This is a genomic window from Pantoea dispersa (assembly GCF_019890955.1).
GTDB classification, from domain to species: Bacteria; Pseudomonadota; Gammaproteobacteria; order Enterobacterales; family Enterobacteriaceae; genus Pantoea; species Pantoea dispersa.
Window position 1 is genome coordinate 1 of sequence record NZ_CP082347.1, and the last position, 113,147, is coordinate 113,147.

Annotated in this window: 112 protein-coding genes, 3 pseudogenes and 1 riboswitch; of the genes and pseudogenes, 70 read left to right on the forward strand and 45 right to left on the reverse strand. The window is 54.6% G+C overall.

Annotated elements, in window-relative coordinates; genetic code table 11:
* From K7H94_RS18725 to K7H94_RS18735, 3 genes are all read left to right on the forward strand, one after another.
* Nucleotides 1–930, forward strand: a complete 930-nt coding sequence (locus tag K7H94_RS18725) for a RepB family plasmid replication initiator protein (RefSeq protein WP_021508802.1) — start codon at nt 1–3, stop codon at nt 928–930.
* 1,867 nt (nt 931–2,797) lie between these two features.
* Nucleotides 2,798–3,997, forward strand: coding sequence for an AAA family ATPase (locus K7H94_RS18730; RefSeq protein ID WP_058758933.1), 1,200 nt, complete (start codon nt 2,798–2,800; stop codon nt 3,995–3,997).
* Between the two features lie 7 nt (nt 3,998–4,004).
* Nucleotides 4,005–4,976 (forward strand): ParB family protein, encoded by a 972-nt coding sequence (locus K7H94_RS18735; RefSeq protein ID WP_021508799.1) that lies wholly within the window; start codon nt 4,005–4,007, stop codon nt 4,974–4,976.
* A 504-nt stretch (nt 4,977–5,480) separates the two neighbouring features.
* Here the strand turns inward: K7H94_RS18735 and K7H94_RS18740 are convergent.
* Entirely contained in the window at nt 5,481–7,412 is a 1,932-nt protein-coding gene (locus K7H94_RS18740; RefSeq protein WP_222952236.1) for a sigma-54-dependent Fis family transcriptional regulator, read from the reverse strand.
* A 271-nt stretch (nt 7,413–7,683) separates the two neighbouring features.
* Here K7H94_RS18740 and ssuD point away from each other — a divergent pair, with 271 nt between their 5' ends.
* The 8 genes from ssuD (at nt 7,684) to K7H94_RS18780 (ending at nt 17,158) form a co-directional block, all read left to right on the forward strand.
* Entirely contained in the window at nt 7,684–8,859 is a 1,176-nt protein-coding gene (gene ssuD / locus K7H94_RS18745) for an FMNH2-dependent alkanesulfonate monooxygenase (RefSeq protein WP_058758931.1), read from the forward strand.
* A 14-nt stretch (nt 8,860–8,873) separates the two neighbouring features.
* Nucleotides 8,874–10,280, forward strand: a complete 1,407-nt coding sequence (locus tag K7H94_RS18750; protein WP_150058838.1) for an FAD/NAD(P)-binding protein — start codon at nt 8,874–8,876, stop codon at nt 10,278–10,280.
* 74 nt (nt 10,281–10,354) lie between these two features.
* On the forward strand, nt 10,355–11,749 hold the full coding sequence (locus tag K7H94_RS18755) for an LLM class flavin-dependent oxidoreductase (protein WP_150058837.1): 1,395 nt from the start codon (nt 10,355–10,357) through the stop codon (nt 11,747–11,749).
* A complete protein-coding gene (locus K7H94_RS18760) occupies nt 11,746–12,765 on the forward strand; it encodes a methionine ABC transporter ATP-binding protein (protein WP_150058836.1) in 1,020 nt (339 codons plus the stop codon). Before K7H94_RS18755 ends, K7H94_RS18760 begins: the two co-directional genes overlap by 4 nt.
* Nucleotides 12,762–13,460, forward strand: a complete 699-nt coding sequence (locus K7H94_RS18765; protein ID WP_104093475.1) for a methionine ABC transporter permease — start codon at nt 12,762–12,764, stop codon at nt 13,458–13,460. Before K7H94_RS18760 ends, K7H94_RS18765 begins: the two co-directional genes overlap by 4 nt.
* Nucleotides 13,457–14,332, forward strand: coding sequence for a MetQ/NlpA family ABC transporter substrate-binding protein (locus K7H94_RS18770; RefSeq protein WP_058780977.1), 876 nt, complete (start codon nt 13,457–13,459; stop codon nt 14,330–14,332). The genes K7H94_RS18765 and K7H94_RS18770 overlap by 4 nt, the downstream gene beginning before the upstream one ends.
* Nucleotides 14,333–14,506: 174 nt before the next feature.
* Nucleotides 14,507–15,940 carry an MFS transporter gene (locus K7H94_RS18775; RefSeq protein ID WP_150058835.1) on the forward strand — a complete coding sequence of 478 codons (1,434 nt, stop codon included), beginning with the start codon at nt 14,507–14,509 and terminating at the stop codon, nt 15,938–15,940.
* A 3-nt stretch (nt 15,941–15,943) separates the two neighbouring features.
* Nucleotides 15,944–17,158, forward strand: a complete 1,215-nt coding sequence (locus K7H94_RS18780; RefSeq protein WP_222952237.1) for an acyl-CoA dehydrogenase family protein — start codon at nt 15,944–15,946, stop codon at nt 17,156–17,158.
* A gap of 89 nt (nt 17,159–17,247) precedes the next feature.
* Here K7H94_RS18780 and K7H94_RS18785 read toward each other — a convergent pair whose 3' ends face one another.
* Nucleotides 17,248–17,757, reverse strand: a complete 510-nt coding sequence (locus tag K7H94_RS18785; RefSeq protein WP_152390890.1) for a P-loop nucleotide/nucleoside kinase family protein — start codon at nt 17,755–17,757, stop codon at nt 17,248–17,250.
* 410 nt (nt 17,758–18,167) lie between these two features.
* Between K7H94_RS18785 and K7H94_RS18790 the strand changes: the two genes are divergently transcribed.
* A complete protein-coding gene (locus K7H94_RS18790; protein ID WP_222952238.1) occupies nt 18,168–18,782 on the forward strand; it encodes a histidine phosphatase family protein in 615 nt (204 codons plus the stop codon).
* Between the two features lie 162 nt (nt 18,783–18,944).
* On the opposite strand, the gene K7H94_RS18795 is transcribed toward K7H94_RS18790, so the two are convergent.
* The 3 genes from K7H94_RS18795 to K7H94_RS18805 all read right to left on the reverse strand — a co-directional run bounded on the left by K7H94_RS18795 (nt 18,945) and on the right by K7H94_RS18805 (nt 22,278).
* On the reverse strand, nt 18,945–19,772 hold the full coding sequence (locus tag K7H94_RS18795; RefSeq protein ID WP_222952239.1) for an SDR family NAD(P)-dependent oxidoreductase: 828 nt from the start codon (nt 19,770–19,772) through the stop codon (nt 18,945–18,947).
* Nucleotides 19,773–20,139: 367 nt separating this feature from the next.
* Complete coding sequence (locus K7H94_RS18800) at nt 20,140–20,967, reverse strand: alpha/beta fold hydrolase (RefSeq protein WP_222952240.1); 828 nt, start codon at nt 20,965–20,967, stop codon at nt 20,140–20,142.
* 129 nt (nt 20,968–21,096) lie between these two features.
* A complete protein-coding gene (locus K7H94_RS18805; protein ID WP_222952241.1) occupies nt 21,097–22,278 on the reverse strand; it encodes an MFS transporter in 1,182 nt (393 codons plus the stop codon).
* An 83-nt stretch (nt 22,279–22,361) separates the two neighbouring features.
* Here K7H94_RS18805 and K7H94_RS18810 point away from each other — a divergent pair, with 83 nt between their 5' ends.
* Nucleotides 22,362–23,168: an AraC family transcriptional regulator gene (locus K7H94_RS18810; protein ID WP_222952242.1), complete on the forward strand. Its 807-nt coding sequence runs from the start codon at nt 22,362–22,364 to the stop codon at nt 23,166–23,168.
* Between the two features lie 335 nt (nt 23,169–23,503).
* On the opposite strand, the pseudogene K7H94_RS18815 reads toward K7H94_RS18810, so the two are convergent.
* Both K7H94_RS18815 and K7H94_RS18820 read right to left on the reverse strand, forming a co-directional pair.
* Nucleotides 23,504–24,071: pseudogene (locus K7H94_RS18815) on the reverse strand (cysteine hydrolase family protein).
* A 79-nt stretch (nt 24,072–24,150) separates the two neighbouring features.
* Nucleotides 24,151–25,353: an MFS transporter gene (locus K7H94_RS18820; protein WP_222952244.1), complete on the reverse strand. Its 1,203-nt coding sequence runs from the start codon at nt 25,351–25,353 to the stop codon at nt 24,151–24,153.
* Nucleotides 25,354–25,438: 85 nt separating this feature from the next.
* Between K7H94_RS18820 and K7H94_RS18825 the strand changes: the two genes are divergently transcribed.
* Entirely contained in the window at nt 25,439–26,089 is a 651-nt protein-coding gene (locus tag K7H94_RS18825) for a GntR family transcriptional regulator (RefSeq protein WP_222952245.1), read from the forward strand.
* Between the two features lie 116 nt (nt 26,090–26,205).
* Here K7H94_RS18825 and K7H94_RS18830 read toward each other — a convergent pair whose 3' ends face one another.
* A complete protein-coding gene (locus K7H94_RS18830; RefSeq protein WP_222952246.1) occupies nt 26,206–26,826 on the reverse strand; it encodes a LysE family translocator in 621 nt (206 codons plus the stop codon).
* A 266-nt stretch (nt 26,827–27,092) separates the two neighbouring features.
* On the opposite strand from K7H94_RS18830, the gene K7H94_RS18835 reads away from it, so the two are divergent.
* The 3 genes from K7H94_RS18835 (at nt 27,093) to K7H94_RS18845 (ending at nt 30,071) form a co-directional block, all read left to right on the forward strand.
* Nucleotides 27,093–27,626, forward strand: a complete 534-nt coding sequence (locus K7H94_RS18835) for a hypothetical protein (RefSeq protein ID WP_021508788.1) — start codon at nt 27,093–27,095, stop codon at nt 27,624–27,626.
* A 571-nt stretch (nt 27,627–28,197) separates the two neighbouring features.
* A complete protein-coding gene (locus K7H94_RS18840; protein ID WP_104093481.1) occupies nt 28,198–29,331 on the forward strand; it encodes a glutathione-independent formaldehyde dehydrogenase in 1,134 nt (377 codons plus the stop codon).
* A 473-nt stretch (nt 29,332–29,804) separates the two neighbouring features.
* Complete coding sequence (locus K7H94_RS18845) at nt 29,805–30,071, forward strand: hypothetical protein (protein ID WP_104187669.1); 267 nt, start codon at nt 29,805–29,807, stop codon at nt 30,069–30,071.
* Nucleotides 30,072–30,292: 221 nt separating this feature from the next.
* Here the strand turns inward: K7H94_RS18845 and K7H94_RS18850 are convergent, their stop codons facing one another.
* From K7H94_RS18850 to K7H94_RS18880, 7 genes are all read right to left on the reverse strand, one after another.
* The gene (locus K7H94_RS18850) at nt 30,293–30,799 is read right to left on the reverse strand and encodes an anti-virulence regulator CigR family protein (RefSeq protein WP_150360138.1); all 507 of its coding nucleotides are present in this window, start codon (nt 30,797–30,799) and stop codon (nt 30,293–30,295) included.
* A 284-nt stretch (nt 30,800–31,083) separates the two neighbouring features.
* The gene (locus K7H94_RS18855) at nt 31,084–31,395 is read right to left on the reverse strand and encodes a hypothetical protein (RefSeq protein WP_088517478.1); all 312 of its coding nucleotides are present in this window, start codon (nt 31,393–31,395) and stop codon (nt 31,084–31,086) included.
* Nucleotides 31,396–31,588: 193 nt separating this feature from the next.
* Nucleotides 31,589–32,284, reverse strand: a complete 696-nt coding sequence (locus K7H94_RS18860; RefSeq protein ID WP_222952247.1) for a DJ-1/PfpI family protein — start codon at nt 32,282–32,284, stop codon at nt 31,589–31,591.
* Nucleotides 32,285–32,376: 92 nt separating this feature from the next.
* A complete protein-coding gene (locus K7H94_RS18865) occupies nt 32,377–33,027 on the reverse strand; it encodes a LysE family translocator (protein WP_058759240.1) in 651 nt (216 codons plus the stop codon).
* A 77-nt stretch (nt 33,028–33,104) separates the two neighbouring features.
* Nucleotides 33,105–33,971, reverse strand: a complete 867-nt coding sequence (locus K7H94_RS18870; RefSeq protein ID WP_141495776.1) for an AraC family transcriptional regulator — start codon at nt 33,969–33,971, stop codon at nt 33,105–33,107.
* A 317-nt stretch (nt 33,972–34,288) separates the two neighbouring features.
* Complete coding sequence (locus K7H94_RS18875; protein WP_222952248.1) at nt 34,289–34,642, reverse strand: NUDIX hydrolase; 354 nt, start codon at nt 34,640–34,642, stop codon at nt 34,289–34,291.
* Nucleotides 34,636–35,229, reverse strand: a complete 594-nt coding sequence (locus tag K7H94_RS18880; RefSeq protein ID WP_222952249.1) for an NUDIX domain-containing protein — start codon at nt 35,227–35,229, stop codon at nt 34,636–34,638. The genes K7H94_RS18875 and K7H94_RS18880 overlap by 7 nt, the downstream gene beginning before the upstream one ends.
* Before the next feature lie 79 nt (nt 35,230–35,308).
* Between K7H94_RS18880 and K7H94_RS18885 the strand changes: the two genes are divergently transcribed.
* The 6 genes and pseudogenes from K7H94_RS18885 to K7H94_RS18910 all read left to right on the forward strand — a co-directional run bounded on the left by K7H94_RS18885 (nt 35,309) and on the right by K7H94_RS18910 (nt 39,838).
* Complete coding sequence (locus K7H94_RS18885; RefSeq protein ID WP_222952250.1) at nt 35,309–36,058, forward strand: DeoR/GlpR family DNA-binding transcription regulator; 750 nt, start codon at nt 35,309–35,311, stop codon at nt 36,056–36,058.
* A gap of 157 nt (nt 36,059–36,215) precedes the next feature.
* A protein-coding gene (locus K7H94_RS18890; RefSeq protein ID WP_222952151.1) for an IS3 family transposase occupies nt 36,216–37,336 on the forward strand; the annotation gives its coding sequence in 2 pieces (ribosomal slippage) (nt 36,216–36,474 and nt 36,474–37,336; 1,122 coding nt in all).
* A gap of 235 nt (nt 37,337–37,571) precedes the next feature.
* Nucleotides 37,572–38,039 (forward strand): helix-turn-helix domain-containing protein, encoded by a 468-nt coding sequence (locus K7H94_RS18895; RefSeq protein ID WP_222952251.1) that lies wholly within the window; start codon nt 37,572–37,574, stop codon nt 38,037–38,039.
* A gap of 199 nt (nt 38,040–38,238) precedes the next feature.
* A complete protein-coding gene (locus K7H94_RS18900; protein WP_222952252.1) occupies nt 38,239–38,511 on the forward strand; it encodes a YrhB domain-containing protein in 273 nt (90 codons plus the stop codon).
* 63 nt (nt 38,512–38,574) lie between these two features.
* Nucleotides 38,575–39,179, forward strand: a pseudogene (locus K7H94_RS18905) (tyrosine-type recombinase/integrase).
* A gap of 125 nt (nt 39,180–39,304) precedes the next feature.
* Nucleotides 39,305–39,838, forward strand: a complete 534-nt coding sequence (locus tag K7H94_RS18910; RefSeq protein WP_222952253.1) for a GNAT family N-acetyltransferase — start codon at nt 39,305–39,307, stop codon at nt 39,836–39,838.
* Nucleotides 39,839–40,527: 689 nt separating this feature from the next.
* Here K7H94_RS18910 and K7H94_RS18915 read toward each other — a convergent pair.
* The gene (locus tag K7H94_RS18915; RefSeq protein WP_222952254.1) at nt 40,528–41,055 is read right to left on the reverse strand and encodes a rhodanese-like domain-containing protein; all 528 of its coding nucleotides are present in this window, start codon (nt 41,053–41,055) and stop codon (nt 40,528–40,530) included.
* Nucleotides 41,052–41,363 carry an ArsR/SmtB family transcription factor gene (locus K7H94_RS18920; RefSeq protein WP_222952255.1) on the reverse strand — a complete coding sequence of 104 codons (312 nt, stop codon included), beginning with the start codon at nt 41,361–41,363 and terminating at the stop codon, nt 41,052–41,054. Before K7H94_RS18920 ends, K7H94_RS18915 begins: the two co-directional genes overlap by 4 nt.
* Nucleotides 41,364–41,950: 587 nt before the next feature.
* Here K7H94_RS18920 and K7H94_RS18925 point away from each other — a divergent pair.
* The 5 genes from K7H94_RS18925 to K7H94_RS18945 all read left to right on the forward strand — a co-directional run bounded on the left by K7H94_RS18925 (nt 41,951) and on the right by K7H94_RS18945 (nt 48,321).
* Nucleotides 41,951–42,937, forward strand: coding sequence for an autoinducer 2 ABC transporter substrate-binding protein (locus K7H94_RS18925; protein WP_058781967.1), 987 nt, complete (start codon nt 41,951–41,953; stop codon nt 42,935–42,937).
* A 257-nt stretch (nt 42,938–43,194) separates the two neighbouring features.
* Nucleotides 43,195–44,715, forward strand: a complete 1,521-nt coding sequence (locus K7H94_RS18930; RefSeq protein WP_088517486.1) for a sugar ABC transporter ATP-binding protein — start codon at nt 43,195–43,197, stop codon at nt 44,713–44,715.
* On the forward strand, nt 44,708–45,697 hold the full coding sequence (locus K7H94_RS18935) for an ABC transporter permease (protein ID WP_021508774.1): 990 nt from the start codon (nt 44,708–44,710) through the stop codon (nt 45,695–45,697). Before K7H94_RS18930 ends, K7H94_RS18935 begins: the two co-directional genes overlap by 8 nt.
* Nucleotide 45,698: 1 nt before the next feature.
* A complete protein-coding gene (locus tag K7H94_RS18940; protein ID WP_058758909.1) occupies nt 45,699–46,652 on the forward strand; it encodes an ABC transporter permease in 954 nt (317 codons plus the stop codon).
* Nucleotides 46,653–46,680: 28 nt separating this feature from the next.
* Complete coding sequence (locus K7H94_RS18945; protein ID WP_021508772.1) at nt 46,681–48,321, forward strand: FGGY-family carbohydrate kinase; 1,641 nt, start codon at nt 46,681–46,683, stop codon at nt 48,319–48,321.
* A 55-nt stretch (nt 48,322–48,376) separates the two neighbouring features.
* Here the strand turns inward: K7H94_RS18945 and K7H94_RS18950 are convergent, their stop codons facing one another.
* Complete coding sequence (locus tag K7H94_RS18950) at nt 48,377–48,784, reverse strand: Rid family hydrolase (protein ID WP_021508771.1); 408 nt, start codon at nt 48,782–48,784, stop codon at nt 48,377–48,379.
* Nucleotides 48,785–49,034: 250 nt separating this feature from the next.
* On the opposite strand from K7H94_RS18950, the gene K7H94_RS18955 reads away from it, so the two are divergent.
* The 10 genes from K7H94_RS18955 (at nt 49,035) to K7H94_RS19000 (ending at nt 58,669) form a co-directional block, all read left to right on the forward strand.
* Entirely contained in the window at nt 49,035–49,973 is a 939-nt protein-coding gene (locus K7H94_RS18955; RefSeq protein WP_222952256.1) for a GlxA family transcriptional regulator, read from the forward strand.
* 151 nt (nt 49,974–50,124) lie between these two features.
* Nucleotides 50,125–50,940 (forward strand): SDR family NAD(P)-dependent oxidoreductase, encoded by an 816-nt coding sequence (locus K7H94_RS18960; protein ID WP_127835070.1) that lies wholly within the window; start codon nt 50,125–50,127, stop codon nt 50,938–50,940.
* A gap of 56 nt (nt 50,941–50,996) precedes the next feature.
* Nucleotides 50,997–51,758 (forward strand): SDR family oxidoreductase, encoded by a 762-nt coding sequence (locus tag K7H94_RS18965; protein ID WP_104093497.1) that lies wholly within the window; start codon nt 50,997–50,999, stop codon nt 51,756–51,758.
* A gap of 44 nt (nt 51,759–51,802) precedes the next feature.
* On the forward strand, nt 51,803–53,005 hold the full coding sequence (locus tag K7H94_RS18970) for an MFS transporter (protein WP_021508767.1): 1,203 nt from the start codon (nt 51,803–51,805) through the stop codon (nt 53,003–53,005).
* Between the two features lie 290 nt (nt 53,006–53,295).
* Nucleotides 53,296–54,294 carry a siderophore ABC transporter substrate-binding protein EitA gene (gene eitA, locus K7H94_RS18975; RefSeq protein WP_058776190.1) on the forward strand — a complete coding sequence of 333 codons (999 nt, stop codon included), beginning with the start codon at nt 53,296–53,298 and terminating at the stop codon, nt 54,292–54,294.
* On the forward strand, nt 54,294–55,331 hold the full coding sequence (locus K7H94_RS18980; RefSeq protein WP_058770448.1) for a FecCD family ABC transporter permease: 1,038 nt from the start codon (nt 54,294–54,296) through the stop codon (nt 55,329–55,331). Before eitA ends, K7H94_RS18980 begins: the two co-directional genes overlap by 1 nt.
* Nucleotides 55,331–56,092, forward strand: a complete 762-nt coding sequence (gene eitC, locus K7H94_RS18985; protein WP_222952257.1) for a siderophore ABC transporter ATP-binding protein EitC — start codon at nt 55,331–55,333, stop codon at nt 56,090–56,092. The genes K7H94_RS18980 and eitC overlap by 1 nt, the downstream gene beginning before the upstream one ends.
* 11 nt (nt 56,093–56,103) lie before the next feature.
* Nucleotides 56,104–57,354, forward strand: a complete 1,251-nt coding sequence (locus K7H94_RS18990; RefSeq protein WP_222952258.1) for an MDR family MFS transporter — start codon at nt 56,104–56,106, stop codon at nt 57,352–57,354.
* Nucleotides 57,355–57,519: 165 nt separating this feature from the next.
* Nucleotides 57,520–57,906, forward strand: a complete 387-nt coding sequence (locus K7H94_RS18995) for a VOC family protein (RefSeq protein ID WP_058770451.1) — start codon at nt 57,520–57,522, stop codon at nt 57,904–57,906.
* Nucleotides 57,907–57,919: 13 nt separating this feature from the next.
* Nucleotides 57,920–58,669: a 2-phosphosulfolactate phosphatase gene (locus tag K7H94_RS19000; RefSeq protein WP_222952259.1), complete on the forward strand. Its 750-nt coding sequence runs from the start codon at nt 57,920–57,922 to the stop codon at nt 58,667–58,669.
* A gap of 62 nt (nt 58,670–58,731) precedes the next feature.
* On the opposite strand, the gene K7H94_RS19005 is transcribed toward K7H94_RS19000, so the two are convergent.
* A complete protein-coding gene (locus K7H94_RS19005; RefSeq protein ID WP_222952377.1) occupies nt 58,732–59,166 on the reverse strand; it encodes a GNAT family N-acetyltransferase in 435 nt (144 codons plus the stop codon).
* A 315-nt stretch (nt 59,167–59,481) separates the two neighbouring features.
* On the opposite strand from K7H94_RS19005, the gene K7H94_RS19010 reads away from it, so the two are divergent.
* The 3 genes from K7H94_RS19010 to K7H94_RS19020 are packed head-to-tail and all read left to right on the forward strand — an operon-like array spanning nt 59,482 to nt 60,897.
* Complete coding sequence (locus K7H94_RS19010) at nt 59,482–59,805, forward strand: antibiotic biosynthesis monooxygenase family protein (protein ID WP_125310276.1); 324 nt, start codon at nt 59,482–59,484, stop codon at nt 59,803–59,805.
* Entirely contained in the window at nt 59,798–60,190 is a 393-nt protein-coding gene (locus K7H94_RS19015; protein WP_058781345.1) for an amino acid-binding protein, read from the forward strand. Before K7H94_RS19010 ends, K7H94_RS19015 begins: the two co-directional genes overlap by 8 nt.
* The gene (locus K7H94_RS19020) at nt 60,187–60,897 is read left to right on the forward strand and encodes an ArsR/SmtB family transcription factor (RefSeq protein WP_222952260.1); all 711 of its coding nucleotides are present in this window, start codon (nt 60,187–60,189) and stop codon (nt 60,895–60,897) included. Before K7H94_RS19015 ends, K7H94_RS19020 begins: the two co-directional genes overlap by 4 nt.
* A 173-nt stretch (nt 60,898–61,070) precedes the next feature.
* On the opposite strand, the gene K7H94_RS19025 is transcribed toward K7H94_RS19020, so the two are convergent.
* A complete protein-coding gene (locus K7H94_RS19025) occupies nt 61,071–62,018 on the reverse strand; it encodes a sulfonate ABC transporter substrate-binding protein (protein ID WP_222952261.1) in 948 nt (315 codons plus the stop codon).
* A 242-nt stretch (nt 62,019–62,260) separates the two neighbouring features.
* Here K7H94_RS19025 and K7H94_RS19030 point away from each other — a divergent pair, with 242 nt between their 5' ends.
* The 3 genes from K7H94_RS19030 to K7H94_RS19040 all read left to right on the forward strand — a co-directional run bounded on the left by K7H94_RS19030 (nt 62,261) and on the right by K7H94_RS19040 (nt 65,495).
* A complete protein-coding gene (locus K7H94_RS19030) occupies nt 62,261–64,315 on the forward strand; it encodes an FUSC family protein (RefSeq protein ID WP_222952262.1) in 2,055 nt (684 codons plus the stop codon).
* Between the two features lie 106 nt (nt 64,316–64,421).
* Nucleotides 64,422–64,643: a YdgH/BhsA/McbA-like domain containing protein gene (locus tag K7H94_RS19035; RefSeq protein ID WP_010615756.1), complete on the forward strand. Its 222-nt coding sequence runs from the start codon at nt 64,422–64,424 to the stop codon at nt 64,641–64,643.
* Nucleotides 64,644–64,793: 150 nt separating this feature from the next.
* On the forward strand, nt 64,794–65,495 hold the full coding sequence (locus K7H94_RS19040) for an aspartate/glutamate racemase family protein (RefSeq protein ID WP_222952263.1): 702 nt from the start codon (nt 64,794–64,796) through the stop codon (nt 65,493–65,495).
* A gap of 125 nt (nt 65,496–65,620) precedes the next feature.
* On the opposite strand, the gene K7H94_RS19045 is transcribed toward K7H94_RS19040, so the two are convergent.
* The 6 genes from K7H94_RS19045 to K7H94_RS19070 form a co-directional block, all read right to left on the reverse strand.
* Complete coding sequence (locus K7H94_RS19045) at nt 65,621–66,892, reverse strand: alanine racemase (protein ID WP_222952264.1); 1,272 nt, start codon at nt 66,890–66,892, stop codon at nt 65,621–65,623.
* Between the two features lie 11 nt (nt 66,893–66,903).
* Nucleotides 66,904–67,641: an amino acid ABC transporter ATP-binding protein gene (locus K7H94_RS19050; RefSeq protein ID WP_021508752.1), complete on the reverse strand. Its 738-nt coding sequence runs from the start codon at nt 67,639–67,641 to the stop codon at nt 66,904–66,906.
* The gene (locus tag K7H94_RS19055) at nt 67,638–68,282 is read right to left on the reverse strand and encodes an amino acid ABC transporter permease (RefSeq protein WP_021508751.1); all 645 of its coding nucleotides are present in this window, start codon (nt 68,280–68,282) and stop codon (nt 67,638–67,640) included. The genes K7H94_RS19050 and K7H94_RS19055 overlap by 4 nt, the downstream gene beginning before the upstream one ends.
* Nucleotides 68,279–69,016, reverse strand: a complete 738-nt coding sequence (locus K7H94_RS19060; protein WP_150059721.1) for an amino acid ABC transporter permease — start codon at nt 69,014–69,016, stop codon at nt 68,279–68,281. Before K7H94_RS19060 ends, K7H94_RS19055 begins: the two co-directional genes overlap by 4 nt.
* 53 nt (nt 69,017–69,069) lie before the next feature.
* A complete protein-coding gene (locus K7H94_RS19065; protein WP_222952265.1) occupies nt 69,070–69,906 on the reverse strand; it encodes an ABC transporter substrate-binding protein in 837 nt (278 codons plus the stop codon).
* Between the two features lie 193 nt (nt 69,907–70,099).
* The gene (locus K7H94_RS19070) at nt 70,100–70,492 is read right to left on the reverse strand and encodes a RidA family protein (protein WP_021508748.1); all 393 of its coding nucleotides are present in this window, start codon (nt 70,490–70,492) and stop codon (nt 70,100–70,102) included.
* A 381-nt stretch (nt 70,493–70,873) separates the two neighbouring features.
* On the opposite strand from K7H94_RS19070, the gene K7H94_RS19075 reads away from it, so the two are divergent.
* The 3 genes from K7H94_RS19075 (at nt 70,874) to zigA (ending at nt 74,260) form a co-directional block, all read left to right on the forward strand.
* On the forward strand, nt 70,874–71,626 hold the full coding sequence (locus K7H94_RS19075) for an IclR family transcriptional regulator (RefSeq protein ID WP_222952266.1): 753 nt from the start codon (nt 70,874–70,876) through the stop codon (nt 71,624–71,626).
* A gap of 150 nt (nt 71,627–71,776) precedes the next feature.
* A complete protein-coding gene (locus tag K7H94_RS19080; RefSeq protein ID WP_222952267.1) occupies nt 71,777–72,883 on the forward strand; it encodes an ABC transporter substrate-binding protein in 1,107 nt (368 codons plus the stop codon).
* Between the two features lie 159 nt (nt 72,884–73,042).
* Nucleotides 73,043–74,260, forward strand: a complete 1,218-nt coding sequence (gene zigA, locus K7H94_RS19085; protein WP_222952268.1) for a zinc metallochaperone GTPase ZigA — start codon at nt 73,043–73,045, stop codon at nt 74,258–74,260.
* 41 nt (nt 74,261–74,301) lie between these two features.
* On the opposite strand, the gene K7H94_RS19090 is transcribed toward zigA, so the two are convergent.
* Entirely contained in the window at nt 74,302–74,535 is a 234-nt protein-coding gene (locus K7H94_RS19090) for a hypothetical protein (RefSeq protein WP_058781352.1), read from the reverse strand.
* Nucleotides 74,536–74,592: 57 nt separating this feature from the next.
* On the reverse strand, nt 74,593–75,273 hold the full coding sequence (locus K7H94_RS19095; protein ID WP_222952378.1) for an O-methyltransferase: 681 nt from the start codon (nt 75,271–75,273) through the stop codon (nt 74,593–74,595).
* A 93-nt stretch (nt 75,274–75,366) separates the two neighbouring features.
* Between K7H94_RS19095 and K7H94_RS19100 the strand changes: the two genes are divergently transcribed.
* Entirely contained in the window at nt 75,367–76,005 is a 639-nt protein-coding gene (locus K7H94_RS19100; protein WP_058770564.1) for a TetR/AcrR family transcriptional regulator, read from the forward strand.
* Between the two features lie 135 nt (nt 76,006–76,140).
* On the forward strand, nt 76,141–76,962 hold the full coding sequence (locus K7H94_RS19105; protein ID WP_021508741.1) for a Cof-type HAD-IIB family hydrolase: 822 nt from the start codon (nt 76,141–76,143) through the stop codon (nt 76,960–76,962).
* A gap of 86 nt (nt 76,963–77,048) precedes the next feature.
* Here the strand turns inward: K7H94_RS19105 and K7H94_RS19110 are convergent, their stop codons facing one another.
* The gene (locus K7H94_RS19110; RefSeq protein WP_222952269.1) at nt 77,049–77,477 is read right to left on the reverse strand and encodes a winged helix-turn-helix transcriptional regulator; all 429 of its coding nucleotides are present in this window, start codon (nt 77,475–77,477) and stop codon (nt 77,049–77,051) included.
* Between the two features lie 108 nt (nt 77,478–77,585).
* Here K7H94_RS19110 and K7H94_RS19115 point away from each other — a divergent pair, with 108 nt between their 5' ends.
* Nucleotides 77,586–78,635 (forward strand): NAD(P)-dependent alcohol dehydrogenase, encoded by a 1,050-nt coding sequence (locus K7H94_RS19115; protein WP_222952270.1) that lies wholly within the window; start codon nt 77,586–77,588, stop codon nt 78,633–78,635.
* Nucleotides 78,636–78,692: 57 nt separating this feature from the next.
* On the opposite strand, the gene K7H94_RS19120 is transcribed toward K7H94_RS19115, so the two are convergent.
* Together K7H94_RS19120 and K7H94_RS19125 are read right to left on the reverse strand one after the other, a co-directional pair.
* Entirely contained in the window at nt 78,693–78,983 is a 291-nt protein-coding gene (locus K7H94_RS19120; RefSeq protein WP_058758676.1) for a type II toxin-antitoxin system RelE family toxin, read from the reverse strand.
* Nucleotides 78,973–79,227 (reverse strand): type II toxin-antitoxin system Phd/YefM family antitoxin, encoded by a 255-nt coding sequence (locus K7H94_RS19125; RefSeq protein WP_058758675.1) that lies wholly within the window; start codon nt 79,225–79,227, stop codon nt 78,973–78,975. Before K7H94_RS19125 ends, K7H94_RS19120 begins: the two co-directional genes overlap by 11 nt.
* A gap of 224 nt (nt 79,228–79,451) precedes the next feature.
* Here K7H94_RS19125 and K7H94_RS19130 point away from each other — a divergent pair, with 224 nt between their 5' ends.
* Together K7H94_RS19130 and K7H94_RS19135 are read left to right on the forward strand one after the other, a co-directional pair.
* Complete coding sequence (locus K7H94_RS19130; RefSeq protein ID WP_222952271.1) at nt 79,452–81,287, forward strand: methyl-accepting chemotaxis protein; 1,836 nt, start codon at nt 79,452–79,454, stop codon at nt 81,285–81,287.
* 174 nt (nt 81,288–81,461) lie between these two features.
* Nucleotides 81,462–82,538: a diguanylate cyclase gene (locus K7H94_RS19135; protein ID WP_021508737.1), complete on the forward strand. Its 1,077-nt coding sequence runs from the start codon at nt 81,462–81,464 to the stop codon at nt 82,536–82,538.
* Here K7H94_RS19135 and K7H94_RS19140 read toward each other — a convergent pair whose 3' ends face one another.
* Nucleotides 82,539–83,000, reverse strand: coding sequence for an OsmC family protein (locus tag K7H94_RS19140; RefSeq protein ID WP_222952272.1), 462 nt, complete (start codon nt 82,998–83,000; stop codon nt 82,539–82,541).
* Nucleotides 83,001–83,129: 129 nt separating this feature from the next.
* Nucleotides 83,130–83,900 (reverse strand): GntR family transcriptional regulator, encoded by a 771-nt coding sequence (locus K7H94_RS19145; RefSeq protein WP_222952273.1) that lies wholly within the window; start codon nt 83,898–83,900, stop codon nt 83,130–83,132.
* A 79-nt stretch (nt 83,901–83,979) separates the two neighbouring features.
* Here K7H94_RS19145 and K7H94_RS19150 point away from each other — a divergent pair, with 79 nt between their 5' ends.
* The 11 genes from K7H94_RS19150 to K7H94_RS19200 all read left to right on the forward strand — a co-directional run bounded on the left by K7H94_RS19150 (nt 83,980) and on the right by K7H94_RS19200 (nt 96,872).
* The gene (locus K7H94_RS19150) at nt 83,980–85,260 is read left to right on the forward strand and encodes a M20 family metallopeptidase (RefSeq protein ID WP_222952274.1); all 1,281 of its coding nucleotides are present in this window, start codon (nt 83,980–83,982) and stop codon (nt 85,258–85,260) included.
* A gap of 21 nt (nt 85,261–85,281) precedes the next feature.
* Nucleotides 85,282–86,880 carry an ABC transporter substrate-binding protein gene (locus tag K7H94_RS19155; protein ID WP_222952275.1) on the forward strand — a complete coding sequence of 533 codons (1,599 nt, stop codon included), beginning with the start codon at nt 85,282–85,284 and terminating at the stop codon, nt 86,878–86,880.
* Nucleotides 86,881–86,889: 9 nt separating this feature from the next.
* Nucleotides 86,890–87,837 carry an ABC transporter permease gene (locus tag K7H94_RS19160; RefSeq protein ID WP_021508731.1) on the forward strand — a complete coding sequence of 316 codons (948 nt, stop codon included), beginning with the start codon at nt 86,890–86,892 and terminating at the stop codon, nt 87,835–87,837.
* Entirely contained in the window at nt 87,830–88,660 is an 831-nt protein-coding gene (locus K7H94_RS19165) for an ABC transporter permease (RefSeq protein ID WP_021508730.1), read from the forward strand. Before K7H94_RS19160 ends, K7H94_RS19165 begins: the two co-directional genes overlap by 8 nt.
* The gene (locus K7H94_RS19170; protein ID WP_222952276.1) at nt 88,657–90,294 is read left to right on the forward strand and encodes a dipeptide ABC transporter ATP-binding protein; all 1,638 of its coding nucleotides are present in this window, start codon (nt 88,657–88,659) and stop codon (nt 90,292–90,294) included. Before K7H94_RS19165 ends, K7H94_RS19170 begins: the two co-directional genes overlap by 4 nt.
* 10 nt (nt 90,295–90,304) lie before the next feature.
* Nucleotides 90,305–91,534, forward strand: a complete 1,230-nt coding sequence (locus K7H94_RS19175; RefSeq protein WP_222952277.1) for a M20 family metallopeptidase — start codon at nt 90,305–90,307, stop codon at nt 91,532–91,534.
* The gene (locus tag K7H94_RS19180) at nt 91,531–92,646 is read left to right on the forward strand and encodes a M24 family metallopeptidase (RefSeq protein WP_222952278.1); all 1,116 of its coding nucleotides are present in this window, start codon (nt 91,531–91,533) and stop codon (nt 92,644–92,646) included. The genes K7H94_RS19175 and K7H94_RS19180 overlap by 4 nt, the downstream gene beginning before the upstream one ends.
* A 14-nt stretch (nt 92,647–92,660) precedes the next feature.
* On the forward strand, nt 92,661–93,251 hold the full coding sequence (gene ddpX, locus K7H94_RS19185; RefSeq protein WP_104187734.1) for a D-alanyl-D-alanine dipeptidase: 591 nt from the start codon (nt 92,661–92,663) through the stop codon (nt 93,249–93,251).
* A gap of 75 nt (nt 93,252–93,326) precedes the next feature.
* Nucleotides 93,327–93,456, forward strand: a riboswitch (TPP riboswitch).
* Nucleotides 93,457–93,551: 95 nt separating this feature from the next.
* Entirely contained in the window at nt 93,552–94,634 is a 1,083-nt protein-coding gene (locus tag K7H94_RS19190) for a LuxE/PaaK family acyltransferase (protein ID WP_222952379.1), read from the forward strand.
* A complete protein-coding gene (locus K7H94_RS19195; protein ID WP_222952279.1) occupies nt 94,631–96,079 on the forward strand; it encodes an acyl-CoA reductase in 1,449 nt (482 codons plus the stop codon). The genes K7H94_RS19190 and K7H94_RS19195 overlap by 4 nt, the downstream gene beginning before the upstream one ends.
* Before the next feature lie 19 nt (nt 96,080–96,098).
* Nucleotides 96,099–96,872, forward strand: a complete 774-nt coding sequence (locus K7H94_RS19200) for an SDR family oxidoreductase (RefSeq protein WP_222952280.1) — start codon at nt 96,099–96,101, stop codon at nt 96,870–96,872.
* A 59-nt stretch (nt 96,873–96,931) separates the two neighbouring features.
* Here the strand turns inward: K7H94_RS19200 and K7H94_RS19205 are convergent, their stop codons facing one another.
* Nucleotides 96,932–97,264: a four-helix bundle copper-binding protein gene (locus tag K7H94_RS19205; protein WP_058758661.1), complete on the reverse strand. Its 333-nt coding sequence runs from the start codon at nt 97,262–97,264 to the stop codon at nt 96,932–96,934.
* Between the two features lie 492 nt (nt 97,265–97,756).
* A complete protein-coding gene (locus K7H94_RS19210) occupies nt 97,757–97,921 on the reverse strand; it encodes a con-10 family general stress protein (protein WP_010615780.1) in 165 nt (54 codons plus the stop codon).
* Nucleotides 97,922–98,412: 491 nt separating this feature from the next.
* On the opposite strand from K7H94_RS19210, the gene K7H94_RS19215 reads away from it, so the two are divergent.
* Complete coding sequence (locus K7H94_RS19215; protein WP_041387188.1) at nt 98,413–98,919, forward strand: YciE/YciF ferroxidase family protein; 507 nt, start codon at nt 98,413–98,415, stop codon at nt 98,917–98,919.
* A gap of 18 nt (nt 98,920–98,937) precedes the next feature.
* Here the strand turns inward: K7H94_RS19215 and K7H94_RS19220 are convergent, their stop codons facing one another.
* On the reverse strand, nt 98,938–99,900 hold the full coding sequence (locus tag K7H94_RS19220) for a PDR/VanB family oxidoreductase (protein WP_222952281.1): 963 nt from the start codon (nt 99,898–99,900) through the stop codon (nt 98,938–98,940).
* A 10-nt stretch (nt 99,901–99,910) separates the two neighbouring features.
* Nucleotides 99,911–100,942: a molybdenum cofactor-independent xanthine hydroxylase subunit HpxD gene (hpxD, locus tag K7H94_RS19225; protein ID WP_150059738.1), complete on the reverse strand. Its 1,032-nt coding sequence runs from the start codon at nt 100,940–100,942 to the stop codon at nt 99,911–99,913.
* Nucleotides 100,943–101,079: 137 nt separating this feature from the next.
* Between hpxD and K7H94_RS19230 the strand changes: the two genes are divergently transcribed.
* On the forward strand, nt 101,080–102,006 hold the full coding sequence (locus tag K7H94_RS19230) for a LysR family transcriptional regulator (protein WP_021508717.1): 927 nt from the start codon (nt 101,080–101,082) through the stop codon (nt 102,004–102,006).
* 6 nt (nt 102,007–102,012) lie between these two features.
* Here the strand turns inward: K7H94_RS19230 and K7H94_RS19235 are convergent, their stop codons facing one another.
* The 4 genes from K7H94_RS19235 to K7H94_RS19250 form a co-directional block, all read right to left on the reverse strand.
* Nucleotides 102,013–103,338: an MFS transporter gene (locus tag K7H94_RS19235; protein WP_420874734.1), complete on the reverse strand. Its 1,326-nt coding sequence runs from the start codon at nt 103,336–103,338 to the stop codon at nt 102,013–102,015.
* 269 nt (nt 103,339–103,607) lie between these two features.
* A complete protein-coding gene (map, locus tag K7H94_RS19240; RefSeq protein ID WP_150059739.1) occupies nt 103,608–104,393 on the reverse strand; it encodes a type I methionyl aminopeptidase in 786 nt (261 codons plus the stop codon).
* A complete protein-coding gene (locus K7H94_RS19245) occupies nt 104,390–104,635 on the reverse strand; it encodes a ParD-like family protein (RefSeq protein ID WP_010615787.1) in 246 nt (81 codons plus the stop codon). The genes map and K7H94_RS19245 overlap by 4 nt, the downstream gene beginning before the upstream one ends.
* Nucleotides 104,636–104,852: 217 nt before the next feature.
* Nucleotides 104,853–105,296, reverse strand: a complete 444-nt coding sequence (locus K7H94_RS19250; RefSeq protein WP_222952282.1) for a phage integrase Arm DNA-binding domain-containing protein — start codon at nt 105,294–105,296, stop codon at nt 104,853–104,855.
* 43 nt (nt 105,297–105,339) lie between these two features.
* Here K7H94_RS19250 and K7H94_RS19255 point away from each other — a divergent pair.
* The 5 genes and pseudogenes from K7H94_RS19255 (at nt 105,340) to K7H94_RS19270 (ending at nt 109,597) form a co-directional block, all read left to right on the forward strand.
* Nucleotides 105,340–106,161: pseudogene (locus K7H94_RS19255) on the forward strand (integrase core domain-containing protein).
* Nucleotides 106,162–106,629: 468 nt separating this feature from the next.
* Nucleotides 106,630–106,716, forward strand: a complete 87-nt coding sequence (locus K7H94_RS23320) for a TetR family transcriptional regulator (protein ID WP_420874737.1) — start codon at nt 106,630–106,632, stop codon at nt 106,714–106,716.
* 51 nt (nt 106,717–106,767) lie between these two features.
* Entirely contained in the window at nt 106,768–107,163 is a 396-nt protein-coding gene (locus tag K7H94_RS19260; RefSeq protein WP_420874735.1) for a TetR family transcriptional regulator C-terminal domain-containing protein, read from the forward strand.
* A 47-nt stretch (nt 107,164–107,210) separates the two neighbouring features.
* On the forward strand, nt 107,211–108,362 hold the full coding sequence (locus K7H94_RS19265) for an MFS transporter (protein ID WP_222952283.1): 1,152 nt from the start codon (nt 107,211–107,213) through the stop codon (nt 108,360–108,362).
* A 215-nt stretch (nt 108,363–108,577) separates the two neighbouring features.
* A complete protein-coding gene (locus K7H94_RS19270; protein WP_245001430.1) occupies nt 108,578–109,597 on the forward strand; it encodes an alpha/beta fold hydrolase in 1,020 nt (339 codons plus the stop codon).
* A gap of 426 nt (nt 109,598–110,023) precedes the next feature.
* Here the strand turns inward: K7H94_RS19270 and K7H94_RS19275 are convergent, their stop codons facing one another.
* The 4 genes from K7H94_RS19275 to K7H94_RS19290 form a co-directional block, all read right to left on the reverse strand.
* Nucleotides 110,024–111,034, reverse strand: coding sequence for an alpha/beta hydrolase (locus K7H94_RS19275; protein ID WP_222952284.1), 1,011 nt, complete (start codon nt 111,032–111,034; stop codon nt 110,024–110,026).
* 14 nt (nt 111,035–111,048) lie between these two features.
* Nucleotides 111,049–111,357, reverse strand: a complete 309-nt coding sequence (locus K7H94_RS19280) for an EthD family reductase (protein ID WP_245001431.1) — start codon at nt 111,355–111,357, stop codon at nt 111,049–111,051.
* A 332-nt stretch (nt 111,358–111,689) separates the two neighbouring features.
* On the reverse strand, nt 111,690–112,280 hold the full coding sequence (locus K7H94_RS19285; RefSeq protein ID WP_222952285.1) for a YgjV family protein: 591 nt from the start codon (nt 112,278–112,280) through the stop codon (nt 111,690–111,692).
* A gap of 103 nt (nt 112,281–112,383) precedes the next feature.
* Nucleotides 112,384–113,076: an aspartate/glutamate racemase family protein gene (locus tag K7H94_RS19290; protein WP_222952286.1), complete on the reverse strand. Its 693-nt coding sequence runs from the start codon at nt 113,074–113,076 to the stop codon at nt 112,384–112,386.
* Between the last annotated feature and the right edge of the window lie 71 nt (nt 113,077–113,147).

Sequence of the window (113,147 nt, forward strand, 5' to 3'; positions counted from 1 at the left end):
ATGGCAGATAAAGAGAGTGAAAACAAGGCGTTACTTGAACCTTTTCTGTCGGTGACGAAAAACAGTGGTGAAGTTATTCAGCTTCATCCCAATAAAAATAACACCGTACAACCGGTCGCACTGATGCGCCTGGGTCTGTTTGTTCCTACCCTGAAGTCAACGGCGCGCGGAAAATCCGGCGCGATGGCTTCAACCGATGCCACCAAAGAGCTCAAAAACCTGTCGCTGGTGAAAGCGGAAGGCTATGAAAAGATTACCATCACCGGCGCACGGCTGGATATGGATAATGATTTCAAAACCTGGGCCGGCATCATTCAGTCTTTCTCGCGTTATCCGTCTAAGGGCGACACCGTCACGCTGCCGTTTATCGATTTCGTCAAGATGTGCGGTATTCCCTCGGCCAACTCGTCCGCGGCGCTGCGTAAGCGTCTTGACGCCTCGCTGCGACGTATCGCAACCAATACCCTGTCGTTTGAGGGGAATGGTAAAGCCTACCACACGCACCTGGTGCAGTCGGCTTACTACGATCGTGAGAAAGATCTGGTGCGTATTCAAGCCGATCCTAAGCTGTTTGAGCTGTATAACTTCGACCACAAGGTGCTGCTGCAGCTGCGTGCTATCTCGCGCCTCAAGCGTAAGGAGTCGGCGCAGGCGCTGTATACCTACCTGGAAAGCCTGCCCACTAATCCGGCGCCTATCTCCCTGGCGCGCTTACGCATGCGTCTTAATCTCGGCTCAAAAACCACCACGCAAAACCATGTGGTGCGGCGCGCCATGGAGCAGCTGAAAGAGATTGGCTATCTGGACTACTCCGAAGTGAAACGGGGCCGTTCGGTATTTTTCATCATCCACAGTCGGACACCCAAACTCGATGGTATCAGCAATCTGGAAAGTATCGATTCGCTGGAAGACCTCGATTTCGAAGACTGACTTCACCCATTCACTGTAATCAGTCAGCCCTCTTCGCGCAGTGTCACTGAGCCTAAAAGTGACACTGCTGCTTTCCCCTCATTCACTGTAATCAGCACAACCTGATCTGTTCACTGTAATCGGTACCATTCACTGTAATCAGTGGTCGCTGCCGGTATTGCCTGTTCCGTAAAAACCCTCCAACCTTCCTTTTCATGCCTAACAGCGCTTTTATTGATAGTGGGTACTTACCAGGTGGGTTGACAGACATCTTGTCTGTGCCTTCAGATACCGTCTGGCTGATTACAGTGAATGTCTGGTCTGCCGGGCGATTCTGCTGACCACAGTGAACACAAATGCATACGACCTCACTGATTACAGTGAACGCTTTATCGTATCTGACTGAAAATTAAAGTTAATAATCGATATACTGCAATACATTCACTGTATTCAGTAATTATGCTGTAAAAGTAACCAGTAAAAGTGACAGGGTTGGTCACTATCACTGATTACAGTGAATCGTGGGACGGTTTACCGATTATAGTGAACGTCATTTCATGACGAAACGGCCCTCTGCGTTGTCTGACTTTTACTGATTGCAGTGAACGTTCTCAACACTCCCCTACCCTCACCGCTGGCATTGGCCTGTAAGGGAAGGGAAGCCAGCTACTGACTACAGTGAACGTTATCGGGCTGAGGCTAAGCGGGCATGTACTGATTACAGTGAACGTGTGCGTCAGGTACTGCTGCCTCAAAGCGCAGCGCGCGCGAACCCGGCTACTGATTACAGTGAATGTTGTTAGCTGAGTGCCCTTCCCTGTCCCGCACCAGCATCCCTCGACCTGGCGCGATAAAGATGATCGGATTTACTGATTACAGTGAATGCTCAGTCAGGCAGGTCAGCCGTTCAGGCTTAAACACGCTTTTCCTTTTATTGACTACAGTGAATGCGCCGCAGCGATCAGGTTATGAATATCTGATAACGGTCACATTACTGATTACAGTGAACATTGACGAAAAGGCGTTCATAGTTTACTGACTACAGTGAATGCCGCTGGCATCGACGTCGCAGTTTACTGATTACAGTGAATCTTATACCTGCATGAATCGATGCACTGGCAGATTGCCGCAAGGAAGGCGGCCCTGAACATCGCACTGCACTGCACTGCACTGCACTGTACGGCGCTCGCCGCGACGCAGCCCTATCTTCCTGCAGGCGATGCTCGCCAGCCCGCAATCGCAAACCGCGTAATTCTCATCGTGCGCAGCTTTTCCCCTTCTCACTGGCCGGCAGGCCCCCTCACACCGTGCTATGCAGGCAGTCACAGAGGGAAGAATGTAGTGGGCTTGTGCTGACTACAGTGAATCCTGCTCATTTGGTGAGCGGATGATCGCAGAATCACTGACTACAGTGAACATTTACTCTTGCGCACTGACTCACCCTGGCGCCGGTAGCGCTGTCCCTGCGCTAAAGAATTACTGATTACAGTGAATCTTCCGGCAGGGTTACTGATTGCAGTGAATGTTACGCTGAGTACAGTGAACGCATTCCATTTTTTTACGCCACCCGCTAATTACAGTGAACGTGCGGACTGCTCTATCAGGTAACGGCGCGCAACATTTCACCGTAGTTGACCGCTTCAGCCAGACATGTCGGTTACAGATTACAGTGAACAGTGGCAGAGTGCCGCCCTTACACCGATCACATTTTCATCAATTGATGGGTAAACAATCAACGCGCGCTACTGACTCCAGTGAACGTGTCGTTTAAGCCTCTCTTGCAAAAGGTCTTTTTACAACGCGAGCCGATGATGAACAGATGAGATAGATTTGCCTCATGTGCAGGATTTCGTTATAAAGTCATAAATCCTACATGTGTGGAGCAAGTATGGCTAACGATGAGAAGCAAGTTCTGAAAGTCGCTCAACGCTCAGAAAGAATGCTGATGAGCCTGACGGAGCAGATTCAGGCGCAAAAAGAAGAGTTGCACGAGAATACTTTTTACCAGGTTTATGCCAAAGCGGCGTTAGCCAAGTTGCCCAGGCTGACGCGCGCCAGTGTCGATTACGCGGTTAACGAGATGGAAGAAAACGGCTATCCGTTTGATAAGCGCGCGGCCGGCAGTTCCACCAAGTACGCGATGTCGATCCAAAATATTATCGACATCTACCATCATCGCGGCGTTCCGAAATACCGCGATCGCCATCCTGAAGCGTTTACGCTGTTTGTCGGTAATCTGAAAGGCGGTGTGTCTAAAACCGTTTCCACCGTATCACTGGCGCACGCGCTGCGCGCGCATCCGCACCTGCTGTTTGAAGATTTACGTATCCTGGTGATCGATCTCGATCCGCAGTCTTCGGCCACCATGTTCCTGAATCATGAACGTTCGGTCGGTTTGGTTGAGGCCACCGCAGCACAGGCGATGCTGCAAAACGTCAGCCGCGAAGAGCTGAAAAGCGAATTTATTGTGCCATCGATTATTCCTGGCGTTGACGTACTGCCCGCCTCAATCGATGACGCCTTCATTGCTTCACGCTGGGAAGAGCTGTGTGCGGAGCATTTGCCGCAGCAAAACGTGCATGCAGTGCTGTATGAAAACGTGGTGGCTAAGCTGAAAAAAGATTACGACTTCATCTTTATTGACAGCGGCCCACATCTGGATGCCTTCCTGAAAAACGCCATTGCCGCTTCCGATTTGCTGATGACGCCGGTGCCGCCGGCACAGGTTGATTTCCACTCCACGCTGAAGTATCTGACGCGCCTGCCCGAGCTTATCGACATCATCGAAGAGTCGGGTGCCACCTGCCGGTTGCAGGGCAATATTGGTTTTATGTCCAAGCTGTCGAATAAAGCGGACCACAAGATGTGTCACAGCCTGGCGAAAGAGATATTTGGCGGCGATATGCTGGATGCGGCGCTGCCGCGGCTGGATGGCTTTGAACGCTGCGGTGAATCGTTCGATACGGTTATCTCCGCTAACCCATCTACCTATGTCGGCAGCAGCGAAGCCCTGAAAAACGCGCGTTCGGCGGCAGAAGACTTTGCCAAAGCCGTCTTTGATCGTATTGAATTTATCCGCCTGAACTGAGGTTATTATGAGCGCAAAAAGAATCACTATTGGCCGCACCTTCAGCCAGAGCCCGTTACAAAATGAACCCAGCGAGGATGGCCACTCTCAGACGTTTATCCTTTCCACCGGTAAACGCGCCCTGTTCACCCTGGAACACATCACCGCAAAAGAGATAGAAGAAAGAACGTACGTGGTGATGGAAACCAACGGCCGTGACCAGTCCGGTCTCACGCCAGAATCACTGCGCGATATCATCCGTACCATTAAACTGCAGCAGTTCTTCCCGGCCATTGGCGTGAAGCGTGGCGATCGGATTGAAATCCTCGATGGTTCGCGTCGTCGGGCGGCCGCGCTGCACTGTAAAACCGGGCTGGATGTGCTGGTTACCGACGTTGCCATCTCTGCCGAAGAAGCCCGTCGTCTGGCGCAGGATATCCAGACCGCGCGTGAGCATAATCTGCGTGAAGTCGGCATGCGTTTGATGTCCCTGAAAGACAGCGGCCTGTCGCAAAAAGAGATTGCGCAGAGTGAAGGGCTGTCTCAGGCAAAAGTAACCCGCGCGCTGCAGGCTGCCAGTGTGCCGCTGGAACTGGTCACCCTGTTCCCGAACCATTCAGAGTTGACCTATCCTGACTACAAAACGCTGTTGCAGGCATACGAAAAACTGCAGGAAACCGGTCAGACGGTAGATGCTCTGATCGAAACCATCGGCATGGATGTGGACAGCGTCTGTGCGCGTGAAGGCCTGGCGGAAGATGAAGTCAAGAATGGCATTCTGCGGCTGGTCCGTAACGGTAGCCAGACGCTGGTGCAGGCGCCGGCTAAAGATAAAGTGGTGGCGACACCGCTGTGGACCTTCGCGGATAAAGACCGTTACGCCCGCAAGAAAACGCGCGGACGCATGTTTAGCTATGAGTTTAACCGCCAGTCCAGAGAATTACAGGAAGAGCTGGATCGCGTTATCACCGAGACGCTGAATAAGTATCTCAATCAGTAGCAGCGTTTACTCCGAAGTCCAGCAATCTGTAGCAGCACAATCCCGTACATCCTGAACCGTGCCGCTACAGATTGTTACCTCACCCACCTGATTTCTCCCCCGTAATTTCATCCTTCGCCAGCGTGATTTCGGCGCTAAGTGCATGAAATCAAATCAACCTTAGCCGGAATTTCAGGCTGAAATCGCCAGCTCAGCTATGCAATACGATGAACCCGCCCTATCGCCGTCTTAGACTTTGAAAATAGCCAGCTTTGCTGGATGCGAAAGCAACAGTGAAACGAGCAGGGAGAATCCTTAACGAGATTTGCCGGAATCAGGCGACATTCGCCATGGCGATTTCACCTCTAACTACTTGAAAACAGGGTTTTTATCAGCAGGATTTCAGGCTGAAATCGCCCGAATTTCACAGTAAATCCTCATGCTGCCGTGAGAAAAAACGGGATCTAGCCAGACGATATTCAATGTGTTATCCACAGAAAGCGTGGATAACTTTTACTGTAGCCTTTAGGCCATAAGCGGCGTATGGCTGGGCGACTGCCACACGGCATCGCGCACGCGCACCGGTTTATGAATCAAACCAAGCGCATAAAAGCGGTCAGCGATAGTTTGCTGTTCTTTGATGACGTGGAAAACCATGGCCCGCGTCTGGTGGCTGCGACGGGATAAGGCACGTTCCACGGCTGCGAACTCCAGCCCCAGTTCCTGCGCCAGCATAGTGGCGGCTTCATGGCGATGATTATCAATAAAGGTCCCGGTTTGCTGCAGGCTCGTCACCAGCTGCTGCACGATATCGTCATGCTGCTGCACATAATCATGGCGCGCCAGATAAAACTGGTGGTTGCGCACCCGGCCTTCGCCCTTCTCCAGCACGCGCAAATCGGCGTTGCTTTCTGCGGCACTTAGCAGCGGATCCCACATCATCCAGGCATCGACGGCCAGATAATCGCTGGCTGTGAGCGGATATTTCGGCGGCGTGTACACCACTTTAATTTCATCCAGACCGATGCCGGCTTCCTCCAGCAGCTGCAACAGCAGCCAGTGAACATTCGATCCTTTATTGACCGAGATACGCTTACCCCGCAAATCTGCCAAGCTGTGGATAGTACTGTCGCGTGGCACCACAATCCCGACGCTGCCCGGCGCGGGTGGCTCCCAGGCGATATAAGTCACGGCGTTACCGCTGGCCTGCGCGAAGATGGGCGGCACCTCACCGGTGGTGCCGAAATCAATCTCATTATTTTGCAGCGCATATAACAGTTGCGGGCCGGCAGGAAACTCGCTCCACACCACGCTGATACCTTGCTGGTTGAAGCACTGTTCCAGCGTCTGGCGCGCTTTCAACACGCCAAGATTGCCAAATTTCTGAAAGCCGATGCGCAACTCGCGTTCAGGGCGCGCGGCCCCGCTGGCGTGCGCGAAGGCCATGACGGCAGACTTACGCCGCCCTTTTATGACGCCCATCTGTGCCAGATGCGTGCGCAGCGTGTGCCGGCTAATGCCCAGCAGCGTGGCGGCCTGAGTCTGATTGTTGTCCGCTATTTCCAGTGCATTACTGATCAGACTCTGAATCACCCGATCAAACAGCTGTTGCGGTTCGCGTGTAATCTGCTGGCGCAGAAAACTATCCAGCGTCGAATCGTCCGTTTCGCTGTATCCACGTTCACTGTAACCTGCCAGCCGCAGCTGCGTCGGCGTTAATGTCTCATCGCGACTGAGCAGCACCGCATTGTGCAGCGTATTCTCCAGCTCACGAATATTGCCGGGCCAGCTGTAATCGCGCAGCGCTTCCAGCGCGTCAGGCGACAGGCGACGTGCCGGACGGCCAAGGCGGCGTGCATACAGGGAAAGGAAATGCTGTGCCAGCAGCGGGATATCCTCGCGACGCTGGCGCAGCGGTGGCAGGGGAACAACGGCGATATTCAGACGATAAAACAGATCTTCACGAAAACGCCGTTCGCGAATTGCCTGGGCCAGATCGACATGGGTTGCGGCGATAACCCGCACGTCTATTTTAATGGCCTTGCGTGAACCGACGCGTGTGATCTCACGCTCCTGAAGGACGCGCAGCAGTTTAACCTGCAGCGGCAGGCTCAGTTCACCTATCTCATCCAGCAGCAGCGTGCCGCCCTGCGCCGCTTCAAACCAGCCGGGGTGCGCCTGAGTCGCGCCGGTAAAGGCACCTTTCTCATGTCCAAACAATTCAGCTTCTGCCAGGCTTTCTGTCAGGGCGCCGCAGTTGACGGCCAGAAACGGGGCATGCCGGCGTGGACTGTGGTGATGCAGATACCGCGCGACCACCTCTTTGCCGGTGCCGGTTTCGCCCACAATCAGTACCGTGGCGTCGGTGGGTGCGAATTTATCCAGCAGCGACTGGAAAGCCAGCGATGCCGGGTCGACCAGGCGAGGTGAATCCGGTTGATTGTATGGTGTCAGCATGAGATGGCTCCTGTAAAGGTCTGCCATCACGCTAAACCCGGTAAGTGGCAATGAACAGCAGGAAAAAAGCATAAGCAGTTGCATATGCAGCAAATGCTGTTGGCGTTGCGTTGCAATTGCAACAGACATTACGTGCTCTGATGACCTAACTGACTGAAAATGCACAATCTCTGTTTCGTTAAAACCTGGCATGCTTTTCGCTTACGCCTATATAACCAAATAGAAAGTAATGAATGAACGTTTTCTCATAAAGTTATATAGGATAAGCATAATGGCAGATTCTGCGCACGAGAGCATAAATGTCTTCTGGTTCCTGCCGACGCACGGCGATGGCCGTTACCTGGGTACCACAGAAGGCGGACGCCCGGTTGATTTAGCCTATTTACAGCAGGTCGCGCTGGCCGCCGACAATCTGGGCTTTTACGGCGTCCTCATTCCGACAGGGAAAAGCTGTGAGGATTCCTGGCTGGTGGCTTCCGCGCTGGCACCAATGACCCGCCGGCTGCGCTATCTTGTCGCCGTACGGCCAGGGTTGCAGCCACCCACGCTGGCAGCGCGCATGGCCACCACGCTGGATCGTCTGTCGGAAGGCCGTCTGCTGATTAACGTGGTCACCGGCGGCGATCCGGTAGAGAACAAAGGCGACGGCATCTTCCTCAACCACAGTGAACGTTATGAAGTGACTCGCGAGTTTCTGGATGTGTATAGCCGGCTGATGCGCGGCGAAAAAGTGGATTATCAGGGCGAGCATATTCAGGTTGAAGGCGCTGAGGTGCTGTTTCCACCGGTGCAGGAAAACGGTCCACCGCTCTACTTTGGTGGCTCATCGGAGGCAGCGATCGACGTGGCGGCGCAGCAGATTGACACCTATCTCACCTGGGGCGAGCCACCGGCGCAGGTAGCAGAAAAACTGGCGGTCGTACGTGAGCGCGCTGAGTCACGCGGCCGGAAGCTCGAATACGGTATCCGCCTGCATGTGATTGTGCGTGAAACCGAAGAAGAAGCCCGAGCGGCGGCGGATAAACTGATTGCCCATCTGGATGACGACACCATCGCTCAGGCGCAGAAGATTTTTGCCCGCATGGATTCCGCCGGTCAGGCGCGCATGAGTGCGCTGCACAACGGTTCGCGTGATAACCTCTACATTGCGCCGAATCTGTGGGCAGGCGTCGGACTGGTGCGCGGCGGTGCCGGCACCGCGCTGGTGGGCAGCCCGCAGCAGGTCGCTGAACGCATTCGGGAATACCAGGCGCTCGGCGTGACTAACTTCATTCTTTCGGGCTATCCGCATCTGGAAGAGGCGCATCGCGTGGCTGAATTGCTGCTGCCGCTGTTACCGCTGGCCCACGGTCAGCAGCAGCGCGCCCGTACCATTAACACTGGCCCGTTTGGTGAAACCATCGGCGGCGATAAGCGCCCATCGGCGAAACAGACGAGCGCCAGCTGATGCAGGAGAAGGCGATGGCAACAGCGCACATCATTATTGTCGGCGGGGGCTTCAGCGGCACAGCGCTGGCGATTCACCTCGCCCGCACGTCGCTCGCGCCGCTACTGATTACAGTGGTCGAACCGCGCGCCAGCCTCGGCGCCGGTGTTGCCTATTCCACGCCGGAACCGGCACACCGCATCAACGTGCCGGCTGCGCGTATGCAGCTCAGCGGAGAAGAGCAGGGCGCCTTTGATCGCTGGTATCGTCAGCAGCCGGAATGTTCACTGGACTCAGCAGCACACTGCGCCGATGGCGCGGTGTATCCGCAGCGTGCGCTGTTTGGTCGCTATCTGGCGCAGCAGTTTGCCGCCGCCGCTGAGGCGCATCCGCATGTCACTCTGCGTCACGTTCAGGCGCGTGCGCTGGCATGGGAAGGGCAACAACTGCTGTTGAGTAACGGTGAAACCCTGACTGGCGACATCCTGGCGCTGGCCATCAGCCATCCACCGCCGTCGCTGCCACGTATGCTACAGCCGTTTGCCGACCATACGGCGCTGATTGCTAACCCGTGGCAGCCAGGCGTGCTGGATAATGTTGAGCCTGACGCATCGGTGGCGATAGTCGGCACCGGCCTGAGCATGGCTGACGTGGTGGCTTCGCTGGCGACGCGTCAGCATCAGGGGCCGCTGCTGGCGTTCTCACGGCGCGGACAACTGTCACGCGCCAATCTCAGCGGCGAATGGCCGGAGTGGACACTGGGCGCGCAATCTCAGCCCAGCGCGCGTCGCTGGCTGCGGCATATTCGTAATGAAGTCGCTCGCGCCGCCGCGCAGCAGCTGCCGTGGCAGCGTGTGCTTGATGAGGTGCGTGTGCAGGGGCAAGCCATCTGGCAGTCACTTCCGCTGCCTGAACAGCGACGCTTTGCGCGTCATCTGCGTTCATGGTGGGATGTGCACCGTTATCGCATTGCCCCGCAGGTCGCCGCCGTCATCGCGCAGCGACAGCAGCAGGGCACACTGCAGGTGCTGGCCGCCCGGCTGGAAACGATACGCAGCCACGCGCAGCAGCTGGAAATCACCCTGCGCCAGCGCGACGGCACAACGCACACCCGGTTGCTGGATAAACTGATTGTCACGACCGGACCGGGACATGAAGCGCTGACGACCAGCCAGCCGCTGCTGCAATCGCTCAGCGAGCAGGGCCTGATACGCGCCGATGCGCTCGGCTTCGGCATTGATGTGGATCACCACTCGCGCACCCTCAACCGGCACGGCCAGCCCAACGCACGCCTGTTTGTCGTGGGCCCGGCGGCGCGCGCCCGATTTGGCGAGCTGATGGGGTTGCCGCAGGTGGCCGATCACGCGGCCGCCGTAGCGGATGAAATTCTTAAGGTATTGCCTGTCGCTCACGCTGAGCGATGTCCCCCTTCCGCCTCCTGAACACTCAACATCCTGAAAATTAACTGACGAACGCCGGGTCGCTGCACGATCACGGCCTCGCTATGGAGATTGCTATGCCATCGCAACGCGAAATACGCCTGAATGCCTTTGATATGAACTGTGTCGGTCACCAGTCGCCCGGACTCTGGGCCCATCCCCGTGACCGCTCCTGGCAGTATAAAGATCTGGAATACTGGGTTGATTTGGCGCGCCTGCTGGAGCGCGGCAAGTTTGACGGCCTGTTCATAGCCGATGTGCTCGGCATTTACGATGTGCTGAACGGCAACGGTGACGCGGCGATACGCCAGGCCACTCAGGTGCCGGTGAACGATCCGCTGGCGTTGATTACGCCGATGGCGCTGGTCACAGAGCACCTCGGTTTCGGCTTAACCGCCTCGCTGTCGTTTGAGCATCCTTATCCGTTCGCGCGCCGTTTGTCGACGCTGGACCATCTGACCAAAGGCCGCATTGGCTGGAACATCGTCACCTCCTATCTGGAGAGCGGCGCGCGCAACATTGGTCATAAAGCGCAAACCGATCATGACAGCCGGTATGACTATGCCGATGAGTACCTGCAGGTGGTCTACAAACTACTGGAAGGCAGCTGGGAGCAGGATGCGGTGCTGCGCGATCGTCAGCGTCGCATTTTCAGCGATCCCGGCAAAATCCATCCGATTAACCATCAGGGTACGTTCTTTAACGTACCGGGCATCCATCTGTGTGAACCCTCGCCGCAGCGCACGCCGGTGCTGTATCAGGCCGGTGCATCGAGCCGCGGCAAACAGTTTGCCGCTGAGCACGCAGAATGTGTGTTTGTCGCCGCGCCGTCCAAAGTGCTGTTAAAGAAAACCGTGGCCGACATCCGGCGTCGTGCAGCCGAAGCCGGTCGCAATCCGCGCAGTATTTTGATCTTCAACCTGCAGACGGTGATTGTCGGTGAAACCGATCGGGCGGCGCAGGCGAAGTGGCAGGAGTATAAAAACTGGGTCAGCTACGAAGGCGCGCTGGCGCTGGTTTCTGGCTGGACCGGCATCGACTTTGGACAATATCAGCCGGACCAGGTGCTTAAATACCTGCACACCAACGCCATTCAGTCAGCGGTTGAAACCTTCTCTACTGCCGATCCCGATCGTCAATGGACGGTGAAAGCGCTGGCCGACTGGGTGGGCATCGGCGGTTTTGGCCCGCTGCTGGTGGGCAGTGCGGCAACGGTGGCGGATGAGCTGCAGAGCTGGGTAGAAGAGACCGACGTGGATGGTTTCAACCTGGCGTATGCGCTGACCCATGAAACCTTTGAGGATGTGGTCGAGCTGCTGATTCCGGAGCTGCAAAAACGCGGCGTTTACAAACAGGATTACGCCGCGGGCACGCTACGCGAAAAGCTGTTTGCCGCCGGGCCGCAGCTCAGCGCGCCGCATCCGGGTGCTGGCTATCGTGTACGCAGCGCGCAGCAGCAGGAGGTTATATGATCGAAATCGAGCGCCTGAGTAAGCACTACCGTGCGCCGGACGGTCGCGTCACCGACGTGCTGAAAAACATCACGCTGCAGGTGCCAGAAGCCAGCATCACCGCTGTGGTCGGACCGAGCGGTGCCGGAAAATCTACGCTGGCGAAATGCATCAGCCTGCTGGAGCAGCCGAGTGGCGGCAGCATCCGGGTCAACGGCAGCGATTTATCCCGGCTGGATGGCGAAGCGCTGCGCCGCGCGCGCCGGGCCATCGGCACGGTATTTCAGTCTTCCGCGCTGCTGCAGCGTAAAAGTGCCTGGGAAAATATCGCGCTGCCGCTGCGCTATCTTGGCGTGATCGAGCGCGATATCCGCGCCCGCGTCGGCGAGCTGCTGGAGAGTGTCGGGCTGAGCCACAAAGCCAGCGCCTTTCCCGCCCAACTCTCCGGTGGGCAGCGGCAGCGCATCGGTATTGCCCGCGCGCTGGCGCTGCGTCCCTCTGTACTGCTGGCCGACGAAGCCACCTCCGGCCTCGATCCGGAAGCGACGGTCACCATCCTTGAGCTGCTGAAAAAACTGCGTGACGACTACCGGCTGGCAATCGTGCTAATCACCCATGAAATGGATGCCGTACGTCAGGCGGCGGATGCGGTTGCCGAGATTCGCGATGGAGAGATAGTGCAGTATGGCACCGTCAGTGCGCTGCTGGCACAGCCGGACAGCGCGCTCGGCCAGCGGCTGCTGCCGCTGACGGCACAAGTCAGTGATGCCGGACTGGTGCTGCAGCTTAGCTACCGTACCGATGTCGCGGTGGCCAGCGACTGGATTTCGCGCATCAGCCAGCAGTTCGCTTTAAAGGTGGATCTGCTGGGTGCGCATGTCGAGCGGGTCAATGGCATCCAGGCCGGACGGTTGCAGGTGGGCATTCATTTTCAGCAGGAGCAGGTGCCGCTGGCACGGTTGTTGACGCAGCTTGAGCAGTATGGCCTGGCGGCCAGCGTTGCTGTCAGCGTGCCGCCGTTACGGGAGGCGGTATGAGCGTATCCGTGATAAGCCAGGACACACCCTGGCCTGAAATTCCGGCACTAATGCTGCCGGCGCTGGGTGAAACCGCGCTGATGGTCGGCATCGTGATGCTGTTTGTGGTGAGCCTCGGTGGCGTGGTCGGCGTGGTGCTGTTTAACACCTCGCCGCGCGGACTGTTTCCGCAGCGCGGTGTGCATCGGGTGCTGAGCTGGATCGTCAATATGGGGCGCTCGTTACCGTTTCTGGTGCTGATGGCGGCCATCATTCCGTTTACCTTCTGGCTCACCGGCACCACCATCGGCATTCCGGCGGCGGTGGTACCGATGATCGCCGCCGGGATTCCTTTCTTTGGCCGCCTGGTCGACAACGCATTACGCGAGCTGCCCGGAGAAGTTACCGCCGTAGGGCTGGTGTGCGGCGGGTCGCGCTGGCAGATCATCCGCTCCGCCCAGCTGAGTGAAGCGCTGCCGGCGATTGTCGCAGCCATCACGCTCAACCTGATCTCCATGATTGAGTACTCGGCCATCGCCGGCACCATTGGCGCTGGCGGCATTGGCTACCTGGCGGTGGTGTATGGCTATCAGCGGTTCGATAACCACATCATGATCGCCACCATCGTGGTGTTAATTGCACTGATTCAGACCATTCAATTTTTCGGCGACCGGCTGGTTGCGGCCTTGCGCCATCCTCAGGGGACATCGTTATGACAACACAAGAGTTTGAATTACGTAAAACACGCCGCTGGCCGTGGCTGCTGCTGATTATAGTGGTCATTTTGCTGGCCGCCGCTGGCTGGTTCTGGCGCAGCCAGCAGCCGCAGGCGGTAGTGTTTGGCACCACGCTGAAAGTGCATTATGAGCCGGCAATGGCCGGTGAACAGAAGCTGATCGACTATGTGGGTGAGCATATCGCGCCGGACTACGGCCTGAAGCTGGAGGCGGTCGGTGTGCAGGATCCGGTGCAGGCGGACCGTGCGGTAGCAGAAGGGCAGTATGCTGCGACGGTCTATCAGCATCAGTGGTGGCTGAAGCAGGTGGTCGATGCTAACGGCTTCCAGCTCACTTCCAGCCTGCCTCTGTTCCAGTGGGCTTTTGGTATTTACTCCGATCGCTACCACTCGGTGGCGGATTTACCGCAGGGCGCAACCATTGTGGTGCCCGACGATGGGGCGAATCAGGGCCAGGCGCTCTGGCTGCTGGCGCGTCAGGGATTGATCACCCTCGATCCAACGGTAGAACCGCGCACCGCCAAACTGAAAAACATTGTCGGTAATCCGCACGGTTTCGTGTTCAAAGAGCTGGATCTGCTGACCATGCCGCGGGCGCTTAATTCGGTCGATGCGGCAATTGGTTATGTGTCGCAGTTTGACGCCGGTAAAGTCCCGCGTGACAAAGGTATTCTGTTCCCGCCCGCGCCGCGCACCTTTGCCTCGCAGCTGGTGATCGGTACGCCTTACCTGGAGCAGGAGAACATCGTCAAACTCAGGCAGGCTTTTGCCGATCCGCGCGTACAGCAGTGGCTAAAAACCACCGATGACCCGCTGGTCAAAGGCGTGCTGGTGCCGGTTTCAGCTGAATAACTTTACTGCCGAATACGCTACCCGGACCCGCATTGCGCGTCCGGGTTTTAGTGTTGATTTATTTGTTATCTTATTGATTATATTGTAATTAATAGCAAATATTGTTGCTTTGGTTTCCTGCATAAAGCGCTTATAACCACCTCACCTGCACAACAAAAACAGACGTGAGGCGTTATGAGTACTCTTCCTTTAGAAAACACCTTGCCGGCTTCGCAACCGGTACGTTCGGTCAGTGATGTGGCAAGGCTGATCAACACCCGCAGTAGCAAAAACAACTATGCGCGCATGATTGTGTTTCTCGCGTTGGGTGGCGTGTTCCTCGACGCCTACGACCTGACCACACTGTCGTACGGCATCGATGACGTGGTGCGCGAGTTCCAGCTATCGCCGTTCACCACCGGGCTGGTCACCTCATCCATCATGGTTGGCACCATTGTCGGCAACCTGATTGGTGGCTGGCTGACGGATAAGTACGGCCGCTATTCGGTGTTCATGGCCGACATGCTGTTTTTTGTCGTATCGGCGATTGCGGCGGGCTTAGCACCCAACGTCTGGGTGCTGATTGGCGCGCGTTTCCTGATGGGCATTGGCGTGGGCATCGATCTGCCGGTGGCGATGTCTTATCTGGCGGAATTCTCTAAATTCGCTGGCAAAGGTAACAAAGCCGCACGGCTCGCGGCCTGGTGCCCGATGTGGTATGCGGCTTCCACTGTGTGTTTCCTGCTGATTTTTGGCCTCTATTTTCTACTGCCTGAAGATCATCTCGACTGGCTGTGGCGCGCCTCGCTGCTGTTTGGCGCGGTACCTGCGCTGTTGATCATCGCGGTGCGCAGTAAGTTCATGAATGAATCACCGTTGTGGGCCGCGAATCAGGGCGATCTGACCTCGGCGGTGCGTATCCTGCGTGATTCGTACGGTATTCATGCTCACGAAGCAGAACCGGAAACGCCACCCGCGGCGGCGGCGCCGAAGGTGAGTTTTCGCGTACTGTTCCAGAAGCCGTGGCGTGAACGCACCCTCGTTGCCGGCGTAATGAATATCTGTATTTCGTTTGAGTACACCGCCATCGCCTTCTTCCTGCCGTCGATACTGGCGCAATTTCTCGGTGCCGGTGTGTTCGAGACCATCTCAGCTTCGCTGGGGCTGAACGCGCTGTTTGCCTTTACCGGCGGGCTGCTGGGGATGCGCCTGGCGTGGAAATATCCGTCACGCCACGTGGCGATCGCTGGCTTTGCGCTGCAGTTTTTTGCTCTGGTGGCGCTGGCGTTGATTGGCCACCCGCAGGCGCTGGTGGGCATCGTGTTTGCGGTGCTGATGCTCGGACTGTGGCTGTTTGCCGAAGGATTCGGGCCGGGCGCACAGCTGATGGTCTATCCGGCGCTCTCGTATCCCACCTCGATTCGTGCGACCGGCGTCGGCTTTAGCCGTGCGCTGTCGGGCATCGGCAGTGCGCTGGCGCTGTTCATTCTGCCGATTCTGCAGGCGGCGCTCGGCACCAACATGTTCTGGGTGGTATCGCTGGCCGCCATCATTCCGATCTTTTTCCTGCTGGCGGTGCGTCACGAACCGACCCGCCACGACATCGACGACCTTTCCCCTCAGGAGTAAAACATGAGCATTCTCTCTACCGGTACTGACTATGACACGCTGGCGGCGCACTTCCGACCGCTGTTTGCCCGCATCGCGGTGGGCGCGGCGGAACGCGAGCGTACGCGTACCTTGCCTTATGAACCACTGCAGTGGCTGAAGGAGGCCGGCTTTGGCACGGTGCGTATTCCACAGCAAAAAGGTGGCTGGGGCGCCTCGCTGCCGCAGTTATTTCAGCTGTTGATTGAGCTGGCGGAAGCGGATTCCAACCTGCCGCAGGCGCTGCGCGCGCACTTTGCTTTTGTCGAGGACCGGCTCAACCAGCCGGACAATGCGGAGCGCGATGCGTGGTTTCGCCGCTTTGTTGATGGCGAGCTGGTGGGCAGCGGCTGGACGGAGATTGGCAACGTCAGGCTGGGCGACGTGATCACCCGCGTTACGCCTGCCGCCAATGGCTGGACGCTGAATGGCGAGAAGTTTTACAGTACCGGTGCGCTGTTCGCCGACTGGATAGATGTTTACGCGCGTCGCGATGACAATCAGGGTGACGTGATCGCGCTGGTGAATACGCATCAGCCGGGCGTTACGCGCGAAGATGACTGGGACGGATTTGGCCAGCGCCTGACTGGCAGCGGCACGACGCGCTTCGAGCACGCGCATGTGGAGACGCAGCACGTGTATGATTTTGCCACGCGCTTCCGTTATCAGACCGCGTATTACCAGCACGTGTTGCTGGCGACGCTGGCGGGCATTGCGCGCGCGGTGGCGCGGGACGGCGCGGCAGCCGTTGCCGCACGCAACCGCGTTTACAGTCACGGCAACGGAGCGGCCTCGCGGCAGGATGCGCAGGTGCTGCAGGTGGTAGGCGAGATCACCAGTCTGGCATTTGCCGTCGAAGCCACGGTGATTCGCGCTACCCATTCACTGCAATCAGCGTATGAAGCGCACGTCAGTGCCGATGAAGCGGCCATCGCCGCCATCAACAACCTGGCGGAAGCCGAGGCCGGACAGGCGCAGGTGATCGCCAGCGAGCTGGTACCGCGTGCTGCCACCGAATTGTTTAATGCGCTTGGCGCGTCGGATACGCGCGTCAGCAAAGCGCTGGATCGTCACTGGCGCAATGCGCGCACCGTCTCGTCGCATAACCCGGTGATCTACAAAGCGCGCGACATCGGTGACTGGAAAGTCAACGGCACGCCACCAACCGGCATCTGGCAAATCGGCAGGGGAGAGGGGTAACCAGCCTTGATGAGCAAACGGCGCCGTTTAATGGCGCAGAATCCGGCTGCGTCATGGAATTAGCACCTCATAAGCCGCAACCCGGCGGCTTAAGAGCGGTATTCAATAATATTGAAACCTTCATCAGCCGCTGGTGCTGAGAAATAACGGCTTATGATTTCAAACTGTTCATCTGAAGCGGCAAAATCGTGAGTGCCGGCTGCGTTACGGGCACGTAATCGGCTCTTACACACCTCATCAGGGACGTTAAGGAAATGCAGGTGGTTAGCAGCCCCTGATGCTTTAATGATACTCATCATCCATTCACGACTGGCGGGTGTATTAGCCGGAAAATCCAGGACTACCGACATCCTCGCGTTAAGTAATGACACCAGATGCGGTTTCATGGCATTTCTGAGCTTAGAGGAATACTGCACGTAATCCGCGACCGTGTGCATTTCATCGGCATAGAGCGCTGCAAGCCAGCGATCCTCACTGATAATGAGAGTATGTGGTGCAGCACCTAATTTTGCGGATAACGTGGATTTACCCGACGCAATTTTTCCACATAACAGGTGAAGCGTGGCTTTTTCAGGTGATGCGACATCGGTGGTGTTCATGGCTGACCTCACTGGTTGATTACCGGTAAGGCCCGCCTTACCGGCGGGAAAATGGCAAACGTTATCCCACCTGAACGTGCAAGGTGATAATAATGATTGCGGAAGACAGGGCTGAGCAAGTTTTCATCGTTTTAAACTAACAGGTTAAGTCTCAATAATCACCTGATGCTTTGCTTTAGCTGTGATGGCAGTGTGTTGTTGATAGCAGAGTGCGCAGGGGGTAGGGCCGCTTTGTGCCAGGAGCGGACATTATCTACGTTCGATGCATCCTTCGTGAGACAGGCCATCCCGGTTTGCATTCAGCTAAACTTTTTCCTGTTTTTCGTCCGGAACAGAAAGAATTCCGCTACAGCTGGCTGGTATGTTTGGTCCAGGACATTTAAATCAACAACATGCATGGTCCACTAACGATGAAAGTGATTCTTGTTCGACACGCAGAAACAGAGTGGAATGAGAGAGGTGTTATTCAGGGGCATAGCGATAGTACGTTGACTCTCCGGGGGGAGCGCCAAACATCAGCCTTACTGGCAGCATTTGTCGCGAGTGATTACCAGGTTGAACGTGTTTATGCTTTTCCACTTGGTCGTACCTGGCAAATGGGACAGAGCCTGTCTGAGTGCTTTAGTTGCTCATTGGTAGCTGGAACAGCCCTTGAAGAACAGGCATTTGGTCAGTTTAAAGGCATGTCAACGACACAGCTCCTTCAACACCATCCGAAAGATGCAAATGCGTTATTCAAATTTGATGCGGAGTATTGTCCGCCAGAGGGAGAGTCATTAGCACAGGCAACTCAACGAGTAATAAGTTTCTTACAAAATCTGCAAGGCACCAAACAACATCATTGCGTATGTATCGTGTCGCATGGGCATGTCAGTCAGGGAGTGCTGGCAATACTCAAAGAAGGGACTATCGATAACTTTACCCGGTACGCTCACCCCAATGCGACTTACTCCGTTTTCGATTTTTTGGATGGAAAATGCACTGCGCTCAGATGGGGAATTGCCACACATCTACTTGAACGTTAGGTTCTGGTGGCCGTTTGAGTTAGGCGATATTATCTTAAACACGATGTCCGCTTCTCGCTCATATCGAACATTAGCCGGACGTCCGTCCGCTTTGTGCCAGAAGCGGACATTCCTTTTCAAGGAAAAGGGGAGCGCCAATCCCCAATTTAAAAAGGTAAGTTGTCAGAAGTCAGTCGAAGACGTCAGATCACCATATTTTTTAATGACTGAATCAATTTGCTCTCTCTTCTTCTCAAAGACTTTAAGCGCGTCGCTGCCAAGCGGAAGAATGACCGGCGGCTCGGGCATATTCGTGATTTCTATTAATACGCTGGCAAGTTTTTCCGGATCTCCAGGTTGCACATGATTACCAGCATCCAGTTCCTCTATCCGTTTTTGCGATTCAGTTGCATAGGCATCAATGCTCACTGATCCATAACGAACGGAACTTCGGTCAAGGAAATCCGTCCTGAAGCGGCCCGGATAAAGGCACGTAACGGCGATGCCAAAATCAGCAACCTCCTGTGCGAGACCTTCAGACCAGCCAGCCATTGCATGTTTTGACGCGCAATAAACAGACGAACCCACGAAACCTTCAATGCCAGCTATGGAAGCGATATTGATGATATGACCGCTTCCGGCATTACGCATAACGGGCAGAACTGCACGGGTAACATTAAGCGTACCCAGAAAGTTGACAGCCATTTGAGCTTCAACGGCATCTGCATCAACCTCCTCAAAAAAACCTAACTGACCGTACCCGGCGTTATTAACAAGAACGTTCAGGTCCCCAAAAGCCTCAAGTCCTGACCTGACCGCCTCATTAATGGATTCAGGGTCGTTCAGCTCCAGCTTTACTGATAATAGTCGTCCGTCCGCTATGTCGTTAAGTTCCGAAAGATTTTCAGGACGTCGGGCTGTAGCGATAACATTATCACCGTTTTTCAACGCAGCCCTGGCGATGACCAAACCAAGACCACGTGAAGCTCCCGTTATCAGCCATGTCTTCATTTTCGATACCTCTCACTGAATGGTTTAATCGCCCATTAATCATCAACATTTATCCGGTGATAATTATGTTGCGTAAGAATTCAGCCGCTTCATTCGAACGTCCTGTTCTGCCAATGGTATACGCAGCGCGTACTGGCTCTAAAATTGCTTCTCTGCAGATAAGCCCAATGAACCTTTCATTAACAGCGTGTCGATAATTTGCGTGCCTGCCGCATTAATACCTACACATCTTGCATAATACCAAAGCATTACCGGAAATGGTTAGATTAATGATATTATCGCCCTTTTTGTTAAAGTGAGGCGTTACTGTGTGCAGTTAAATTAAAATTATTTATCCTTATGAGGATAAAAAAGCTGTCTAAATTTTTCAGTTTGACCACTGTCGCAAAATGCTGGCGACGACGATCTCCACCGCGTCCTCCTGAACAAGGTGTTTTGAATCAGCGACAGTAATAAAATTCTGATGAGGCATGCGACTGGCAAATCGTTTACCATCACTCAGACTTATCCATTCATCCTTCTCGCCCCAGATAATAGTTGCAGGGCAACGAAACTCGTTATAACGGTGTTCCACTTCAGCTGTATATTTATCATCAATCTGAGCAACCTGCCGCCAGAACGCTTTTTGGCCGTGTTCACCTAACCATTGATCCAGATAAAGATGCATGTCATTTTCATTTAAGGGATTTTCTACGGCGTTAGCAATATAGGCCCGGGCAACAGCCTCATGGACATATGCCGGAAGCTCATTAAATACGTTTTCATAAGCTTTTGCTGCCACCACCAGGGGCGAACCAACTGGAGTTACCGAAACGGGATCGATGACAACAAGCGAGTTATAATCAAGACCATTGAGAATATGTCCCCGCAGGGCCGTGGCACCGCCAAAATCGTGCGCGACAACGTCCGGATTTTCAATTCCCCAGAATTTATAAAGAGCCGACCAGACGTGATTCTGGATGCCTAATGATGTATCAGTATTTAGAGGCTTATCGGATTCACCAAACCCAAGTAAATCAAAATAAAATACCTGGCGTTCTTCGGCAAGAACGGGGGCTATTCTGCGCCAGACCTGAGAAGAAAATGGCCAGCCATGGATTAATACAGCTGGCTTTCCTTTACCGATAGTACCCCATGCAATTGAGTGGCCTTTAAAATCGAAACGTTCAGTCAGAAGCAGTTTTTTATCAGACATACCATCCCTCATTTTCAATTAAAAAACAATCAGATAAATAATGAAATTAAATCAAAATTTAGTGATAGAGCCTCCCTTTTCGAAAACCTTTCATATTACAAGTGAAGTTTTTACCCGGTAAGAATAACTTTATCTGGAAATTATTCTCTGCCTGCCAGCCAGCAAACCGAATACCGCGTCAAAAAGGGCAAGCGTGACACACAGAATTAGCGGCATATACCAGTTATGAAAGATTTCGTGCAACTTTCCAATAACCACCGGGCCGGCAGCGGCAAGAAGATAACCAATACATTGCGCCATACCCGACAACACAGCCGCCTGGCCAGCGTGTTCAGTACGTAAGCCGATAAATGTAAGTCCCAGAATAAAACTTGCTCCCGAGCCCAGCCCAAGCAGCACGGACCAGATAGCCGCCTGACAGGGAAATACCATCAGTCCAAGAAATCCCAGCGCCATCGAGCCAGCCGAAATCACAGCAGCAATACGCTGATCCTTCATGTGGCGAAGAGTTGGGCCAATTATCAGGCCGGGCAAAGCGATAGCCAGCTGCAGAATTCCGTGCATTGTTCCTGCTTTTGCCGGTGTCATTCCGGCATCAGTCAATATGGCAGGTAACCAGCTGATAGCGATATAACTGATGACCGAGTTAAGCCCCAGGAACAGCGTTACCTGCCATGCCAGTGCTGAATGCCAGATTACAGATGAAGATCCCCGCGGGGTTATCACAACTTCGGCGGCCGGAGACCTACGCAACTGTGGGATCCATAAGGCAATCGCCAACAGAGGCAGAACGATCAGTGCTAAAAGAGCATTTGACCAGCCGATAGATGCTGATAACGGAACGATGGCAGTCGAGGCAATTGTTGCCGCAATTCCCATACTTAAAACATAACAACCGGTAATTAATCCAATACGTTCAGGGAAGCTTCGTTTTATCAGGCTCGGCAAAAGTACGTTCGCAATTGCTATACCCGCGCCGATGACGGCAGTACCCGTAAAAAGCGCTCCGGGCGTGTCAAATGCACGCAACAAGATCCCGCCAGCAACCAGACTGACGCCAGCGAAAAGTGCACGGCTTAATCCCAACTTTTTTCCCAGCCAGGCACTTATGGGAGATAACAGTGCAAAAACCAGTAAGGGAAGCGTGAGAATTAACCCGGTCATTGTGGTTGTCAGATGAAAATCCCGGGTAACGAGATCAAGGACTGGCGGCAAACCGGTGAACGGAGCACGCAGGTTCGTCGCAACCACTAACACCCCTGCAAAGAGGAGCACTTTTGATGTTTCAGGCGGGTTAAACGACTTGCGCATTTGGGGTTTCCTTATGAAAAACTTTACTCTATACACCCCGCATTTGGTTTAATATGCATGAAATGACATGTACCATTTAAATTATGACAATACGAACTTCTCTCGCGGAATTACATTCGCATTTCAATCCTGACGCAAACGACCTGCCGGTCATCGCCCTGCGACTGGAAGTAGAACAGAATACGACTGAGCTGCCTGTGCATCAGCATCGAAAAGGACAGCTTGTCGTCGCACGGCACGGTGCAGTGACATGTAAAGTACCCAGAGCCCTCTGGCTTGTTCCTCCTCAGCACGCCGTATGGATCCCCGGAGGGATGCCGCATAGCAACCTTTCTACACACAATGCCAGAATCAGCTATTTGTTTGTCGAACCTGATGTAATACCTATGCCGGAAGAGTGTTGTACGCTTGCGCTCACCCCCCTTGTTCGCGAACTTATCGAATATGCAGCAGACCAGGAGCAGGGTTATCCAAAGCAGGGCATCGTTGCACGGACGATGGCCGTACTGCTGGAACATCTGTCGGATGCGCCGGTAGCTGAATTACATTTGCCCGTTTCTGAACATCCTAAAATCGCTTTCATAGCTGATTCCCTTACCCGTAATCCGGCTGACCGCACCACACTGGAGCAGTGGGCCAGTGCCACAGCAATGAGTAACAGAACGCTTGCGCGTCTTATTAAGTCGGAAACAGGATTGACGTTTGGCCGATGGCGTCAACAGATCCACCTGCTCATTGCTTTGCGTCAGCTCTCATCAGGAGCGTCAGTTCAGCAGGTGGCCGGGGAACTGGGCTACGATACCTCAGCGGCCTTCACCCTGATGTTCAGAAAAGCCCTGGGGAAACCGCCGACACAATATTTCGCTGACCTTTATCAGGAAAAAAGATAGCGCTCATTGCATGGGGTAAATGAGGAAAACCTGAGAAGTGACCGAAGTTTGCAGGGTTTGCAACAGGAGCTACCCAGACTGCATTATCCCATGGAAGCGCTGTTCTGCACCCGCACCGTCCGGTAAAAGAGCAGGCCGGACGAATTTCACCGAACCGGATGCTGCGCATGCGAAGCGTTTCTTAAAATGTCGTTTCTGACATCTCATCAATTTCCGCTTTTCGCTCACACTGAACTCTCTGGATGTATCTGATATCTGCAACGTGCCTGAAGCGGAGTTCATATGACCGGGCATACCCGGTCATCTTCCGCCAGTAGATTATGGTTATTTTGACCTCAGAAATTCATATTTTTATGCCCAGACTTCTGATATTTCAGATGAACTGGTAACAAAAGCATGTTGAGGTATTATTTTTTCAAGTAAAAATACATTGGTTTCATGAGCTGGGTCTGCGCAACAATCACTCACAACGATGAGGCGGTAATCAAGGTCGAAAGCTTGCCCGACTGTAGAAAGCACCACACCACTGGTCGTCACGCCTGTAAGGATCAGGGTTTCGATGCCTTGTGCACGGAGAATCATATCAAGTTCGGTAAAAGAAAAAGCACCGACCCTGCGCTTAACAATGACGGGCTCATTCTCTGCCGGCGCGACATCAGCATGAATAGCCGAGCTCTCGTTATCAGCCATAAAAATTCCATTCTCTTTTATGGACGAGAAAATCGTGTTGTTCTGGCTTACCTCAGGGTAACCCCTGCGGAATCCGACACTAACGTAGATAACCGGTACGCCTGCTGCGCGTGCGGCAGATATCAGCGAGGCCGTGTTGCGAATAACGTCTCCAGCACTCTCATGCGGGAGAAAGTTGTTGAGAATGATCTTCTGAAAGTCCATTACCAGCAGCGCGCTGTTATTATTAATGTTACTGAGTTGATTTGACATAAAATCTCCGAAATTTGCAGGTAAAGGATAATGCGGCCAGTCAGCGCGTCGATGACTGGCGTTGTATTTTGAGGTTCCACGCCGCTCCGAGCAGCAGGAGGCAGCTGGTTGCCAGGAAGACGGCTCGCATTCCGATATGTCCACCGACAACCCCCCCAATCAGCGGCCCGATGAACTGTCCGGCGAACTGCGCTGCGACGGAATAACCAAGAATGCTCCCCACCATTTCTTCTGGTACGCGATGACGTATCACTGCCGCAATACATGGCAACAGGCCGCCAAGTGCCAGCCCCATAAGGAAACGCAGGGCAATCAGTTGCCACCCGGACGTGACAAATGCCTGAGGGATCAGCAACAAACCGGCCGCAGTTAACGCAAGTGCGATAATGCGCAAGTGCCCTATCCTGTCTGCCAGCTTCCCAAGCCAGGAGGCGGAAATAATGCTTCCCAATGCCGCTGCCGCCATCACATATCCTGCAACTTTGGTTATCTGAGACGCGTCACTGACGAGGGTTCTTACATAGACCGTGATAATGGGTTCAATTGACATGTTAGCCAGCATCAGCAGCAGGCCGGTGCAAAGCATGCCGACAACTGCAGACCGTGCGGGTATCTGCGACCAGCCAACCCGGGGCTGAGTGGCTACATCCGAAGGTTTTTTCACCTCTTCCCGGATAAGAAGAAGTGTCATGAGGAAAGCTAAAAATATCAGCGCGCCGGCACAAAGAAATGTGGATCGAATTCCAATCAGGCCGGGTAGCCATCCCCCGGCAAGCGGACCGGCAAGATTCCCTGCCATTACACCGGATGAAACTATCCCGAGCGCCCACGCTGCACGTTCTCTGGGAGCCTGGACCGCAATAAGAATTGTCGCGCCGGAGGAATAACCGCCAGCCAGTCCTACCAACAACCGCAGACCGACAAGTTGCCAGATATTGGTTACCAGCCCCATAAGAGATACCGTAACCGCCATGCCCAGACTGGCTCTCACGAGCATCGACTTGCGTCCATATCTGTCACCAAGTCTTCCCCACACCGGGGCGATCAGGCCGGCGGTAATAAACGTTGCGCAGAATGCCACACCAGACCATTGAACAACTGCGGCATGCCCGTGAACACCAAGCTCTTCAACATACAAGGGGAGGAAAGGCAGCATTAGAGTCATTGCGAATACGGTTGAGAATGAGCCAATGAAGCAAACGATCAGATTTCGCTGCCAAAAGCTGTTATAGAGTCGGGTCATAAAAGCGCTCTTTTTTGGTATACCAAGTTGGTATACCATACAGGTTGTGCATTTTACTGTCAATTTATGGGAGAACATTGCCGTCATGAGTCAGGCATCAGAGGTTGAAAACCAGTTACGAAAACTAATTCTGAGCATGGAGCTGGGACCGGGAGAACGGTTGACAGAGCGCTGGGCTGAAGCGACGTTTAACGCGTCCCGGACACCTGTGCGAGCCGCATTACAAAAGCTGGAGTCAGAAGGGCTGGTATGTCGTGACGGAATACGCTGGATGGTGGCACCGATCGATATCGCGGAAGTTGAACAGCTGTGTATTTACCGGGAAGTACTGGAAGTTGCGGCATTAAAACTTACAGCCGGCCAAATGGCGGAAGAACAAATCAGCAGTCTGGAAACCCTGCTCAAAGAGAAAGCTGCTGATGCAGCTGAAGATATTATGGACGATGCCGGAACACGATTCCATCTACAGCTGGCCCGTCTGTGTCAGAATGCGTTTATTATCGATGGGATAAGCGATGCTCTGCGCCGGCTTTCACGGGCAAGATGGCTGGACAAAGCACCGTCGAATCCCGCCTGGGAGGATCATCGCGAAATAATTGCTGCGCTTCGCTCGCAGGATACTGAGAAAGCAGCAGAATTACTCGCCATTCATCTTAGTGAAAGCCGCCTCCGCCTTCTTGAAGCTATCGACTCAAGCAGACGCAGTCTAAGGGCGAGAGGTATTACTATAACCTGACCATGCGGGGCGTTATTACTATAAAATAAAAAGGTCCGCTTTTCGCTCAGAGCGGACGTTTATCTGATCCCGCCCGCTTTGTGCCAGAAGCGGACGTTTTCAGCCAGTCCAGCCGGCTATCTTGTGCTCATAGCAAGTTTAGCCGCGAAGCATAAAAATAAGCCCCCTGTTGCTCTGTCCATCATCTGGACAACGCGATTTTTCTTCAAAATGGCTGACGCAAAATGCGTGCTTAAAATGAGTGTGACTGACCATATAGTCCCAATCGCCACGTGGATGCTGACCAGGATAAAAGTCCATATAAAAGGAGAGTGACCGGCAGGTATGAACTGCGGCAAAAAGGAAACATAAAAAATGCCCATTTTAGGGTTTAGCACATTTCCCAACATTCCTCTGATAAACCAGTTCCCCTGAAAACCATTGTCATCATCGCCATCACTGAAAGATGATCGGGGACGTAACAGCAGTTGTAAACCCAGCCAGCTCAGGTAGACCGCGCCACAAACTTTAAGCACCGTATAAGCCATTTCTGAAACCACCAGAAGAGCACCAAGGCCTAATGCGACCAGCGCCCCCCATAAAAAACAGCCAGCATCAATGCCAAGCGCAGCGTGAAAAGCCTTTTTGCCGCCCTCTCCACAAGCAGTGCGCAGAATAAGTGCCGTATCAAGGCCGGGGGTCAGGGTAAGTAACAATGCTGCGAGAGAGAATGCGAAGAGAGAATCGTTAACAGTCATTTTCTTAGTCCGAAAGAGCAGATGTTAATCATTTAGTTCTCTGTAATCAATCTAACAAATATCAGTTTTAAGTGTCCGCTTTTCGCTCATAGCGGACTTCAAGCTCAGTCAGTCTGTCCGCTTTGTGCCGGGATCGGACATTGTTCAGGTATCAGGCAGGTATCTCAGGGACAGATTATCTCCGGATGGCTGGCTTAATTTCTGTTAAAGATTTCACACCCACAGGCCGATAAAAACATGAACGACAGAAACGTAAGGAGATGCGCATGTATGGAAAACTGGTTATTACGGGAATAATAGTAACGTTGTTAAGTGGATGTTCGGCTGGGTTTAGGCCTTCTCTGGAAGACTATAAAGGTTCAGATGCAGCCAGGGTTCGTGCTGCATCTGAGGGCAATACAGCCCTGCAATTTTACGAAAAACAACCGAGTGGCTGTTATAAAAAAGTTTTAGAGCGCCGGGTTACGGCTGGTCTGGCTATTCTCGGTATTCCTGTTTCAGGAAATAAAAAAATCGGAATGCCAGAATCAAGTAACAATAAGGGGGTTTTCATTAATGAATTTACTATCAAGCCGGGGCAACTGATAAGTATAATTCATTACTGGACTCAGCCGGGCTACTACCAAAATACAGAACGTTCTGTCTCCACCAGATTCATTCCTCAGCCAAATCATGATTACGATATCGTCGTCACTGGCTCAGAATTTGGCGGGGATAGCGTATCGGTGAGAGATCTGGATCCAGGCGCTAAGATAGTTGGCTGGGAAGGCAATTACTGCCCCTCCGGTATATTTGATTAATTGCATGACGCTGGTCACCGTGTGTACGCTTAAGCCCACCCTGGAGTGGGCTTTTTTATGTGGTAATAAAAGCGCCTGCTTATGCTGGAAGTGCGTCGGGGTTCAGGAAAAATCAATGACGATTAACGCACGGCAAATACTGAACTCAGGATGAAGTGCAGAAAAATAATGATGTAAGTCGTGGCACTCAGCAAGGTGCGCTTTTCCTTCAGGATAAACGTCAGTCCGGACAACGCCGCACCGGGTCGCTGGATAAAAAGCAGGGAATAGCCGGGCGGAGGTTGAGGGCAATAGCGGTTACGGGATTCAGCACAAGGCTAAGTCAGCGTAGCGGTGTGGTGCGCCAGGGGTCTGGAAGAAGGCGGAGACAAAAGACGTTTAGCGAAACGGCGCTTACAATTCATAGAGTTACATAATATTAATACCACCAGTCGACTTCATGCGCTGTTCTACACTTACACATTCAATCAAGCCGTTTGATTGAAAAAGCAGCATCACTGAGAGGGAGGCGACCGCAAAGCGTCACGCAGCCGCAGCCTTCATAACTGATCATGCACGTGAGGAGAACATCATGAAAGCAGTTGTCTATAACGGACCTTTTGACGTTTCAGTCAAAGAGGTTCCGGATCCCAAAATCGTTCGCCCTACCGATGTGCTTGTCCGTATTACCACCACCAATATCTGCGGTTCGGATCTGCATATGTACGAAGGACGAACCAGCTTCGAACAGGGTCGCATCTTTGGCCATGAAAATCTGGGGCAGGTCATTGAAATCGGCAGCGCGGTTGAGCGGGTCAAAGTTGGCGATTATGTCTGCCTGCCCTTTAATGTCGGCTGCGGATTCTGTGAAAATTGCGAGAAAGGGTTAACCGGCTACTGCCTGACGGCAAATCCGGGTACGGCCGGTGCCGCCTATGGCTTTGCTGAAATGGGCGAATGGGATGGCGGACAGGCGGAGTTACTGCGTGTTCCCTATGCTGACTTTAACTGTCTGGTGCTGCCGCCGGATGCGGTAGAAAAAGAGGAGGACTACGTTTTACTTTCCGACATCTTCCCCACCGGCTGGCATGCCACTGAACTGGCAGGATTGCGCCCCGGAGAGAGTGTGGCAATTTACGGCGCAGGCCCGGTCGGCTTGATGGCGGCTCACTCGGCCATGATCAAAGGCGCATCGCAGGTGTTTGTGGTTGATACCCATCCGGACAGGCTGGCGCTGGCCGAACAACTGGGCGCAGTAGCGATCAATGGTGTGGGCGATGAGGCCGTAAATAAAATTCTCGAGTTAACCGACGGGCGCGGCACGGATTGCGGTTGCGAGTGTGTAGGCTATCAATGCTGCAATAAACATGGCCACGAGGATAACTCTGCCACGCTTAACAGCCTTGTCGCGTCAACCAAGGCCACGGGCGGCATCGGTGCGGTCGGCGTTTTTGTTCCGCAGGATCCCGGAGGCGCGACCGACCTGGCCAAAGAGGGTAAAGTGCCATTCGATTTTGGGAATTTCTGGTTCAAAGGTCAGTCAATCAAGACCGGTCAGTGTAATGTCAAAGCGTACAACCGCCAGCTCGCAAGGCTTATCCATCAGGGCAGGGCCAATCCGGCGCAGATCATCTCCCATCGTCTCGCTCTGGCGGACGCTGCCGAAGGCTATAAGCATTTTGATGATCGTGATAATGGCTGGACAAAAGTCATTCTGAAACCCTGAAAGTCAGGTAACTCAGAAGAGCTAAGACACATTCAGGCGGTGGGAAGAGGGAGAACGAAAACTGCCTGTCTGTGGCTGACTATATCTGGCATTACCACGCTTATGATACATCAGCGTAACTCCGACAGATATTTGCCCACTGCTTATCCAGTTTGATGCACATGCGCAGCATCTCTTTTTCAAGGCACGAAGCCGCACAAAAATCACCTGACGCAGCAGAGAGATATCAAGCTTCGAGGCATTTTGGCCATCGTCTGACAACATTCCTCCTCAGCTAAAGTTATTTATTAGGCATGAAAGAGATAACGGATTATTCAACTTTGTAATAACCAATTTTTTTAATTATCATTTTTATAATTCGCAAATGCCCGCGATGAGCGAGAAGGGAACCAAACATTTAAGTAATAATCGTGCGAGGGAGCCAAACGCCTGGTATTATAGTTATATAAATTATCATCACGGAGAAAAGGCTAATGAAAATTACACTTAAAAAAGAAAATGGAACATCCGAAACACAGGATGTTGCATCTTTGATTATCACATTAAGTAATGGTGAAACTATTGAAATTAGTGACGAAAGCCAGCAGCGCCCGTCGCATCTTTCGGAAGGAATTACGGTGTGGGGAGGAAGCATGCCGAAAGAAGGCGCCTCCATTGACGACCTCAGGGCTTCAACGCGATCATTAGGTATTTATCCCCTGGCCGCTAATTTGATTCACCTTTTCCCACTCAGTAAATAGCCGCTAAATACAGCAGTATGTGAGTTTCGTCTGGGGGCATTTGAGTCGGATAATCGTAAACATCGGCTTTTGCCATAGAACGAATTGACGAACAGACCGATGTCCGCTTTGAGCGAAAAGCGGACATCATCCGTTTGATTTGCAAGCAATTCGGGAAACAGGTTGTTTGCGTATAGATGACTTTGCCGGCGATCTCTTTTAGCCGGGCTTGCAGTCTGTGGTTAGTTGAACACACCGTTAATCACGGCGGTCACAACTGCTGTGCTCAACGCAATAAGCACTAAATCATCTCCAACCGCGCGCCACTCGTAGCCGGGGTAATGAGGCAGCGCATTTATCATGGATGCTGGCAAATTTTTCTTAGCAATACCCGGTGGCAATGCTTTCCCACGCGCCACTTTCTTAGCGATTCCCGGCGGCAGAGATTGATAGCCTACCAAACCATAGTTGACGGCGAGCGCTCGTGCCTGAGAGAAGCTGATATCAGATTGAACATGATCGGGGTGTCGGGCGTTCTTGCGATGTCCATGTTCGTTTTTCGACGATGCGTAACCCTGCTCTTTATTTCCGTGCGCGCCATTATTACCGTGATTGCCATTGCCATTGCCATTGCCATTGCCATTGCCATTGCCATTGCCATTGCCAGGGTTTGCATAAGCCGGTGCAACAAAAACGGCGAAACCAATCATCAGAGCAAAGGTTGTTTTGAGCGTGCGTTGCATGAGCATGACAGATGTCCTTAGTAGTATGTATTGCCTAATTGAAATATAGAGCGAGGCGGCAATCTTAACCATCAACTCATTTCTGAAATATCAGTAATGTAATAAGCCGGACATGTCTGGGACTCACTCTGAACGCGGGCATTCCACTGCTCAGCCTCTGAACCCAAGGGTGCGCCTGCCGGCTCGTGACTACTGAAAGAAATGTCCGCTCGTCGCGCAAAGCGGACATTGACGCCTGGTATTAATTTAGAAACGCATCAGGATCACCGCTAAGTCGCCCTGAAAGGGGGTTAAAGCGGTAAAACGGTTTCCACGGTGTGCTGAAAAACGTACGGATCGGAAAGTAACTCAAATTGTTCGTCATCCGGATACGTCACTGCCACGTGATAGTTTTCTCCCGCGAAGGTCTTTACTGACTGCAGATCCTTCCAGTAAGTTGCCAGAAAGAAATGCTCCCAGTCACCCTGTGTTTCCCTGCGCACATAAGCGCCTATATTCCCGGCAATGCTTCGTGAATGTTCCACACCTGTCTTCTCAAGGTGTTTCGCAAAATCTTCAGCGTGTTTGAGCGGAACACAACCGTGCCAGGTCCTTACAATCATTCGTTTTTCCTCTTAATGTGGCAAGAATGTCACCCTATCATCGCAAGCCACGTAACGGTGTAATTTCTGAAGGGCACGTTCTTTAATGCAAAATAAATTTATGACGACCGAAGCCTATTCACTGTTACCTGTAGGTCCGTTTTTCGCTCATCGAGGCATCGGTCGGTGGGGAAGTCCGCTCCGTGCCGCCCCGTTATTTCTGCAGTCTGGCTGCGGCTTTCAGCGTCGCCTGCCGCCGCTTTTCAATAAATGGCGCAACCTGTTGCTGAGCTTTTTTCAGCTGTTCTTCAGATGCGGAGCGGGGCGAGCCACAGTCAAAGGGCGGGGCAGGGTCATATTCCATATGCAGCTGAATGTTTTGCGCGATATTCGGTCCGAACATCTCTGATACGACGCTGAGGGCAAAATCGATACCTGAAGTCACACCGGCGCCCGTTATGCGATTGCGGTCGCGTACAACGCGCTCATTTACTGGCTCTGCGCCCAATAGCGCCAGCTGATCCAGCGAAGCCCAGTGCGTCGTCGCTTTATATCCCTCAAGAAGCCCGGCCGCGCCCAGCACAAGCGATCCGGTGCATACTGACGTTACCAGCTTCGCCTGTTTACTTTTAGCCCGGATAAACGACAGGACTTCTTCATCCTCCATCAGGTTTATCTGCCCCGGCCCGCCGGGAATACATATGATATCCAGCGCGGGACACGCGTCGAACGTGGTGGTTGGCTGAATCGCCATCCCCCGGTCTGACACCACAAGGTCCAGATTTTTCCAGATGAGATGCACTTTCGTGTCTGGTGCCCGCGAAAAGACTTCAAACGGACCGGTCAGGTCAAGCTGCGTAAGCGCAGGGAACAGCAGCAGACCGATGGATGTAGATGCAGAATCACTCATAAATAATGCCTTCATCTAAAAGGTGATAGTGGCTTTGCCATCAGCAAAGGCAATGGTTTGTGCAATAAAAAATGGAACCCCGTTACTGTCTGTCAGACTATCGAAATTAAATTAACCACGATGACACTCAATGCCAGGCCAATCAACATCATTCCTGAGATACGTTCCAGCCAGGGTAATAAACGGGAAAAGTGCTGGAGTACCAGACGATTGCCAATGAAAGCGGCGACCAGTAAATCCCATAGCAGCACGACACTAAACATCCATATGCCATAGACGACTTTCACATTCACCATCGCATCGCCACCACCAATAAGCGTGGCCAGACTCACGTAAAACAGCGCATTCTTGGGATTGAGTATTCCGGAGAGAAAACCCATGCCCAGTTCACGGTAATGGTTCGAGGCACCAGCAGGCTGAGTTACTGATTCCGCTGTTTTGACGCTGCAGGCAGACAATGAGCTCATGCCAGCAAAGCGGATAAAAAGCAGACCGACATAGAGTAAATAAGCACAGCCCGCGAGCTGAATAACGATAAAACTGATGCTCTCAGGATGGAAAAGCGTGATACCGCTGAAGGCAGCCAGTATAAACACGCCGTTCGCTATGGCTATCCCCAGGCAGACATTGGCGGCGCGCCGCCAGCCGGCTCTGATTGAGGTGCGTGCCACGAGAAAAAAATCCGGGCCGGGCGACAGCAACGCCAGAAAATGCGCTGCTGCCACGATAAGAAATTGCTGCAACACGGTATTACCCTCTTAAAAATTTTTAACAGGGTGCAGCTCCCGGGCAGGATTGTATTGAACAAAATTGCACTTGCTCAGGTTCGATAGCAGCCTGGCGTTACGCCAGTGTGGGCCTTAAATACGCGCTGAAAATGACTCTGGTCAGCGAAACCCAGCCGGTAAGCGATATCGGTAATGTCACAGCCTGACTGAAGCCAGTGACGTGCTTTATTTATGCGCAAATTAAGCTGATAAGCATGCGGTGTCATGCCAGTCGCAGCGCGAAATGCTCTGATGAGCTGATAACGACTCAAGCCTGAAAGGCTTGCCAGCTCCGACAACGCCCACGGCTGCCTTTCAGCCTGCTGCAATACTTCAATCACGTTGTGTAATGCCCGACTGATGTCAGACGCCATGACAGGAAAGGCTTTCACCGGGCCGGTGCCATATTTACTGTCGCCAATAAACTCGATTAGCGCTGTATTTTTGTCTTCTGTACTGGCAGTCGAAAACAGGAGGTTATTCAGTTCACAGAAGCGATGATAGCGCTCCTGATTATTCGTCACCCGAACTTCACCTTGACTGATGAAGCTGCCTGAAACATCGTCCATTTCAGCAAGTAAAGCATTTAACCACGCGGCATCTATATGTAACATCTGATAGCTCCAGTGCTTATGGGGCAATGGATTACAGGAGTGAACCGCGCCGGCGGGAATAAAAACCATCATTCCAGGTTGTAAAGAACAGGGACCACCGGATGCGCCTGTGAACAGGCTGCCGCCTGCGTCAACTGCGCCAATTGAAAAGGTCGGGTGACTGTGTGGTCTGTAACATGCGCGGCTGTGACACGCGCGACGACTTTCGACAAAAACCAGCGACGGATCGCGCCAGAACTCTGTACGAGTGGCTGCGCTGTCATTATCGCAATCGCAGCCGGAAGAGGGTGTGCGCGGAATGAGCATGCCTGTTTCCATCCTGGTACCAATTATCGTTGTCATGCCTGTGAGGCGTTAAGCCAGACACGATAGCATTAATTCAGATGCCTGACTCAGGCTGGCACGATGTTGTCAGTCTGCTGCGGGTAGGGCCGCCTGATGTTATGAATCACTGCATCAGACGATGCAGAGAAAAAGCGATCAGCAAGACTGGCATATTTCCCGGGCATCAATGAGTTTGTTTTATTCGCGAAAAATACTCTTGTTTGAATGACGGCGACAAGCCAAATGTCCATAAGCCTGAATGGCCGCGCTGGCATCGTCGCCATCCAGTGAGTGAATAATCACCCGAGCGGAATCTCATCTATGTGAGTATAAATGTTTAACCCGCGTTCTCTGCCAATCCGTATATCGTTATCGGCGCCGTGCGACGCGCCCGGCATACGTAAGATCGCGTCGCAATGTTGAATTAGCCGATGTGCAACCGGATAAAGATAAGCCTCACTGATTTCATCACCGATTGCCTGTGAACCTGCGGCGGCGGCAAGAGGTAATGCCAGCCATTCTCCAATGACCGGCGTATGCCCTTTGTGATAAACCTGCAGAGCGGCTTCATCTAATTTTTGTATATTGGCGTGAATTAAAACCGGGTCTCCTTCGGTGCCGCTGCGCACAGGGCCGGCAATCAGGATCAGCATGGTATTGGCTCCTCAAAATGAACATTCATGGCAACGTATTGCAGTAACATGATGGTTTTCGCATCCATAATCTCCCCGCTGCGAATTGCGCTCAGCGCCTGAGTCAAAGGCCATTCCAGTACTTCAATATCCTCGCCCTCGTCGGCAAGGCCACCGCCTTTGCTCTGGCGATCGTCGTCAGCATATTCGGCGATGAAGAAATAAAGTTTCTCGGTAACCGAACCCGGACTCATAAAGGCTTCCATGACTTTTTCAATATGCTGCACCCGGTAACCGGTTTCTTCTTCTGCCTCCGCGACAATGCGGGTTTCCGGCGAAGCGTTATCGAGCAGCCCGGCAGCCGCTTCAATCAAAAAACCGTGGTGACCATTAATAAAAACCGGCAAACGAAACTGGCGGGTTAACACCACGCTGCGCTTTTGGCGGTTAAAGAGAAGCACGACGGCACCATTACCGCGATCATACGCTTCACGCTGCTGCTCCTGCCACGAGCCGTCACGGCGCTGCAATTCGAAGGTGTATTTTTTCAGGGTGTACCAGTTGTCGGACAACAGCTGCTCACGGATATTGCGTATTTTCTGCTGCATAGCTTGCCTCCTAAAGATGACAAAACAGACGCTATCATGCACAATCGTGCAAATTCAAGAAAAAACGTGAGCGGTAATTATGCTATCGAGCCAGCGTAAACAACAGATTCTGAAGATTCTGGCGGCTGAAAATCAGGTGATGTCAGGTGAACTCAGTCAGCGTTTTGGCATATCCGAGGACTCAATACGCCGCGATTTGCGGGAGCTGGCCGCTGAAGGACTGTTACAGCGCGTGCACGGCGGCGCGCTGCCGGTGTCAGCCGCGCTGGCATCTTTCGAAAAACGCAAAAACGTGCAAATGAGTTCCAAGCAGTGTGTGGCGCAAAAGGCGGTGAAGCTGATTCAACCCGGTCAGGTGGTGATTATTGACGGCGGAACCACCACCGCAGAACTGGTGCAGTTGCTGCCAGCAGACCTGGCTTTCACGGCGATCACCCACAGCCCCGGTATTGCGGTTGCGCTGGTGGATTTTCCGCGGGTAGAAGTGATAACCCTGGGCGGGCTGCTCTATCGCCACTCGGTGGTCGCGGTGGGATCGGCTGTCCATGAGGCGGCTGCGCGTATTAATGCCGATCTGTTTTTCATGGGCGTTACCGGCGTGCATAAAACCGCCGGTCTCACGACCGGCAACTATGAAGAGGCCGGCATAAAACGCGCGCTGGCGGGGAGAGCCGCCGAGACCGTTGTCATGGTGTCAAAAGAGAAACTCAATTCCGCCTCCGCCTTCGCGATTGGGGATCTGGATCTGGCCAGTACGCTGATTGTCGATGGCGAACCTGATAAAGAGCTGCGCCAGATTTTACAGCAGAAGCATGTCTCGCTGTTGTAGTGTACAACGCTGCCTTTTTGGAGTAACTGTGAAACAGATCGGTTGGTGATTGTGCATGACCTGCATGGCAAAGCTGTGAATGTCCGTGACCTGCTCCCCGTTGATTAATACACCGCGATGTTAGTAATGTCTTCATAAGCCACATGAGGACATCCCCATGAAGAAGCGTTTTTCCGACGAACAGATCATCAGTATTCTCCGCGAGGCTGAAGCCGGCGTTTCTGCCCGGGAACTCTGCCGTAAGCACGCCATTTCCGACGCCACGTTTTATACCTGGCGTAAGAAGTATGGCGGCATGGAGGTGCCTGAGGTTAAGCGCCTGAAGTCACTTGAGGAAGAGAACGCCAGACTCAAGAAGCTGCTCGCCGAGGCCATGCTGGATAAGGAGGCGCTTCAGGTGGCTCTTGGGCGAAAGTACTGACGACAGACCAGAAGCGCGAAGTCGTGGTGTTGATGTGTGATGCGACCGGTTTGTCGCAACGTCGTGCCTGCAGACTCACAGGTTTGTCCCTGTCGACCTGCCGCTATGACGCTCAGCGTCCGGCGGCTGATGCCCATTTATCAGGGCGCATTACTGAACTGGCACTGGAGCGCAGGCGCTTTGGCTACCGCCGCATATGGCAGTTACTGCGCCGTGAAGGGCTTCTGGTTAATCACAAGCGCGTGTACCGCCTTTATCATCTGAACGAGCTGGGCGTTAAACGCAGACGTCGTCGTAAAGGGCTTGCAACAGAACGTCTACCGCTGCTCCGCCCGGCGGCGCCCAACATGACCTGGTCGATGGATTTCGTCATGGATGCGCTGGCTACTGGTCGCAGGATCAAGTGCTTTACCTGCGTCGATGACTTCACAAAGGAATGCCTGACGGTCACTGTTGCCTTCGGGATTTCAGGCGTGCAGGTCACGCGTATTCTGGACAGCATTGCGCTGTTTCGCGGCTATCCGGCTACGATAAGAACCGATCAGGGCCCGGAGTTTACCTGCCGCGCGCTCGATCAGTGGGCCTTTGAGCATGGAGTGGAGCTGCGACTTATCCAGCCCGGCAAGCCGACACAGAACGGATTTATTGAGAGTTTTAACGGACGCTTTCGCGATGAATGCCTGAATGAAAACTGGTTCAGCGACGTCAGTCATGCCAGGAAAACCATCAGCGAATGGCGTCAGGATTATAACGAATGTCGTCCGCACTCCACGCTGAATTATCAGACGCCGTCTGAATTTGCAGCGAGCTGGAGAAAGGGTAATTCTGAGAGTGAAGGATCCGACATTACTAACTGAGTTTTGTATTTAATCCGGGGGGCAGGTCAGTTGACGTCCGCTTTGTGCCAAAAGCGGAAGTAGCATATGAACTTGTATGTTAAAACCGACCGTATATGCTCCTGAAGTTTGGGATTCAAGACTCTCAAACCGGCATGTCAGACCGTTGTCAGGTTACTGTCGGGTTATGATCGTGGGCGTGCAGGATTGTCTGAGCAACACTGTGCGCTGACCACTTTCCATTTGGAGACATAATATGAGTAATACAAACAAATTTAGATCGCGGCGTCTTGCGCGGGCATGGTCCCAGGAACAGCTTGCCGAACTGTCCGGACTGAGTGTGCGCACGGTGCAGCGTATTGAGAATGGCGATCAACCCAGCCTGGAAACACTGAGCGCCCTTGCAGCTGTATTTGAGGTGAGCGTTGCGGATCTTTCCGGCTCTGACGCGCATGGCGATAACGTGCTCGACCAGAGAATTGCCGAAGCGAAGAGCAACCTCGCAGAGGAAGGCCGTTTTTACCGGTCGGTTATTACCGCTGTCGTTGTTTGTGCGCTACTGCTTGTTCTTAACCACTTTACGGCCCCGGCCAGCGTATGGTCATTGTGGGTATCGGGGATCTGGTTTGCACTGCTGGCTATTCGTGGTATGAGAACGTTTGTTTTTCGCGGGCTGATTAGCCGCTGGCAACAGAAGCGGTTGCGGCAGATGCTGCGGCGATAACCGCGATTCGCAACAGGGACTTTATGTCTGATATTTATTTGTCATCATTAAATGTCCACTCTTCGCTCATAGCGGACCATGCTCCGCGTCTGTCCGCTTTGTGCCAGGAGCGGACGTTGTTGATATCGTGCTATGTTAGATTGTCGGGAGCTGGTCAAATCAGCTAGTTCATATGACGTTATCGTTTGAGAATGGAATAATGATTACTTATCAAAATGCGATGGACAAGGCTTTGGATTACCTTAATGGCTTTGACATTCCAGTCGTCATTACACTTCATGGACGATTCTCAGAAGGCTGGTTCTATTGTTATCAATCGAAGGAGTATCTGGAAACAGGTGAGTTTTCTGCTCAGTTGGTTGGAAATGCACCGTTTATAATTGATAAAGATAATGGAGAAATTCACTCTTTTGGTACTGCTTATCCGTTAGATAAATACTTACTGGATTACGAACAACAAAAAAACGAATAACGTCCGTTTATCGCTCATATGGGACAACCATAATCACATCTCCTAACCCTAAGGAGATTGAGCATGACAACATCCCCCTGGAACAAGGGCCGTATTATTGGCCAGAAACGGCCTCTTCAAATCTCTCATATCTGGGGGGCCGTATCAGACTTGAGCTGGAAGGAAAAGTACGCAATTTAGCTCTGTTTAACATGGCTCTGGACAGTAATAAACTTCGGGGCTGTGATCTGTTTAAGCTAAAAGTTTCTGATGTGGCCTACGGGCACTCTGTTTCGGGCAGAGCGACAGTGCTGCAGCAAAAAACGGGAAGCCCCGTTCAGTTTGAACTGACTAAGAGAACCAGAGAGGCTGTGGCAGCGTGGATCAAAATGGCTCATCTACGTAGTAGCGACTATCTGTTCCAGTCCCGCGTCGGTTCTTCACGACATATCTCAACCAGGCAATATAACCGTATTTTTAATGGATGGATTGATAAGCTGGGTCTCGACGGAACTCTGTACAGTACGCATTCTATGCAAAGAACCAAGCCATATCTGATCTATAAGAAATTGAAGAATCTTCGAATGATGCAGCTACTGTCAGGTCACAAAAACCTCGAAAGTACAGTCCGTTATCTCGGTATTGAAGTGGATAATGCTCTGGAGATAGCTGAGTCTATTGAAGTTTAATTTGGGAAGGCTGCAACAGCAGCCCTGTGCCAAAGTGGACGTTACGAATGTTGGTAAGGTTGTTGAAATTCGGTTCATGAAATCTTTAAATCTAACGGAACTTAAAGAAAATATGGAGAATGCCAATGCATTATGTTCCCTCTGCCGGACTTAATTATCGCTGTCTCAGCCACACTGACTGGCCATTTTATCTGGCATTAAATCAGGACCGCCATGTTATGCATTTCATTAGCGATTCACGAACGGAAGAGGAGATCAGAACCCACTCCTTTGAGAAGCGCTTGCAACCGTGGAAAAAAGGCAGTGAACACTGGCTGTGTCTCGTTATCAGTCAAAAGAATACACATTTACCCATTGGAGTAACTGGCTTTATTGAGCGTAGTGAGGGCATTGCGGAAGTAGGGTTCATACTTGCTGCGGAATTTCATGGCAAAGGTTTTGGCAGCGAGTCTCTAAAAGATATTGCTCGTTTTGCATTCAACACACATGGATATCACAAGCTAACGGCGACAGTTACCTCGGGTAATGAGGCCTCACGCAGGACATTGCTTAAGGTAGGATTTCAACATGAGGGCACATTAAGGCAAAACTATTTTCTTCAGGATCGCTGGCAGGATGACTGGGTTTTTGGATTGTTAAAAGACGAATTCAGTCATTAAGCATGCTTTACCTGGGATATACATCAATTATCAACGTCAGCTACTCGCTCAAAGCGGAACCTTACAGCGCGTAAGTCCGCCTGATACCCAGAGCAGAAGTAGCGCATGAACTGTTATGGTAGATTTGAACGTCCGGCAGGGTCACTGGAGGATAAGCTGAATGCTTCTGGATAAGCTCAAATTACTCGAATGCAGCCTTCACGGTAATAGGCGCAACGATGGGGAGTGGCTTGAGCAGCTTCTCCACCCTGAATTTAGGGAAATTACCCGGTCAGGCGTAATGGTTGACCGTTCAGTAACGATCTCGTCACTATTAAACGAGAAAAAGTCATCGCCTATTATAAGCAGCGATTTCTGGCTCACTGAAATGGGGAGTGGCTGCGCCATTCTTCACTACCGGACGTCTTGTGCTGACGGAAGCCATCCTGCGTTGCGCTCCTCATGCTGGTTGTATTCGGAAGAAGGCCAGTGGACTCTGTTTTTTCATCAGGCCACGCCTGCAGCATGTAGCCTGGGCTTGTGATCGAGCCCTATATTCGCTGGCAGGCCCACTAAACACTGCCAGTTGTCTGTTATTTGAGAGTAGTCATCAGTAAATGTCCGCTTTTCGCTCATAGCGGACCTTCATTGCCCATCATCCAACAGGTACCTACAATGAGCTCAGCCTCTGTGGAACAGTCTAATAATAATTATTTATTGGCTTTGTTCCACGGCATTTTTAACAGAACATTTGCCATTCCACATATACCGCTGATGCCTGCAAAAAGTAATCCTGCACCTGTAAAGCCGGAGAGTAAAAACAGGCGGCTGTCTATGCTGTATCCCAGAACAACGCCTGTAATAATCAGTATGCCTGCAGCAATCTGGACTTGCCTCATGATAGGCAATGGTTGCTTTTTGTCTTCAATAACAGGTAGACGAGCGCTCTTCCATGCATTAATTCCACCGACCAGGATCAAAACAGGCACAGGACCTGCTGCGGCAATGAGTGCATTAGAATTTTGAGCCGTACGACCTCCTGACAGACAGTGAAAGATGACAGGTCGCTCCTCAGGATTTTCTATCTTTTTACCTGCCTGAATATCGATAAGAGGAAATGAACGTGCGCCAGGAATGTGTTCACGCAGGTATTCTGAGGTATCGCGAATATCAAGGAGCAAAGCGCCTTGATCAATCAGCTTTTTAGCTTTTTCAGGTGCTACAGATTCCAGACTCATTTGAATTCCTCAGGACAATAGATGTCTTTAAGCACGTAAATAACTTTCTCTACAGCATCATCTTTGATGAAGTACTTCATTCTTTGAGCCACTCTTTCAGACTCAATCAAACCATCCTCTTTCATTTTTGCTAAATGCTGAGAGGTTGCTGAGGGTGTCAAATTGGTCAACTCACTTAGATCACCTGATGAGGTGCCAGGCTTATCAATCAGCACACAGAGGATCAATAGCCGACTGGTGTTACTCATCGACTTAAGCAGAGTTGTTGCGCGCAAGACGCTTTCCTGTAACTGCAAAGTATTATTCATTTCTTTATTTTAGTAAATTCTAAATTTAGGATAAACTAAAACAAAGCGCCTTCTTATGCAATCAAAAAATTTCAGAAAGCCAGAGTCTGCTTTTCACTCAAAGCGGAAAGGGACTTGGGCTAAGTCCGCTTCATGCCCAAAGCTGATCTCGCAACGTAAGGACACCCGGCACCAAAAGCGGAACTCACCTCCATCGCGCACAGTTGCCAGCAGATGCTGTGAAAAGCGTCATCGCCTGCTCAAGTGATTCTGCTCACAATCTGTGCAAATAAAATTCAGGGCCGGGTTTGTACTGCGGTAAAAACAACGGCGCGTTTTGTCTATGTATCAGAATTGTAAAATAATTGATCTAAATTTGTTTCTAAAAATCCATCCAGGAGCTTCAGCAACCACTCTGAGAGTAAATAAAGATGTTAAATTAACTATAATTTAACACATTTAATCATTTAATTTAACATTTGTGGGCTTTGCTCACATTTCCATCACATCTACGCGAAAACCTATGTACGGGTAAGTTAATCTCTGAGCGTGAATTAAATAGCAACCGCCTGTTCCCTATATCAGAACCTCATCAGAAAGGTACCAAAATGAAATTTAACCTCGCATTAGTCAGTGCATGTGTGGTTTCAGCGTGCATGTTATTCACAACACCCTCATTCGCTGCCAAACCTTACGATATCGCCGTGGTGGCCAAAGTTACCGGTATTCCGTGGTTCACCCGCATGGAAGTCGGCGTAAAAGAAGCCGCGCAGAAGCTGGATGTCAACGCTTATCAGGTTGGCGCCTCGACGCCCGATCCGGCGCAGCAGGTCAAGGTGATTGAAGATCTGATTGCCAAAAAAGTTGACGCCATCATTGTGGTGCCAAACGATGCCAAAGTACTGGAGCCGGTACTGAAAAAAGCGCGCGACCAGGGCATCGTGGTATTAACCCATGAATCGCCGGACCAGCAAATTGGTCAGTGGGATGTTGAAACCATCGACAGCCAGAAATATGCGGAAGCCAATATGGACGAGCTGGCAAAAGATATGGGTGGCAAAGGCGGTTATGCCATTTATGTCGGCTCTTTGACCGTGCCATTACATAATGCGTGGGCCAATGCGGCGATCAAATATCAGAAAGAAAAATACCCGGAGATGCATGAAGTCACGTCACGCCTGCCAGTGGCTGAAAATATTGATAAGTCATATTCCACCACGCTGGATTTGATGAAAACCTATCCTGATCTGAAAGGGATTATCGGTTTCGGCTCGCTCGGTCCGATCGGTGCCGGTCAGGCGGTTCAGCAGAAGCGGGCGAAAAACAAGATCGCGGTTGTCGGTATCGCTATGCCGGCTCAGGCTGCGCCATATCTGATGCGCGGTGACATCAAAAAAGTCCTGCTGTGGGATCCAAAAGATGCCGGTTACGCCCTGGTTTCGGTTGCCGATCAGCTGCTTCAGGGTAAAGAAGTCACTAAAGACCTGAGCATTGAAGGTCTGGGCAAAGCCGACGTCGATATGGATAAGAAAGTGATTCGCTTTAATAAAATTCTCGAAGTAACGCCAGAGAATGCGAAATCACTTGGCTTCTGATCAGAATGTTTAACACCTTAATTTAACGGAGATAGATTATCTCCAGCGCCACACCAGGCAAATAGAAACAGATACGGCGTTGTATGTTGTGCTGTATCTGAACTTCTACTCAGAGATTGAAAACATATACCCTGAATAATTCGCGTCAGGCGCGGCGAAAGTCAGTGAAATTCGATGAGATATAAATAAATGATTCGGATAAGCGAGCATCGCCAACACCCGGCTGGAAATAGGATGGGCAGGCTTAAGGATCTATGATGAATACGCTCAGCACGTCCCCCGCCAATGCTGAGGCCTTTATCAGCCTCGAAAAAATCAGTAAAAAGTTCCCCGGCGTATTAGCACTGGATAATGTCAGCCTGACGCTGAATAAAGGTGAGGTGCATTGTCTGGCCGGGCAGAATGGCTGCGGCAAAAGCACCATAATTAAAGTCATTTCCGGGGTTTATCAACCGGAAAAAGGCGCGGCCATCACGCTGGACGGAAAACTCTTTCATACCCTGACGCCACAGCTGTCTTCTTATTACGGCATTCAGGTTATTTATCAGGATTTGTCGTTATTTCCCAATCTGTCAGTCGCCGAAAATATCGTTATTCACCGCTATTTACCGGGCGGTGATTTCTGGGTACATCGCGAGTCAATGCGCAAAAAAGCGCTGGCGGCGATGCAACGGGTCGGCGTTGCTCTGGATCCGGATCGTAAAGTTGAAAAGCTGTCGATCGCTGACCGCCAGTTAGTGGCAATATGCCGTGCCATCGCTGCTGACGCCAGTCTGGTGATTATGGATGAACCGACGGCGTCACTGACCCGCAGCGAGGTGAATGGTTTGCTGCGGGTGGTGAATGAACTCAAAGCCGCCGGTATCTGCGTGGTGTTTGTCAGTCACCGTCTCGATGAAGTGATGGAAGTGGCCGATCGTATCAGCGTGATGCGCGATGGCAAACTGGTCGGCACCTATCCGGCCAGTGAACTCGACAGCCATGAACTGGCGTTCCTGATGACCGGGCAGCGCTTCACTTACAGCCATCTGCCGCACCGGGCGCCCGCCGATGTGACGCCACTGCTGGAAATCAGCCAGCTGAGCCGCAAAGGGCAGTATCACAATATTTCGCTGTCGCTGCGCCAGGGAGAAATCACGTCGATTATCGGTCTGCTCGGTTCGGGCCGCACGGAACTCTGTCTGAGCCTGTTTGGCATGAGCCAGCCGGACAGCGGAGAGATCCGCATTAACGGCAAGGTGGTGAAATTCCACTCTAACCGCGACGCCATTCGTCACGGCATCGCCTATGTGTCGGAAGACCGGCTGACGCAGGGACTCATCATGGATCAATCCATTTATGACAACACGCTGGTATCGATTTTCGACAAGCTGCATACCGGCGCCGGATTGATGGATCACCGCAAAGCCGCGGCGGTGGTTAAAGACCTGATCCGTGACCTGAATATTAAAGTCCCGGACAGCAGTTTACCGGTTAAAACGCTCTCCGGCGGCAATGCCCAACGTATCGCCATCGCCAAATGGGTGGCGACGCGGCCCCATATCCTGATCCTCGATTCACCAACGGTAGGGGTGGATATTGCCAATAAAGAAGGCATTTACCGCATTGCCCGCGATCTGGCGGAATCCGGCATGGCGGTGCTGATGATTTGCGATGAAATCCCGGAAGCGTATTACAACAGCCATCGCGTGCTGGTGATGCGCAAAGGCGAACTGGTAGCGGAGTTCGCGCCGCACCAGAGCAGCGAAGCGCAGATTGCGGAGGTGATTAATGGGTAACAAATCGCTATCGAAACTGTTTACCCAGCACGAATTCTGGCTGGGATTACTGGTGCTGCTGCTGGTGGTGGGTCTGAGCGCCAGCAGCAGTGAATTTATGACGCTGGGTAACCTGACTGACGTCGCCACCAGCTATGCCATTCTGGGCATTCTGGCCTGTGGTCTGTTTGTGGTGCTGATTGCCGGCGGCATCGACATCTCCTTTCCCGCCGTCACCTCCATCGGTCAGTACGTGATGGCGAGCTACATCATTCATCACGGCGGCAGCTTTCCGCTGGCGTTTGCCATGTCGATGGGAATCGGTTTGCTGCTCGGCCTGGTCAACGGTTTTCTGGTGTACTGGCTGCGCGTGCCGGCCATCATTATCACCATCGCGACGCTCAACCTGTTTTACGGTTTGCTGGTGTATCTGACTAACGGTACCTGGTTGTACGGTTTCCCCGACTGGTTTATGAACGGGATCAGCTGGTTCTCCTTCACCGCCGCCGACGGTTACGACTATGGGCTGACACTGCCGCTGCTTTGCCTGCTGGGGGTGATCATCGTTACCGGCGTCCTGATGAATCGCACCCGCGTGGGCCGCCAGATTTACGCCATGGGCAGCAACCGTGACGCCGCATCGCGTCTCGGTCTGAACATCCTGCGACTGCATTTTTACGTTTACGGTTTTATGGGATTGCTGGCGGGTATTGCTGCCGTGGTACAGGCGCAAATTACCCAGTCGGTGGCACCTAATTCCCTGCTCGGTTATGAACTGACGGTGCTGGCGGCGGTGGTATTAGGCGGCACCAGCATGACCGGCGGGCGCGGCTCGCTAACCGGCACCATTCTGGGCGTGATGCTGCTGGCCTTCCTGCAAAATGGCATGACCCTGCTTAGCATTTCATCTTACTGGCATCAGGTGTTCAGCGGCGCGATCATTCTGGTCAGCATTAGCAGCACCGCGTGGAACGAAAAACGCAAACTGGCGAAGGGGATGTGACATGACAACGTTAAACCGATTCTTCCCCGGCGACCGCATCATCCGTTTGCAGTTGCTGATCATCGTGGCCGTTGCCGTGCTGTTCTCCTTTACGCTGGGTGGCAGCTTTTACAGCGTCGGCAATTTCCAGTCGATCTCCTCGCAGTTACCGATTCTGGGCATGCTGGCGCTGGGGATGGGCATTACCATGCTGACCGGCGGGATCAACCTTTCGATCATTGCCGGTGCCAACGCGTGTTCGCTGGTGATGGCGGCGATTCTGGTGGCGCATCCGAACCAGCCGGAATATGTCGCGCTGGCGCTGCTTGCGGGTCTGGGTGTGGCGCTGGTGATTGGGGTGCTCAATGGCGCGCTGATTGCCTTTATCGGGGTTTCACCAATTCTGGCGACGCTCGGCACCATGACGCTGATCGCCGGGCTGAATATTCTGCTGACCAACGGCGCGGTCATTTCCGGCTTCCCGCCGGTGATTCAGTACCTCAGCAACGGCAGCCTGCTGGGTATTCCGGTCGCCCTGGTGTTATTCCTGCTGGTGGCGCTGCTGCTGTGGGTGTTTCTGGAACACACTACGCTCGGCCGCAGCCTGTATCTGATGGGTTCCAGCGAGCAGGCGACGCGGTTCAGTGGGGTCAACACGCATAAAGTCACCATCGCGGTGTACGTGCTTTCAGCTCTGCTGGGGTGGGGCGCGGCACTGCTGATGATGTCCAAATTTAACTCGGCACAGGCTGGCTACGGCGACTCCTATTTGCTGGTGACCATTCTGGCCTCGGTGCTTGGCGGCATTAACCCTGACGGCGGTTTTGGCCGGGTGATCGGGCTGGTGCTGGCGCTCATCGTACTGCAAATGCTGGAAAGCGGCCTGAACCTGATGGGCGTCAGTAGTTACCTGACCATGGCGCTGTGGGGTTGTGTCCTGATCCTGTTTATCGCTCTGCAAAACAGAAAATCATAAGCGAAAGCTTTTCAAGAAAGGAAAGAACATGGCGAGTTATTTTATTGGCGTCGACGTAGGAACCGGCAGCGCCCGCGCGGGCGTCTTCGACATGACTGGCCGTATGCTCGGCCAGGCCAGCCGGGAGATCACGCTCTACCGCCCGAAAGCTGATTTTGTTGAGCAATCCTCTGATGAGATCTGGCAGTCCGTGTGTAACGCGATTAAAGACGTGGTCAGTCAGGCGGATATCAACCCGATTCAGGTGAAAGGCATCGGTTTTGACGCCACCTGTTCGCTGGTGGTGCTGGATAAAGAAGGCAAACCGCTGACCGTCAGCCCGACCGGGCGCAGCGAGCAGAACATTATTGTCTGGATGGATCATCGCGCGATCACGCAGGCAGAACGCATCAATGCCACCGGCCATCGCGTGCTGGAGTTTGTTGGCGGGATTATCTCGCCGGAAATGCAGACCCCCAAACTGCTGTGGCTGAAACAGCACATGCCGACCACCTGGAGCAACGTCGGGCATCTGTTCGACCTGCCGGATTTCCTCACCTGGCGCGCCACCCAGGATACTACGCGCTCTTTGTGTTCTACCGTCTGCAAATGGACCTATATCGGCCATGAAGACCGCTGGGATCCGAGCTATTTCCGCCAGATTGGCCTGGAGGATTTACTGGAAAATAACGCGGCAAAGATCGGCAGTGAAGTGAAAACCATGGGTGAGCCGCTGGGGCATGGCCTGACGCAGCGCGCCGCCGCAGAGATGGGGTTAATGGCGGGCACGGCGGTCAGCGTTTCGATTATTGATGCGCACGCCGGCAGCCTCGGTATTCTCGGTGCCAGCGGCGCATCCGGCGAATCAGCGGATTTTGACAACCGCATCGCGCTGATTGGCGGCACATCCACGGCCCATATGGCGATGTCGCGCAGCGCGCGCTATATCGGTGGCATTTGGGGGCCGTATTATTCGGCGATTTTGCCGGATTACTGGCTGAACGAAGGCGGACAATCCACCACCGGCGCGCTGATTGACCATGTGATTCAGTCGCATCCGTGTTATCAGGATCTGCTTAAGCAGGGTAAAGACAGCGGCAAAACCATCTATGAAGTGCTGAACGGCATTCTGCGCAAAATGGCGGGTGAACCCGAGAATATTGCCTTCCTGACCAAAGACATTCATATGCTGCCATATTTCCATGGCAACCGCTCACCGCGTGCCAATCCGACCCTGACCGGCACGCTGACTGGCCTGAAACTGTCACGCACGCCGGAAGACATGGCGCTGCATTATCTCGCCACCATTCAGGCGCTGGCGCTTGGCACTCGCCACATTATTGAGACCATGAACCAGAGTGGTTACTGCATTGATACCATTATGGCCAGCGGGGGCGGCACCAAAAATCCAATCTTTGTGCAGGAGCACTCCAACGCGACGGGCTGCGCAATGCTGTTACCGGAAGAGAGTGAAGCCATGTTGCTCGGCAGCGCGATGATGGGCACTGTGGCGGCGGGTGCGTACGACTCTTTACCCGAAGCGATGGCCGCCATGAGCCGCATCGGTAAGACCATCACGCCGCAGACCAACAAAATCAAAGAGTATTACGACCGTAAATACCGTGTATTCCATGAGATGTACCACGACAGCATGAAATACCGGCAGCTGATGCAGGGAAAAGCCGAATAAATGCGGAAGAAGCAGGGCTGTAATCACAGCCCTGTGACGTAAGCGGCGGTTGCGGTTATTTTTGCCCATCCGCCTGAAGCACCCTTTTCGCCACAATCCGCATTTCCACCAGGGCATTTTCCGGAATGAACTCTGACACGCCGATGGCGGACCATGCCGGGTAGGGGGCTTTGATATACACATCTTTGACCTTAGAAAATACCCCGATGTGTTTTTTAAGATCGATATGAAAGGTAGTCATCTCCAGTATATGTTCATAGTCCAGTCCGGCAGCGTTTAAATACACACCCAGCTTATAAAACGCATCATGGAATTGCTCTTCAGGGTGGGTACTTATCGGTTTGTCTTTCCGCGCTGCCGTCACCCCGGAAAGATACAGGGTGCCATCGGCTTCGATAACGGGAGAGAAGTGCCAGTCATGGTAATAGTGCTGAAATTCTTCAGGAACGATCGATTTTTTCATGGTTTTTTCTCTGATTGATGACCTGGGCAATGGCCGCCTGTTTAAAACCGCATGTCTGGCGAACTGCCCGATCGGGTACTCTTAACATAAAACGGCGCAGAAGATCCGCAGCAGGTCGGTGTCATTGCCTTTTTTATTTTTCCACAGGTGATACCGCTGAGCGAAATCGGGTATTGTCATGGCTCACCCTGCTTAACATCAGGCCGGACACAGTGTGGCAGACGGTGCCGGACGACTGAAGGAGACGACGATGCACCGGGTAGGTTTACTGATTTCCGATCATTTCCAGGTTCTGGGATTATCAACTCTAAGTATTTTTGAGTTTGCCAATCAGGTAAACGGCGAACCGTTTTACCACTGCACGGTGTATTCAGAGCGCGGTGGCACGGTGCAGTCCTCTTCCGGCTTCGGCGTGGACAGCCAGCCGATCCATGCAGAGATGGAAATGGATACCTGGCTGGTCGCAGGCGTAATGACGCCGCTGGAGCTGCCGGCCACAGCGGGCATCGTTGATTTTCTGCAGGTGCACGCACCCCGGGGCCGCCGGGTGGCCGGGATCTGTACCGGCGCATTCGTGCTGGGGCAGGCCGGTCTGTTATCGGAGCGCCGTGCCACTACGCACTGGGTACATGCCCAGAGTCTGCAACTGCTGCACCCGACGACGCGGATAGAAGAAGACCGCATCTTTATTATTGACGATCACATCTGGACCTCGGCGGGACTCACCGCAGGGCTGGATATGGCGCTGGGAATGGTGGAGAAAGATCTCGGTGCCGAAGTGGCGCGCAGCGTGGCACACCTGCTGGTCATGCATCACCGCCGCTCCGGCGGACAGACGCAGCACTCTGAGATGCTGATGCTCTCTCCGCGCAGCGACCGGCTGCAGTCGGCGCTGGAATATGCGCGCAACAATCTCAGCAAAGCGCTGACCATCGAAGACCTTGCGGATGCGGTTCACCTCAGCGCGCGGCAGCTCAGCCGCCTGTTCCGCTCTGAGACGGGCAAGTCGCCGGCCAAAGCCATTGAGGGATTACGACTGGAAAACGCCCGCTTGCTGATCGAGCAGAGCAGGCTGCCGATGGAGGTGATAGCCCGTGAATCCGGCTTCCGCGATCGCCGCCATATGCGGGAAGTGTTCATTCGCGGTTACGGCATCCCGCCGCAGTCGCTGCGTACCGGTAAAGCCTGACGCGCCCTGTCCCGCCTGAACGCTTTCTGATCACGATGGCCGGAATCCCGGTCATCATGTTGTCCGAAATCACGACCTTTCTCGTCAGCCGCGCCGGCGCGCGACTGCGTACTATGAATTCACCAACCCGATAACTGACAAGGTGAATATCATGACGCAGCAGACACACACCAACCGCGGCACTGCCGTTGTCACCGGCGCCTCTACCGGTATGGGCGCACTGTACGCCGGCCGACTGGCACGCATGGGCTATGACCTGATCATCGTGGCCCGCAATCACAACCGCCTGAACCAGCTGGCTGAACACATCACCACCGACAGCGGCCGCAGCGTGGAAGTCATCACCGCGGACCTGGCAGATGCCGCACAGCTGAACGCGCTGGAAGAGAAGCTGCGTCAGGACGCGAGCATTACGCTGCTGGTGAATAACGCCGGCATCGGCACCCATACCCCATTGCTGGACAGCGACGTGGCGCAGATGAACGCCATGATTAACCTCAACGTCATCGCGCTGACCCGCCTGACCTATGCGCTGGTGCCGGGCATGGTGGCACGCGGACGCGGCGCCATCATCAACATCGCCTCGATCGTCAGCATTGCGCCTGAGCTGCTGAACGGTGTCTACGGCGGCAGCAAGGCTTACGTGCTGGCGTTCAGTCAGTCGCTGCACCATGAACTGGCCGGTAAGGGGATTCAGGTGCAGGCCGTACTGCCTGGCGCTACCGCGACGCCGTTCTGGGATAACGGCGGTCTGCCGGTTGACCAGCTTGACCCGAACATCGTCATGAGCGCGCAGGAGATGGTTGATGCGGCGCTCACTGGCTTCGCCCGCGGCGAACTCATTACCATTCCGTCCCTGCAGGACGAAGCGCTCTGGACCCGCTATGAGCAGGCGCGTCAGGCCATGATGCCGCACCTCGGCAGCGACGCGCCGGCTGAACGCTATCGGCCCGTCTCTGTGCACTGAACGCCCCCTTATTCAGAATCGCAATCTCAATAACTGTCCCATTAAGGAATCAGATCATGAAACTGACCGATAACACCATCTTCATCACGGGCGGCACTTCTGGCATCGGCCGCGCAATGGCAGAAAAATTTCATCAGCTGGGCAACCAGGTGATTATCTCCGGACGCCGCGAGGCGCTGCTGCAGGAAGTCACCGCCGCCAGTCCGGGCATGGGCTATGTGGTGCTGGACGTCACGCGCGCCGACAGCATTCAGGCCGCGGCACAGAGCGTGCTGGAGCGCTATCCGGCCCTGAACGTGGTCATCAATAATGCTGGCATCATGCCGTTTGACAACGCGGCGGGCGAACTGGATGACGCGCAGGCGGTGACGCTGCTCAACACCAACATTCTGGGCCCGGTGCGCGTCAGTGCAGCTTTCATCGAACACCTGAAGCAGCAGCCGGACGCGGTGCTGATTAACAACAGCTCGGTGCTGGCCTTCCTGCCGCTGGCGACCAACGCGCTTTACTCGGCCACCAAGGCCGCAATTCACTCCTATACCCTGTCGCAGCGCTTCCTGCTGCGTGATACCGGCGTGCAGGTCATTGAAATTTCACCGCCGTGGGTGGATACCGATCTGATTTACAAAAGCGGCGACCCGCGCGCCATGCCACTGGACGCCTTCATCAGCGAGACGTTTGAAAAGCTGGGTACCGACACCATCGAAGCGATTGTCGACCGCGTGCTGCCGGTGCGCGATAACCCGGGCGCGAACGAGCATACGCTGGTGAATCAGTTCAACCAGTCTGTAGCGGATAACCCGATTCCTGTTCAGTAAACATTTCAGGGCAGCGCCCCTGAAGTTTATGCCGGAGAGAAATAATGAACGCTGTCATCACCTCTTCCCAGCGCCGCGCGCTGCGTGCGCTGAGCATTGCCTACTTCGTACAGGCTACCGGCGCGCTGTCTGTCGCTGGCAGTCTGCCGGCCATCTCAGCAGCCTGGCAGCTGACTGATGCGCAGAGCGCGCGCTTACTGAGTGTTTTCGGACTCACCTTCGCGCTGGCGGCTCCGCTGGTGCAGGTGCTGTTTGGTCACCTGCACCGTCGCCGGCTGGTGCTCACCGGCATTGCACTGTTTAGCCTGGGCGCCTTTGCGTTTGTGCTGTCGCCGGGCTACAACGCACTGCTCGCCTCACGCATCCTGATGGGGGCCGGCGCCGGGTTCATCGGTCCGGTACTGGTTGCGCTGGGTTCAGAGCTGGTGCATGAACAGCAGCGCGGCCGGGCCATCGGCATGGTACTGCTCGGAGTATCGATGGCAAGCCTTGCCGGTATTCCGCTCGCCGCCTGGGTAGCCAGCCTGTGGGGCGCGAAAGCCCTGTTTGTGCTGGTCGGATTGCTAAGTCTGCTGAGCGGGCTGAACATTTTGCTGACGGTGCCGGATGACAGTGCCGGGACGCGCATCCGCCTGCGTGAGATGGCCGGCGTGCTGGCCGATGGCAAATACCTGACGGCTTTCCTGGTAGTGTTTTTTATTACTTCCGGCGTTTACAGCTTTTACGCTTTTATCGCGCCGCTCATTCGCGACACCTACACTGGCGGCACGCATGCTGTCTCCGCAGCGCTGGCCGTGCTGGGCGTTGCCGGCGTGCTGGGCAATCTCTGGGTCACCCGCGTGGCGACACGCTTTACCGCTGAGAAGCTGCTGCTGAGCGGCATGACGCTGCTCATCGTCGATACGGCGCTTATCGCCGTGCTGCCGAAAGCGCTGGGCGTGCTGCTGGCGGCACTGGTGGTCTGGGCGTTTGCCACCGATCTGCTCTGGCCCAGCCAGCAGCGCCGGATCGTCGAGCTGGCATCAGTCCGCCATCGCGGCATTGCGCTGGCGCTGACCAGTGCCTTCATGTTTGGTGGTATCGGCTTTGGCTCTGCGGTCGCATCATGGATATATCCACTCGCCGGCTTTTACGGGCTGATCGGCATGTCGGTGGCCTTTATTCTGCTGGCGATGCTCAGTCTGCAGCTGTCAGAAAAGCGCAGGCAACCGGTAAACATCGCTGAGTGCGGTCAGCGTCAGGCCTGAATCGGTGGATGCCTCTAACCCGGTGCCGCGAAGCGAATGCTGGCCTGGCACGCTCTGCGCATTAAATACGTTACGCCAGCGGGGGAAGGGGACCGGCTGGCTGCGGACAGGCTTTTACAGAACGTCCGGTATGCGATCCCGGCAGGTCCATGACGATGATAACTCAGGGAAACAATCTCCCGTTGACACCTTAAAGTGCCCATTGTATAAAAGCCCGCTTCGTTAATGAGTTTCATTTGCATTAAAGCGGCGCGGGCTTCTCAAAACAATATCAATGGGGATAGGGGTAAATGAAAAAGGTCATCTGCACGTTATGTTTGGTGTTTGCATCGGTTAGCTCTGCGCTGGCCACCACCTATCCTCTCACGATTGAAAACTGCGGCTATAAAGAGACCTTCACCAGGCCGCCTGAGCGCGTGGTGGCGCTGGGGCAAAATACCGCAGAAATTTTGCTGCTGCTCGGCCTGCAGGATAAGGTCATCGCCAGTGCGTTCTGGCCGACTAAAGTGTTGCCACAGCTGGCCGAACAGAATGCAAAAATCAAAACGCTAACGGTAGAAATCCCCACCCTCGAATCCGTGCTGGCGCAAAATCCGGACTTCGTTCCTGCCCAGACGCCGCTGCTGCTGGGACCCGAGAGCAAGGTGGCAAAACGCGAAGATTTGATCACACTTGGCGTGAACAGTTATGTGTCGCCAGGAATGTGCGCTACCAAAAAAGCCGCAGGTGATATGTATGGCAGTCGCCAGCAGCTGTGGGATATGACGTACCTGTATCAGGAGATTCAGGACTTCGCCAAAATTTTCAACGTGGAAGATCGCGGCCAGGCGGTGATTGCCGATTTCAAAAAGCGTGAAGCGGCACTGCGTCAGGAGTTTGGTAGCAGCAAAAAGAATCTCTCGTTCGTGTTTTGGTTCTCAAGCTCGTCACCGTCTGCGGATGCCTATGTGGGCGGTAAAAACAGTCCATCCGGATTCATCGCCAGCGTGCTGGGCGGGCACAACGCCATCACGTCAGAGACCGAATGGCCGACGGTCAGCTGGGAGAGCATCATTGCTGCCAATCCGGATGTGATCGTGGTCTCCAGTCTCGATCGCAATCGCTGGGCGCTGGATAAAGCCGAAGAGAAAATCAAATTCCTGAAAAGCGATCCTGCCGTCAGCCAGCTGGATGCGGTGAAAAAAGGCCACATTGTGGTGATGGATGGCCAGGCCATGAACCCGACCATCCGCACTATTTACGGAGCCGAACAGGTGGGTGAGCAGCTGAGAAAACTGGAACTGAACTGATGACCATCGCTGTTGTTCAGGCGCGACAGGGGCTGTTCCTGACCGCCTCGCTGGTGGCTGCCGTGGCGTTATTATTGCTGGTGATTGCGACCGGTGTCAGCGTCGGAGAACTGTCGATCCCGCTAAAAAGCGTCTTTTATGCCATCAGCAATAAAATGGGGCTCACGCACGTTCCCCTGAGCCGCATCTACGAAAGTGTGATCTGGGACTTTCGCCTCAGCCGGGCGCTGGTGGCGGCGTGCTGTGGCGCTGGATTGGCGATTTGCGGTGCCGTTTTGCAAAGCCTGCTGAAGAATGCGCTGGCTGAGCCTTATGTGCTCGGTGTCTCTGCCGGTGCCTCCACTGGGGCGGTTTCTGTCGTGGTGTTGGGCATCGGCAGCGGGGCCGTCTCGCTGTCGGCGGGAGCCTTCGCCGGCGCCTTCACCGCCTTTGCCTTTGTCGCTTTTCTGACGAAAGGGGCACGCGGCGGTAATGAACGCACCATCCTGGCTGGCGTTGCGGCTTCCCAGCTGTTTAATGCCATCACCGCTTATACCATCAGCACCTCTGCCAGTGCGCAGCAGGCGCGCGATGTAATGTTCTGGTTGCTGGGCAGCTTCAGTGGCGTGCGCTGGCCGGAACTCCAGCTGGTGCTGGTGGTAGTGACCCTCGGACTGGCCATTTGCCTCTACTATTCCCGGGCGCTGGATGCGTTCACTTTTGGTGACGATGCGGCTGCCTCGCTGGGTATTGCGGTGCCTCAGGTGCGCCTTGCGCTCTTTATCACCACCGCGCTTATCACCGCCACCATCGTCAGCATGGCCGGTTCGATTGGTTTTATTGGCCTGGTGGTGCCGCATGTCATGCGTTTCTTCTTTGGTCCGCTGCATCGCACGTTGCTGATTGCCAGCGCACTGGCCGGTGCCATTCTGATGGTGCTGGCAGATATCGCGTCGCGCCTGCTGATTGCCCCGCAAAGCCTGCCGGTGGGCGTGGTGACCGCGCTGGTTGGCGTACCGTTCTTTGCGGTGATTATCTGGCGTTCGGGGAATAAATAATGAGTATCTCCGCTGACAACATTAGCTGGAAGGTCGGAAAAAAGGTCATCGTCGATAACGTATCGCTGCACATTTCCCGTGGTGAAACGGTAGGGCTGATTGGTCCAAACGGCTGCGGCAAATCTTCCCTCCTGCGCATCCTCGCCGGCCTGCGGCGCCCGGATGCCGGCTTTGTGACGCTGGACGGGCAAAATATCGCCCGCATTGCCCGCAAACAGATTGGTCGTCGGGTAGCATTCGTCGAGCAGCACGGCATGACTGACGCCAATATGCGTGTGCGCGATGTGGTGAAACTGGGGCGCATTCCGCATCATTCGCCGTTTTCTAACTGGAGCGCGCACGATGACGAAACCGTGACGGCCGCTCTGCAGCGCGTGGACATGCTGGAGAAAAGTGAGCAGGGATGGCTGAGTCTCTCCGGTGGCGAACGTCAGCGTGTGCATATTGCCCGCGCACTGGCGCAAACGCCGAGCGAAATTCTGCTGGACGAACCGACCAACCATCTGGATATCCATCACCAGATGCAATTAATGCAGCTGGTCAGCGAGTTACCGGTTACCAGCATTGTCGCCATTCACGATCTCAACCACGCATCGATGTTCTGCGATTCGCTGATCGTGATGCAGAACGGTCAAATCATCGCAACCGGCACGCCGCAGGATATCCTGACCGAGGCGCTGCTTTGGGAGGTGTTCCGGGTGAAAACCAAAATTGAGATCTCCCGTTTCCATGGCAAGAAGCACATTCATTTCATTCTTTAGGGTCAGGTAGCATGCTTTCGTTCTCGCTGCGTCCTGTCTCTACCCTGCGCCCGGGTGTTTTGCTGGGCAGTCAGTTTGTTTTCAACATTGGCTTTTACGCGGTCGTTCCCTTTCTGGCGATATTCTTACGCGATGATATGTTGCTCTCCGGCGGCGTTATTGGGCTGATTCTGGGATTACGCACGTTCTCCCAGCAGGGGATGTTTCTTCTCGGTGGGGCGCTCTCTGACCGGTACGGCGCAAAGATCATTATCCTGTGTGGCTGTCTGGTCCGGATTGCGGGTTATCTGTTGCTGGCGCTGGGGCAATCGCTGTGGCCGATCATTCTGGGTGCATGTCTGACGGGCATCGGCGGTGCGCTGTTTTCTCCGTCAATTGAAGCGCTGCTGGCCAAAGCGGGAACGCTAAGCGAGGCGCAAGGCAAGCGCGGCCGCGCGGAGTGGTTTGCGCTGTTTGCGGTGTGCGGCGAACTCGGTGCCGTACTGGGCCCGGTGGCTGGCGCACTGCTGACCGGATTTGGTTTCCGCCAGGTGGCGCTGGCAGGGGCCGCGGTCTTTGTCATCGCGCTGATTGTCATGTACTTTTTTCTCCCTGCTACAGGTAACAGCAAACAGGCGCTAAAAATTGTCCCCTGGTGGATGACCTTCCGCCAGCCGCGTTTTGTCGCTTTCATCGTGGCTTACAGCTCGTGGCTTTTGAGCTACAACCAGCTGTATCTGGCGTTGCCAGTGGAGATTCGGCGAGCAGGCGGCAGCGAGAAAGATCTTGGCCCACTTTTTATGCTGGCCTCGGTGTTGATCATCGCTTTTCAGCTGCCGCTGGCGCGCTTTGCACGACGCGTGGGAACGGTAAAAGTTTTACCGGTGGGTTTTTTGCTGCTCTCCGCCGCGTTTGCCAGCGTGGCCCTGTTCGCGTCAACAACCCCGCCTGACGGCTGGCTGCGATTGATCCCTGCGGTGTGTCTGGTGACGTTTTTGACATTCGGCCAGATGCTGCTGGTGCCGTCGGCCAAGGATTTGATTCCCCGTTTTGCCGACCCCGCGACGCTGGGTGCACATTACGGCGCCCTGGCCACCGCCGGCGGCTTCGCGGTGCTGGCCGGCAATTTAATGTTTGGACCGCTGCTGGACAACGCGCTTGTCCCTTCAACGCAGGCTATTTATTCCTGGCTGCTGCTGGCGCTGTTTCCCCTGTGCAGCGCCGTTGCCATGACCGTGATTTGTCGCCCGCTGCGCAGCGCGCCGATCGGGAAACCTGAATAACCGTTGCTGCCATTCGGGTTAAACCGCCGCGGTGCTGTAGCATGACGTGCACAACGCGGGCAGGGAATGTTGCGCAGGCTCTCATCGACAAATGACCAGCCCGATCATGTGTAAACTCTACCGGGTTAACAACACCCAGAAAAACGTTTTCAGGAGTCTAGCCAGATGTTTACGCACATGCGCATTGCCAGACCCGTCTCCCAGCTTGAACGATCGGTGCTGATGTTTAGTCAGGGACTGGGTCTGCAAAAAATTGCCGAATTCCACGATCACGACGGTTTCAATGGCGTGATGCTGGGGCGAAAAGACCTCGACTGGCACCTCGAATTCACCTGCTGCCCGGGACATCCCATTCAACCCTCGCCAACCGAAGACGATCTCCTCGTCCTCTATTATCCGGATGAAAATGCATGGAAGCTGGCATGCGAAACCATGATTGACGCGGGTTTTAAACGGACGAATTCTTTCAATCCTTACTGGGATGTGAATGGGCAAACCTTCGTCGATCCCGACGGGTACCGGGTGGTGATGCAAAACAGGGCGTGGGAATAACGGAGAAAGCCTGGTGCAATGGTTCAGTCAGGAAAAATTTGCGGTTCGTCTTGAGTGGGGCCTGCCTGCGGTAGAGCATCTTGCCGGGGAGGTCGATTGCGTTGTCATTGTTGACGTTATGTCGTTCTCAACTTGCGTCAGTATGGCTGTCAATAATGGTGCCTGTGTCTATCCGTACCCCTGGAAAGATGCTTCTGCTATTGAATATGGTTTGAAAATGGGAGCCAGCACAGCGAGTCCGGACAGACGATTCAGCGGTGAAGGTTACAGCCTATCGCCGGCTTCGCTAAGAAACATAAGCGAGGGTGAAAAACTGGTCCTTCCATCGCCTAATGGTTCAGCCGTTTCATTCAAAGCAAGGGATGCAGGAGTAGCAGTGTTGAGCGGCTGTTTCAGAAACATATCTGCGACCGCGAATGCCTGCCGTTCCTTCGGCCGTGTGCTTGTAATTCCCTGCGGAGAACGCTGGCCCGATGGGAGCTTTCGCCCCAGTATTGAGGATTATGTGGCTGCTGGCGGAATTATCGCTGCAATGGGGCGTCAAAATTGCTCACCAGAAGCAGAGGCTGCGGTGGCTGTCTGGCAGCATTACCATAAGCAAAACCTGGTGCTTCTACGGGAGTGTTCGTCTGCAATAGAGCTGATACAACGTGGATTCGCCGCGGATGTCGATCTCTGCCTTGAAGTAGACAAGTCCAGCCTGGGATGTCGGCTTTGGGGTGATGCCTATATGTCAGCATTGCCCGGGCAAAATAGTTTCTGACCGACCAGACGGCGCGCTTTGTGCCAGGAGCGGACATCAATGAATATTGCTGTAGATTTCACTCAGCGATGTTTCTCTAATCTGATATCTGTGTCATTGATGTCAATTTTATTGCCCCAGCCGAGCTGTATGTAAAATTTTGCTGCACGACTTTGTTTGTCAGTTTCAAGCCAGGCAATCTCATGATGCCTGAATAATTCCTTTTCCGCGATTTCAACAAGCCTGCGACCTATACCCCTGCCTTCGTACTCCGGGAGAACAAAGGCAGCAAAAAGGCAGCCTTCATCAGGTAAAATCATAGAAAAACCAATAATTTTTTCGTTATCAGTCGCAACCCATGCACAGCAACTCTTTTCAATCAAATCAGCTACTACGTTTTCGGTAATCCCGATTCGCTGCATTTCCTCACGACTTAAATGATTCTCGATAACTGAGATTCTGACATGAAACATGCCATCGACATCAGCTGCCTGGGCGGTTCTTATATTTATGTTCAGAGGTATAACTCCATTCCAGGATAAGCATAAATTTTAGTATTGATGTCATTATTGTGAAGCCATTAGGGTTTCAGTCCAAAACTGCTTGTAATGTCTGTTTTTCGCTTATACCAGACATCGAAGTGTATATGAATCCGCTTTGTATCAGAAGCGGTCATAGCCAGTGGTTCCATATTCCCGCCTTTTAACTTCTGCGTTTGCTGTTTATCGCTTTTTCATGCAGATGGCTTCGCTGACACAGACACTTCGGTACCGGCCGAAGCAACATGGCTTTGTCTTCATTAAGCTGTCTGAAAATTAACGAAGGAGCGGACCATGATTGCAGTACTTTTTGAGGCAGAAGCCCTGCCAGCAGCTCAGGAGCGATATCTTCAACTTGCTTCTGAGCTGAAACCTCTTTTATCCGACACGCCCGGATTTATTTCCATTGAACGCTTCCAGAGCCTGACCACGCCCGGCAAGATCCTCTCTTTGTCCTGGTGGGAAGATGAGGATGCTGTCGCCGGGTGGAAACGCAATGTGATGCATCAGGCCGTGCAGCAAGAAGGCAGGCAGTCGATTTTTTCATTCTACAGGATACGGGTAGCCAGCGTATTCCGTGATTACTCTTCTGATAAGGGAACCAATCCGCATGCATGACATTCACGTTATTCTCAAAAATAGCCCGGGCTCGCTGGGTTTACTGGGGAGTGTATTGGGGAAAAACGGTGTGGGTCTTGAAGGAGGTGGCGTATTTACAACACCGGAAGGCGGACATGCGCACTTTCTGGTTGAAGACGGTTATAAAGCGCGCACGGTATTAACTGAAGCCGGTTTTGAAGTCGGCAACCTATGTCGTCCTCTGGTCAGAAAATTAGCGCAGGAACGTCCCGGAGAGCTGGGCGAAATCGCTGACACGCTTGCCCGGAACGGCATCAATATTCTGGTACAGTACAGCGACCACCATAACCGGCTCATTCTCATTACGGATGATGATGTCCGGGCAGCCGAAGTAACCCGAAAATGGGCAGTAGCTTCTGAATGAACCTTGTTAACCAAACGCGCGAAAGTGAGCCGGATAATGTCCTTGAAACATCAATGGCAATGGTGGCATCTGCGCTGGCAGACCCGTCAAGGGTGGCTATTCTGTGCGCGCTGATGGACGGGCGCGCATGGACAGCGACCGAACTTAGCGTAGTGGCTGGCATAGCAGCCTCGACAACCAGCGGGCATCTGAACCGACTCCTCAGCAACGGTCTGGTCATTTGCATGATGCAGGGTCGTCATCGCTATTACAGTCTGGCTGGCCATCCTATCGCCGGATTGCTGGAAAACCTGATGGGGGTTTCCATGGGGACCATTAAGGCCCCCGTTTCCAGTACGCCGCTTCATCTGCGTTATGCACGCACCTGCTATGACCATCTGGCAGGCGAGCTTGCTGTCGAAATTTATGACTTTATGCTTAGGGAAAACTGGCTGGAAGCAGAGGGGTCGGGACTGACATCAGCCGGCAAAATCCATTTTGAGAACATGGGCGTTTTACTTAACTCCCGCACACGGCGCAAGCCTTGTTGCCCCTGTCTGGACTGGAGTGAAAGGCGTTTCCACCTCGGCGGTGACGCGGGCTCAGCCCTGTTTACGCTTTTCCTGCAAAAAGAATGGGTAAAGCGTATACAGGGATACCGTGAAGTCAACGTAACCGATTCAGGCCGGGTGGCAATGAATCGGCTGTTTAAGCTGAAAATCAGCTGAATTAACGTCAGGTACCGGTCGATGTGATCAGGTGAGCCGGCATATCTTCATTGTGAAAGGTTAAGCGGAGGGCGATAAGTTTGCCCTCAGGATGCGGTAACTTACCGTCCGGCCGTAGAAAACAGGCTTACTCCGCTTCAGGTCAGGCGCTTAATCGCCAGAACATAGAGGGGTTAGTTCTTATCCAGCGACCAGGTCGCGCTGCGCACATCAACCTTCACCGGTAGCAGGCCGACGCGGGTGAAGGTGTCCGCCAGCGCCTGCTGTTCCGCAAACACCTGCGGTGACATGCGTGACGCGCCATAAGGCAGGCGTTGCAGCGTGGTCTGCCAGATGGATTTATCCAGACCGGTGGATTTCGCCAGAATCGCGGCGGCTTCATCCTGATGCTGATTGGCCCAGTCGCTCAGCTTGCTCAACTCGTCAACCACCTGCTTAGCCGTTTGTGGGTGGTTTTCGGCAAACGGGCGGCTGGCAAGATAGAAGGTGTAGTGCGGCACCAGACCTTCGGCGTTGCGCACTTCACGCGCGCCTGCGTTGGCTTCGACCTCAGCCAGGTAGGGATCCCAGATCACCCAGGCATCGATTGCGCCCTTCTGGAAGGCGGCGCGCGCATCGGCCGGCGGCAGGTAAACCGGCGTGACATCTTTATAGTTCAGCCCGGCATCTTCCAGCGCTTTCACCAGCAGATAATTGACGTCTGAACCCTTGTTCAGGCCAACGCGTTTGCCTTTGAGATCGGCCACGCTTTTGATGGGTGAGTCTTTCGGCACCACAATGGCTTCGGTTTTAGGGTTGGCGGGTGAATGTCCGAGATAAATCAGATCGGCTTTTGCCGCCTGCGCGAAGGCGGGTGGCGCATCGCCGGTGGCGGCCAGATCGATACTGCCCACGTTGAGCCCCTCCAGCATTTGCGGGCCGGCGGGGAATTCCACCCAGCGCACCGCAATACCCTCTTTTTTGAAGGTCTCATCCAGCGTGCCGCGATATTTCAGCAGCGCAAAAATGTTGGCTTTCTGATAGCCGATGGTGACGGTTTCCGGGTTGGCGGCGAAGGCGTGCGTGGCGAGCAGGCCGAAGCTGAGTGCCAGTGCGCTCAGGGCAAAACGTTGTGCTTTCATGGGACGTCTCTCGTGGTTTTTCCTCCATCCTGGCAAAGTTGTTATATAACCAATAAATAACTTTTTAATATCGCTTATAACTCTAATTCCAGCCTGCATCAGCATTCACTGTAATGGGCAAGTTGCATAGAGAACCGGATAATTAGCACGGTAATAATTTGTATAACAAATCAAAATGTCATCGCCGCAGGCTTCTGTCAGGATAAGCGATAACGTTGCCTGCTATAGGTTGCTCCCGTTCTATGAAGTGGTTTTCCCGAAGCGCCGTACTGTTCTCTGCCAAAACCTGTCTGGCCGCCTTTCTGGCTTTTTATCTTGCGCTGGAACTTAACCTGGACAAACCCGCCTGGTCACTTACCACCGTGTATGTTGCCTCGCAGTTGTATTCCGCTTCGACGGTGTCCAAATCGGTGTTTCGCTTTTTTGGCACCGTGCTCGGCGGGCTGTTTACTCTGTTGATCTATCCGGTTACGGTCCAGTCGCCGATGCTGTTCAGCCTGTGTATTTCACTCTGGGTTGCCGTCTGCCTGTATCTCTCGCTGCACGACCGCACGCCAAAAAGTTACGTCTTTATGCTGGCCGGCTACAGCGCCGCCATTATGGGCTTTCCCGATGTGACCTCGCCCGGCGCCATTACCTATACGGTAATTTCCCGCATTGAGGAAATCACCGTGGCGATTGTCTGCAGCAGCCTGGTGCATCGGCTGATCTTCCCGGTTTCGATGCGCCATCTGCTCGAACAGAGCGTCGGGCTGTGGTATCAGAACGCGCATAAATTGTGTAGCGAGCTGATGACGGCGATGCCTGCGGCAAAATCGCTGGAGCGCGAGGATATTCTGGTGCAGATGGCCAACTATCCGCTTAACGTCGAAACGCTGATCACCCATTGCGTCTATGAAGGGGATGCCGCGCGGCGGCTGGTGCGGCTGGTCAGCGTGCAGTATCAGCATCTGTCGTACCTGATCCCGACGCTCACCGCCATTGAATCGCGTCTTAATCTGCTGGCACAGCAGCAGATCCGCTTTCCCGATTATGTCGCGACGGCCTTTCAGCAATTTTTACACTGGCTGAACGGCGACGCGCAACAGCCGGTGCGCGATCGCCTCACCGGCGCTCAGGAGCAGCTGCAGCAGGCCTGGCGCGCAGGGCGGCTTAACAGTGAAGAGAGCATCTTGCTCATCGGCCTGCTGGAACGGTTACTCAATTTTGTCCGTATTGCTGATGCTTACCACAGCGTCAGCGAGCGCGTCAGTGACTGGACGCCAGCGGTGAAACCGGGCAAGGCGTCACGCGCGCACAAGCATGTCGATAAAGGGCTATTACTGCTGTCGTGCTTTACTGCCTTCATCGCCACCTTTGCCAGCTGCCTGTTCTGGATCGGCAGCGGCTGGCGTGATGGTTCAACCGCGCCGATGATGGCGGCGGTGCTATGTTCGTTCTTCGCCGGGCTGGATAGCCCCATCGCGCCAATGAAGCTGTTTCTGAAGGGCGTACTAATCTCCATGGCGATCAGCCTGATTTACGTCACGCTGCTGATCCCACAGGCGGTGACGTTTGAAGCGCTGGTGATTTGCCTCGCGCCGGGATTATTTGCTTTAGGGCTGGTGATTGCCAATCCGTCCACCAACCTGATCGGTCTCATCGTTGCCACGCAGATCCCCGGTTTGATCGGCATGAGCCACCATTTCAAACCCGACTTGCAGCTTATAGTGAATGCCATGATCTCCACGCTGGTGGGCATTGCCGTTGCGCTGGTGCTGACACTGCTGATTCGCAACAAACGCCCGTCATGGACGGCCACGCGTGCGCTGCGTAAAGGCATTCGCGATCTGCTGCAGTTTATTACCGCGCTGCGCATGAACACCGCCACGCTGACGGCGCGGCAGCAATTTGTCGCACGCACGCTGGACAGAGTAAACGTGATTCTGCCGCGTAAACGCGTCGATCCGGCACCGGAGCTGGTGGCGGGTGGTAACCTGATTGCGGAGGCCTGGCTCGGGGCTAACTGCTATGACTATTACACCCGTCATCGGCACCTGCTGTCGGCGAACCAGATAGAAAGCGCGGCCATGTTTTACGAGCTGAGTCAGTTTCTTAAGCAGCGGCTGAAAACGCTGGACAGCACGCCATCGCCGGCGCTGCTGCATGAGCTTGATGTGTTACTGCTGCGGCTGGAGGCGGCGGCGCAGCAGGAAAATGCGCTGTTTGCGCCGCTGTTTCATCTGTTCAATATCCGTCTGTCGCTCTTTCCTGGCGCGCGCTGGCCGCAGCCGCTGGCAGAGCAAAACCGCACATAGTGTGATTAAGATCGCACTTTTTGTTAGGTAGGTAATAATAACAATGGTTACTATAACTCCCATGCAGAGCATTCAGCTCTGACCCAAACATTGAAGGAATATGACCATGAAAAACGTAAAAACTCTGACCATCGCTGCTGTTGCTGCTCTTTCTATGATCTCTTTCGGTAGCTTCGCCGCTGAAAGCATCTCCGTTCACGGCAGCACGCTGGATAGCGCTGAAGCCCAGGTTGCCGCTCAGGCTAAAGCGAGTGGTGCGGACAGCTACAAAATCACCAGCGCCCGCGCAGACAACGGCGTGGACATGACTGCTGAGCTGTACAAATAATAACAATCCTTTTCTCCGTTAACGTGCTTAGCCCGGGTTATCCCGGGCTTTTTTGTGCCTGCGATGCGGTTCAGCGCCGCGATGCTTTCAAGCCTTCATTGAATACCGTACAGTGCCAGACGAGCTAATTTCCGTGGGGAACGGTAACTGATGAAAATGATTGGCCTGATTGGCGGCATGAGCTGGGAATCCACCGCGCTCTATTACCGCATCATCAATGAACAGGTAAAGCAACAGCTGGGCGGACTGCACTCGGCGCACAGCCTAATGTACAGCGTCGATTTTCAGCAAATTGAGAAATTGCAGGTCGCCGGTGAATGGCAGCAGGCCGGTGAAATCCTGGCCGAAGCCGCCCGTAGCCTGGAGCAGGGCGGGGCGGATTTCATTGTGCTGTGCACCAACACCATGCACAAAGTCGCCGATCAGATCACCACGGCCACCCGCATTCCGCTGCTGCATATCGCTGACGCCACGGCACAACGCATTCGTCAGGCCGGCGTGAAACGCGTCGGTCTGCTGGCGACCGCGTTCACCATGGAGCAGGAATTCTATAAAGGGCGCCTTGAGCAGCAATATGACATCGAGGTGCTGGTACCGGACGCTACCGGACGTAAAACGGTGCACGACATTATTTATCAGGAGCTGTGCCTCGGCGTGATCCGTGAAGAATCACGCGCGCAGTACCGTGACATCATCGCTCAGCTGGTGGCACAAGGGGCTGAAGCCATTATCCTTGGCTGTACCGAAATCACGCTGCTTGTTAAAGCGGAGGATGCGGCGGTGCCGCTGTTCGATACCACATTAATCCATGCGCAGGACGCGGTGAAGCTGGCGCTGGCAACAAATAACTAGCCTGCTAATTATAATCTGTGTTATTATGTGTTCATTGAAGGCACAACGCCGACCCGCATGGTCGCACAGGGATGTGCCAGAACTGGCTGCCAGCACTGGCAGCCTTTTTTGTGGCTGAAAAAGCGTCAGAACGCGGTTTCCAGTGAATCGGTGACGCAATAGTCATCATCCACCAACGGTAAATAACGCCACTTGTCAAATGCGGTACAGGGATGGGAAATGCCGCAGCCAATCCAGTCGCCCGGTTGCAGCGGATCGTCCGCCGGTAACTGCAAATAAGCGTGCTGATCGTTGACGTCGGTGATGCGCAAATGCGTAGCCGCGCGCGGTGCGCTGCCGTCCGCCTGACGAATCCACAGCGGATTGGGCAGATCCTGATCGAACGGCACATCGCGCCGGCCGAAATCGACAAAGGCCAGCCCCGGCTCCGGACGCGATAACACGCGGCCCCAGATCTCCAGTGCGGCGCTGAAATGGTGCGTTGCACCCGGCTGCGCAAAGGGGGCAATGCGTGCATACAAGCCGCTGTCATGTGCCATGTACGCACCGGATCGAATCAGCGGCGTGACCGGCAGCGGCAACTGTGCCGCGCTGAAGCAGGCCGCGGCCACATCAAACCACGCGCCACCGCCGGCGCTGAGAATAATTTCCCCGCTGGCAAACAGCTGATGTTCAGCGAGCAGCGCGGCGGTCGCGATCATCATCTCGCAGTAATCTTTCACGCGCTGCATGCCTGCGGCATCGCGTCCGGCACCCAGCGCACCTTCATAACCGGCCACCCCCACCAGCTGCAGCGAGCGACTGTCTTGGATTGCCTGGGCGATTTCCAGCGCGGCCTGCGGTGAGCGACAGCCGGTGCGGCCGCCGCTGACCGACATCTCCAGCAGTACGGCGATCTGCGCGCCGCCGAGATGCTGCTCAAGCAGTTTTACGCCCTGCAGCGAATCCACATAACAGAGAAAGCCGTGGTCGGGATGCTGCTGTTGCCACTGGCCAATCCAGAGGATCCCGGCGGGATCCACCAGTTCATTGGCGAGAAACACGTTGCGGATGCCAAACTGGCGCAGCGCGCGCACCTGGGCCGGCGTCGCTGCGCTCAGGCCCCAGGCGCCGCCTTCACTGACGGCACGGCGCAGAATCGCCGGCGACATTGAGGTTTTGCCGTGCGCGGCCAGCATCACGCCGTTTTCCCGGCAGAACGCCGCCAGTTGCCGCAGGTTATTCTCCAGCGCCGATTGTTTCATCAGCATCAGCGGTGAGAAAACGTCAGGGCTGTTAAACACCGGCGTGCCGTTAGCCAGCGGCTGATTGCCCGTTCCGGCCACCGATTTAAACCGCGGCGCAGGCTGCAGCGCATCCAGCGCGCCGTCGGCCTGCAAAGGGAAGTGAATCGACATCCTGCCTCCTGTTAGTGCTCAAGCACGCGCGACAAAAACTGCTGGGTGCGCGGATTCTGCGGATTAACAAAAATCTGCTCCGGCGAACCCTGTTCGGCGATCACCCCCTGGTCCATAAACACCACGCGATCGGCGGTTTTACGCGCAAAGCCCATCTCATGCGTCACCACCACCATGGTCATGCCTTCGCGTGCCAGACTGCGCATCACTTCCATCACTTCACCAACCAGTTCGGGATCGAGCGCGGAGGTGGCTTCATCGAAGAACATGATTTTCGGCTCGACCGCCAGCGCGCGGGCAATCGCCACACGCTGTTGCTGCCCGCCGGAAAGCTGAGCCGGATAGTGATGCGCGCGCTCCGCCAGGCCAACGCGCGTCAGCGCCGCCATGCCGCGTTTGTTCGCTTCCGCTTCGGACAGCTTCTGCGCTTTAATCAGCGCCAGCGTCACGTTGCCGAGTGCGGTTTTATGCGGGAACAGGTTGAACTGCTGAAACACCATGCCGACGTGGCCGCAAATTTCACTGCTGCGTTTACGGTCGTGCAGCGGTACTTCATTGACCCAGATTTCGCCGCCGTCGGCGGTTTCCAGACCACTCATAATGCGCAGCACGGTACTTTTTCCCGAGCCGGAGGCGCCAATCAGCACCAGCACTTCGCCCGGCGACACGTCCAGGCTGATCTCTTTCAGTACCTGAGTTGCGCCAAAGGATTTGGTAATACGGCTCAGCGTAATGGCGGATTTGCTCATGATAACTGGCTCCTGGTTTGATGATGTTGAACCCAACGGGAAAGCGGAAAGCAGACAGCGAAGTAGAGCAGGGCGACCAGGCCGTAAACCACCACCGGCTGGCCAATGCGATCGACAATCGCCTGCCCCTGGTGCATCAGCTCCGACATGCCGATCATGCTGACAATTGACGTATCTTTGATCAGTGAAAGATACTGACCCACCAGCGGCGGCAGTACGATGCCGCGCGTTTGTGGCAGCACTACGCTGAGAAACGTCTGGCGTTTTGATAATCCGAGGATCCACGACACTTCCCACTGCCCTTTCGGCACGGCTTCAATGCCGGCCCGGAACACTTCAGCAATGTAAGCGCCCTGATAAATGCTCAGGCCCAGAATGCCGGCGGCGAACAAATTGATTTCATAGCCAAAATAGGCCACGCCGAAGTAAATGAACATCAGGGTGATCAGTACCGGCGTGCCGCGAAACAGCTCGGTGTACAGCACGGCAATCTCTCTGGCGATCGGCAGACGGCTGGTGCGAAGCACCGCGGCCAGTAAACCGAGCAGGGTGCTGCCGGCGATAGCGGCGATGGACAGCAGTAAGGTGATGACCAGCCCTTTCAGCAGGATTGGCAGCGAGCTGATGATAAGTTCGCTCATAACGCATTCTCTCGTTTCACTGGATTAATCAGCCATTTTTTTGCCCACCGCCAGCCGGACTTTTTTACCGGCGTCACCAGCGGCGGGTGGAACAGCCGGCGTCCGGCCACGGTGCCAAGCCATGAAAACAGGTTGCTCAGCACCAGATACACCAGGGCAACCACGCTGAAGGTCTGGATATAAAGCAGGGTGCGCGCGTTGATCACTGTGGCGGTGCCGGTCAGCTCCGGCAGGGCGATCGCCGAGAGTAGCGACGTACCGAGCAGCAGCTGAATCAGGTTATTGATGATCGCCGGCCAGACGGCGCGAGCCGCCTGCGGCATCACCACGCTGAGGAAAATCTGGTGGCGCGGAATGCCGAGGATATACGCCGCTTCCAGCTGGCCCTTCGCCACGGACTGAATACCGGCGCGGAAGGTTTCCGACAAATAGGCACCGACGTTAATCCCCAGTGCCAGCACGCCGGCGGTAAAGGCGCTCATGGTGATACCGAGCGACGGCAGGCCAAAAAAGATGATAAAGATTTGCAGCAGCACCGGTGTATTGCGGATGAATTCAACATAACAGTGGCTGATCCAGCGCAGCGGCGCCAGCGGTGAAGATTTCGCCAGTGCGGCCAGCAGACCGAGCGCCACCGCCAGCGCGAACGCCAGCAGGGTAACCTGCAGCGTGAGCCACGCGGCCTCCAGAAAGGTGTCGGCGTAACGCCACAGGGTTAGCCATTGATAACTCATGGTATGACTCCTTCAGGCGGCGCAGCCTGTGCGACTGCGCCGTGGGCGGACAATCAGTATTGCGGATTCAGCGGATAACGCGGTTTGCTGCCGAACCATTTCTCATACAGCTGGGCGTTCTCACCGGATGCGTTGATTTCAAACAGGAATTCGTTGAGGTAATTGGTCCATACCTGGTCGCCCTGTTTCACCCCAAAGGCGTTGTACTCCAGTGGTACCAGCGCTTCGTTGGTCACGGCCAGTGACGGATCGAGCTTCGCCTGGTAAGCGAGGAAGTTGTTATCCTCGATCATCGCATCGGCCTGACCCTGTTTGACGGCCAGAATCGCCGCCTGGGATGAGTCGTACTCCTGAATTTTCACGTCGATGCCGAGGTTGCGCACTTCGTCGCCATTGGTCGAGCCTTTCACCGTGGCAATGGTTTTGCCGGCCATGTCATGCGCAGACTGAATGCCGCTGTTTTTGCGCACCAGCATTGCCTCACTGGCTACTACGTACGGATTGGTGAAGCCAATCTCTTTGGCACGTTCCAGATTGCGGGTGAAGTTACAAAACACCACATCGACTTTGTTGGTTTGCAGATTAGGGATGCGGTTGGCGCTGGTGGTGTTGACCATTTCCAGCTTCACGCCCATCTCTTTGGCCAGCGCTTTCGCCAGGTCAACGTCGTAACCATCCGGGTTGCCGTCTTTGCCATAAAAACCGAACGGTGCGAAGCTCAGGCAGTCACCGACGCGCAATGTGCCGCGCTGCAGCACGGTTTGCAGCGCCGACTGTGGCGCTGCGCCAGTCTCTTTTTTCTCTTCGGTGGGCGTACAGCCTGCTATCGCCAGCAAGACCAGCGCACCGGCCACGGTTTTGGCACTTAATTTCAGCGATGTTGCATTCATCTTTATGCTCTCTTTAAATGTTTGACGAGACGGCGTTATTCCGCATCACCCGTTTAATAGACGATCGCCAGCGCAGCGGCCGAACCGCGTATTTCGGGTTATTTTTTTGAAAAAGCAAATGCACTAATTAATATCAGGCTGGCCTGGTGTTGGCGAAGAAAATGAACATCGCAGCCTGGTTGAACGGTATTACTTATTTACGATCGGCGCGGAAACATTTCATGTCCACTTCGACTTTGCAGTCGACCACTAAATCCTGCACGCTACAAATACGCGCCGGTGGATGACCACTGAATATCTCACTGAATACTTTGTTGAAAGAACTGAAATAACGCGCGTCGGTCAACACCGCTGTCACATGGACCACATCCTCCACGCGATAACCCGCTTCGCGCATGATGGTGAGGCAGTTGTCGAACGCTAACTGTGTCTGTTCGATGATGCCGCCCTCTACTACTTCGCCGTCGCGCATCGGCGTCTGGCCTGAGATATACAGCCAGCCATCGGCCTCAACGGCGCGGGCGAACGGCAATTTTTGCCCGCCGGTACCGGTACCGCCCTCAATGCCATAACGTTTGATCGTCATGTCTTTCTGCTCCTTTGCACACTTCTGTTTCTGTCTGATATACCAGACTGCTATCTGCAATACCGGATAGGACGAGATTTGCACAGCTGTTGCTTTTTTGCAATATGCCAATCGGCAATTAATTTTTTGCCGTGCTGGTGCGATCGCAAAATAAAATCCAGTGCCTGATTTTTTTGAATGGAAATGTGACCGCTATCGAAATTAACAGTGAGGCTCATCCTTTTTATGCGCCACAATGGGGCCCGAAAATAGCGCATGATAAATAAATTCGCCGGAAAGATTTTTATTATTGTGGGGATGGGTAATTCCGTTTGCCGGGTGTATCATGCAGCTCTTTTTAAACGCAGATGAGTAGCACCGTAACGACAGGGGAGTGAGCGTATGCCGGATGAAAAAACGTCCCGGGCACGCGGTGTTGACCGGGTTATTGATATTTTTCGCCAGCTGCATATCGCGCGTCAGCCTATGGCGATGCGGGATTTAATCGAAGCGACCGGTGCACCGCGCTCCAGTGTTTATGAACTGGTCAGTTTGCTGAGTGAAGCGGGTCTGGTTGAGCTTGATGCGGAAGGTGCCGTATTTTTCGGTCGTGAAATGCACTATTACGGTGCGGACTACATGGCCCACAACGATCTAATCCGTCGTGCACATCAGCTTATGGTTGAGATCGTGGCGCGTCATGGCGAAACCGTCCAGCTGTGTATGCTGGAAGGTAACAAATACACCGTGGTGCTGTCGGAGAGCAACGCCCATCCGTTCAAGATCACCTCTGATATCGGTGTGCGCGTGCCGATCACCTGGACGGCGACCGGTCGTTTGCTGCTGAGTAACTGGTCGGACAGCGCCATCCTCGACCTGATTCCGGAGGAGGATTACCGGCTGGCCAGCGGTCAGATTCTCGATAAGCAGACCTTCCTTGAAGAGATTCACCGAGCCGGCCAGCTGGGCTACTGCATGACCGAAGGTCTGTCCGAAAGCTTTACCTGCTGTATGGCTGCACCGATTCGCTCGCGCAGCGGCCAGGCGGTCGCGGCGATCTGCTTTATGGTCAGTCGTGATACCCCGGCGGAACGCCGACAGATGCTGTTGCAGGAGCTGATCGCGTCCGGGCAAAAATTGTCTGATTTCACCTGAGCCGTTGCTTCGCTACAGCTTAATGCGGCGGGCTCCCGGCGCCGTATTATTCGCTTACAACCGCGTGCCGTCGGGTTTATTTTGCCGTGATTAAGGTTGTGTTAAGGTAATTGATAATAATAACTATTTCTTTTACCACGGAGTTTTGGCATGAAAACGCGCCTGTTACTGGCAATGGGGATTCTGGTCTCAACCGCAGCCTGCGCGACTGACTATCCGCTCACCGTCACCGACATGGATGGTCACACGCAAACAATCAGCAAAGAACCGCAGCACATCATTCTGCAGGATGGGCGCGATGTGTTGACGCTGGCGCTGCTCGATCGCGACAATCCGTTTAAACGTGTCGTGGCCTGGAACAATCTGCCGAAAAAGCAGGATACGCAAACCTGGGATATGCTAAAGCGCCGCTGGCCTGAAGCGACAAAAATTGTCGATATGGGCTTCAGCGATCAGGGCCAGGTTAATCTGGAAAGCGTGCTGGCGCAGAAACCGGATCTGATGATTGCGCAGCTGCGCGCTAAGCCGGCGCTGGAACAATCCGGCGTGCTGAGCACGCTGAACAACCTGCACATCCCGGTGCTGTTCGTCGATTATGAACTGCATCCGGCACAAAACACCGCCCCGAGCGTCACGCTACTGGGCAAAGTGCTGAACCGCGAAAGCGAAGCCAAAGCCTACACCGATTTTTACCAGCAGCGCTTCGACCGCATCACCCAAGCCGTTGCGAAGGTCAAAAACAAACCCACGGTATTTATCGAACCCATTGCCGGTAACAGCGATAACTGCTGCTTTACCCACAGCCATAATGGCTGGGGTGGCCTGGTAGAAGCGGTCGGCGGCAAAAATATTGGTTCGGCACTGCTGCCAGGCAATGCCGGCTTTGTCGCGCTGGAAAAAATCATCGCCATGAAACCGGACGTTTACATCATGACCGGTTCGAAGCGGCCAAACAGCAATGTGCTGCCGTTTGGTTACGGCGTGCAACCGCAGGAAGTGCGTGCCACGTTCCAGACGTTATTGCAGCGTACCGGTCTGGCGCAAATCGCGCCGGTGAAGCAGGGGCGCGTGTATGGGGTGTATCATCACTTCTACAATCACCCGTACAATATTATCGGCATGGAAATCCTCGCGAAGGATCTCTATCCGCAGCAGTTTGACGATCTCAAGCCGGTGGCGGATTTCCATACCCTCGTGAAAACCTTCACTCAACTGCCGGACGATGCCATCGAACTGAGCTATCCGGACAACCAGTAATTGCCCGCAGCGGGCGCCCGGCCCGCTGTTCGCTTTCCCTGAAAGGCAAAATCCCCACAAAAAGTGCACGACGATCATGACACTGCATATTGTTATGTTATAACATATCAATATCAGCACCCCTTCAGGTGCGCGTGATGTCATTATTCAGGAGTGATTATGTCAGCTTTATCCACAAACGGCGGCTTCAGGCGGCTGCCGGTCACCGTACTCTCTGGCTTTCTCGGCGCCGGAAAAACCACTTTGCTTAACCATATTCTCAACAACCGCGAAGGCCGCCGCGTGGCGGTGATCGTCAACGATATGTCGGAAGTGAATATTGATGCCGCGCTGGTGCGCGAGGGCGGGGCGGCGTTGTCACGTACCGACGAGAAGCTGGTGGAAATGAGCAACGGCTGCATCTGCTGCACGCTGCGCGAAGATTTACTGCTGGAGGTCAACCGGCTGGCGAAAGAGGGGCGTTTTGATCATCTGGTGATTGAATCGACCGGCATCTCTGAGCCGCTGCCGGTGGCGGAAACCTTTACGTTTGCCGATGAAGAGGGGCAAAGCCTGTCCGCCGTAGCGGCGCTGGATACTATGGTGACCGTGGTGGATGGCTACAATTTCCTGCGTGACTATGATTCCAGCGAAAGCGTCCGCTCGCGCGGCGAATCGCTCGGCGAGGAAGATGAGCGCACGGTAGTCGATTTGCTGATCGATCAGATTGAATTCTGCGATGTGCTGATTCTCAACAAAACCGACCTGATTGATGCGGCGGAGCAGGCACGGTTGACCGCGATTCTGCACTCGCTCAATCCCCGTGCGCGGATTATTCGCGCGCAGTTTGGTCAGGTGGCGCTTGATCAGGTACTGAATACCGGCCTGTTTGACTTCGATGCTGCGGCACAGGCCCCCGGCTGGCTGAAAGAGTTGCGCGGCGAGCACACGCCTGAAACTGAAGAGTACGGCATCCGCAGCTTTGTTTTCCGCGCGCGTCGTCCCTTCCATCCGCAGCGTTTTTATCAGGTGATTACGCAGCACATGCAGGGCGTGGTGCGGTCGAAAGGATATTTCTGGCTGGCAACCCGCCCGCGTCACGCCGGATCCTGGTCGCAGGCCGGCGGCGTCACGCGGCAGGGGCTGGCCGGGATGTGGTGGGCCTGCGTGCCTGAAGATCGCTGGCCGCAGGATGCAGACACGCTGCATTACATCCGCGAAAACTGGCATGAAGGCACGGGGGATGCGCGGCAGGAGATGGTGATCATCGGGATCGATATGGATGAAACTGCGCTGCGTCAGCAGCTGCACCATGCGTTACTGACCGATGAGGAGATGGCGCTGGGGCCAGACGGCTGGGCACAGTTGCCGGATCCGTTCCAGCCATGGTTTGACTGATGCGTCGCCGCGCAGCGGGCTGTGCGGCGACGAACCTATCATCATAACCCGGTATTCATCAGCCGCATCTGGGTGCAGAACGGACATTGACAGCCGCTCACCGCCGCCGCCAGGCGCGCATGCGCTTCGGCAATCGCCAGCGGCTGCGCCTGATCGGTGCTGGCAAGTGCGTTAGCCGGTTTCAGCGCCAGCTTCAATGGATCGATTTTCGCCTGAAATGCTCCCGCTTTCGCCGAAGCAAAAGCAATCACTAACAGTGGAACGGTAACCTTCATCGCAGCAACCTCAATCAGAGCACGGGATTGTAACGATATAACATAAACGTGGCGCTGTTAAGCGCCTTGATGCGGCGATCCCAGCCACATTGAAACTTCGACGCCATCAGCAAACGGCAGCGAGGTATAGAGGCGGCTGCCGTGCACCATTTCCAGATACTCCGGGCTGAAATCGGCATCATCGGCCACAATCAGGGCACCCGGACGCAACCAGGGCTGCACCAGCTGCAGAATCTCCGGATAGATCGCCTTCGCGCCATCCAGCACCAGCATATCAACGCTGGCTGGCAGGTCCTGACTCAGCGTGTCCAGCGCATCGCCCACGCGAATTTCAATCAGGTCATTGACGCCAGCATCGGCAAAATGATTGCGCGCCAGCGCCACTTTGCCCGGTTCAAACTCGCTGGTGATGATGCGGCCGCCGCCGTTATCGCGCACCGCCGCTGCCAGGTGCAGGGTGGAGAGACCAAACGAAGTGCCAAACTCAACGATATGCTGCGCCCGGCTGCTGCGCGCCAGCATATACAGCAGTTTGCCGGTTTCCCGCGAGACCGCCAGCGGCACATCTTTTAAATGACCGTAAAGTTCGCGGTAATCGGTTTTGCTCTGTAGCAGACGCGTTTGCTCCTCATCGGACATCACGCGAAACGCTTCATTGGTGGGATGCGCCATGTTATCCGCCAGCTCAAACAGATAGTTAAGCAGCGGCGCCAGCGGCGCGGAAGTCAGGGTGTTCATCATCGGGGTTCCTGCATCGGAAGATGGATTTTGCGTCAGGAACAGAATACGATGAATTACTCGCATTTCACTATTCGCGTTCAGGAGCAGACGATGGCCGCACAACGTAACGCTAAGATTTCTGAAAGAAAAAAGCCGCAGCAGGCGCGATCCAGTGAACTGGTGGCAGCCATTTTGCAGGCGGCGACTCAGGTTCTGGAGCAGGAGGGCGCCACGCGCTTTACCACTGCCCGCGTGGCCGAACGGGCGGGCGTCAGTATTGGATCGCTGTACCAGTATTTTCCCAACAAGGCCGCTATCCTTTTCCGTCTGCAGAGCGAAGAGTGGCAGCGAACCGGCGATCTGCTGGGTTCGATTCTGCGCGACAGCGAATCTACGCCGCGTCAGCGCTTGCATCAGCTGACCTGGGCGTTCCTGCACTCGGAGTGTGAAGAGGCGGCGATGCGCACCGCACTGAATGATGCCGCGCCGCTTTACCGGGATGCGCCGGAAGTGCAGGCCGCGCGCGCTAATGGCGAGAATGTGATGTGCGAATTTCTGCAACAGCTGCTGCCGCAGCGGGATGCGGCTGAGGTGGCGCGGGCGGCGGATTTAATCAACAGCACGCTGGGGGACGTCGGCAAGCATTTTTCCGAATCGCCGCGCAGCGCAGCAGAAATTCAGGCTTATGCGCGCGATATGGCAGACATGTTCTGTGCCTGGATCAGAGAAAAAGGGGCCGAATTGCAGTAAAAAATGGGCTGGAAATCTCTGAAAGCGGTTAACAAACTCATTATTCACATTCTCATTAATCCACACCGCGAGTAAGCTTGATAAAACCTTGGTAAAGCCGGATGGATTGACGGCACACAGAGACGGGAGAGCATGATGGCAGTAAAAATGATTGCGGTGGATATGGATGGGACATTTCTCGATGACAATAAGCAGTACAACGCGCAGCGTTTTGCGCGCCAGTACGCGCTGCTGAAGGAGAAAGGCATCCGTTTCGTGGTCGCCAGCGGCAATCAGTATTATCAGTTGCAGCACTATTTTCCCGCTATCAAAGATGAGATCGCCTTCGTGGCTGAAAACGGTGCCTGGGTGTCCGACAGCAATGAAGAAATTTTCTGCGGCGAACTGGCGCCGGAACGTGTTCATCAGGTGCTGGATATTCTCGCCAAAGAGCCGGAGATCAGCACCGTGGTGTGCGGTCGCAACGGCGCCTATGTGCACAAGTCAATGCCGGATGAGGTGGTCGCCATGCTGGCCAATCACTATCGTCGGCTGGAGAAGCGCGACAGCCTGTACGATATCGACGATACCATTTTCAAGTTTTCGCTGAATCTGGCACACGAAGGTGTCGAGGCGCTGCTGGCGCGTCTGCACAGCGAACTGAACGCGATTGAAAACATCATGCATCCGGTCTCCAGCGGATTTGGATTTGTCGATTTAATCATTCCCGGCTGCCATAAGGCGCACGGCATCGCGCTGCTGCAGGAGAAGTGGGGCATTGATGATTGTGAAGTGCTGGCGATTGGCGACAGCGCCAACGACATCGAAATGCTGCGTCAGGCCTGTTACAGCTTTGCCATGGCCAACGCCGCTGCACCGGTGGCAGCCGTGGCGCGTTATCGGACGGAAAGTAATAACGACGAAGGCGCTCTCAACGTCATCGCCCGCCTGCTGGCACGCGAAACGCCGTTTGGTTAACGGGCACCGGATCGATCCACGAACCGCGGCGCTATTTTGTGTGTGATAAATCGCGCCGCGACGGACAGTATGCGACCCGCGCGTGGTTATTCACGGGCGGATGACGCTGCAGGGCGGGCGTTTTCCGCCGGCGTGCCGCCTGCCGCGCGAAGGTTAGCTTCCATTTCATCCAGTGCCGCCTGGTTTTCTAATCCCCACTGATACATCTGCTCAATCGGCCGGGCGAAGGTCATGCCTAGCGCGGTCAGCCGGTAATCCACTTTCGGTGGGATCACTTCGTAAACCTGACGCGCAATTAAGCCGCGCTGCTCCAGCTCTTTCAGTGTCTGAAACAGCATTTTTTTCGAAATCCCCTGCAGGCTACGCTGCAGTTCACCGGTACGGGCGCGCTGTCCCGGCCAGTGATACAACGCGTGCAGCACCATTGTGCTCCATTTCACCGAAAACAGATCCATCAGACGGCGCGGTGGCGAATCCGCATAGAAAAACAGTTTGCCATCAACCCAGGCTGGCATCGCACTCTCCTTTATGGTCACCAAATAGTGACTACTATCAATTCTGCACCGCGTTGATTATAGTCTGCCGCCTTCATTCAGCCCACATCAGAATTTGAGGAAGGCATCATGAAAATTAACGCACTGGTGGCACAGGATGCAGCGCAACCGCTGGCTGCCGGCCAGATTACCTTGCGTCCGCTGCAGCAGCAGGACGTAAAGATTGAAATTCTTTACTGCGGCGTATGCCATTCTGATTTGCACATGGCGCGCAATGAGTGGGCGGTTAGTCGTTATCCGCTGGTGCCGGGCCACGAGATCGTTGGACGCGTGCTGGAGACCGGAACTCAGGTTACGCGTTTCAAAGCCGGTGATGTGGTTGGCGTGGGAGTAATGGTGGATTCCTGCCGTGCCTGCCACTTCTGCCAGCAGCAGGAAGAGCAGTACTGCGAAGCGGGCTTCACCGCCACTTACAACGGCATCGATAAATACACCGGCGACAGCACCTGGGGCGGCTATGCGCAAAATGTGGTGGTCGATCAGCATTTTGTCGTGTCGATCCCGCAAAATCTGGCGCTGGCGGGCGTGGCACCGCTGCTGTGTGCGGGCGTGACGGTGTGGTCACCGCTGCGCCATTTTGGCGTCAAAGCCGGCGATAACGTCGGGGTAGTGGGGCTGGGTGGTTTGGGCCACATGGCGGTAAAACTGGCCAGCGCGCTGGGCGCTGAGGTTACTCTGTTTACTACCTCGCCGGAAAAAGGCGCTGACGCACGTCGTCTTGGTGCGACGCGCGTGGTGGTATCGCGTGATGCCGCGCAGATGGCGGCATGCCAGACCTCGCTTGATTTCATCATTGACTGCGTGGCGGCACCGCACGATCTCGATCCTTACCTCGCGACGCTGAAGACCAATGGCCGTCTGGTGCTGGTCGGCATTCCTGACCAACCGCATCAGTCGCCGAACGTCACGCCGCTGGTGTTTCGCCGTCTGAGCATCAGCGGTTCATCGATCGGTAGCATCAAAGAGACTCAGGAGATGCTGGATTTCTGCGGCGAGCATAACATCACGGCAGATATTGAGCTGATCGCCGGTGAAGAGATCGAAACGGCCTTCCCGCGTATGCTGAAGGGCGAGGTGAAGTACCGTTTCGTCATTGATATGCTGGCAACTCGCTGGTAATTGCCCGGCCATGGCTGGCGATTTCAGGCTGAAATCGCCGGCTTTTCTATCAACAGATTACTCAGGCAATCTGTATTCCGTATCCGCATAGACCTGACTGCCTTCGCGTTTACCCACACCTAATACCATGACAGTGATGGTTTCATCCTGCACCAGGTACACCAGGCGATAGCCTGAAGCACGTAGTTTTATTTTGTACTGATCTTTTCGTCCGTGAAGTTGTGCTGAGGGGACACGGGGATTTTCCAGCCGTTGTACCAGCTTTTTCTTAAACTGCTCACGCACCGGATGACCCAGTTTCTTCCACTCCTTTTCAGCGGAAGGAACGAACTTTAATTTATAAGTCATCCAGCGAAATCTCTTTCGCATCCGCTAATTCAGAAATGCGTTCATCAGCGATACGACCCAGTTCTGCATCTTCTGCTAATTCCATCAGATATTGGTAAACAGCCGGTGGAACGCAGTAAAAAGCGGGCTCGTTGCGGTTTAAGATAGCAATGGTTTCCCCTTCCGCTGAACGCACTGTTCCCATGGGATCACGCTTTAAATCGGTGATGCTGGCAGCGGTGTTTGACAGGATCTGAAATGGCATGGTGAGGTATCCGGACTTAGATAATGAAAACAGGTGAAGTATATTAACACTTTATGGTGCTGATATTAGCGCTTTAAGAAGTGCTTTAAAAGAGTATTTTGGCTAAATACTATACCGCTTTTATGACACAGCACATTTTCGCCCCGCAACAGTAAATAATTCCCGTTACGGTCCGATAACCCCTTCTGCAGACTCAACAAAAACAACAATGACAGGAGCGAGACATGGGACTGGTCTCCCGATTACGGAATGTGCGCATCACGCGCAAACTGGCGGCGGGCTTCGGCATCGTCCTGCTGCTGGTGGCGCTGGCCACAGCGCTCAGCGTGCAACGATTCAACCAGATTCACGACATCTATCAGAAAACCAATCTGATTTATGACATCAACATTGAAGTCTTTCAGGCCAAAATCAATCGTCTTAAATATCTATACGGCGAGGACAAAGCGGGCGACACCATGACGGATTACGTCACGCACGCTCAGCAACTGACGCAGCAGGCCCAGCAGTTGCCGTGGACGGCGGACGCCAGAGGGTTGCTCAACGATGTCGCCAGCCATCTTGCCCGTTTCCAGCACAGCATCACCGCCATGACCCAGGCAACCCAACAGCTCAACGATCTGCGCAGCCAGCTGGACGCGCTGAGCCAGCAGGACATGACGTCGCGCTATACCGGGCTAATCCGGACCCCCGTCAGCACACCCGAACTCACCAACCAGATTTATCAGCTGCTGTTTGCTATCAGTAATGTGCGCGAAGAGGCCTGGGCGCTGCGCTTCAACGTCAGCGAGGCACTGCGCAATAAACTGGAACATGATTTTCAGCGCGCCGGACAGGACATGAACACGCTATTGACTCAGCTGCCAGCGGAGCAGCAGGGCGGATTTAACGCGCTATGGCAGGATACCGAACGTTTTAAAGATTTGAGCCTGCAGGCGGCAGCGATTTACGGCCAGCTGCGTGTCGCGGAAAACACCGTCAAAGTAGCAGGCGATAACAGCAGCGCGGCGATCAAACAGATCATCGCCCTGGTTAAGGCACGTAACGATGAACTGGCTAACGGGTCAGCGGCGCTCTCGCTGCTGATTGGCAGCCTGGCGATAGTGCTTGGCGTGCTGGTGGCCTGGACCATCATCCGGCAGATTACGCGCCCGGTGTTTCATAACCTCGCGCTGGCGGAACGCATTGCCAGCGGCGACCTCAGCTCGCAGTTTGTCACTAATCGCCAGGACGAGCTCGGCCAGCTCACCTCTGCCATGGGACGCATGAATGCGCGGCTGCGCGGCATGATTGGCGAGGTGCTGCACAGCGTCAGCAATGTGTCGCAGGCTGCCAGCACCATACATCAGGGCAACCAGGAGTTGTCGTCGCGCACCGCCCAGCAATCGGCTGCGGTGGTGGAAACCGCCGCCAGCATGGAGCAGCTCACCGCCACGGTGAAAAATAATGCCAGCAATGCGCGTCTCGCCAGCCAGATCGCGGCGGAAGCGACGCATAACGCCAGTCAGGGCGGTATCGCGGTGCACAACGTCGTCAGCACCATGGGCGAGATTTCTGATAGTTCTAAGAAAATTGCCGAGATTACTGCGGTGATCAACAGCATCGCCTTCCAGACCAATATCCTGGCGCTCAACGCGGCGGTTGAAGCCGCCCGCGCCGGCGAGCAGGGGCGAGGCTTTGCCGTGGTCGCCAGCGAAGTGCGTAATCTGGCACAGCGCAGTGCCGGAGCGGCGGAAGATATTGAACGACTGATTGGCGAATCGGTCGGGCGTATCAGCAACGGCCATCAGCAGGTAGCGCGCGCGGGTGAAACGATGGAGCAGATTGTCAGTAGCATCGCACGCGTGAATGAAATCATGGCGGAGATCGCGGCTGCTTCTGATGAGCAGAGCCGCGGCATTGAGCAAATCGCGCGCGCGGTAGGTGAGCTGGACGGTACCACCCAGCAAAATGCGTCGCTGGTCAGCGCGTCATCCCATTCCGCACAGGCGCTGGAAGAGCAGGCATTCATGCTGCAGCGGCTGGTCAGCCAGTTTCGTTTGCAGGGAGCTGCAAGCTAACAACACGCGCAGCGGCAGCGAACTTTACCCGCTGGCCGCTGTTACTATCTGGCGGCAAAGCACGTGTATTTACGTGCCCGCCAATGTGCAAGGCGAAAATTCTTAAAAAAAGTCGCCGCAGAGCGGCTTTTTCCCGATACACTGCCATTTTTGTCGACCTGAATTTTCCCGTGAATGAATTACTACTCGCCTGATGAAAACCATTTGAAGCGCCGGTCAAAACGCTTCGTCCGTCGTATGTTCATCATGCGTCAGCTCGGCACGATCCTCTGTTTCTTTCCGATTCTCTCAGTGTTACTGGAAATGCAGCGCGGACTGGCATTCAGCGCGCTGCTGTTTGTGAACGCCTTTTTCTGGCCCTGGCTGGCGTATCAGCGTGCGCTTCGTGCCGAAGACTCAACCGGTACCGAACGCCAGAATCTGACGCTGGATGCCGCCTTTGGCGGGATCTGGGTGGCGCTGATGGCGCTAAGCCCCATGCCCTCTTTTGTTATCATGGCGGTGCTGGCATCGGATCGCTATGCCGCTGGCGGCGGCGCGCAGCTGATTGCCGCCATACAGGCATTTTTGTGCGGGTTTATTATGGTGTGGCTGCTGGATGGCACCAGCGTACATCTGGCGTTCAGCACGCAAACCGTCTGGCTGACGTTGCCGCTGGCCACCTGTTATATGCTGGTACTCAGCGTGGCTTCCTACAATCTCACCTGGCATTTACGCACCCGCAACCGTGAACTGGAGCGCATCGCGCTGATGGATCCCGGCCTGAAAATCCCTAACCGGCGCCTGTTTGAGCGGCGGCTGGAGAGTGAGTTTCTCAGCACGCGGCGCGGCGATAGCAGCGGCTATCTGCTGTTGCTGGATGTCGATCACTTCAAAGTGGTCAATGATAGCTGGGGCCATGAGGCGGGCGATTTTCTGCTGGCCGAGATCTCGGCGCTGCTGCGCAACTATGTCGGGCTGCAGGACATTCCGGCGCGCTTTGGCGGCGATGAGCTGGGCGTCATCGTGCATCAGGCCAGTGATGAATCGGTGGTTGAACTGGCCGAAAGGCTAAAAGAGAAGATTGCCCAGCTGCGCTTACCGGCCTCGGCAGAGTTTCGCTGCTCGGTCAGTATCGGTATTGCGCCTGCGGTCAGCGCCGAATCGTTAAGCGACTGGCTGCGCCATGCGGATGAAGCGCTGTATGAAGTGAAGCGCGCCGGGCGCAACGGCGTGCGGCTGTGGCAAACGCCGCTGGCCCGCGCATCATAATCAGAAAAATTCAGGATCGCAGTTTACCGGAAAATTCAGCGAGTTGGCGATGAAGCAGGCTTCGTGTGCCTGATGATGCAATGCCCGCGCGCGATCGGCATCCGCTGGGTCGCGCAGTTTGATGCGCGGCTTCAGCGTGATATCGGTAAAGCGGCCACGCGCCCCCTCGACCATGTTCCCTTCGGCAGCATCTTCATACTCCTCCACCACAATGCCGGCATCGGCGCACAGGTGTAAATACCACAGCTTATGGCAGGCCGCCGCAGACGCCAGCAGCAATTCCTCAGGATTCCAGCGCGTTTTATCCCCACGAAATGCCGGATCGGCACTCAGCAAAATGGGCGGTTTACCGGGTGCCTGTAATTCGCTGTCACGATCGTAAGCGGTATAAGAAGCTGTGCCATCGCCGCGATTGCCGCTCCAGCGAAGGTAAATCTGGTAATGGTGCTGCCGTGCTGCCATGGGAAATGTCCTGTTCAGTGAGGTCATCTCAGCGGTTGTTATTCACAACGCTCGCTGCGTTTTGGTGCAAATTAATCAGGTGCGCGTCGATGCGCATCTGAAACAACTTACAGTAAAACATCTACGTAATCAGCGTATCTCATTGACATACATAAAGTGTTCAGTGCTGAAACGGTGATGCGCAAGAATCACCGGCGTGGCGCTTTGATCAAAAGAGACCTCATCGATCACCATCACAGCGTGTGGCAGAGCAAGTTCCAGCAGGCTGGCATCTTCTTCTGTAGCGAGCGTGGCGCTGATCTGCTCGCGCACTGCCGCAACACGCACATCGTACTGCTCAAACAGGTAACGATACAGCAACTGTGGTAGCTGTTCCGCCGGCGGAAAGTCGGGCAGACGCGCGGCGGGCAGCACCAGCGTTTCATGCATGGCCGCAATGCCCTTCACCCGGCGCAGGCGTTTCAGGCGAATCACTGCGTCACCCGCTGCGATCTGCAGCTTATCGGCTTCGTCGGTGCTGGCGCGGCTGTGCTGATACTCCAGCAGTCGCGTTTCCGACTGCAGCAAACCGCCCGATTTGTCATGCAGACGAAAATAGTGAAAGAAATGGCTGAGGTTATGCAGCGGCGCCCAGCCGGTCACCACCGTGCCGGTTTTGCGCCGGCGCATCAGCATCCCTTCCGTCGTGAGCGCCGCCAGCGCTTTGCGCACCGTACCGACCGAGACACCGAACTTCGCCGCCAGACTGTTTTCACTGGGCAAAATGGTGCCCGCCGGCAGTTCGCCCTGCAGGATGGATTCACTGATATGGCGCTTCACTACTTCGTACAGCGGAGCGCCTTCGCCTTCGTTCAGGCGACTGAATTGAGGAACGTCGTGCGCGTCATAGTTTTTTTGCATGTTTCCGATTACCGATTGACCCCAGCTGTTCATTTGCATTATCTATAAACTATATAGAAATACAATAAGTGAACAGTTTATGCGGGAAAATTCATCACTACAGCGCGCTCTGACCTATATCGCCGACGATCAGGCGCAGATTCTTGACGATCTGCAACGCATGCTGGCGGTGGATACCTGCTTCCCGCCCGGACTGGGTTACGCAGCATTCGCCGACCTGCTGAGCACGATGCTGCAGCCGCTGCATTTTGTTCTGCAGCGCGTTTCGGTGCCCGACGCGCTGTGGCAGGCGCCGGACGGCAGTGCCCAGGGCGAGCGGGTGAATCTGCTGGCCGCGCTGGATGCCGGCGCGGCTGAAAACTGCAATCTCTACTTTCACACCGATACGGTTCCGGCCGGCGATGGCTGGCGCTTTCCGCCGCTGGCGCTCAGCGTGGCGGAAAACAAGCTGTTTGGACGCGGCGCCGCGGATATGAAAGGCACCATCGTGGCCGCGCTGGCTGCGGTGCGGGCCGCGCAGCGCTATCAGCTCCACCTGCGCTATAACCCGGTGTTTTTACTCTGTACCGATGAAGAAGGTGGCCTTTATCCCGGTATTCGTTATCTGGCGGAGCACCAGTTATTCCATGGTCACCTGCTCAGCTTCAACGGTGGCGCGGTGCCGCGCATCTGGGCCGGCTGTTTTGGCAGTATCGATATCAAAATTATCGTCAGCGGCCGCTCGGCGCACTCCGGCGATCCGCTGCAGGGTATCAATGCTATTGAGGCTGCGCTTCCGCTGATGAATGCGCTGTATCAGCTGAAAGACGAGGTGGAACAGCGGGTTTCGGCAATGCCCGCACCGCCGCATTATCAGGGCCGGCCGCTCACCGCCTTACTGACGCTGGCCGCCGCGCACGGCGGCAGTAAAGGCTCCACCATTCCGGAACGCTTTGAGCTGCTGGTTAATCGCCGTTATGCGCCGGAAGAGCCGTTTGCCGACGTGTGGCAGGAGCTGACGCAGTGCGTGGATAAGGCGATGCAGGGCAGCGCCGCCAGCGACGTCACGCTGCAGCTCATTGGCCATCTGGCACCAGTCGCCGATCCCACCGGTCCGCACTGGCCGCGCTGGCAGGCGGCGCTCAGCCAGGGCTTCGGCTTCCCGCCAGCAGAATTCAAAGCCTGGGGATCCGCCACCAGCTCGGATATGGGCTGGGTACAGCAGGCCGGCATTCAGGAAATTCTGCTGGGCGGACTTGCCCGTCCCGATAACCGCATTCATGCCGCCGATGAATACACCACGATGGCAGATGTTATTGCACTTTCGCAGTCGATTCTGGCGTATCTCGCCAATGATTTTCAGCCAACCCAGGGTAATTAATAAACCAACGAGGAACAGAAGATGTGCGCCATGAAAGGGTTAAACCGCAGACAGTTTATCGCCAGTGCAACCGCCCTGACCGGAGCGGCGCTGCTGCCCTGGTCATTCAGTGCCTCGGCTGCCGCCGTTGCCAGCGCGACCCCGGGCGGCACGCCGCGTAAAGGTGGCGTATTGCGCATCAGCGTTGACCAGGCGGTCAGCGTGCTCAATCCCCATCAGGTGCGGGTTAATCCGGAATATCTGGTGGCAGAGCTGTTGTATAGCGGCTTAACCCGCCTGACGCAGGCGATGAAAGCGGAAGGCGATCTGGCGCAGTCCTGGCAGCCGAACGACGACTTAACCCAGTGGACCTTCACGCTGCGGCCCGATCTGCGCTTCAGCGACGGTTCGCCGCTCACCGCAGCGGACGTGGTCGCCAGCCTGCAGGCACTGCTGGACCCGAAAAACGCCTCACCGGCGCTGCACAACATCGGCCCGATTAAAACGGTAAGCGCCAAAGACAACAACACCATCCTGATTGAGACCGAGGCGCCTTATGCCGATCTGCCGGTGATGCTGGCCTATCCGGATGCCAAAATTATCCCGGCGCATATCGCGCAGGGGCAGTACGACAAGCTGAGTAGCGCCTCGCTCGGGGCCGGGCCGTTCCAGCTGGTGTCTTACGATCCGGAACGCAAAATTGTGGTGAAACGCAACCCGCACTATTACGACGCCACGCGGCCGTATCTGGATGGCGTGGAAGTGGTGGTGTATCCCGACGCTATCGCTGAAAGCTCCGCGCTGGTTGCCGGCGATACCGATCTGATGCTGAGTGCGCAGTCGAGCGAGTTCGCCCGCTTAGCCAAATCGGCGGGCGTGCTGCCGCTGCGCGTGGCATCCGGTCAGTTTCTTAACGTCAACATGGGCTGCGATCAAAAGCCCTTTAATGATGTGCGCGTCCGCCAGGCGCTGGCGCTGTGCGTGGATCGTCAGGCATCGGTAGATTTTGTCGCAGACGGTATGGGATCGCCGGGTAACGACACGCCAATCAACGCCGCTTATCCGTATTACGCGCAGCTGACGCAAAAAGCGCTGGACTACAGCAAAGCCAAAGCGCTGCTGGCGGAGGCCGGTTATCCGAATGGGCTGGATTTAACACTTATCGCCTCAGACAAGCCGTCAACCCGCACCCAGCTAGGGATTGCCCTGCGGGAGATGGCGAAACCGGGCGGTTTCCGTATCAATGTGCAGACCATGGCGCACAGCACCTATCTCGATCAGGTGTGGAAGAAGGGCAATTTCTACGTCGGCTTTTACAACATGCAGCCGACGCCGGATGCGGTGTTTTCTCTGCTCTATACCTCAACAGCGGCGTGGAACGAAACGCGCTGGAACAATGCGGCTTTCGACGGTGCGGTGATGGCGGCGCGCGAAACCAATGACGAAACGCTGCGCACCCAGCTGTACGGCAAAGCCCAGCAGCTGATGCACGACGAGGTGCCCTCGTTAATCCCGACCTTCTTTGATTTGCTGGCTGCCAGTCGTGAGCACGTGGCGGGCTATCATCTGCATCCGCGCGGTGCGGTATTCCGCCTCGATCATGTCTGGCTGACCGCTAACGCGCCAAAGCGCAGCCTGTAAGGAGCGACCGTGACAGCAAGTTACCTGCTTAAACGCCTGCTGCTGATGATTTACACGCTGCTGGTGGTGTCGCTGCTGGTGTTTGGCATCACTCAACTGCTGCCCGCTGATGCCGCGGTCACGCTGCTGGGACAAAACGCCACGCCGGAAGCGCTGGCGGCGGTGCGGGCGCGGCTTGGGCTGGATGCGCCCGCCTGGCTGCAATACTGGCACTGGCTGACACAGGCGCTGCAGGGCAACTTTGGCGTGTCGATGCGCAATGGCCTGGCGGTCGGGCCAACGCTGCTGACGGCGCTGTCGCGCTCGCTGCTGCTGGCGCTGTGCGCCCTGTTACTGATGCTGGTGATCGCCATTCCGCTCGGCATCTGGGCGGCCGTGCGGCGCGGTAAGACCGCCGATGTGCTGGTCAGCGTGATCTCGTATATGGGCATCTCGTTTCCGGAATTCGTCACCGCCACGCTGGTGCTGCTGCTGTTTGCCGATGTCTGGCAGATTCTGCCCGCCACCGGCTACGTGCCGCTCAGCGAAAATTTTATCAGCGGTATTCAGCACCTGATTCTGCCGTCGATCACCGTTGCGCTGATTCTGGTGGCACACGTTTCGCGCATGGTGCGCTCGGAAATGGTTGACGTGCTGCACACCGACTACGTTCGCGCCGCGTGGCTGAAAGGCCTGTCGCGCCGGCGCATCCTGTGGCGCCATGCGCTGCGCAATGGCCTGTTGCCCACCATCACCATTGTGGCGCTCGACGTCGGCTATCTGCTGGGCGGGATTGTGGTGGTGGAGGAGATTTTTGCCATTCCCGGTATTGGCCGGGAGCTGATTGTCGCGGTACAGGCGCGCGATCTGCCCACTATTCAGGCCGGCGTGATGATCCTCGCGGCAACCTATGCCGTGGTGAATTTCCTCGCGGATTTGGCCTACGTCATGCTCGATAAGCGGATTTCCTATGCCTGAAATACTGAAACGATTACTGCGCTCGCCGCAGGGTGCGGCGGGTGTGCTGATTCTGCTGCTGGCGCTGCTGATGGTAGCGGGCGGCGCGCACGTGGCACCGTTTGATCCGGAGTCGATTTCGATTCTGACGCGTTATCGCCCGCCCAGCGCGGAACACTGGTTCGGCACCGATCAGCTGGGGCGCGACATTTTCAGCCGGGTGCTGGTCGGCGCGCGGTCCACCATTTTGCTGTCGCTGCTGGCGACCGCGCTCGCGATGGTTATTGGCTCAGTACTGGGCACCGCCAGCGCCTACCTTGGCGGCAAAGTGGATGAATTCCTGATGCGCACCATGGATGCGGTGATGGCGATTCCCAGCCTGCTGTTTGCGCTGCTGATTGTCAGCACCCTGGGGCAGAGCAGCATGAACGCCGTGCTGGCTATCACTATCGCCTTCGTGCCGGGTATGGTGCGCATTGCGCGCAGCGTGGCGCTGGCGGCGCGTCAGCAGGACTACATCAGCGCCGCCATCGCGCGCGGCGAAGCGGGTTACTACATCATTCTGCGCGAAATGCTGCCGAACATTCTCGCGCCGATCATCGTGGAAGCCACCATTCGCGTGGCATTCGCCATCATGCTGTTTGCCACGCTGAGCTTTCTCGGCCTCGGCGCGCAGCCGCCCGAGCCGGAGTGGGGGCTGATGGTGTCCGAAGCGCGCAGTTATTTCTTTAAAGCACCGTGGATGATGATGATCCCCGGTCTGGCTATCGCGCTGGTGGCGATTGGCTTCAACCTGCTGGGCGATGGCCTGCGTGATGTGCTAAATCCAGGGAGCCACAAATGAAGAGTCCGCACAACCCGGTGCTGTCGGTGGACAATTACAGCCTCGATTATGCGTTAGCGCGCGGCCATTCGCTGCCGGTACTGCGCGATATCACCCTGCAGGTGATGCCGGGCGAAGTGCTGGGGCTGGTGGGGGAATCCGGCTCCGGCAAGACCACCCTTGGCTGGGCGATCATGCGCTGGCTGGCCAGTAACGCACGCGAGCAGGCGGGTGATATCCGGCTGAACGGCGAAAGCCTGCTGCAGCTGCCAGCGCACCAACTGATGGCGCTGCGCGGTAAAAAGCTTGGCATGATTTTTCAGGATCCCAGCGCGTCGCTAAACCCGACACTGACGCTGGGTGAACAGGTCACCGAAGTGCTGCGCCGTCATCGTGGGCTGTCAGCGCGCGAAGCGCAGCAACTGGGGGAATCGCTGCTGCGCGATGTCGAGCTGAAGCACCCGGCACGCATGATGCAGCGCTATCCGCATCAGGTTTCCGGCGGTGAGAAGCAGCGCATCCTGATCGCCACCGCCTTTGCCTGCCAGCCGGACTGCCTGATTTTTGATGAGCCGACCACGGCGCTGGACGTCATCAGCTCGGCGCAAATCCTCGATCTTTACGAGCGACTGCGCGCCGAGACCGGTGTCGCATCGCTGTATATCTCACACGATCTGGCGCTGGTGGCGAAAGTGGCCGACCGCGTATGCGTGCTGGAGCAGGGCCGCATCGTGGAGCTGGCCGCGACGCGCACGCTGTTCAGCGCGCCCGCGCATCCGTATACGCGCAAACTGATTGCCGCGGTGCCGGATCCGCAGCATCGGCTGGTCGCGGATGCGGCCGGCAGTCAGCCGCTGCTCAGCCTGCAGGCGATGACGATTGATTATGGCCAGCACGGCGTGCTCGATCGGCTGTTGAAACGGGAGGCGAACACGACGCGGGCCGTCAATGCGGTTTCGCTGACGGTGCATCAGGGTGAAATTCTCGGCGTGGTCGGCGAGTCCGGTTCGGGTAAATCTTCACTCGGTAAGGCGATAACCGGCCTGGTGCCGTTCACTGGCAGCATCGACTTCTGCGGCGCGACGTTATATGGCCGCGCGCAAATGGACCCGGCGTATCGCCGCCGCGTGCAGATGATTTTTCAGCATCCGGATGCGTCACTCAATCCGCGCATGACCGTCGGCGAAATTATCGCCCGTCCGCTGCGGCTGTATGGACTGCCACCGGGAGAAAGCGAGGCGCAGGCGGTGGCGCGTCTGCTGCAGGAAGTGCGGCTGCCCGCGGAATTTGCCAGCCGCTATCCGCACGCGCTCTCGGGTGGGCAAAAACAGCGCGTGGTGATTGCGCGCGCCTTCGCTAACCCGCCGGACCTGGTGATTTGCGATGAAATCACGGCGGCGCTGGATGTGTCGGTGCAGGCCACCATCATCGAGCTGCTGCTGGAGCTGCGCCGTCGCTACGGCACGGCGTATCTGTTCATCACCCACGATCTCAATCTCATCCGCCAGATCGCTCATCGCGTGGCGGTGATGTATCGCGGCGATGTGGTGGAAGTGCTGCCCGGCGAGAATATGCGGGCGCAGGCACAGCATCCTTACACCCGTGCACTGCTTGATGCCGTGCACATCCCTGATCTAACCCAATCCGTGGCATAACGAGAAGCGCATGAACCCTGAAGAGTTAATTCATCACATCGATCGTGAATACTGCCTCGCTTTCCTGGCAAAAATGGTGCAGCACAAAAGTTACAGTGCCACCGAGGGCGAGCGCGAATTAGCCCGCTATATGGCACAACAGATGGCGCAGCTGGGGCTGGAGACTGAACTGCAGCCGGTGGCCGGCGATCGGCTGAACGCGATTGGGCGGCTGGCCGGCAGCGGAGGCGGCCACAGCCTGCTGTTCAACGGTCATCTTGATACTAACCCGGTCACCGAAGGCTGGACCGTCGATCCCTGGGCGGGAAAAATTGACGATCAGTTTATTTACGGTATCGGCGTTTCTAACATGAAAGCGGGCGATGCCGCCTATTTCTGCGCGCTGAAGACGTTGATTGATGCCGGCGTGAAGCTCAGGGGCGACGTGATCCTCACTTACGTGGTCGGCGAGTTACAGGGCGGCATCGGTACGCTGGCGGCGATTGAGCAGGGCGTACGCGCCGACTATTTCATCAATGCCGAACCCACGGATTTACAGGCGCTGACCATGCATGCCGGCTCGCTGATGTTCACCATTGAACTGACCGGCGATACGCGCCATCTGTCAAAGCGTGAGGAGGCGGTCGACGCGATTGCGGCGGCGGTCGAACTGATTCCGCAGATCAATAACATCACCTTCAGCGGAGCGAAAAGCGCAGAACACCGCAAAATTAACCGTGGTCATATTGGCACCGTACACGGTGCGCTGGGGCGTGATTTGCAGGAGTGGCGGCCGCCGCAGGTCGCGGATTTTGTCCGCCTGAAAGGCTCCGCCCGCTTTGCGCCGGGGCAAACGGTGGACGGCGTGCTGGCCGACCTGCAGGCCCTGCTGGATGCACTGTGCCAGCGCTATCCGGGCCTGCAGGCGCAGCTGTTCGATGACGGCCTGCGCGATAAACCCACCATGCTGCCGTTTGAGGTGTCGCCGGAATCGCCAATCGTTAAAGCGGTTAATCGCGGCTGGCAGACTGTGCGCGGCACGCCGCAGCCTACTGGGGTGATTACGCCGCCCGCCTTCTACGGTACCGATGCGGCGCACCTGTATCAGCATGCAGGCATGGAGGGCATCGTGTGCGGACCCGGCGGCAAGTACAACACCATGCCGGACGAGCGCGTTGAGATCAGTGAATTTCTCGATATGGTGCGCATCTATTTGCTGGCAATCCTCGACATCTGCCAGCCGGTTGAACCTGCGTCATGATCGCCGACGCGCTGTCACGGCTGCGCAGCGCCATGCGCGCCGCCGACATTGAGGTGATGCTGATCGATCATGGCGAACTGCTGGCATGGTTAACCGGTTATACCGTGTCGGAAACGCGTTATCGTGCCTGTCTGGTGCCGTTGCAGGACGAACCGTGGATGGTGTTGCGCCAGCTGGATGCCGCGCCGTGCCGCGCGCAGTCACCGCAGCTGGCGATTGACGCGTACCGCGATGAAGACGATCCGTGGCTGGCGGTGGCGCAAAGCCTGACGCGGCGCGGCTATCAGCGGGCGCGGCTGGGCGCGGATTATGCATCCTACGGCATGACGGTGCATAGCTGGCAGCAGCTGGCGCGCCATCTGCCCGGGGTGCGCTGGTGTGATGTCAGCGGCATCAGCGACCGGTTGCGCAGCGTTAAATTTCAGGCTGAAATCGCCAGCTTACGCCAGGCCGCCAGCATTGCCGATGCCACGCTGGCCCAGCTGAGTGCGCAGGTGCAGGGCGGCTGGCGCGTGCGTGATGTCGCCGCGCTGGCGGCGGCACAATTTCTGCGACTCGGTGCTGACAGCGGTGAAACCGGACCGATTGTTATCGCCAGCGGCGACAGCGGATTTTTGCATGCCAGCGGCCATGAGCAGCGTCTGCAAGCGGGCGATGTGCTGCACGTTGAGCTGATCCCAAAAGTGCGGCACTACAGCGCGCGCCTGATGCGTCCGCTGATTGTCGGTGAAATCTCTGCGGCGCGCGCGGCGCTGGCACAACAGCTGATCGCCATTCAGGATCGCCAGCTGCAGGCGATGAAGCCGGGCGTTGCGGCCTGCACGGTGGATGCCGTCGCGCGTGAGGCGGTGCTCAGCGCCGGGCTGCGTGAGGATTACAGCAACATCACCGGTTATGCGCTGGGTCTGTATACGCGCACCCCGCGTCCGAGCGATTTCAGCTGCTGTTTTCATCCTCAGGCGCCGTGGTTACTGGAGGAAAACATGGTGTTTCACATGTATATTTCAGCGCAGGGCCTCGCCTTCAGTGAAACCGTGCGCGTCACGGCACAGGGCGCAGAGCGACTCACCACGCTGCCGCGCCAGCCGTTTACGCTGCCGGCTAACAATTAACAGGATGATGTACAGTGCAGGACGTTGAATTAATCGATTTGGCTGCCACCTTGCCGGGCCTGATGTTTGATCTGAAATACGCCACCGCCGATAACATCGCCGGGTATGCCATTTATCGCGACGCGCAGGCGTTGCTGCATCCGGATGCCGCCGCCGCGCTGCGCCGCAGCAGTGACATCGCCCGGCTGGCGGGGTTCCGCCTGCTGGTGCTGGACGCGTATCGTCCGCAGCAGGCGCAGTGGCACTTGTGGGATGCCTGTCCCGACGCGGATTATGTGGTGCCACCGGCGCGGGGCTCGAATCACAGCCGTGGCGTGGCGATCGATGTGACGCTGGTGGATGAGGCGGGCAACATTCTGGAGATGGGGACCGGGTTTGACGACATGTCTGCTGAGTCGCACCCGTTCCATCCCAACGTGCCGCAGCAGGCGCAGCGCCATCGCCTGTTGCTGAACGCCATCATGCTCGGCGGCGGTTTTGTCGGCATGCCCACCGAATGGTGGCACTTTGAACTGCCGGATGCGCAAAACTATCCGCTGCTCAGCGATCGCTTTGCCTGCGTCAGCCGGGCTGATCGCGCTCCTGTGAGTGATATTGCGCGTTAATAATCGCGTTGCTGAAGCGAGGGGGTTCTGCGCCTTCCCGCCTTGACACGCCCTCCGTTCCGACCCCAGAATGCAGCTTGTTCCAAGGGGTGCCCTGTTAGAGGGCTGAGATTCTACCCGCGCGGCTGTCACGGCCGGCAACGTAGTGACCCTCTGAACCTGATCCGGCTAATACCGGCGTAGGGATGTGGAACCGGGGTCACTGCACGCCCTCATTCCCTCTTTGCGCCTTTCTGCGAATCCTGCGCATTTCTCAGGCCCTGGCAGGCCGTTATGCCGCAGTCCAAAGAGGGCACCTTCATGACCGAAGCGTCAATCATCGCCGCGCTGCTGGCGTTTATGCAGCGCCAGGAAACCACGGAAGCGGATTTCAACCAGCTGGCGCTGCAGCTGTTCGCGTGGCAATTCGAACACAATCTTCCCTACGCCCGTTTCGCCCGCCAGCGCGGCCGCACGCCGCTGACGGTAAAACAGTGGCGGCAGATTCCGGCGGTGCCGATTACGGCGTTTAAAGATCTGACGCTGAGCTGCCGTCCGGTGGCGGAGATTCCCCACATCTTTATGACCAGCGGCACCACGGGGACCGGCCGGGGGCGCAGCTATCACCCGACGCTGGCGGTTTACGATCGCTCGATGCTGATCAATTTCCGCCAGCGCTTTATGGCCGGACATCCGCGCCTGCCGATGGCGATCCTGTTTCCGCACAGCAGCGAGCTGCCGCACTCTTCGCTGGCCCATTATCTGACGCTGGCGATGCAAGAATGTGGCACGCCAGACAGCGAAGTGATGGTGGATGCGCAGGGGCTGAAACTGCCGCGTCTGATCGCCGCGCTGGAGCAGGCGCAGGCCAGCGGCCAACCCTATGCCCTGCTGGGTGCCAGCTACAGTTTTGTCCATCTGCTGGACGAACTGGCGCGTCAGCAGCGGCGTTTCAGGCTGCCGCCGGGCAGCCGCATCCTCGACACCGGGGGTTTTAAGGGCCAGTCGCGTGAAGTTGCGGCGGAGGCGTTTTATAGCGCGCTGCAGCAGACGCTCGGCGTGCCGCGTTCGCACTGCATCAATATGTACGGCATGACTGAACTCAGCACCCAGTTTTACGATGCCGGCAATGAAATCTGCCCGCCGGTGAAATCCGGACCGCACTGGATCCGCACGCGCGTGGTCAACCCGCTGACCGGTGCGGACGTGCCGGAAGGTGAGACAGGCGTACTGGTGCATCACGATCTCGCCCATTTCAATTCTGTTTCCGCGATTCTGACCGAAGATGCCGGCGTGATGGTGCCCGGCGGTTTTCAGTTGCTGGGCCGCGTCGCGGGCGCGGATGCCAAAGGCTGCTCGCTGGCGATGGAATCGTTTCTCGCTGCCGCGCAGGCGCGGGCATGAAAGTGTATGCCGGCCATCTGCCGGGCATCCGCCACAGCGAGGTGGCGTGGCACAGCCTGCACTTTGGCCAGCAGGGCAGCACGCTGGAAGTGTGCGTGCCGGTGCTGTCCGAGGCGCAGATTGCCACGCTGGCGGCCAGCGTACGCGATAACGCGCGCCGCTACCTGCACACCCTGAGCGTAGCGCGCATCACCGCGTTGATTGATGAAGCCATCGCGCGCCTGCTTGACCGTTCGCACCCGTTGCGCCAGCAGGCGGAGCGGTTGCTGCCGCTGGTTACCGGCTATGACGCCGGGATGCTGCGGCTCGGTTTAACCGGCTATCTCAAAACCTTCCGTGAACCGCAGCTGCGGCGTTTTCTGGCGGAGGATTTCGGCAACGTGCAGATGCTGGACGATTTTCAGCCGCGGCCAAAAGGCGGCTTTGCCCGCGCGTTTGGTCCACAGCTGTTGCTGCAGGTCTGGGCCGGCAATGTGCCGGGTTTGCCGCTGTGGAGCCTGATTGCCGGCCTGCTGGTGAAGGCGGGAAGCGTGGGCAAAGTGGCGAGCGCTGAGCCGCTGATGGCGGGCTGGTTCGCCCAGCTGCTGGCGGAGATCGATCCGCAGCTGGGCGACTGTCTGGCCGTTGTATGGTGGCAGGGCGGTGATGAACGCACTGAGCAGCAGTGGTTCCGCGAGGCAGACGTGGTGATGGCTTATGGCGGAGAAGCCGCGCTGACGGCGATGCAGCGGCGTCTGCCGCCAGCCACGCGCTTTCTGCCGCACGGCCACAAAATCAGTTTTGGCATGGTGGCGCGCTCGGCGCTGGACGTGCGGCGCGGTACGGCGCTGGCGCGTCAGGTGGCTTACGATGTGATGCGCTATGACCAGGCTGGCTGTTACTCGCCGCAGGCGCTGTTTATTGAGCGCGGCGGCCGGGTGACGCCGCAGGAGTTTGCTACTTACCTCGCCCATGAACTTGCCGCGCTGGCACAGCGCTATCCGCGCGCGACGCTAACGCTGGGTGAAAGTCAGGCTGTGGCCGCGTGGCGCAACGCGGAGGAAATGCATGCGCTGAGCGGTGACCGCACGCTGTACGGCGATGAGCACGATGCCTGGGCGGTGGTGTACGTCGACAAGCCGGAGCCGTTACAACCGGGCGCGCTCGGACGTACGCTGAAGGTGATTGCCGTGGATACGCTGGAGGAGACGGTAAACTGGGTGGCCGCGCAGCGCGCGTATCTGCAAAGCGTTGGCCTCGCGGCCGCGCCCGAGGTGCTGTTTCGGCTGGCGGCGCAGCTCGGTGCGGCGGGCGTCACGCGCATCACGGCGCTGGGTAACATGACTTCACCGGAGGCGGGCTGGCATCACGATGGCCGTTTTAGCCTGCTGGATCTGGTCACCCTGTGCGAAATCGAACAGGCGGCGGAAACCGCCGCTGAACACTATGCGCCCTATCTTGACTGAGCTGGCGTGGAGAAACGCAATGAAATTCAGCAATCACACCGTGCTGGTGACCGGCGCCAGCCGCGGTATTGGCGCCGCCATTGCCCAGGCCTTTGCCGCCGAAGGCGCATTTGTCGTGGTCAACTATTTACGTAATCACGACGCCGCTGCGCAGGTGGTGGCGGCCTGTGAAGCACAGGGCGGGGGGGCACTGGCGATTGCCGCCGATGTGACCTGTGCCGCACAGGTAGCCGATATGATGCAGCAGATCGAGGCCGCTACCGGCCGACTGGATGTGGTGGTGAACAATGCCTTCGCACCTTATCGCTTCGATCCGGACCAGCGCCAGCGCTTCTGGGAAACGTCCTGGTCCGCTTACCAGACGCAGTTTGATGGCGCAGTGAACGCCTGCTACAACATGTGTCAGGCGGCCTTGCCGCTGATGCGCCGCCGCGCGCGCGGCAGTATCATCAATCTGGTGAGTGATTTAATCGCCCGGCCAGCGGTGGCTTATCACGACTATATCACCGCAAAAGCCGCGCTGACGGGCTTTAGCCGGACGCTGGCGGCTGAGCTGGGGGCGCTGGGTATTCGGGTGAACTGCGTGGCGCCGGGACTGGTGTATCCCACCGATGCCAGTCAGCATACGCCAGAAGCGGTACGCCATGCGCTGACAGCGCAAACGCCGCTCGGTCGACTGGCGCGCGCTGCGGATATCACCGGGCCGGTGCTGTTTCTGGCATCAGCATGGAGCGAATTTGTCACCGGCCAGACGCTGTATGTCGATGGCGGGTTGGTGATGCAGGATCATTAAGCCAGGTCGCCAGTCACCGCACTGGCGACCTGCCACCGCCCTCCCGGTACCTCAATCCGTTATTCCGCCATGCCCACCGTCATGCAGCTATCTGCGCACTGCAGGCAAATTTCAGCACAGGTCTGACAGTGCGGATGCTGGTGCTTCTGGCACTCCCAACCAGCCAGCTGACAGGCCATCGACGTGATGGTACAGAGCTGCTCGCTCAGTTCACTCTGGGCAGCCAGCAATTGGGCGGTTACGCGACACAACGCCGCGCACTGCTGATTCAGGCTAATGCAGACGCTCATCTCACTGGCGTCAGCGTCCAGCAGACAAGCCGCTGCACAGTGGTCGCAGGCGGTCGCGCAGCGATAGCACAGCGCGATACAGTCATTGAGTTCAGCGTTCATGGGTTTCCTTAGCGTCAGGGTAAAACGACGCGTGTGTGAGCCTGAAGGGAGAATTTAGCTAAAACAGAGGGGATATCAAGTGGATAGCGGCGGATTAACCCCGGTAAGGTGCATCGCAGATGCAATTATCCCTTTAATAATGCGGAGTTAGCTAATTGTAAGCTTGTGTATATATCAGCGCAGGTAATAAAAACCGCTTAAATAAAAGTGTACAAGTCTGTGTGGCTTGTACAAATATAGCCGCTGCGGATTTGTTAGTTAAATAAGCAATAGTTTAAATTCGTGGTAAATAAACGATGCAATTGAGGCATTATAAGCGAAGCGGTAAATGCTGCCGGATCGCTGAAGATTTGATCGATTAATTGTTTTCCAGCGAGAAAATTACTCTCCTGACAAGGTTTATCACGCATTTAAGCGAAGCGTAAACTCAATGTCAGGAGAGTGTGGTGCCAAAGGTTATCGAGGTTAAATCAGTATTAAGAGGGGAAAGTCTTATTTACGACGACTGATCTTTCCTCCCTTCCTGCCGGCTTCAATGGCACGCTGTGGATCGTTCTTAAAGTTACCACCACTGACCTGACCACCCTTGCGGCCTGCTTCAGCCGCGCGCTCCTTATCGGCTGCGAAGTTGCCTGAACCCCCACGACGTTGCGTCACTTTTTCTTCCTCTTCAGGTTTCTTCTTTGGATCCTTCATTTTTTTCCTCTCAGTTCATACCCGCATGAAGCAAAAATAAATGTAGCGATGTTTTTACCATAATCAAGCCAGGAATAATCTTAACTTTTAATTTACAGCACGTTGGTTGTTTAACTATGAGTCAATTCCAGCTGATTTATTCCGGCAAAACATCTGGGGTGGAATTGTTAACATTTTACTTTCATAAAGGGAAGCATTCTTTTAGCGCCGCTAATGTGATTCGATGAGGTTATGACAATTATCCGCTGTCGCAATTCTTAAAAACCTTTCTTGCACAGCTGCGCTTACTTGCTACGTTTAATTAAGTTGTTCGCCTGGACTTAATTAGCGCTTCGCTTATTTTCAGATAAACAGCCTGAAAGCGATGAGGTAAGAGCGTGCTGCCGGCTCAGTGACGAGCATCCAACGCGGCTGATGTGCCTGGCCGGTGTCACTTTACTTTGGAGCGAAACATGACGAAGGAATCTGTGTATCTGGACTGGCTGCGCGATGCGCATGCTATGGAAAAACACGCGGAAAGCTTGTTGAAAGCGGCGGTGTTGCGCCTGACGGAGCATCCCGCGTTGCAGACGCGCCTTGAGCAGTATCTTGAGCAAAGTCGTGAACAGCAGCAGCAGGTGAAAACGCTGCTGCGCCAGTATGACAGCAGCTGGTCGGTGCTGAAGGAGTCGTTAGGCCGGATGTCGGCGGTCGGTCAGGCCGCCAGCGACATGCTGCAGGATGAAGAGGGCATCCGTGTGGCCGTCAGCAGCTACGTGTTCTGTAACTATAAAATCGCCACCTACTCGACGTTGCTGGTGGCCGCAGAGCAGGCGGAAGAGGGGGAGGATGTCAGGATCGTGCGGCGCATCCTGCAGCAGGAAAGCCAGATGGCCAGCAGGCTGCTGCAGCTGCTGCCACAGGCGGCAGAAGAAGCCATTGTGCTGCGCACGGAACCTGAGCTTTCCGGCACGGATTAAGTCATCCTGCGGCGCGCCCTAGAGATCAATCACCAGTTCCGCCGATTTGCTGCGCGAGCAGCACAAGGCGATATACTGCTCCGGGGCGCTTTTTTCGCTGTCAGACTGCACGGTATCGCGGTGATCGATCTCTCCGGCGGTGACCCGCGTCAGGCAGGCGCCGCACATGCCCATCTCGCAGGAGAGCGGAACGTCCACGCCATGCTCCAGCAGCACCGTGGCAATGGTTTTGTCAGGCGGAATGGTACATTGCTGCCCACTGCGTGCCAGCGTCACGGTAAAGCCCTCTTCCGCGCCAGCCGTGCGGGCGACAGGTTTGAACGCTTCAGCGTGAATATTGGCGCTGTCCCAGCCGCGCGCCAGCGCCTGCTGCTGCATGTGCGTCATAAACCCTTCCGGTCCGCACAGGTACAGATGCGTGTCGGCGGCAGCATCAAGCAGTTCCGCCGGTGGATAATCACGGGCGCTGCGGCCTTCGCTGCTGTACCAGATTTCACAAAATCCATGCTGAAAACGCTGCGCCAGTTCGGCGGCAAAAGCTTCATCACCGCGCTGGCGCACAAAGTAATGCAGCACAAAAGGCACGGCGGCGGCCTCCAGCGCCAGCGCCATGGCGTACAGCGGCGTAATGCCAATTCCGGCCGCCAGCAAAATGACTTTAGCGGCCGGTAGCAGAGGAAACAGGTTGCGCGGTGGCGAAATCGCAATCGTCTGGCCGGGGCGCAGCGTGTCGTGCACGTAGCGTGATCCCCCGCGTGATTGCCCGTCGCGGGCAATACAGATTTGATAGCCGCGCGCGTCGTCGCAGCGTCCGGTCAGCGAGTACTGGCGTATCAGGCCATCACGCAGGTGGACATCAATGTGCGCACCCGGTTGCCAGTCCGGCAGCGGCTGGCCATTTTCCGCCACCAGCGTGACGCTGAGATTGTGACGTCCCTGACGATACAGGCCATCCACCACCACATTCAGCAGATCACTCATCGTTGCCTCCTTACACCAGGAAAAATTCGCCGAAGCCCATGCGCTTCAGGCCACGGCGATAAGCAATGGAGCTGCGATCGGCCGGAATATGTGCTTCCAGAGCCAGGTCGAGCGGCAAACGCTCCGGCTGCTGGGTTTCCACCATCAGGCGATCTTCTTCGAACACGCGCTGATTGAAGGCGTGCACCTCTTCGACCGGGATGTGCAGGTCAAAATTACGCGCGATGGGCGCAAACATGCGCGTTTTGCGCGCCGATACTGGCGACGCGGCATTCATGATCACCAGGCGCGATTCGCCGGGGAAATGAATGGTCAGCGTGGCGGTAAACGGCAGATGCATCTCGAAATGACGCAGCCAGCTAAATCCTTCCGGCGCCTGCTGCGGACTGTCAGCGGCAAAGTTACTCACTGAGCTCCAGTAATCCACGGCAAAACCGGTCTCGGTTTCGACCGGGTTATAGGCAGGTACTACCTGGTTGTTGGGATCGGCGAAGGTTTCCGTGTGCACCCAGGCGAAGTGCGCCACATCCAGAAAACCTTCCACCTGGCGTCCGGCAAAGCCGTTGACGTCAAAACCGGGGCAGTTGATCTGTTGAAAACCGGCATCATCCCAGTGCGGCATGGAGGGCAGCGGCGCGGGCTGGTCAGCGTCCGGCGCGAGGCACACCCAAATCAGACCAAAGCGCTCTTCCACCGCGTAACTGATCAGATTGAGCTTGGCCGGAATCGGCTGATCGGGGCTGGACGGGATGCGATTGCAGCGTCCACCGGCACCGAAGCGCAAGCCGTGATAAGGGCAGACGATACCCTCTTCATCATGAAAACCGAGCGTCAGCGGGACGCCACGATGCGGGCAAACGTCGCGTGCCGCTACCACCTGACCCTGCAGACGATACAGCACCAGCTGCTCGTCAAGCAGCACCGCTTTGGTCGGTGCGCCGGCGATATCACAGGAACGGGCAACCGGATGCCACTGTCGCGCCAGACGCAGCCAGTCATCAGGTTCAAACGTGCAGTGTGCGGGAGGCGTAATGTTATTCATGCTGTTGTCCTGTCAGGTGCTCACACAAGGCGTAATAGAAGGCTTCATTTTTGTCAGGACATTGTTAATATGCTTGCCTGTGCAAATCCATCAGCAAGAATGCAGCCAGGTGTTGCAAAAAACCGTACAGGTGAGCAATGAGCCCGTTTTCCCGCTTTGCCGTCTATTTTGCCGAAGTGGCGCGCAGCGGCAGTTTGCGCAAAGCCGCTGAGCAACTGCACGTTTCCGCTTCCGCCATTAACCGGCAGATTCTGCAGGCGGAAGAGAGTTTTGGTACGCCGCTGTTTGAACGTCTGCCGGAAGGGCTGCGCATGACCACCGCCGGAGAATTGCTGTATGACGATGTGATGCGCTGGCAGCGTGAGTTTCGCGTCACGCGGCAGCGTTTCGATGATATTCAGGGACTCAAGCGCGGTAACGTCACGGCCGGGCTGGTGCAGTCCCTGACCAAAGGCAGCGTGGCAGACGCCATTGCCGATATCGCACGCCAGCATCAGTGGCTGCGGCTGGAGCTGACGGTGGACAACAGCCACCGCATCAGCCAGATGATTCGCCAGTCGGAAATCGATTTTGGCCTGATTCTCGATCCCGCCGGGCAGAGCGGACTGGAAGTGCTGGCGTTTGCCGAACTGGAGATGGGCGTGGTGATGGCCGCTGACCATCCGCTCAGCACGAGGCCGCTGCTGTCGCTCAGCGAACTCAGTCATGAGCGACACATTGTGCCTGGTGCCGCGCTGGTGGTCCATGAACGTGTCGATGCGCTGTACCGCAAGCAGGGCCTGGCGCCGGAAAACATTATCGCCTGTAATGACATCCGCCTGATTCGCAGCCTGATTGCGCAGGGCACCGGCATCAGCGTGCTGAGCCTGCTGGACGTGATGACCGAGGTGCAGGAGAACCAGCTCTGCTTTGTACCGCTCAGGCACAGCGTGATGCGACCGCTGACCCTGGCGCTGTGTACTGCGCCGTCGCGCCAGCTATCGCGGGCGGCGCAGATGGTGATTCAGCGTATGACTGAGGTGATCGAGGCGATGGCCAGTGTCAGGCCCGCTGGCGGGCCGTAATCACGTTCAGTGCCCGGTTTCGGCATGCGGCGCGCGGGTTTTGCTGGCACCGGCACCGCCCGATGGACGGGCGATAATAATACCGAGAATACCGCCGGCAATTAGCGCTATCGCCACAATCAGCAATCCTGATTGATAACTTTGCGTCGCATCTTTCATTTTTCCCAGCAGCGGCGGTAAACCCAGTCCGACAAAGTTTGCCACCGTATTGATAAAGGCAATCGATGCCGCAGCGGCTACGCCAGCTAATTTTTCTGTGGTCACGGCCCAGAATATTGGCGTCAGGGCAAAGTTAAGCCCGACGGTCAAGACCAGCAAAAAATAGGCGAGCAGCAGGCTGCCCGAATAAATCGCGCCGGTTAATGCCAGGCCCGATAAAATTAATGGCAAGCCCATATGCCAGGCGCGTTCACCGCTGCGATCGGAATGGCGCCCGTTTAAATACATAAATACGCAGGCCATCACAAAGGGCAGGGCGGATAACAGGCTGATAATAAAATTACTCTGCTCTGCGGCCATGCTTTTAATAATCAACGGCATGAACAGCGTAATGCCGATGGAACCGAACGCCTGTAAAAACCACACCAGACTAAGCAATAACACCGTACGATCTTTTAATGCCTGCAGCCAGGAGTGGTTCTTATTCAGGGTAACACCCAGATTGTCCTGTTCGAGGCGCTGACGCAGCCAGTGTTTTTGCGGTGTAGTTAACCAGACAGCATCGTCGGGCTTATCGGGTAAGCGCCACAGCACCAGACAACCAAGCACCACTGCGGGAATGCCTTCCAGCGCGAAAAGCCAGCGCCAGCCTGCGATATCGGCAATGCCATGCATATTGAGAATGGCACCGGAAATGGGCAGACCAATAATCGACGCGCCCACCGATCCCATATAAAAGAAAGACATTGCCCGTGCGCGGTTACTTTTAGGGAACCAGCAGGAAATATAATAGATAATACCCGGCGCAAAACCGGCTTCGGCCATACCGAGTAAAAAACGCATCACATATAACTGATTGGCGCTATGAACCAGCGCCATGCCGGTACTGACAATACCCCAGGTAATCATAATGCGCGCTATCCAGCGCCGGGCGCCGACTTTGGTCATAATGACATTGCTGGGAATTTCAAACAGAATGTAGGAAATATAGAACATGCCGACACCGAGGCCGTACATGCTGGTGGTAAGCCCGAGATCGGCATTCATTTGCAGCGCAGCGATAGAGATATTGGTTTTATCGAGATTAGCGACAAAATAACAGATCACGATAAACGGGATGATGCGCTTATTTAATTGACTCAACGTAGAACCAGAAACATCGGAACTTATCATATCCACCTCGTCACGCAGCATTACGCCACTCCGCGCCGGCAGACGGGCGCAAGGGTAGCGATGTCATGAATGATCTGTTTCGCTTGCTAAGCAATAAATGAAGTGCAGCCGAAAAATAAAAATCATTTTATTTCGGCCACGCGGCAGCATTAACTATGCCGATAGTGATGTTGCACATGAGCGATATAAATCGTCATGAGTAAGCAGTGTAGTACAATCTATTTTGATTGTACTACAATAGAGATCACAGATTGGACGATTGGCAGATGTTAAACGATCGCGGCGTAATCACCGGTCCCCTCCGGCCAGGGTGTGAGCAAGTCGAAGCCGGTATCCGTGACGGCAACAGTGTGCTCCCACTGCGCGGACAGGGAGCGATCTTTGGTCACCACCGTCCAGCCATCGGACAGCACGCTGGTGCCCGCTTTACCGGCGTTAATCATGGGCTCAATGGTAAAAATCATGCCAGCCTGCAGCGCCAGCCCCTGGCCCGGCGTGCCGTAATGCAGGATTTGTGGATCGCCGTGGTAGATCTCGCCAACGCCGTGACCGCAATACTCGCGGACCACGGAAAACCCGGCCTTTTCGGCGACCTGCTGAATAGCCGCACCGATATCGCCCAGCGTTGCACCGGGTTTCACCACCCGAATGCCTGCCACCATTGATTCATACGTCACGTCAACCAGGCGCTTAGCGCGTACCGAAGGCTGACCGACGAAATACATGCGGCTGGTGTCGCCGTACCAGCCGTCTTTGATGACCGCCACGTCGATATTGACGATGTCGCCGTCTTTGAGCTTTTTCTCGCCCGGAATCCCGTGGCACACCACGTGATTAACCGAGGTGCAAACGGTACGGGTGTAACCCTGATAGCCAATGTTAGCCGGAATGACCTTTAGCTCATTGACAATATAGTCATGACAGCGGCGATCCAGTTCATCGGTGGTAACGCCGGGTTTCACCCAGGGCGCGATCATCTCCAAAACTTTGGCGGCGGCGTGACCGGCGGCGCGCGCCCGTTCAATCTCTTCAGCGGTATGCAGTTTAATACTCATTGCGCGATTCCCTGCGGAATAAAGGAAGGTTGGTCAAGCAGCTGCGCCAGTTCAGCGCCGCCATCACGTTCGACCCGCATCAGCAGGCGTGTCAGTTCCTGATGGCTGAGCTGCGGATAAAGTTCGGCCAGCATGCCGATTTTCATCCAGTGCTCCGCCTGCGCGTTGATCGAACGACTGAGCGCCGTGCTGGCGATGCGCAGATTCTCATGCATTAAATCCGAAATTTTGACGATACCCATGGCTGGCCTTTATATGAAACGTATATGATATGTATATAGCATATCCACAACGGCATGATTTGCAAGTTCAGATTTTCGCCTGTTCGAAAATGTCCGAAAATTGTCCGAAATTACAAATGAATCATACCAGTACGTACTCATCGCCACGGAGATCGGGATACTTCTGTGTCATCGCGAGATTCTTTTGACCCAGTAGCCGCTGTGTAAACACCTCACCCTAATGTGCTTCATTTAACCTTCCCGATAAACTGCGGATTTCATGGATGGATGCCATTGTCTGCTTATTTTCGGTGACATAGACTTCCAGACACAGGGCAATATCGCGGGTCGTGACTGCGGTCATTGCCAGGCCACCCAGAGATTTTCCGTTCGCGTTTAGCTGATATTTACGCAGCCGCAGTGTGACCGGTTTTACGTTGCATCTGACAAGGATTGCTTCATAAGCTGAAATCCATTCAGACACTGTCATTACTGGGCACGCCTGTAATTTATTCAAAAGGGCGGAGGGAACATAATTCCGGTCAAGATAATGGTTAGCTTCAATAGCCTGAGCAATCGCTTCCCGGCGTGAGGCATTGCCCAGCGAATACTCTTTTCCGGTATGAGGGTTGCGCCAGTGGTAAGTTTTGCGGGCGCTGACCTGCTCCCCGTTAATTATCACACCGCGATGTTAGTAATGTCTTCATAAGTCACATGAGGCCCCCATGAAGAAGCGTTTTTCCGATGTACAGATCATCAGTATTCTCCGCGAGGCTGAAGCCGGGGTTTCTGCTCGTGAGCTGTGCCGTAAACACGCCATTTCCGACGCTACCATCACACCTGGCGTAAGAAATATGGCGGTATGGAAGTGCCCGAGGTCTAGTGCCTGAGGTCGCTTGAGGAAGAGAACGCCAGACTCGGGAAGCTGCTTGCCGAAACCATGCTGAAAAGGAGGCACTTCAGGTGGATCTGGGGCGAAAGTACTGACGACGGACCAGAAGCGGGAAGCTGTAGTATTTATATGTGATGCGACTGGTCTGTCGCAACGTCGTTCCTGCAGGCTTACAGGATTATCCCTGTCGACCTGCCGTTATGGTGCTCAGCGGCCGGCGGCTGATGCACATTTATCAAGCCGTATCACAGAACTGGCGCTCGAACGAAGGCGTTCAGGTCACGCGTATTATGGACAGCATCGCGCTCTTTCGAGGTTATCCGGCGACAATAAGAACTGTTTAGGGCCCGGAGTCTACCAGCCGCGCACTCGATCAATGGACCTTTGAGCATGGTGTGCGTTGCGACTTATTCAGCTAGGTAAGCCAACGCAGAACGGATTTGTTGAGAGTTTCAACGGTCGCTTTCGGGATGAATGCCTGAATGAACACTGGTTCAGTGATATTCTTTATGCCCGGAAAATCATTGATGACTGGCGGCAGGACTATAACGAGTCCAGACCTCTTTCATCGCTGTAATACCAGACGCCGGCTGAATTTGCAGCAAGCTGGAGAAATGGAAAATTAGTAGGTAAACAAACCGACATTACTAACTGAGCGTTGTATCTAATACTGGACTGGGGGCAGGTCAGCATGACTTTATCAAGTGCGATTTCCCTGATGTATTAGGCGCTCTTCCCCGAAATGCTGTACTCATAACTTGTCCTTACGATTAAATTTGTACTTTAAAGTACAAATTTAATCGTAACGTTGCGCCTGTTTGTTCACGATGCCGCACAGAAGGTTAAAACGTATGATTAATACATGTGCTTTTTTTCAAATAATTCATTAATAATCAAATGGATATTTCTGCAGGAGAATAGTGTTCAGCAAATCCGGGATGAGATCTGCTGTAAGGGCCTTGAACTCACGCGGTCAAAATTTACTTGTATTTTTAGTTACCTCAACTAGAATTGGAACCAATCGGTTCCTAATGTGGCAGTAGGGAAGGTAAGTATGACGACGAATTCATCAGGCTTGGGTCGCCCACGCGAGTTTGAGCTGGAAACTGCAGCGCGTGATGCTATGAAGGTTTTTTGGGATAGAGGTTACGATCGCGCATCGCTGCCGGATTTGATTGCTGGCACAGGCCTGTCACGAGGAAGTTTGTAAAAAGCGTTCGGGGATAAAAAAGGTCTGCTGCTTGCAGCCCTTGGTTTATATATGAGTGATGGACGGCGGGAAACGGCGGGATTGCTCTCGCAGCCAGGCTCAGCTACAAACGCGATAAAAGCATCGCTTCTTCGATACGCCAGGCTCTCTTCCGGTGAACCAGGGCGGCGCGGTTGTTTAGTCGTCTCCTTAGCCACTGAAATGGCCGCATATGACAATGATGTTGCTGAGAAAACAGAACGTATGTTCAAACGGCTGCAGCAACTTTATGTTGAAACAATCATTCGCGCTCAGGAAAATGGTGAGTTACCTGAACATAATGAATTTTTTATGGCACGATTTCTGGTCTGTCAGATTGAAGGCATGCGGGTATTGGGTAAAACGGGGGCATCAGAAACAGAAATGCTTGAACTCGTTGAATGCACGATGAACAGACTAAGTCAGTAGTTTTTTTTCGTCAATTGGGAACCAATTGGTACCATAAGGAGCATTTAATGACCTTAAAACAAGCTTTGCTAACTGAACCTCGCCGATGGGCCATGTTTATTATATTGCTTGTAGGTGCACTCCTTCCGCCACTTGATTTTTTAATTGTCAACGTCGCGCTTCCGTTAACTCAGCAGGAATTTGCATCATCTTCCTCGGTTAAAAAATTAGTCATTTCATCCTACGCCGCAGTCTATGCCGTCACTTTGATTACAGGTGGCCGCCTGGGCGACCTTTATGGTCGGGGAAAAATGTTCTTCCTTGGGCTAATCGGTTTTGCTGCCGCATCGTTATTATGCGGTCTGGCATGGTCACCATGGTTGCTCATAGTCGGTCGTATCATGCAGGGGGCAACGGCCGCCATCATGGCGCCTCAGGCATTAGCTTCAATACAGGTTATTTTTCCTGAAGCAGAGAAACCATTAGCTCTGAGTTTATATGGGGCAGTGTTTGGTCTGGCTTCAGTTATTTGGCAAGCATTGGGCGGTGTCCTGATATCGCTGGATCTTTATAATTTAGGATGGCGGCTCATTATTCTGGTGAATTTACCGGTTGTAATGTTTGTCGTGCTGTTTGGCTTACCCTTATTAAAAGAGACGCGTGCGCGTAATGCGCGTAAGCTTGGCCCCATCAGTATGATTTTGGCGACTGCAATGCTGAGCGCATTGATTATCCCAATTATTGAAGGTCGTGAGGCGGGTTGGCCCTGGTGGTCATTGATGCTTTTTCTGACTGTTCCGCTACTGGCTTTTGTTTTATGGCGCTATGAGTTACACCTTAGCCAGAATGGAGGTTCTCCGTTACTTGACCCCGTGGCATTACGCTCACCGGGTTTAGGGCAGGGGCTGGCGATGCCGGTGCTGATGCGTATGATCACAGGCCGTGTTGCACCTGAGTTTTCTGGCATGATCTCAGGCGTAACGAGTTGTGCTTTGCAGATCAGTGCCGCGTTGAGTGTGGCACTGATAGGCGGTATTTTTTACAGTACGTTTGGAGATAGTCATTCCGGAGCTGATATTACCCATGCTTTTGGTATCTCTACGCTGGCCATTGCACTCTGCTTAGCACTCGGCGCAGCATTAAGTGTCAGGCTTATTCAGAAACCTGCAACGCGGGTCTCTGTGTCGAAAAATTTCATGTCGAATAAATTTAATAAGTAGCGGTAATAACTGTTTTGTAAAAAGGATGTATGGCTGATTTCGGCATGCACAGCATCGCTTAACCTTTATCAATAATATCATTGTCATGATGAAGGGCTGCCTTCATCAGTGATGAATACATGATATAGGCTAAGCGATAAGCTCTCTTTGTTTCCCTCCTGTCACAAGTAATTTTCATTGTGGCTCTATTTTTTTCAATTTATAAGGATGGTGTTATGAAAGTAACTTTGAAAACGACAGGCCGTTTTTTTATGGCAGCGGTCTTGTTCTTCCCACTATCGTTTGTAAATGCTGCACCTGCAGATAGTGATTTCCTTAAACCGGTGAACGTGACTCAGCAAGACTATACAGATACGGCATTGGTACGCCGCTTGCCTGGTTTCACGAATCACGAAGCTTACGTGAACGGAGTTAAACTCCATTATGTCACTGGAGGAAAAGGAGAGCCTCTGGTGCTACTTGGCGGCTGGCCTGAAACCTGGTGGGAATATCACAAAATAATGCCGGAGCTTGCTGCGCATTATCAGGTCATAGCGATTGATATCCGTGGCCAGGGCGGTTCATCTAAGCCAGCCTCAGGTTATGATAAGAAAACCATGGCGCGCGACATCTACTCCCTGGTTAATCAGTTAGGCTATAGTCATATTAACATCGTCGGGCATGATATTGGCGCAATGGTCGCCTATAGTTTTGCAGCAAACTATCCTGATTACACGAAACGCGTGGCCTTACTTGACGTTCCGCACCCGTTTGAGGCCTTCAGGAAGTTTCCGTTACTGCCACAAAAAAATGATTATCAGATAAACGATCCTAATCATGGCCTTCATTTCTGGTGGTTTGCGTTTAATCAGGTACCAGATTTGCCAGAGAAATTATTAGAAGGACGTACTGATATATTAGTGGATTGGGTCTATGACTACCTGAACAAAACGCCGGGTGCAATTTCAAGCTTTGATCGATCGGTCTATAAATTAGCAGCTGCACAACCTGATGCAATCCGCGCAGGAAATGGGTGGTATCAATCAATGCAGCAGGATATAGATGATTTGAAAACATATAAAAAGTTACAGACGCCCATACTGGGCATTGGGGGAATCAGTGCTCCACTGCTGTCTGCATTTCTTAAAGAGTATGCCCGTAATTACAAATTTATCGAATTTAAAGGTGCCGGCCACTGGATTGCTGAGGAGCGCCCTCGGGAGACCATAAAAGCCTTACTGGACTTTTTAAAATAAGACAGGAAGATATATTATTTCTGCTGAAAGTTAATGGATAGATGTTTGAGGGTTTTTTATAAAAAATTAGCAATCAAAATTGGCTATATTTAACGAGGGGTAGGGTAGACATAACCCTACCCCTGCTTTTTAGAAAGTGATAGTTGTTTTATTTATCTTATAACGTAGAAAGTTGTGTGCCCGTTTTTTTTAAGCATCAGTTCATAGTATGGCTCGACCTGCTCACTGCCATGGTATAAATGATGTGTCTACAGAAGGCCTGGATTAAGAAGAAAAAGCTCCCGATTAAGCGCAGATGATATCAACTTTAAATAATCAGAGGCGCATTACCAGTTCTCATCCCAGGCACAGTCGTGAAAAGCAAGCGATGAAACGTTTACTCACAAAGCTTTTTACAAACACGAATCAGCCGCAAGTAATTATCTCTTACTCACTGACAGCTATATGACGGTTAATCCAGTTAAGAACGGGCGCCAGCGCTTCATCTGAGTTCTTTTCGTATATCAGTCCATGTCCGTTACCAAATACGCCATGATCGGGTAAATGCAACACTTCAGCAGAGGCCCCGGCTGCGTTCAGGAAAGCCGCGGTAGGCGGGCTCGCCGCTGCAAATGCAGAAGCTTCAGCCGTAACGATCAAGATTGGTTTATCAATCAGTGAAGGTAATTGATAGCTGCCCGGCTTTTTACGTTTTAACTCAGCGGCAGAAGTAATCAGCGGAGAAAAATTCATTGGTGCTGCTGCGGGTCCCCAATCCATTACTCCTATGTTAGGTATCTCTGCGAAAGGAGGCCCCATGGGTTCCACTGCCACAATCATTTTTACCAGATCCGGACGGCGATCCGCCGTCAGCCAGCCATCCGGTCCGGAAGCAGAGTGTGTTATCATGATAGCGGGACCAATACGATCCAGAAGGGCAGCCATCCTGTCGGCATCCAATGTTTGTGAAAAAGCAAGGTCAGCAGGAAGCGGGCCATATCCAGCAATAAACTCATCCATAGCCGCCCCATCATTTACTGTAAAGGGCCACTGAGTATGCCGCTTATCTGTTCCGGGGAAGTATATCTTTTGCCCATTTTCGAACGAGAAAGCCGGTCCCATCTCACCCATTGTCTGTACATGAAAAGGTGAACGTCCGTGTCCTGGTCTGTCAATGACCAGCACCGTATATCCATCCTCAACTAAGCGTTGTGCCCACCCGGGTCTGCCATCGGGCGTATCAAACCATTCAGTGCCCTGAAAGCCACCGCCGTGCATCAGCACTACCGGATAAGGCCGGCTCATCAGCTTTGGCGCTTCCCACTCGACGTACATCGGTCCTCGCTGATAGGTCAGCCCATTTTGCTCAACACGTTCGCCGGGAATCCAGAAGTGCCCACGACGTATCGAGCGTACAGGTGCCTCATTCCACGGGCGGAATTTATGATTCTGCTGCATGAAATTTCCTTATTTTACAGTGGAGTTCCGCGAAATCTCACGGGTGAGATATCGGTAAAATGCCTTACGTCTGCCATCACTTTTTCAACTTCGTGTGAGGTGAAAGCATCACTAATAGCCGTTTCATTACGGAAAATACACTCACAGATTGCCAGCGTGCCGGGCTGTTTGGTTTCAGGATAAAAAACTGAAAGTTTCAACAGGCCATACGGTGCAAAAGCTTCCATAACCAGTGGAAGGTGGCTGTCAGCGTAGTAACGTCGGTCAAAACGAGAATCAGGGTCTCCCTGATAAGTAACGTAAAGGATCACAGGTTGCATCATTTATCCTTGCAGGCTTATACACTGAAAAGTTAAAAACCAGTCAACACAACTAATATACCAATTGATACATTAATGGGTGGTAGTTCTTATGTCAATCATTTATGTACTGATTGGTATGTTAGTGCAATATCGGTAATGCTGCGCAATGGACGTAAAGGCCTTAACACGGGGTAACGCGCTCTTGATACCCCAATGATTGGAACATCACACATTATTTCGAAAGGTTTTAGAGGGACTGGCCTAGGTCACCAACCGACATTACTAACTGAAGCTTGTATCCGTCCTGGGGAAAATCAATCTCTCAATATAAACCAATTGAATATTGACTCTATTTAAATAGCATAATCTTTACTTTTTATATTCTTAAAGAGAGAAAAAGCAGTACTGAAGAAAAACGACAACTCCATTGAAAAAGCAATTGGTGAGTGGGCGATAAAATTACTAACAATCCAGAATGCGCTGCCTATCATCGTATAGCACCGAATTTTAATCTCTGCTTTTTGAAAAGCTGCATAGTTCATAATCAGCCCAGCGAGCAAAGGCAGGACATCTTTACAACTTTGCCAGGTAAACATGCAGCCAAAAAACGATAACAGCATGAAAAAGATAAAAAATTTCTTGTTGTTGGTTATAGATGCGATAATAAACCGGCAACAGGCAATCATCATCATCAAACCTGAAGTGTACTCACCGAGGAGTGCAAAGTGAACAGACAGCAAGAATGTAGAAACAGATAATATTCGTAAAGTTGTGGTTGTTTTTTTAAAATGGAAAGAACTAACATCCAGGAAAAAAGATACAGTTGCGATAAACTGAGATAAAACAAAAAGACTAACTGGCACCTTGTCTTTTCCTTCTGGAATATATAATAACACATTAAGCTGTAATGAAAAAGTTGCAAGCGCTATACCAAAAAAATCCAAAACTTTGTATTCAATTAAGTAAAAAATAGACTAAAGGTACATCCAAACACAGCTTACTGTGTGGGTGAAAGAAATAGATTATCCGACACCATAAATTCAACTATCAGGATGATAAAGCAACATTGATTGCTTTCTCACAATGAATTAATGTGGTATCGAAAACAGGAACTGTTACGTTATCCTGATTAAGCAACATACAAACCTCAGTACAACCAAGAATAATACAATCAGCTCCATTATCAATTAAACGCTTAGCAATATCTTCAAAACGAATACGACTATCTGGAATAATAATATCTTTGCATAGTTCATCATAAATAATACGATGAATTTCTTTTCTATCTGACTCTGCTGGGACAATTGGTCTGAGAAAATGATTATTTAAACGCTCAAGATAAAAAGGTTGTTCCATTGTGAAGGCAGTAGCCATCAAACCGGGATTCTTCAAACCAGCACTTACAATTCTTTCAGCAGTGGCATCTGCAATATGAATGAGAGGGATGTTAACATCCTTCATGATTTGATCTGCTAATTTATGCATTGTATTTGTCGCCAAAACAATAAAATCAGCGCCGCCTCGTTCCAATGATTTAGCTTCAGTATTTAATATGGAACCAGCCTCCTCCCATAAACCGTTGGCCTGTAAATTCTCAATGTTTGCAAAATTTAGTGAACGAATTAATAGCTCAGGTGAATGTAAACCACCTGAGTGCTGACGGACTAAGTCACACATCTTCCGGTAATAAATCTGAGTTGAAGCTGCTGACATGCCTCCCAATATTCCAATTGTTTTCATTCTGTCCTCTTTTGTTTTAAGCTTTTTAAGCATTAGCAAATCAGATTAAAGTCATTCCTGTGACAGATGTA

Coding starts and splice junctions, on each gene's coding strand:
- K7H94_RS18725 (WP_021508802.1), top strand. CDS start 1: ATGGCAGATAAAGAGAGTGAAAACAAGGCGTTACTTGAACCTTTTCTG.
- K7H94_RS18730 (WP_058758933.1), top strand. CDS start 2,798: ATGGCTAACGATGAGAAGCAAGTTCTGAAAGTCGCTCAACGCTCAGAA.
- K7H94_RS18735 (WP_021508799.1), top strand. CDS start 4,005: ATGAGCGCAAAAAGAATCACTATTGGCCGCACCTTCAGCCAGAGCCCG.
- K7H94_RS18740 (WP_222952236.1), bottom strand. CDS start 7,412: ATGCTGACACCATACAATCAACCGGATTCACCTCGCCTGGTCGACCCG.
- ssuD (WP_058758931.1), top strand. CDS start 7,684: ATGGCAGATTCTGCGCACGAGAGCATAAATGTCTTCTGGTTCCTGCCG.
- K7H94_RS18750 (WP_150058838.1), top strand. CDS start 8,874: ATGGCAACAGCGCACATCATTATTGTCGGCGGGGGCTTCAGCGGCACA.
- K7H94_RS18755 (WP_150058837.1), top strand. CDS start 10,355: ATGCCATCGCAACGCGAAATACGCCTGAATGCCTTTGATATGAACTGT.
- K7H94_RS18760 (WP_150058836.1), top strand. CDS start 11,746: ATGATCGAAATCGAGCGCCTGAGTAAGCACTACCGTGCGCCGGACGGT.
- K7H94_RS18765 (WP_104093475.1), top strand. CDS start 12,762: ATGAGCGTATCCGTGATAAGCCAGGACACACCCTGGCCTGAAATTCCG.
- K7H94_RS18770 (WP_058780977.1), top strand. CDS start 13,457: ATGACAACACAAGAGTTTGAATTACGTAAAACACGCCGCTGGCCGTGG.
- K7H94_RS18775 (WP_150058835.1), top strand. CDS start 14,507: ATGAGTACTCTTCCTTTAGAAAACACCTTGCCGGCTTCGCAACCGGTA.
- K7H94_RS18780 (WP_222952237.1), top strand. CDS start 15,944: ATGAGCATTCTCTCTACCGGTACTGACTATGACACGCTGGCGGCGCAC.
- K7H94_RS18785 (WP_152390890.1), bottom strand. CDS start 17,757: ATGAACACCACCGATGTCGCATCACCTGAAAAAGCCACGCTTCACCTG.
- K7H94_RS18790 (WP_222952238.1), top strand. CDS start 18,168: ATGAAAGTGATTCTTGTTCGACACGCAGAAACAGAGTGGAATGAGAGA.
- K7H94_RS18795 (WP_222952239.1), bottom strand. CDS start 19,772: ATGAAGACATGGCTGATAACGGGAGCTTCACGTGGTCTTGGTTTGGTC.
- K7H94_RS18800 (WP_222952240.1), bottom strand. CDS start 20,967: ATGTCTGATAAAAAACTGCTTCTGACTGAACGTTTCGATTTTAAAGGC.
- K7H94_RS18805 (WP_222952241.1), bottom strand. CDS start 22,278: ATGCGCAAGTCGTTTAACCCGCCTGAAACATCAAAAGTGCTCCTCTTT.
- K7H94_RS18810 (WP_222952242.1), top strand. CDS start 22,362: ATGACAATACGAACTTCTCTCGCGGAATTACATTCGCATTTCAATCCT.
- K7H94_RS18820 (WP_222952244.1), bottom strand. CDS start 25,353: ATGACCCGACTCTATAACAGCTTTTGGCAGCGAAATCTGATCGTTTGC.
- K7H94_RS18825 (WP_222952245.1), top strand. CDS start 25,439: ATGAGTCAGGCATCAGAGGTTGAAAACCAGTTACGAAAACTAATTCTG.
- K7H94_RS18830 (WP_222952246.1), bottom strand. CDS start 26,826: ATGACTGTTAACGATTCTCTCTTCGCATTCTCTCTCGCAGCATTGTTA.
- K7H94_RS18835 (WP_021508788.1), top strand. CDS start 27,093: ATGTATGGAAAACTGGTTATTACGGGAATAATAGTAACGTTGTTAAGT.
- K7H94_RS18840 (WP_104093481.1), top strand. CDS start 28,198: ATGAAAGCAGTTGTCTATAACGGACCTTTTGACGTTTCAGTCAAAGAG.
- K7H94_RS18845 (WP_104187669.1), top strand. CDS start 29,805: ATGAAAATTACACTTAAAAAAGAAAATGGAACATCCGAAACACAGGAT.
- K7H94_RS18850 (WP_150360138.1), bottom strand. CDS start 30,799: ATGCTCATGCAACGCACGCTCAAAACAACCTTTGCTCTGATGATTGGT.
- K7H94_RS18855 (WP_088517478.1), bottom strand. CDS start 31,395: ATGATTGTAAGGACCTGGCACGGTTGTGTTCCGCTCAAACACGCTGAA.
- K7H94_RS18860 (WP_222952247.1), bottom strand. CDS start 32,284: ATGAGTGATTCTGCATCTACATCCATCGGTCTGCTGCTGTTCCCTGCG.
- K7H94_RS18870 (WP_141495776.1), bottom strand. CDS start 33,971: ATGCTCATTCCGCGCACACCCTCTTCCGGCTGCGATTGCGATAATGAC.
- K7H94_RS18875 (WP_222952248.1), bottom strand. CDS start 34,642: ATGCTGATCCTGATTGCCGGCCCTGTGCGCAGCGGCACCGAAGGAGAC.
- K7H94_RS18880 (WP_222952249.1), bottom strand. CDS start 35,229: ATGCAGCAGAAAATACGCAATATCCGTGAGCAGCTGTTGTCCGACAAC.
- K7H94_RS18885 (WP_222952250.1), top strand. CDS start 35,309: ATGCTATCGAGCCAGCGTAAACAACAGATTCTGAAGATTCTGGCGGCT.
- K7H94_RS18895 (WP_222952251.1), top strand. CDS start 37,572: ATGAGTAATACAAACAAATTTAGATCGCGGCGTCTTGCGCGGGCATGG.
- K7H94_RS18900 (WP_222952252.1), top strand. CDS start 38,239: ATGATTACTTATCAAAATGCGATGGACAAGGCTTTGGATTACCTTAAT.
- K7H94_RS18910 (WP_222952253.1), top strand. CDS start 39,305: ATGCATTATGTTCCCTCTGCCGGACTTAATTATCGCTGTCTCAGCCAC.
- K7H94_RS18915 (WP_222952254.1), bottom strand. CDS start 41,055: ATGAGTCTGGAATCTGTAGCACCTGAAAAAGCTAAAAAGCTGATTGAT.
- K7H94_RS18920 (WP_222952255.1), bottom strand. CDS start 41,363: ATGAATAATACTTTGCAGTTACAGGAAAGCGTCTTGCGCGCAACAACT.
- K7H94_RS18925 (WP_058781967.1), top strand. CDS start 41,951: ATGAAATTTAACCTCGCATTAGTCAGTGCATGTGTGGTTTCAGCGTGC.
- K7H94_RS18930 (WP_088517486.1), top strand. CDS start 43,195: ATGAATACGCTCAGCACGTCCCCCGCCAATGCTGAGGCCTTTATCAGC.
- K7H94_RS18935 (WP_021508774.1), top strand. CDS start 44,708: ATGGGTAACAAATCGCTATCGAAACTGTTTACCCAGCACGAATTCTGG.
- K7H94_RS18940 (WP_058758909.1), top strand. CDS start 45,699: ATGACAACGTTAAACCGATTCTTCCCCGGCGACCGCATCATCCGTTTG.
- K7H94_RS18945 (WP_021508772.1), top strand. CDS start 46,681: ATGGCGAGTTATTTTATTGGCGTCGACGTAGGAACCGGCAGCGCCCGC.
- K7H94_RS18950 (WP_021508771.1), bottom strand. CDS start 48,784: ATGAAAAAATCGATCGTTCCTGAAGAATTTCAGCACTATTACCATGAC.
- K7H94_RS18955 (WP_222952256.1), top strand. CDS start 49,035: ATGCACCGGGTAGGTTTACTGATTTCCGATCATTTCCAGGTTCTGGGA.
- K7H94_RS18960 (WP_127835070.1), top strand. CDS start 50,125: ATGACGCAGCAGACACACACCAACCGCGGCACTGCCGTTGTCACCGGC.
- K7H94_RS18965 (WP_104093497.1), top strand. CDS start 50,997: ATGAAACTGACCGATAACACCATCTTCATCACGGGCGGCACTTCTGGC.
- K7H94_RS18970 (WP_021508767.1), top strand. CDS start 51,803: ATGAACGCTGTCATCACCTCTTCCCAGCGCCGCGCGCTGCGTGCGCTG.
- eitA (WP_058776190.1), top strand. CDS start 53,296: ATGAAAAAGGTCATCTGCACGTTATGTTTGGTGTTTGCATCGGTTAGC.
- K7H94_RS18980 (WP_058770448.1), top strand. CDS start 54,294: ATGACCATCGCTGTTGTTCAGGCGCGACAGGGGCTGTTCCTGACCGCC.
- eitC (WP_222952257.1), top strand. CDS start 55,331: ATGAGTATCTCCGCTGACAACATTAGCTGGAAGGTCGGAAAAAAGGTC.
- K7H94_RS18990 (WP_222952258.1), top strand. CDS start 56,104: ATGCTTTCGTTCTCGCTGCGTCCTGTCTCTACCCTGCGCCCGGGTGTT.
- K7H94_RS18995 (WP_058770451.1), top strand. CDS start 57,520: ATGTTTACGCACATGCGCATTGCCAGACCCGTCTCCCAGCTTGAACGA.
- K7H94_RS19010 (WP_125310276.1), top strand. CDS start 59,482: ATGATTGCAGTACTTTTTGAGGCAGAAGCCCTGCCAGCAGCTCAGGAG.
- K7H94_RS19015 (WP_058781345.1), top strand. CDS start 59,798: ATGCATGACATTCACGTTATTCTCAAAAATAGCCCGGGCTCGCTGGGT.
- K7H94_RS19020 (WP_222952260.1), top strand. CDS start 60,187: ATGAACCTTGTTAACCAAACGCGCGAAAGTGAGCCGGATAATGTCCTT.
- K7H94_RS19025 (WP_222952261.1), bottom strand. CDS start 62,018: ATGAAAGCACAACGTTTTGCCCTGAGCGCACTGGCACTCAGCTTCGGC.
- K7H94_RS19030 (WP_222952262.1), top strand. CDS start 62,261: ATGAAGTGGTTTTCCCGAAGCGCCGTACTGTTCTCTGCCAAAACCTGT.
- K7H94_RS19035 (WP_010615756.1), top strand. CDS start 64,422: ATGAAAAACGTAAAAACTCTGACCATCGCTGCTGTTGCTGCTCTTTCT.
- K7H94_RS19040 (WP_222952263.1), top strand. CDS start 64,794: ATGAAAATGATTGGCCTGATTGGCGGCATGAGCTGGGAATCCACCGCG.
- K7H94_RS19045 (WP_222952264.1), bottom strand. CDS start 66,892: ATGTCGATTCACTTCCCTTTGCAGGCCGACGGCGCGCTGGATGCGCTG.
- K7H94_RS19050 (WP_021508752.1), bottom strand. CDS start 67,641: ATGAGCAAATCCGCCATTACGCTGAGCCGTATTACCAAATCCTTTGGC.
- K7H94_RS19055 (WP_021508751.1), bottom strand. CDS start 68,282: ATGAGCGAACTTATCATCAGCTCGCTGCCAATCCTGCTGAAAGGGCTG.
- K7H94_RS19060 (WP_150059721.1), bottom strand. CDS start 69,016: ATGAGTTATCAATGGCTAACCCTGTGGCGTTACGCCGACACCTTTCTG.
- K7H94_RS19065 (WP_222952265.1), bottom strand. CDS start 69,906: ATGAATGCAACATCGCTGAAATTAAGTGCCAAAACCGTGGCCGGTGCG.
- K7H94_RS19070 (WP_021508748.1), bottom strand. CDS start 70,492: ATGACGATCAAACGTTATGGCATTGAGGGCGGTACCGGTACCGGCGGG.
- K7H94_RS19075 (WP_222952266.1), top strand. CDS start 70,874: ATGCCGGATGAAAAAACGTCCCGGGCACGCGGTGTTGACCGGGTTATT.
- K7H94_RS19080 (WP_222952267.1), top strand. CDS start 71,777: ATGAAAACGCGCCTGTTACTGGCAATGGGGATTCTGGTCTCAACCGCA.
- zigA (WP_222952268.1), top strand. CDS start 73,043: ATGTCAGCTTTATCCACAAACGGCGGCTTCAGGCGGCTGCCGGTCACC.
- K7H94_RS19090 (WP_058781352.1), bottom strand. CDS start 74,535: ATGAAGGTTACCGTTCCACTGTTAGTGATTGCTTTTGCTTCGGCGAAA.
- K7H94_RS19095 (WP_222952378.1), bottom strand. CDS start 75,273: ATGAACACCCTGACTTCCGCGCCGCTGGCGCCGCTGCTTAACTATCTG.
- K7H94_RS19100 (WP_058770564.1), top strand. CDS start 75,367: ATGGCCGCACAACGTAACGCTAAGATTTCTGAAAGAAAAAAGCCGCAG.
- K7H94_RS19105 (WP_021508741.1), top strand. CDS start 76,141: ATGGCAGTAAAAATGATTGCGGTGGATATGGATGGGACATTTCTCGAT.
- K7H94_RS19110 (WP_222952269.1), bottom strand. CDS start 77,477: ATGCCAGCCTGGGTTGATGGCAAACTGTTTTTCTATGCGGATTCGCCA.
- K7H94_RS19115 (WP_222952270.1), top strand. CDS start 77,586: ATGAAAATTAACGCACTGGTGGCACAGGATGCAGCGCAACCGCTGGCT.
- K7H94_RS19120 (WP_058758676.1), bottom strand. CDS start 78,983: ATGACTTATAAATTAAAGTTCGTTCCTTCCGCTGAAAAGGAGTGGAAG.
- K7H94_RS19125 (WP_058758675.1), bottom strand. CDS start 79,227: ATGCCATTTCAGATCCTGTCAAACACCGCTGCCAGCATCACCGATTTA.
- K7H94_RS19130 (WP_222952271.1), top strand. CDS start 79,452: ATGGGACTGGTCTCCCGATTACGGAATGTGCGCATCACGCGCAAACTG.
- K7H94_RS19135 (WP_021508737.1), top strand. CDS start 81,462: ATGAATTACTACTCGCCTGATGAAAACCATTTGAAGCGCCGGTCAAAA.
- K7H94_RS19140 (WP_222952272.1), bottom strand. CDS start 83,000: ATGGCAGCACGGCAGCACCATTACCAGATTTACCTTCGCTGGAGCGGC.
- K7H94_RS19145 (WP_222952273.1), bottom strand. CDS start 83,900: ATGCAAAAAAACTATGACGCGCACGACGTTCCTCAATTCAGTCGCCTG.
- K7H94_RS19150 (WP_222952274.1), top strand. CDS start 83,980: ATGCGGGAAAATTCATCACTACAGCGCGCTCTGACCTATATCGCCGAC.
- K7H94_RS19155 (WP_222952275.1), top strand. CDS start 85,282: ATGTGCGCCATGAAAGGGTTAAACCGCAGACAGTTTATCGCCAGTGCA.
- K7H94_RS19165 (WP_021508730.1), top strand. CDS start 87,830: ATGCCTGAAATACTGAAACGATTACTGCGCTCGCCGCAGGGTGCGGCG.
- K7H94_RS19170 (WP_222952276.1), top strand. CDS start 88,657: ATGAAGAGTCCGCACAACCCGGTGCTGTCGGTGGACAATTACAGCCTC.
- K7H94_RS19175 (WP_222952277.1), top strand. CDS start 90,305: ATGAACCCTGAAGAGTTAATTCATCACATCGATCGTGAATACTGCCTC.
- K7H94_RS19180 (WP_222952278.1), top strand. CDS start 91,531: ATGATCGCCGACGCGCTGTCACGGCTGCGCAGCGCCATGCGCGCCGCC.
- K7H94_RS19190 (WP_222952379.1), top strand. CDS start 93,552: ATGACCGAAGCGTCAATCATCGCCGCGCTGCTGGCGTTTATGCAGCGC.
- K7H94_RS19195 (WP_222952279.1), top strand. CDS start 94,631: ATGAAAGTGTATGCCGGCCATCTGCCGGGCATCCGCCACAGCGAGGTG.
- K7H94_RS19200 (WP_222952280.1), top strand. CDS start 96,099: ATGAAATTCAGCAATCACACCGTGCTGGTGACCGGCGCCAGCCGCGGT.
- K7H94_RS19205 (WP_058758661.1), bottom strand. CDS start 97,264: ATGAACGCTGAACTCAATGACTGTATCGCGCTGTGCTATCGCTGCGCG.
- K7H94_RS19215 (WP_041387188.1), top strand. CDS start 98,413: ATGACGAAGGAATCTGTGTATCTGGACTGGCTGCGCGATGCGCATGCT.
- K7H94_RS19220 (WP_222952281.1), bottom strand. CDS start 99,900: ATGAGTGATCTGCTGAATGTGGTGGTGGATGGCCTGTATCGTCAGGGA.
- hpxD (WP_150059738.1), bottom strand. CDS start 100,942: ATGAATAACATTACGCCTCCCGCACACTGCACGTTTGAACCTGATGAC.
- K7H94_RS19230 (WP_021508717.1), top strand. CDS start 101,080: ATGAGCCCGTTTTCCCGCTTTGCCGTCTATTTTGCCGAAGTGGCGCGC.
- K7H94_RS19235 (WP_420874734.1), bottom strand. CDS start 103,338: ATGATAAGTTCCGATGTTTCTGGTTCTACGTTGAGTCAATTAAATAAG.
- map (WP_150059739.1), bottom strand. CDS start 104,393: ATGAGTATTAAACTGCATACCGCTGAAGAGATTGAACGGGCGCGCGCC.
- K7H94_RS19245 (WP_010615787.1), bottom strand. CDS start 104,635: ATGGGTATCGTCAAAATTTCGGATTTAATGCATGAGAATCTGCGCATC.
- K7H94_RS23320 (WP_420874737.1), top strand. CDS start 106,630: ATGAAGGTTTTTTGGGATAGAGGTTACGATCGCGCATCGCTGCCGGAT.
- K7H94_RS19260 (WP_420874735.1), top strand. CDS start 106,768: ATGAGTGATGGACGGCGGGAAACGGCGGGATTGCTCTCGCAGCCAGGC.
- K7H94_RS19265 (WP_222952283.1), top strand. CDS start 107,211: ATGACCTTAAAACAAGCTTTGCTAACTGAACCTCGCCGATGGGCCATG.
- K7H94_RS19270 (WP_245001430.1), top strand. CDS start 108,578: ATGAAAGTAACTTTGAAAACGACAGGCCGTTTTTTTATGGCAGCGGTC.
- K7H94_RS19275 (WP_222952284.1), bottom strand. CDS start 111,034: ATGCAGCAGAATCATAAATTCCGCCCGTGGAATGAGGCACCTGTACGC.
- K7H94_RS19280 (WP_245001431.1), bottom strand. CDS start 111,357: ATGATGCAACCTGTGATCCTTTACGTTACTTATCAGGGAGACCCTGAT.
- K7H94_RS19290 (WP_222952286.1), bottom strand. CDS start 113,076: ATGAAAACAATTGGAATATTGGGAGGCATGTCAGCAGCTTCAACTCAG.